The following is a 109,209-nucleotide window of genomic DNA, read 5'->3' as shown; positions in this document are numbered from 1 at the left end:
GCCACGGCCGTACAGTTTTTCCTCATCGGTGCGCATTTCGAATTGGCCGCCGCTGGCCGCCACGACATCCACATGCGCTACCAGCAGGAGCTTGGGGCGCATAGTCTGACGTGTGGTCGCTACCAGCCAAGGGTGGTCGCCGGTCAGGTCGGCGGTCACGTACAGGCCGAGCGGCGTCAGCTGCTCGTGGATATAGCTAATAATCCGGCGACAGGCTTCGGGGTCGTAACTATCGCTCGGAATTGACACCAGCTCCGCCAGTGTCCGCTCCAAATTCTGTTGTAGGTGTTTCATAAAAAAGTCTTATTAATGATAGCATGGACACGAAAAACCGCCCTCTCAATGCGTCGCCGTACAGGGCATCACCAGTGGTGATACTCAGTTGGCACGCTGAGCGGACGGTCTTCGTCGTCTATGTACCCGTCGTCCGGCTGGCCGTGGCGCGGGCTTTCTGGTCAGAAATGTGTTGATGATCTAGTCGCGGTAAGGGCGGATTAGCTCAGTTCAACGGTAGCGCCGGCAGCTTCCAGGGCTTTCTTGGCTTCTTCTGCCTCGTCCTTGCTGACCTTTTCCTTGATCGGGCTTGGTGCGTTGTCTACCAGACCCTTGGCTTCACCGAGGCCAAGACCGGTCAGCTCTTTGACGGCCTTGATGACGGCTACCTTCTGAGCACCGGCGTCCTTGAGGGTGACGGTAAATTCGGTCTTTTCGTCTTCAGCGGCACCAGCGTCGCCACCGGCAGCAGGAGCTGCTACGGCTACGGCTGGAGCAGCGGCGCTAACGCCCCAGTGGTCTTCGAGGTGCTTGACGATCTGGCTGATTTCCAAAGCACTCAGCTTGTCGAGTGCGTCGACGATCTTCTGCATGTCTGCGGTCAGTTCTACGGGTTTCTTGTCTTCGTCCATGATGTTCTCCAAATGATCGGCGTTTTCACGCCGGGGTTAAACTTACGGTGATAGCGGTGCCGCCATGAGGCGGACCGGATAGGATGCTGCTAAGCCTCCAGCTGCTCTGCGCGCGCCTTGAGGGCGAACAGAACACTGCGGACATTGCCCGACAGGACACCGACCACACCGGAAAGCGGTGCGGCGATGGTGCTGACCAGCATGCCACGCAGCTGATCCTTGGTGGGCAGATCGGCCAGGGCTTTGACGCTAGCCGTGTCGAGGGCTTCGCCGGTGCCGGTAAAGCCGGCTACCAACTGCAGGGCTGGCTGTTTCTTGGCGAACTGGGCCAGGACCTGAGCGGGGGCGACTTCGTCCTCGCTGCTGATGGCGTAGACCAGCTGGCCCTTGAGAAGCGACGTGTCGGTGTTCTCAAAGCCCGGGGTCTGGCTCATGGCGACGCGTACCAGGCGGTTCTTGACCACCTTGATCGTGACGCCGGCCACGGCAGCGGCGCGGCGAAGCTGCTGCAGTTCGGCAACGGTGACGCCGGCGTACGTGGCGCAGGCGGTCATCTTGCTTTCAGCAAGCAGTTCGGCAAATGCAGCAACCTGGGTCTGTTTCGTGTCTTTTGAAATTGCCACGGTATGCTCCTTTGATAATTGCTACGGTTAAATTCTGACCAGATTGTCAATGAACGATTGCGGTGTTCTGCTTGTAAAAACAAAACGCCTCTGGTTTTCACCAAAGACGGAAGATCGCGATGGCCTGCGAAGGCCGGACGCATCACCTCGGTAGCATATTAAGCTGGCATACGCCCGCTGCTACTGTCTCTGGCAAAATACTGGCGTTCATTGTAGGTGATTAAGACACATCTGTCAAGGTGATGTTGGCGCGGCAATTCACAGACATTGCATGGGGTATGTGAAATCGGTCTATACCGATTTCAGCCTAACGCTTAATGAGACTTCCAGTGGAAGTCTCATTAAAAAGTGCCCCCATGTAATGACTGGGAATTGCCGCGCCAGCCCGTGCCATAGTGGTATCACCTGCAATGAACCGTGCCATCGAAGGTCGTGGGCGGTGCTAGAATGCTTTGAAAATGGAACGCCCGCCCATGCATCCCGAGGGAGTACATGGACGGGCTTGTGCCGCGACTGTCAGCCGCGGCGGCTGGCGCGACGGGCACGGCGACGCCGCCGGTCGCGGCGCTGCTTCCGCAGCCGAAGGGCCGCCTGGACCCGCTCGCTCTCCGTCAGGGAGGACGCCCGTCCGGGCAGTGCCCCGGCGAAGCGCAGCGTGGCGCCGAGACCGCCGCTCAGGGCCGACCCGGCGCTGTTGAGGCGCTCGACGACGACCACGCGGACGGCCCGCTTCTCGGCGGTGTCGTCCGTGGTGGTGACGTCGTTCGCGTCGGCGGTGGCGGTGTCCTTGGCGAGGCCCGTGCGCAGCCGGCTCGTGAGCCGGGCGTCGCGGACGGCGCGCAGCACTCCGAGGACGCGGGCGCCGCCACCCCGCAGGTCGAGGACCTGCACCTTGACGGTGTCGTCCGTCTCCTGGCCAGGAACCGCAGGGGCTGCCCGCCAGATGCCGGTCGCCTGCCGCTGGTCCAGCCGGCGGATGACCGTGCGCTCCAGGATCCAGCCGATGCCCACGCCGGCCACTGCGAAGAGCGTCAGGCGTGCGGCGCGGGCCGTGCCGGAGCGGCCTTCACCGCGGTGGGTGATGGACTCCGGGACGACGAGCGCCGAGGCGGCACCGTCCGGGATGGCCGGACTGGTCTCGCTCAGTGAGGTTGCCATGTTAGCATTGCTCCTAACGTGAGGGAAACTGCTATGACTGGCCTACTCTACAACTTTTCATGTGAAAAAGCAATGCTATATTTGACACAGATTATTGCACTTGCTACAATGCCGCCAGTATGAGTGCCACTTCTACTCACTACTCCGTGAACATGTACGTCAAGCAAGACGTTATTCTCGCACGCCTTTTTACCATTGCATGCGACCACGGGGAGTGAGACTAGACGCCCGATAATCTACAACCAGAAGACCAAACGAGCTCACTCCCCATCAAAGGAACAAGCTCGTTTTTTTAAACCGCCGCGTCACCGACCCCACTTTCGACGCTACGCCGCCACGGCCGCCCGCCGTGAGGCAAACGCAGGCACGCGCGTTTGCCTCACGCTGGGCTACCCACCGGTACCCAGAGTCACGTCGCCCATCTAAACAGCTTTCGCCCACAAGGCAGAGAGTAGTTTTGGGCACCCGTGTTGACAATTTGGGAGAAGCAACAGTGGCAAGCAAGCCGAAGGCGCGCAAGATCCAGGGACCGATGCGGTCCCAGCTCGAGAAGGTCGCCGCCCAGGCGCGGCGCCGACCGCTCGATCTGATGGCCCTCATCGCCAGCGTCGACAAGGCGCAGGGCCAGATCGGTTCCGACCGCAAGCTCCTGTTGGACCTGCTGCCTGATGACGATTCAACCATCGACGCCGCAACTATCGTCGGCCTGATTGGCACGTTCGAGGCCATCGTCAGGTTCGCTGGTGATCCTAATGCCCGCGATGAACTGCTCGACCGTTGCGGCCGTGCAGCTGAAACGCTGGGTGGTTGGGATAGTTTGCTGGCAGTAGTGCCAGCGTCCGCCCAGCTCGCCGTCCGCAGTGTCCGGCCCCGCCCCCGGCAGGCAGGACACGCCCGTCCGCGCGACCGCCGTCATCACCGGCACAGCGCCTGATAGGTACTGCCGCACCACTGCTCAACCTGTAACCAGTCACTTCCGTCACGGAGGGGTTTCAATCATGGAAGACAGCATGCAGATGTACACCGACCGGCTCGAGACCGCGACAGCTGCCGCGGAGCTCATTCTCCGTGGCGAGTTCTTCGAAGCTCGGCAGCGGGTGACCGTCCTGGCTCTCGCCCATGACGTTCACTGGCGCACCATCACCACCTACGTCGTGCGGCGGCTGCGCGAGCTGGCCAGGCGGTCGGCTGAGGATGCAAGCCTCATGAACCCGTGGGGCGAGTTCTGGCTGCGCCTGATGCCGTACTACGGTGTCTGTGCCGCCCCGCCGGAGCCCGGCATCGTCAACAAGATGGGCATGTACGACCAGTTCTATGCCCGCCTGCTGGTCGCGCTGGGTGTCGCCGACCGCGACCTTCAGCACCTCTACCGGTTCAGCTGGGCATCGCGGCGGCAAGCTGCAATCGCCCGCTTTCTGACCGGATGGCCCGAGGGGCAACACCCGCTCGAGGCCATCGCTGCCTTCGAATGTGAGGCCGTGGCCTAGCGGTTACCCCCGCGCGCCGCACCATGGCCGTCCGGCGGTGTCCCAGGGGCGATCCCCCTGGCCCGCCGGACGGCGAACGTCCACATGAATGGCTCCGCTTCTCCCAGTCATTTACCCCTTATCTTCCTGCGTGCTATTTTTTTTAATCTTTAATCATCTGTTCATGAAAGTGTATTAGTATGACCCTTGTCAGCGAGCCATTACCCCTAGCCGGGCCGTTAGAGACGGCGCCACCACTTCCCCTTCCAGACGTCCTGGTCCGGCCTGAACGTCCCGAGCATGCCGAGTCGCAGGAGTTTGGCACGGTCGCTGAGTTCCTTTTGGAATACAAGGCGTACGTCGACCTGTTGGTCGAGAACGGCGTCATCACCCAGCCTGCCGCCGTCGCCATGCAGCGGGTCTTCAGGACGCACGGCGTCGCCCATAGCCTCGGCCTGACCGAGATGCCGTCCGACTACGATACGACGCTGTCATTCGAGCTGCCCGACATCGAGGAATATCATACCGGCTTCGCCCGCTACGAGAATCCGGATTTCCTGTTTATCTACCCGCCGTCGCGCCGGCAGGACTACGCCCCGCTAGTCGCCAGCTACCGGAATGGCGATGAGGTCATCTCTGATGTCTACATCATTCCGCTACAGTACGATCCGCAGCTTGGCGGCGAAGAGCTGGCGGTCGGCCTGTTCGCGTCGGCTGTCAAAGAAGGAGAAGCTGGTCTTGCCTACGACATGATACGCCAATCGCTCGAGGCCGACAGCAAAGGCACCGAACCGCTCGTCAGGCCCTTGCCGGTCATCACGGTCGTTGCCGACCGCGGTACTGATACGACGGCGTCACTCTATGTCCGGTTGCAGGGGGCCCTGCAGTAAGCTCAGTACTCATCATTGCTGACTTCGGCGACACCCGTCTTGTAGGCATTGCCGGAAATCAGGAGCGAGATGACATCTTTGCAGGAAGTAAAGTACTTCTCTTTGCCCCGGAGTTCTGTGCGCGTCAGCCAGTGGTTTTCGCCGCCGCCCCACTCATTGCTGAGTTCGCCTTTTAGGCGGTAGGCTTCAAGAACTACGAACAGCCGGTCGCGTACCAGCGTGCCGTCTTCCGTCTTGATGTCCTGCTGGCGGTAAAATGCCTTGACACGGAACTTGGCCGTCAGTCCCGTCTGCTTCAAAAACTCGCGGGCGGCCGTATCTTCCGGTGCCTCGCCCCACTGCATCGGACCGCTCAAAAAGCCCCAGTAGCCACGGAACGGGCTGCGTGCGCGCTGCTGCACCAGATAGCGCAACGATCCCGAGTCGTCGGATCTGGCCGCAACCATCAATAGTGATAGTTTCGGCTGCTTCAGGGCGGCTTGCTGGGCGGTATCCAGGCTGTTTGCAAATTCCTTGCCGTCACGCGTCAGGCCGTACTCGCCACTTTCAAGCTTCTCGACATAGCCGCGGCTGACCAGCTTACGTAGGTAGAACTTAAAGCTGTCGCTTTCCAGATCGGTGTGGGAGCGGAGGACGCTATAGCGGGCGGTGGCCTGGCGGCGGAGCGTGTCCAGAATAGTGACGTGTACCTTGTGCAGTTCCATGAATAGTCCTTTGCAGTATGGCTTAATGATATTGACGGTATGACAAGGGTAGTATATTACCCTAGAATTTAGCATTGCCCTGCGCGAAGATGGCGTTAGTAACAGTATAACCGCACAGAGGAGTAAGTAAACATGAGTGAGACACTCGCGCCATCAGGACATGCCGACCGCCAGAGAGATGTGCAGAAATTTGTTGATAGCCTAGAGGCCGAGGGCCGCCTGACGCCCGCCGTCAAAGATTCCGCCACCCTGGCAATCGACATCCGCCGCCGTCACGACGTCGTCATCTACCTTGCCGGTGCGTTGACCGGCATGCCCGAGACCGTCAAGCACCGTTACGAACAGCTGCACCGTATCATCGGCAGCTATAGCCTGGAAGGCGCTACGATGTTCGGCTACGCGCCACATCTCTTTGGCACCGATCCGGTGGCCCACCCCGATGTCACGCCCGCCGAAGTCCGCGATATCGACCACATGTTCGCAGCTGTCGTGCCCGATTATCACATCAACTGCCTTGACCCTGTGGCCCACGGCAACGCCATCGAGGAAGCCTGGGCTGAAGCTGCCGGCATCCCATCACTCTACCTGGCGCACCAGGACACCAGGCTTTCGCGCCTGACCCGTGGTATGCGTAATATCGCCGGCACGGTTACCTATGAAGACTTCACTGACGACGCCCTGCCTGCGGTCAGGCAGTTCCTGGACGGCATCCAGGCCGAACGTCTTGGGCGGTCAGACTGATACTTACTGCAGGCCAAGCCGCTGCTGTACCACCTGCCAGACCTGTTGGCGGATGACTTCGATGGGCTCCAGCGTCCCGTCCCGCATACAGTCGATACGGGCAAACTCCTGCGGATACAGCTGACAAAGTTCCTCAAAGTTGCGCTTGGCCAGCTCCAGATGGTTCGCGTCGGCTTCATGCAGGTCACGCTTCATGGTGGTGTAACTTCTGGCGGCCTTCTTGTCGACGTTCTGTTGTGAGATGCTGGCAGGCACCGACAGCACGATATTGAGGTCGGGCCGCGGTATACCCAGGATGTCATACTCTATCTGCTTGAGCTCTTCGTAAAAATCGCTGCGCCGGCGCGCGTCATCCATGCCCGCCGCCTGGTGGGCCAGGTTTGAGGCGACGTAGCGGTCGGCAACGACCACCTGCCCGTCGGCAAGGGCCGTCCTGATGTGTGCCGCTGCCGCAAAACGGTCAAGCGCATAGGCCAGGCTGACCAGCTCGGGCGCCTGGGTGCCCACGGCCCCGAAACTGCCGTTAAGATACTGTTCGACCAGGCGGGCCGACGGCGTGCCGTACTGCGGAAAGCTGACGGGCATGACTGCGTATCCCCCGGCCTGCAGCCGTTCCAGCAACAGCTTCGCCTGGGTCGCTTTGCCGCTGCCATCGCCGCCTTCGATAGCGATGAAACGTCCTTTAATCTTGTGGCGAGCCATGCCTGTCGCTTTCCTCGTGGACGGCAAAGCCGTACTTGTACTGCTTGTTCTTGGGCTTCTTCAATTCTATCGGTTGTTCGCGCTTGTCGCGGTAGGCCCGGGGCAGCATGTCTTCCGGTTCCCAGGCGGCGACCAGCTTCTCGATGTCCGTCTCAGAAGTCGTCTGGTACTTGCCGCTCAGGTTTGAGTACTCTCCCTTGACCTCGCCGGTATGATAAAAGACCACCTGTGCGATCCGCTCGCCCACCGGCAGGACGATGCGGTGGTGTTGATTGAGGTTATAAATCTCCATCGTCCATCGGTTGATATAGCCCGGGTCTCCCCAGCCGGCATCAAAACAGACGGCCAGTCCGTTGCGCCCCCAGGTACTGCGCGACTGCATACTGCTGGTGCCCGGCGCTTTGATGCCGATGAATTCATGGGTGTGTGCCAGGATACGCTCCCCTGGTTCCAGCACGATGATCAGCTGTTTCTTGGGAATATTTTTCAACAGCTTGATACCGGCATCCTCGCACCACTCATGGTGCGGAATGGCCCGCTGGGCAGCGCTGAAATACTTATTCACCTCGGCTTCATTGAACGGGTTATAGATATCGTGGCGGCTGCGCCGGTCGGTGCGGAAGTACCATTCCCCTAGCGTCACATCGATGCTGCTGCCGTTGATGTGCTTGGCGTTGTACGGATGGAAGACGATGTGCCCTTCCTTAATGGCCTCGTGTAGCTCGGTATTGCTGAAGACGGACATAAGCGTATGGTGGCGGTGGTGCGCCGGTACTCCCTCTCTTTATTCATTACCATGATACACGAGATGAGGGCCAAAAAAAATATGCGGTCAGCAATTTGCCAACCGCACACTTTTCATGTGAAATATGCTTACGCTTTACAGCCGCAGTATTCCTAGAGACTCGTCAGATCCACCTTGATGCCGGGGCCCATGGTGGTGGCCGCCGAGACAGCGGTGATGTAGTTGCCCTTCAGGCCGCTTGGCTTGACAGCCTGCAGGCTGGCAAAGAAGGCTTTGGCGTTCTCGGTCAGCTTGTCGCCGCCGAAGGATACCTTACCGACACTGATGTGGACGATCGACTGCTTGTCGACGCGGTACTCAACGCGGCCGGCCTTGGCTTCCTGGACGGCCTTGGCAACGTTGGTGGCGACGGTGCCGCTCTTGGGGTTCGGCATCAGGCCGCGCGGACCCAGGGTGCGGGCGTACTTGCCCAGTTTTGGCATCTGCTGCGGAGTGGCGATGAGGATGTCGAAGTTCAGCTCACCTTTGTCCAGCTGCTGCAGGAAATCGTCCTCACCGACGATATCAGCACCGGCCTCTTTTGCGGCGGCGTGCTGGTCGCTTGGCGCAAAGACGGCCACGCGGATGGTCTTGCCGGTGCCGTTGGGCAGGCTGACGGTGGTGCGGATGTTCTGGTCGGCCTGGCGCGGGTCGACGTTCAGGGCGACGTGCAGCTCGACGGCGGCGTCAAACTTGCTAGGGTTGGTCTTGGCGGCCAGCTCGAGGGCTTCGGCAAGAGAATAGGCCTTGTCTTTCTCAACCAGTTCGGCTACCTTGCGGTAAGATTTGCCACGGCGCTCGAGGCGGCTGCGGGTAACTGGGCGCGGGCCCTTGGTTTCAGCGGCTTCGTGCTCGCCCTGGGCAGTGGTGTCGCCAGCTTCCTTGCGGGCTTCCTTCTCGGCCTTTTCCTCGGCTTCTTTCAGCGACTTGGCGCTGCGTTTGCCGGCCTTGGCGGTGCCTTCTTTTTCGTCGGCAGCGGCTGGCGCGGCGACGTCGACGGCGCTGTCCTGGTTCTCGACGGCGACGACTACGTCGGCTTCCTGGTTCTCGATGTTTTCAACCAGGTCTTCTTTGTTCTTGGCTTCTGCCATGATGATATCTCCTTCGTGGTGCGTGCGGCGGGCGCGTGGCCTGCGCCACCGTGCTTCCGCCTCCCACAAATTAGTTGATGTTAGAGGTAAATTATACCGGAGCTGCTTAGTCAACGACTTCAACGCCCATCGAACGGGCGGTGCCGGCGATGGTCTTGACGGCGGCGTCAAGCGTGTTGGCGTTGAGGTGCTCCATCTTGCTCTCGGCAATCTTTTCCAGCTGGGCGCGGGTGATCTTGCCGATCTTGTCAGCCTGTGGCTTGCCGGAGCCCTTCTTGGCACCGATGGCTTCCATGATGGCTTCGTCAACCGGCTGGCCGAGGCTCTTCCAGGTGAAGGACTTGTCTTCAAAGACCTGGATGTGCACGATGACACTCTTGCCTGCCAATTCCTTGGTAGCGTCGTTGAACGGGTTGATGAATTCCATCATGTTCAGGCCCCACTGACCCAGTACGGAACCCACGGGCGGCGCTGCGGTAGCGCGGCCGGCTGGTACCTTGAACTTGATGTTTCCGATTACTTTTTTTGCCATGTAGAATTTACTCCCTGAGTACGTAACCTGCTAATCATACTACAACTGAGCCGATTTGTCTAGAAAATGAAAAACCCGCCACGGCCGCGCGGCGGCGGGCTTTTCGTGGCGGGTTACGTGGTGTAGAGCGCGATCATCTCGCGCTCGATGTGGCCCTCGGGCAGCTGCTCGCTGAGCAGCGTGAGGAGGTGCTTGACGAGCTCTGCCGCGGCGGCTTCACTGAAGCTCTTGGCGGCCAGCTGCAGCAGGTAGGCGCGCAGGTCCTCGACGCTGTCGAAGCCCTGGAACACATCCTCGGGCGAGCTGGTGCCGTCCTGCTCCGCCAACGCGACCGCCTGGTCCAGCGGAACGGCTTCGGCCTGCAGCATCATCAGGAACTTGGTGGTAGCGAGACCGCTGCCGCCGGAGTCCTCCACCAGATAGAAGTACTGGCGCGGATCATCGTGCCGTGTCTTGACCTGGTATGGCATGGTCGCTCCTTGCTTCTTGGCGGGTGGTCAGACGTACTGCCCGGTGGGCGGCACGTCCGGGTGGTCGGGCGGCAGTGCGTCGTAGACGCTCTGCATCAGGACGCGCAGCATCCGCTGGGCTTCATCTTCATTGCCCAGGCGCCTGCGGGCTTCGGCCAGCAGGTGTTCGCACAGCGCATCGATGCCGTCCAGCTCGACGAACTGGTGGTCGGCCGTGCTCGGCGTGCCGAGCCACCTGTCCAGCAGCGAGCTGACTCCCGCCAGCTGCTTGGGTACGGTGACCAGCTCCTGCGCGACGGCCAGGGCTCCCTCGCCCTCGAGCGTTGAGATGTCGATCATCACAGTGGCCGGATTGGTGCGTGCCAGGTAGAGCATGGCTCCCTTTCTCGCAAACGGGTTCAGCGTTAGATACTATATCATGAAAATAGTAAAAGACAATACAACAACGAAAAGAGCCCGCCGAAGGGCCGGGCCGGAGGTGATCCTCCGACGGGCTCTCTTCGGGCGGGCTGTTGATAGCCTGCCGATGGACTCAGGCGTGAGTGCCGTCGTCCGTGCGCTCCTGCTTGGCGGCCGGGAAGATGCGGCTGGCCGACAGGGCCACCAGCGCACCCAGCAGCGTCAGGCCCACGCTCGGGTAGTACCACCCGGGCAGCGCCGTCAGCTGGCCGATACCGCCGATGACCGACCCGACCGCCACCATCGAGACGCCCGCGATGACGCTCAGGTCACGCGCGAGGTTCGCGATGTACGGGCGGCTCTGCGCGAGCCCGGCCCAGCAGACGTAGCGCGCCGGGTCGAGCCGGCGCAGCACCTGCAGGTAGCGGGTCTTGAGTTCACTGGCCGGCAGCTCGGTGGCCATGAAGTAGATCACGCCACTTCCCATGCCGACGGCCAGCAGGACGGACAACGGCACCTCCTGCTTGAGGGTCGAGACCGCGCCGATCGCCACCAGCAGGAAGCCGAACAGGGTGATGATGGCCGCGAAGGTCCACTCGATGGCGCGGAGCGTCAGCCGGGTGGTGTCGTAGACGGTCAGGGCGGCGTCCTGAAGGGCAGCCTTGTTGATGAGCACGTAACTCTCCGATCGTTGTAGGGCGAAGGGCTATCTATATAATTATAGCACAAGCACAATGAAATGTCAATACGTATGTACATCATATACGAAAAGAGCCCGCCGAGGAGCCGCGGTCAGGATGCTCCTGGCGGACTCTTTTCGGCAGGCTCATGCCCACGGGTAGTTCAGCGGCGCGCGGCCATCCCCAGCCGCCGGCGCAGCCCACGGCGGAAGGACCGCTTGGCTTCACCGTCCGGCATCTCGATCAGCAGGACGATGAGCAACAGCAGCCCGAAGCCGCAGAAGAACGGCAGCGCCGCCCGGTAGTTCATCAGCGTGGGCAGCAGCGGGCTGATCGCGCCGACGATGATGCTGACGACGCTGAGTGCCACCACCAGTCCCCAGATGGTCCAGCGGATGATGGTCATGTCGTCGTGGCGGGCGGGACGCGCGGAAGTGCGGGGGTCCATCATGACTCCTGACTCGTGAACGGCGTGTACGGTATTATTATACAACGAAGTTTATTTTTTGCAATACCGGTAGTTGTATTGTCCTGTGGGGTGAGTAGCGTGCAGTTTCAACTATAGAGATTATGCAGCCCGGCTGCCCGCGAAGCGCTCCTGATAGATGCGCATGACGTCTGCTGCCGGTTCGATATCAACGCCCTGTGGAATGTCGAACAGCCCCACGCGGTGCAGTGCTGCGGCATCCTGCAGTGCGAATGAACCGCCGGCGATGATGACGGCTGCCCGTTGATCTTCGCCCAGGTCTTCGAGCGCCTGCATGATCAGGTCCTGTTCGATGTAGTCGAGCGGCTGTGACTCGTGGCCGCTGCCGCGGTGCAGGCGCAGGACGCGGTCGGCCGCCTGATCCATCAGGGAGTATACTTTTTCGGGCTTGAGAGAGACGCCGTCAAACGCTTCGTCGGGGTTGACGCCGGCAGCTTCGACCGCCGAGTTGAAGAAGGCGCGGACCTGCTGGTGGATGGTGCCGCCCGCCTCTTTGACCTGCAGCGCCCGCAGGTAGTGAGGGTTGGCCGGACGATCACGGCCCAGCATGGCCTGGAAGGTTTTTTCCTGGTAAATGCCCCCGGCCTCACGCATCGTTACGTAGCGGCGGCCCTTGATACGGGCCAGTGGCAACTCCTTTGCCAGCGCATCGTCGTACTCATTCTGTAAGACATGGGTCAGCTCGTGGGCGGCGACGACCAGGGCGCCGGCCGGCGCCACCTGGGACAGGGTACGTTTGAAGCTGTCGGGTACCATGACGACTTTCTTGGCACCGTTGACTGAAAGATTATCTTTCTTGGGATGGACGACCACCTGCCACTTGCCGTCTTCGGCTGGGCCGTCACGTTCGTCGACTTCATCCCAGCTGGCGGTATGTTCGCTCAATAGTCCCCACTCTTCCAGCACGGCCGTTGAGAGCTCGGCTACCTGGTCGGCGGTCCATTCGGTGGTGTCGAGTTGTTCCAGGGTGCGGGCATCGATGACCGGTTCGGGAAGCTCTTGGCTGCCGGTGTCCAGATTCTCCACATGCTCCAGTAGCACTTGGCTGATCGGCGTAGGGCCGTTTTCTGAAACGCTGGCACCGTTGCGGATGTAGTCCAGCCGTCGCATGTATGTGGCTTTTTCAAGCCGTTCTTCTTTCACGGCCTTGTGGACGATGACAACGGTCTGGGCTACCTCGGCAAGGCGGTCGCTCCATGTTTCGGTCTGCTCAGTAGTTTCGCTGCGGTCAAGCTGCCGGGCCAGGTTGTAGGCGCTCGGGTAGAGGTCGGCCAGCATGGCATTGATCCGGCCCATGTGGACATTGATCAGCGTCAGCTTGGCTTCTTTGAGACCAGATTCGGGCAGTTCCTTGGTCTGGCGGTAGAGTGTGCGGTAATAGCTGCGGAAACTCTGCAGGTCGCCAAGTTTGGCAAGGATCTTGTCGGGATCGTAATTGACATTGACGATGCGGCCATCTGTCTTTTCGAGGTCGGCTTCGGGGTCGTCAAGCAGCCGGTCGGCTAGCTCGGCCCGGCGCCAGCGTACTGAACGGTTGGCGATCTGCTTGCGCTCAGTCGGTTTCATGGCCGCTTTGACGGCATCAAGGTCGCTCACGGCAGCGATGATCTGCTCGTCGTCGGCATCGGGACCCAGACCGAGCCGTACCAGATCGTTCTGGCCCTCGGGCGTGCGGAAATATGGCAGGTAAAAAGCTTGTTCGCCAGCAAGGACACTGGCCTTGTAAACCGCCTCCAGGCTGCGGGAGGATTCACAGGTGACGTCGTCGGCCTCACCTTTGACCAAGCCGTGGGCGAAGGCGACGGCTTCGGCGCGCTCCTCGCCATCAAGGACGACTTCGGGCTCACGCAGCAATGTCTCCACGTGGCTACGGGCATAGTCACCGTTGCGTTCGGTATAGGGCCAAAGGGATTCTGGAGCGGTTGTTTTTTTCATTGCAGTACCGTACCATAAATTTAATAAAAAGTCCATGCAAAAAGGCTGCGGCGAGAACTTAAAAACAATTCAACGCACATGGAAACACCCTTGCACACACGCGGCATGCAAGGGTGGTGCGGTCCTGCTCAGGGTCGTGTCCGAGGCAGGATAGCCTCCCTCTCCGCACCCCTTGTCCGCATAGGCGGACGTTGCGATCATGAGTATCTGCTGCTTCGACATCAGAACCTCCATGTACGACATGCGTGATGGGTAACAACAGTCTAATAAAAAAGAGCCTCGGAGTCGAGGCTCTTTACGTTCATGCTGAAACTAGACTTTTTTGACCTGCAACGCGTCCAACTCAACCGGCGTATCCCGCCCGAACATGGATACCAGTACCTTGATCTTACCCTTCTGGGTGTCGATCTCATTGATGGCGCCATCAAAGCCCTTGAACGGACCGTCGACGATGTTGACCACTTCCCCGACCTTGTAGTTGATGTTGTGCTTGGGGTCGCTGACGCCCATGCGCTTCTTGATCTTGGTCATTTCGTCTTCTGAGACGGGGGTGGGCTCGGTGCCGCTGCCGACGAAGCCGGTGACACCGGGGGTGTTGCGGATGATGTACCAGGCGTCTTCGGTCATCTTCATGTCGACCAGGACGTAGCCCTGGAAAATCTTCTTTTCGACGACGCGGCGCTTGCCGTTCTTAATCTCGATCTGCTTTTCCTTGGGAACCATGACGTCAAAGATCTTGTCGCCCATGTCGACGGTGTCCTTGCGCTGGCGGATGCTCTCAGCCACCTTCTCTTCATAGCCGGAATAAGTGTGGACGGCGTACCAGAGACGGGTGGAGTCGTAACGGTTTGAACTCATATGATTTTCTCCTTAAAACTACCGTTAAAGAATGATTTGTTTAAATAACAGGTCGAAGACGTAGTCGATGGCCACGATGAACAGCATCAGTGCGGTCGTGAAGACGATGACCGCCAGGGTCAGGCTCCAGGTGGCGCGGCGGGTCGGCCACTTGGTCTGGCGCAGCTCGCTCCAGGCACCGGCGAAGTAGGCGCCGATGGCCCGCAGCCAGCGTGGTGCGCCCAGGCGGCGCTTGCCGCGGGGCTTCTTGCCGGCGACGATCTTTTCGTTCTTGATCCTGGCTGGCTTCTCTGTCTTGACCACCTTGGCTTCCTTGGCTGCCTTGGCATCCTTGGACGACTTGGTCGTGCTGACTTCCTTTACCTCATTGTTGCTGCCGACTGATACGCGCGAAACGATCTTTACGCCGTCATCTTCTGATTGCTTCTTGGCCACTGCTAATGCCTCTCATTCTGGAAAATAAAAAACCCTAATCTTGTAGGGCTGCTGCTGTCAATACTATACCGTTTATAGCGGTTCGTCAATCTGCTTCTCATTGTTGGCCCAACCGCACGCGGAAGCTGAAGCGCGAGCCGTGGTTGAGCCGGCTGGTGACCTCGATGCGGGTGCCGATCTTGCCCGCCAGCTTGTGGACGACGTACAGGCCCAGACCCGTGCCGCTGGTCTCGCGGGTGCGGTAGTCCTCGGCGCGGTAGAACTTTTGGAAAATCTTGTCGATGTCGGTCTTGCCGATGCCGATGCCGGTATCGCTGACGGCGAATTCGAGCTGGTCGCCCGTCACATGGGCGTGGATGGTCACCGAGCCGGCCTGGGTGTATTTGATGGCGTTGGTGACGAAATTCTGCAGGATTTCTTCCAGGTAGAGGCGGTGTTGCAGGATGGTTGGCAGCTGGGCGTCGACGTCGAGGTGCAGGTCCAGGCCTTTCTTGACGGCCTCGGGCTGGTATTTGTCATACAGCTGGCGCACCAGCTCCTGCACGGGAATCTGGGTCTGCTGGTCGCTGATGCCACGTTCGGCGCGCGACAAAGTGCTGAGGTCGTTCATCATCGAGGCCAGGAACAGCACCTGGTCGTGGGCGATGACGGCGGATTTTTTGAGGATATCCGGTGTGGCGCCGCGGTCTTGCAGGACGATAAGGTTGCTGATGCTGCCCTCGGCGATGGTAATGGGGGTGCGTAGTTCGTGGCTGACGACGCTGATGAATTCATCGCGCTCTTCCTCGAGTGATTTCTCACGGGTGATATCGCGGAAGATGACCAAATAACCTGGTTCGCTGCTTGTGTGATAGGCGGCGCGGATGGGTGTGATCTGCAGGCTGAGGCGGATATTGTCGGTCTCGTTGAAGTGGTGGGTCAGGTCGGTGCGGACGGTCGGTGCTTTGATGTCGTGGAGGATTTCTGCCAGGGACACCGGAGTCTCCTTCTCATCGGTCAGCGTGAAGACGCCTTTGATGTTCTTGCCTATAAAGCTTTGGTTTGTGTCGAGAATGGACAATACGGCAGAGTTCTGCAGCCGGATGATGCCTGCAGGGTCGGTGGCGATGACGCCTTCGCTCATGCTGTTGACGAGGATGCGCAGGCGGTCGCGCTCCAACTCCTGGGCGGTGCGGCTCTTGATGACTGATTCATGGGCGATGGCCGCTCCAGAGATAAGATTTGAGAGGATGTAAGCGGTTGATGAGACGCCGATAAGGCCGATGATGATGCTGGCGTAGTAGGTCAGGTCGGCCTGCATCAGGTAATTTTGGATGGCGATGTCCAAAAAGGCGGTCAGTAGTATCGCCAGATAACTTGCCAGGAAGCCGCCACGCCCGTGGTTGATATAGGCCAGTATCAGCAGGCCGACCCAGAATATCAGTACCAGCGAATCAAAGCCGGTGATGGCAAGTAAGGTACCGGCCAGCAGGATATGGAACACGACGCTGAAGAATGCCTGCACCCGTGCCGATGGCTCCAAAAAGACGCTGCGGAAGATGACGGTGATAATCAGCACGGCGATGACCGCGATGATGAAGATGCCTGAGTAGCGGGCGCTGCGGATGATGCCTGTCGGAATCAGTGCCAGCGCCAGTGATAGTAACAGCGGCAGGACGATTTCCAGCTTGTTGACCAGCTGAATAGTGCTCAGGAAATAAGGGTGTCGCTCAGAAGAAAGCATCAGCGTTATTATGGCACAGTGGTCGGACTGTGACCAGCGGGGCTTCCCATTAGTTTTGCGGGCTGTACTTGGCGAGTGTCTTCTTGCGTTCGGCGTAATCCGGCAGGCAGCGCCTGACAATGCCCCAGAAGGCCGGACTATGGTTCATCTGACGGGTATGGGCCAGCTCGTGGATAAGGACGTAATCAATCAGGTCGTACGGCAGGGACATCAGCCAGATGTTAAGGCTTATAGTGCCGCTGGTGCTGCAGCTGCCCCAGCGGCCGTTGGCGGTAGAGTAACGGAGGCGCTCAAAGCTGAAGCCGTATTCACGGGCGAAGCCGTGGATGCGCTCTGGCAGGTATTGCATGGCCTCAGCCTTGAGGGCTTTTTTAATCGCCTTGTGGATGTGCTCCTGCAGGTCGCTGCGGCTGGTGCCGCGCGGGTAGCGGACACTGATGACGCCCTGGCGAGCGAAGGTTTTGACTGTGCTGATACGCTCATCTGGAATGATTTCCAAAATGTGACGCTCACTGATGCGGCTGCCGTGCTGCCAGGCAGGTGCGCGCTCGGTCTGTTGCTCTAGCAGGTCACGGATCTTCAGGCGGGCGTTGTTAATCAACGAGAGAATATCGCGCTTGAGGGCGCGTTTGGGCGCGGTCACAACCAGCTCACCTGCCGGCGTCGGGCGGACACGGAGATATTTGGCGGTGGCGATGCGTTTGACCTGGATGGTGCCGAATTCGGCATCAGTAATAGACTCTGGGCTGGGCATGGTTCCTTGTGGAAGCGTGAAATTTTAATGCTGTCGAACGAAATCAGCCGATGTTGATGCGGCGGGTCGGCACCGGGCGGCTGACCGGCCTGTGCATGCGGCGGCTCAGGCCGGGTTGTGGCTCGGCGGCGGGCTTGGGTGCTGACGGTTTGGTGGCTGGAGCGGCAGGCTTGGCGGAATCGTGCGGGTCATTGATTTTGAAACTGGTGGCAAGGCCGGGCGCCGGAACGGCGATGATCGGGGTGGCGGATTTTTTGGCAGCGCTGAACTTTGACGGTTCTGCGGCTGGCGCGGCCTTGGCGGGAGGTGGTGCGGCAACCGTCGCAGACTTGGCGACGGCGGCCGCCACCGGCGCGGGCCGGTTGGGCATCAGCTTGCGGACGACGGCATTATGCTGGGCCGGGAAGGTGTGCTTGCCGCTGACCACCACGTAGCGTTCGCCGGTGGGTGCGTTGAACGTCTTGACGGCGTCTATGAAACGGTGCTCGTCTGTCGGCTTTCCCTGCTCCTGGCGGGCGCGCTTGACGCGCTGGCGGGCACTTGGCTCATCGACCTGCACCCAGACCAGCAGCGTCTGGTAGCGGTGGTGGTTGGCCAGGCGCTGCAGCTGCATGCGCTCGATTTTGCTGTTGCCATGGGCGGTGTCGATGATGAACGACTTCCCCGTCTTGGCCAGCTGGGCGGCAAAGTGATTGGCAATCTTGGCATGGGTCGGTACGTCATGGTAGATGAGAGGGGCGGCATCCGGCAAAGCTTCGGCGATCGGCTCGACCGTCACCACGGGCAGGCCATACTGCCGCGCGAACTGCCCGGCAAAGTGACTTTTGCCGGCGCCAGGAATCCCTACCATAATGAACATAGTCGGCGTCGATACGGGAAGCGGTTTCATACTGGTTCCTATTGTACCATCCCGTTGGCCATTGGGGTTGTGTTTTTCACGGGATATGTAAAAAGAATTATTCAACTCCTGTGATAGCATAAGGATGATGAAACAATATCTCGAACTACTCCAGGATATCTCCGAAAACGGCACCTACCGTGAGGACCGCACCGGCACCGGCACAAAGAGTGTCTTTGGACGGCAGATGCGGTTCGACCTGGCTGAGGGGTTTCCGGCTGTGACGACCAAGAAGCTGTTTTTGCGCGGCATCATCCACGAGCTGCTATGGTTCCTGAGCGGCAGTACCAATATCAAGTACCTGGTTGATAACGAGGTGCACATTTGGGATGAGTGGCCGTACCGGGCGTACCTGAAAGCAAGTGGTATGCAGGTGCCAGCCAGCGACAGTGACGAATGGCGCCAGGGCCTGCAAGCCTTTATCGGGCGCATCAAAGAGGACGACGCTTTTGCCGCAAAGTATGGCGAGCTGGGGCCCGTCTACGGCTATCAGTGGCGGCACTGGCCGGATGGCAACGGCGGCGAAATCGATCAAATCCAGCGCGTCGTCGACATGATAAAGCATGACCCCGGCTCGCGCCGCATCATCGTCTCTGCCTGGAACGTGGCGGAGATTGATGAGATGGCCAGGGCCGGCCTGCCGCCCTGTCACTCACTGTTCCAATTTTATGTGAACGGCGACCGGCTGGACTGCCAACTTTACCAGCGCAGCGCTGATTTCTTTTTGGGCGTCCCCTTCAATATTGCCTCCTATGCCCTGCTGAACATGATGATGGCCCAGGTGACCGGCCTGAAGCCGGGCATGTTCGTGCATACCTTCGGTGACGCACATATCTATAAGAATCATGAAGAGCAGGTGGCGGAGCAGCTGTCGCGCCAGCCGCGTGCGCTGCCGACCTTGCATCTGAACCCGGCTGTTACTTCTATCTTTGATTTCACATATGAAGATTTCACGCTTGAGGGCTACGACCCGTGCCCGGCTATAAAGGCACCTATCGCCGTATGAATGAACAAGGCCGCAGCATTGCCATTATCGTCGCCGTTGCCGAGAACGGTGCCATTGGCAGCGAGGGCGGCATGCCGGCTTGGCGTCTGCCTGATGATCTGGCCCGTTTTAAAGTGCTGACCATGGGCGAGGCGATCGTCATGGGGCGCAAGACCTTCGAATCCATCGGCAGCAAACCGCTGCCCGGCCGGCGCAATATTGTCGTGACGCGTCAGCTGGACTTCGCTGCCCCCGGCTGCGATGTCGTCCATTCGCTGCATGAGGCCTTGGCGCTGACGGCTGCCGATTCACGCGTCTGGATTATCGGCGGCGGCCAGCTGTTTGAAGAAGCCATGCCCCAGGTTGACCGCATGGAGGTGACGCTGGTGCACGCCGCACCCAAAGGCGATACCTTCTTTACGTATAACCCTGGCGAATGGCACGAAGTCTTTCACGAGCGGCATGAGGCGGATGAGCGTCACAGTGAGGCCTTTGATTTCATCTCGCTTGTCCGCCCTATTGCCAAACGATAGTGACAATGCTGAAATAAATGTATTATCGGTAATCGAGGCCGATACGAGACCATAGGAGCAGTATGAACGACCCGCCCACCCCGGACTGGCGGCCCCTGGTAATGCTGGCCTGGAGCATCACCGCTGACGCCAAGGACGGCAAGGATGGCAGCGGAGTGATCGCCACGCTCGAGAGCAAGGGCATCCGCGGAGCCGACCTGGCCTTCCGCCGCCGGGCGCTTCGCAACCTGAGCGAACACACCTGGCAGGGCAACCTGGCGCTGCTCTACATGCTGGCGTTCGGGCTGGTGCCCGATGCTCTGCTTGCGCAGCTGTGGCGGGTTATCGGCTGCGATGACGAGGGCCTTGCCGACAAGACCGCCGCAGAGCTGTTCGCCCAGGCCGTCGCAGGCGGCGCCGACCAGGACCGCACCATCGAGCTCAGGTGGTGGGAGGGCGTCCAGCTCATCATCACATTGGACCACTCGCGTCGCCGCCGGATCCTCAACCAGCTGCTCCGCGAGCTGAGTCCGGCGGCGCAGTGAGCTGCTCCGCCCGTCTTAAACGCACCCCGGGCTGCGCCCTGCAGCGTGGCCCGGGGTGCCACTTCTCATATCCACGTCATCTGGTATACTAATACCGTCGCGCATAGGGGTATAGCTCAGTTGGTAGAGCACCGGTCTCCAAAACCGGGTGTCGTAGGTTCGAGTCCTGCTACCCCTGCCAAGAAAATAGGACAAGCCTTCAAGCTTGTCCTATTTTCTTGCCCCTGGACCGCAGTATTCGAACCTGCGACGAGTTCGCGTAGCGAATGTCGTAGGTTCGGCGGAGCGCAGTGCAGACGGGAAAGCACGAAGTATTTTCCCGGCAAGCAAGCGGAGGAGCTTGGGCGTAGTGAAGCGATGTCCTGCGGGGAGGATTAGTGCGGCCCAAACCGAGAGATAAAACTGCCGTAACTGCCAATAAAGTAAGCTCCAAAATTACAAATGGCCGGCTCCGGGAGATCTTCCCAGAACCGGCCAGCATGGCCCGGCAGTCACATCAGGCGTGACCGCCGGGCCGCAGGGTCATGCCCCGTTCCGGCGGGTCTGGACCTGCCGGAACTACGCCACCCGGGTGTCCGTGACAGGCCCGCGCCAGTAGAACGGAGACCCATCGGCACCCATCGCGCCCCGACCGCTCATGACGCGCTCGACGCGTGCGGCTTCGTGCCTGGCGATCGAACTCACGATGTCGCCGTCGGCCTCGGCGCGCGCGACATCGCCGCGCAGGTCGGCCCTGGCTTCTGCGAGCTGCCTCTCGCGGCCGATCGCCGCCAGTTGGTCCCTGAGCTCTTCCGCCGCCGCCTGTCGTTTGGCGGCCAGAATCGTGACGAGCGCGGGGGCCATCTCGGTCGTGATCTCCGCCTCGCGCACCCTGCTTGCCAGCTGAGCCTCGGTCTCGATCAGACCGGCCCTGATGTCGGCTTCCACCTCCTTGGCCCGCACGATCCGGCTGTATGCCGGCGTCTTGCTGGTCACGGCAGCGATCACCGCCATCAGGTCGATGGCCACCAGTAGGGCCTCCAGAGCCCAGGCGAACACATCGACGGCCCACGACTTCTCGCGCAGGTCATCCAGCGCCTCCCAGCGGGCGATCAGCCCCTGGTCGGCCAGCTGGCGCTCCATCGCCGCCGACTTGTCTGCGGCAACGCTGCTCTCGATCCGCGCGAGGGTCGCCCGCGCGGCCTCCATTTCCGGGCCAAGGCGCGCCTGCGAGGCACGCTCTGCTGCCTGCGCAAGGGCAAGCTCACTCTCGGCAGCCCTGAGTTGGCTCTGGGCCACTTCTGCTTCGTCGCCAAAACCTCGGTCGCCCGTGGTCCCCTCGCAGTCGCCAGGATCGTTGATTCCGCCGACCTCGCACCGCAGCGTGATGTTCGCGGCGTTTACCTTCTGCAGCAGCTCCTCCGTCTTGGCGGCTGCCGCGTCGAGCTCCTTCTGGCCGTTAGCCAGGGTCGTCTCGGCCGCAGTCTTGTCGGCCTCGTACTGCGGCCCGACTACGTTTTCCGCGTAGTCCTGCGCAGCCTCCACCTGGTTCCGCACCATCTGTGGCACGATATCCTGGTGGAAGACGGCGATCAGGATGAACTGCGCGCAGACGTAGGCTGCGAGCAGACTGACGCAGCCCCGGATCAACAGCAGGCGTATCCGTTGTTTCGTGTCGGCGCCGACCAGGGACGTCAGCAGGCTGACGTCGAGGACGAGTACCACCACGGCCCAGATGACGCCCACAGGGACGCCGAGCCAGACAGTGAGGGCGATGACCGCCCCTGCAATGGTGAAGGCGGCAAACGCGAAGAGCGCCGGCACCAGTGCTGACAATCCGCGTGCGACGAACTCATTCTTATCACTGGGGGCTTCTTCGAGGAGCTCCAGGTCGGCACCCCCGAGCATCATCAGCAGCTCGCGGATGGAGTACCGAGGCCTCCAAGATCTCCAGGACCTTCTGGGCTTCGTCGTCTCCTCTGCTTGTACTGGCGCTTCCTGCCGGATTTCCGGGTCGTCCGTTGCCTCTGTCTGGTCTCTCTCTTGGACCAGTGGCTCGGTTACTGTCAACGTATTCTCCTGATGTGAGGTTTGAATGCTTGACCTGTGTAGTATTTATACTACAAAATACAGAAAAAGCAAGTATTTACGCCTCTTAAGAATGGCTTTCCGCACGTATCGCATCGATGATGCCGGTAGTTGAAATCTTATCTGCAGATAATCCACATGGGCAACATGTAGCAGGTCAAAGACGCCACCCGCCAGCACGATGCGTGCCTGCGGATGTTGCTGGCGGATCAATTGCAACTGGTCGAAGCTCACATACATGCAGGTGACTATAACAATCTGGCTGGAATATGCGCTTTGTTCCAGATAATCTTTGTAAAATTGTCAGCAAGCCATTGTGATAATGCTAAGCAATATAATGCGAACTATCATTAACAGGCGGAACTACGCAATGAAACGTAGAAAAACTACAAAGAAGCAAGCGGTCCTTAAAAAGAAACAACCTGTCATCAAAAAGAATTGGCTTATCGCAGCCGGCGTCGCTATCTTTGTAGCATTAGGACTCTTGACCCTGCACTTGGCCAACGCAGCTGCTAACAAGACTGGAGCCATCAGGCATTCAAGTGGCCGCTGCCTGGACAACTCATTCTCAAGAGTAGTCAACGGTAACAACTTCCATCTTTGGGACTGCAACGGTTCTGCAGCCCAGAAAGTGACGATGAAGTCCGTGGGCAACTCCAGCTATAACCTGGTCGTACAGGGCCGCTGTGTCGAAGGGTACGTCCCCAACGCAACGGAGAAGGACAACTTGTCTGTCAAACTCCGCACCTGCGACAACAGAACTTCGATGAAGTGGAAGAAAGGGACGAATGGGTCGCTTGTTAACCAGAGGACCAAATTCTGCTTAGTGCCGAAGTTCGGTGGCACGAAGAACGGCACGCTGCTGGTTGTCAGCTACTGTAACAAGTCGAACTCGCAGAAGTGGTCGACGCCGTAAGGCTATAGGTCCTTCGGGATTGTCGCACACCCGCAAGAAGCGGTAGTATAGTGTAATGCAAGACATATATAAGTCAGCCGGCATCATCATAGTCGACCGCAAGCTCCTCTTTACTCGTGCTCATGATATGGCATTCTTCATCAACCCGGGCGGCAAGATCGAAGCAGGCGAAACCGCCAGGCAAGCCCTGGTCCGCGAGCTCAAAGAAGAACTGTCAATTGATGTCGACGAGGCCGACCTTGAACCGTATGGCGAGTATACCGCTGAAGCTGCCAATCATAAGGGAAAGACCGTGCATATGCAGGCCTTCATCGTTAAGAAATGGCGTGGCGACATTACCCCGAGTGCAGAAATAGCTGAAATACGCTGGCTCGACTCAAGCGTGCCTGATGATATCAAAGTGGGCTCGATCTTTGGCGGTAAAGTGCTGCGGAGCCTGCACGAGGCGGGCTTGGTAGACTAATGCCCGTATTCAAGCTCAACAAACTGGTCCGAGACAAAATCGTCGATCACCAATATGATATTGGTGCCATCCCGACCTGCCGTCGTCTCAGTCCGGATGAGCTCCGGCGCGAACTGATACAGAAACTGACCGAAGAGGCCGCAGAGCTTGAACAAGCCTCGTAGCTGATCGTGCCGAGGAGCTGGCCGACCTGCAACAGATCATTGATGACCTGCGTGAATCGTACGGCATCCCCACCGAGGCGGTGGCCGCCGCACAAGCTGACAAGAACCAGAAGAACGGCGCCTACAATCAAGGCCTGTTCATGGAAACGCTTGCAATCGATGAAGACAACAGCTGGACGGCGTATTACCGCAAAGATCCGGTAAAATATCCAGAAATCGGTTGAGGTACTAGGGCTGGTCCGGCAGTGCTGCGACAACGATTCCAAACACTACGAACCCACCTAGTATCAGCAGTAGCAACACGCCCGGGCTCAACCGCAGCGGCCCGATCTTCGTCACCGCACCCTGCCATTGCGTCACTTCCAGACGGTCGTACGGCGGATTGTTCGGCTGATAATCCCAGCTTTCCAGCAGCCGCTTCAGGTATGTCAGCTGAGTCTCGAGGATGCCAAGCGCCTGCTCCATGATGTGCGGTGAATATATCGAATCCTTCGTCACGAAGTACATATCAGTGCCTAAGAATTCAACATCGAACATCGCCGACGAGTCCATTAGCTGCTGCATGAAGTTGGGCGCCAGCAGCGTCAGGGTGTTTATTTGCAGTCCGCGCGGCGCGTAAAGGTCAAAGTAGTCTGCAAAGGCCCCTTCCAGGCCTAGTTTCTGATCGGTTTTGAACGAAGTCGGCATGGTACTGACGGCAGACTTGTCATTCTTGTTGGATTCAAGCACGATCTGCGGGAATACTTTTGGCAGCGACACCCGGACGATACTTCTGCGGGCGAGGTTGAGATTCTCGGCATTGCTCTGCTGCGTCGAGGCGGCCGTATAGGCCAGCAGCATCGTTACCGGAAACCCAAAGAGCTGCCCCTGCACCTCATGCGCGAATACCGGCATGGTCGTGTTGAGGGTTGGCCCGAGCCAAGCCGGCGGTACGTCGCCGGTCTGGGGTACGACGGTCTTTTGGTACGTCATGCCATTGTCCGTGGCGAACTGCAGTATTGATTGGCTGTCGGTCTCGCTTACCTGCACGGTGCCCTCGTAAACGCTTTGGGTGCCCGGCGTAGAAAATAACCTTTGCGGGTCATCAAGGGTAGGGACGACATCCTCGGGCCAGCGCCCGGCCAGCGGTTGTAAGGCGGCTGTATTCATCAGTGATATTGTCCGTATAGAGAATGGCGAGTGTGGCTGTTGTCATCCACCGGTAAAGGAGCAATCATCAGTTGTCGTAGCTGGTTATTACACCCGAGCTGTTGCAAGTGTTTTTTGTTGGAAGCGTGGTGCTAATTATACTGCTGGCCCATGTGGCGTCTCCAGTATCTAAGCACGCGTAGTCATTAATTCCGATGTCTATGGCAGCCCAGTCGTCGTGGTCGCCATTTGCCACACCATTACTTCCATGAGAGTATTTAATGTCGCTGGATATATTCTCATAAACATTGTAATTCATGATACTTGGGTAAATGCTCTCGGTCACTGCTGTCGATTCCACTGATACAGAGATGCAGCTTCCGCTCTGAAAGTTATATTGTAATTCACTACTTAGACACAAATTGTGCCCCCATTCATGCATCAGTGCCTTGCCAACCTGTTTATTGTAAGTCGCTGTATTAATGGTCTGCGGATATTTTGCCCAATATATTTCCTTAGTACCGATAAGTGAATCGTCATCCCCTGCCCATGCGAGTCCCGCCCTGTCATTAAGCAGTCCGTCAGCTATTAAAGTATAACGCCAGGTTCTGTAGCGGTTATCGATATCAAAGTTGCTAGAACTTGATGTCGAACCTAATTTATACTCGTATATGCTTCTCGCATTGTTGTTAGAGGGTGAGGCAGGCTCGGGAAGTATGCTGGTTGTGCCTGCGAATTCAACTGCATTTCCACCTCCATATTCGCCTGCATCAATATGCAAGTTTACTTTATCCTCTTTGTATTTTGATATTAAAGATGACAATGTGGAAGTGTCTGGTTTGGTCGAGTATGGGCTTGAAGGCATCCAGTCAACTTCAATAAACACGTCCTTTTTGGCGGGATCAGGCCAAGTGCATTTATAGACAGCAGTTAAGGTGTCGTAGCCGCAGTAAGTGTCAAACTTACCTGTGTATTTACGCGATTCCCTAAGATCCGACAATCCATCGCCGTCAGAGTCTATACTGTTATCGTAAGTGCCCCATTCAAGTTCTTCAGACGCGATTAGCCCGTCAGCATCTGAATCGGTTAAGTTTTGGGCTGGCTTGAGAGTCGAACGCGCATAGGCGGGCTTAATTGTGCTGTTTTCGATATCTACTATAAACAAGTTGTTGCTGATGGCACATGAAGCTGTTGGACTCGAGACGGTGCATAGTAAGATGTGGGCATGATTGCTATATAAGTTCGACCCAGAAGGCATATTTGCCTGTACATACTGAGTGCCACTGGCTTGGCTTATGGCCGAGGAGGTATAAAGAATCGTAGCGTTTCCGGAAGGGTCAAGCTGTCTATACGTCACCCTTCGGTCATTTGTATTCGCCAGCAATCCCGCTACTGTAGTGACATAGGCATTGCCATCACTATCAACGATGGGATGACTATTTTTTATATCTGGCGGGTTTGTGTCGAAAATACTACTTATTTGGTTAAGATCTTTATCGTATAAGACGGTGCCGGTTGAACTATATTTAATAATTCTATCGTCGTAAGCATAGTTTGCATAAGCGCTACCTTTTCCCCCGACCGTAATCACTCCACCATCGGGCGCGATTGATATGCTTTGCGGCTGGTAGTTGCAATCATCGCTAGGGATTAGACTAATACCACTTGCCGATATGTGACCAATTTCAGTTTCGCCCGCACAGGTAGTGGTCGAGCTCCCGCCGTTGTCGGAGTCGGGATACAACAATACATATCCGGCACCATTGTGGGCAACGGACATACTAACGATACTTTGATTGCTAGCAAAAAATGCATCTTGCTGTGACGTAAGGCTGATTGTATTATTGCTCACTGAATAAAACTTAAGAACTTTTCCGTCGAGAACAGCTACGCCAGATTGTAACGGGAATATATGTTGTATTGCATGGGCGAGTGAGCTGCCGTTGTAGGAGAGCGTGACAGTGTACTTCTCGGCACCTGTATTAGAGTTAACGGCGTAGAGGAGGACGCTTTCGGTGGTGCAATTGCCAGTTGGAAAGCCTATGTAGTACGTAGTATTATTAGGCCCAACGGTCGGATAGGCTAAGTCTCTAGGAGAGCCGCAGGCAATATGAGAGTTGCTCCATCTAAGCTGGCCATTATTGTATGCGGCGATCCGATAGTCATTGTAGCTGCCCTTAAGTGCGACTTCTCGGATAAAAAATTTAGAGTCTGTGCCCTGCGTGAAACCGTATGGACTACATGATGCCCCAAACCAGTCTTCATAGCTCTGGCGTGTAGCTTGCACGCCAGGGTACCCTTCTGGCAAAAAAGTAGATACATACTTCAAGCTATTGTTGGAGGAGTCGCAACTTATTGCACTAACCTCGCCGTTTTCATGAGTGCTAATTGATTGACCGACACCTGTGGTTGGAATAGAAAACTGCGTAGCTGCTTTCACTTCATCGGTTTTCTGAGCGGCAATCATCAGTGACACAAAGATACCCAGAATAATTGGCAATAAACGCAACTTCATAGCAGGCTACTCCTTACTTCTATTGTTAAAATAGTAACGTTTAAAAAAGAGTTCGACTAGTCTAGGTTTTTTGCTGAATATATGTTGGTTTAATCATGCTAAAGTGAATTTATGAATAAAAAAACGATTATACTCTGTCTGACGCTTTTTGTAGGAATAATGGCAGTGACCATCATCTACTATTTAGTGCTAAGCAACTTAAGCAAAGTCACGAAGCCTAGCAGTGCAAATGATAAAAGCAGTAGTAATGCCAGCGACGACTCGCCTTCTCAAATAAAGAGCGAAGATGTGCTTCAGCAGGTTGAAAAAGAGGCAAAATTACCCGAGGGGTGGCGTGTAAAATCAGTCGAACAAATACGTCTACACTTAGCTACGCCGGCTGAATGGACCGTTAATTCTTCGGAAGTGCCCAAGTTGGAAGACAAGCCGGTTACCCACCAGATTATAGCTCGCTCACCGTCTCATCCAAAAGATCACGTCGTATTCCTAAAAAGTATGGGTGGAGATTTAACGCAGCAAGTAGTACTATACGAAAAGGGCAATACTGGGGATGACGGCCTGGTCGAAAGCGGGCCGGCGGCATATAGAATGAAAATCTTAACTAAAGACACATTCACGTATGATGACAAGAAGGCCGTAAGATATACTGTGTCACGTAGGCTTTCTAATTCTGCTACGGTCGAACATTTTACTTCCTATCTCATTCAAGGTAAAACATACACATATGCCCTGGATATCAATACGGATATCTATATGGGTAACGATTTAGATATTTTGAAACATTTGTCTATAGAATAGAACCAGTGAAGCAATAGACAATTTATGATAAATATAGTGGTACGCAAGGCTTTGGCTGAGGATGTCGCAATAGTGTGGAAGTTGGGCGAACACATCCCCGAATTCCAGACCAGTGATCAAGCGCCCACGTTCTGGCCAGCATCCATCCTGCAGTCTTGTATTGGTAAGGACGACGTATATTTTTATGTTGCTGTGAGTGGTCAGCAGATAGTCGGCTTCGTTATCGCCAACTGTAACACAAGCCTTAGCAAGGCGCTGATTGAGAATATATATGTCCATCCTGACCATCGTGGCCAAGGCATTGGAACGCGGCTCGCCAAACAGGTAATTGAGAGTGCCAAGGCAGACGGATACCAGTTCATCTCCGTCCTGACGCCGCCGGATGACGCTGCTGCGATTGCGGCTTACAAGAAAGCCGGCTTTGCAGAGGGCGAAACATTCTTGTGGCTTGATGTAGCCTAGTGCGGTTCAGCTACTATGGTAAATATATCTGGATGCGCCATTCGGCGTGGTTGGGCCACCTTATGGCGCCGCATATACCATCGGATACCGGTTATCCTGGCTCGATTCATAGTCCCACGGCGCCTGCTCGCCCAACCGGAAGACCTTGTCGGTACCGGAGCTGCCGCTGCCCAGGCCGGCCTGGCCGGAGTAAGCGATGCTGTAGCTCTCGCCCGCCGCCACCGGCACCGGTTGCGATAATGTGCCGCTCACCACGCCGGCCCCAAGGCTTGCGGTGGTGGCCGAGACGCCGGTCGAAGTGTTAGTGACCGTGATGACGCCGACGGCCTGGCCTTCACTGGCGCCGCCCGCTTTGGTCAATGTCACCGCCCGTGGAGCGTTGCGGTGCGTCACGGAAACATTCCCCTCGCCCGGCCAGTTCATAAAAGGCCAGCCGTGTGCGATGTTGGCGCCGCCGGCCACGCGGTACCCCACCTGCCACATCTTGCCCAGGCCGTTGTCGTCATCGTACCAACCCACTTCCTGGCCAAAAAGCCAGCTGGCGCCGCCGTCCTTGCTCCACAGCACGGCTTCCCGCGGGTCCAGGCCGTATAAGGCACCCCCGGCTTTAGCATCGAGCGTATTGCGGCCATGCGGCCCCATCTCTTCTACCTTGGCAAAGTTCAGGTTAGGGCTCATGGCGTTGCCGCCGCCGGAGCTGCCGCCGTTGCCGGGGTTGGGGTCGGTGTTCGACAACAAAAAGGCGTAGAGCTTGCCCGCCTCAAGCGCCACCGGGTTGAACTGCACGAACTGTGACTGATGCTCATCATTCAGCCCGAACTCCGTCTTTGAGCGCTCGTAAGCCGCGCAGCCGTTGACTTCCTCCCGGGCGACGACGGTGGTGGTCGGCAGCCCTGTCGCCTCATCAACCTCAACTATGCGGCCGTCGTACATACCGCCGTTGCCCGAACCGTAGCCGGTGCGGCCGCCCACGCAATCGGCACCTTCGCCGTTGATGGCGAAGTACCAGCGGTCAATGGTGGCCGGGCTGTTCAGGACGAAGCGGAAGGCCATGATGTAGTCATTGCTCGAAAGATTATACTGGCCCAAATGCCCTGCAGGCGAAATAGGCACGCCCGACCGGCCCGCCGGCGCCACGCCGCCCAGTCCGAACCGCACCAACTGGCTGTTGGAAGCCTGCAGGTCGTCGATGATGTCGGCTCCAGGCGAGGTCTGGCCCGACTCGGCCTCGACATTGACGGTCATGGTTGCCGCCCGGGAAACCTGTGTATATAAGCCGTACCCAAACGCCGCAAAGATGACAAAACCGGCAGCTATGGAGCCATAGCGCGAGGTCAGGCGGCGGCTGCGTATGTGAGGAAGGTGTCGTGATAGCATATTTTTTTACCCTGCGTCTTCCCTAGTATACATACATATAAATCAGCGGGCTAGTTCGACGTGGTCCTGAATCGAAAAGGCACCCGGTCGGGCCGGCGCACCAGGATGGAATCCCGCTGCGCCATGCCCTTCCGGGTGCGATCAGGCCGTACCTAGAGCAGCCGGACGGTCGGCGAGGCCGATCCGTCGATGTAGCTGTTGGCGTCGATGCGCGACATCTCGAGGAACGACAGGTCGCCCGGTCCCTCCCCGATGTGCCGGTACATGTCGGGCACCATCACGCAGCCTTGCTCATCGAGCCGCAGGGCCGACAGCTGCGGGACGGGCGACTCCTCGCCGTCCCAGCTGTCGATCCAGCCCGGGAACAGCAGCGCGGCCACCAGTACCTGGCTGCCGGCGAGCTGCTTGCCCTCCGCCACCGCGTACTCGAAGGCCGTCAGGGCCGCCATGTCGCGGTACGCCAGCGGGTCGAAGCCGACCCAGTGGACACCGGGGTCATGCCGGTAGACCGGACTGAGACGGAGGCCGCTGGTGGCCAGTCCGTGCCACTCCAGTCCTCGCTTGGGCAGTCCGTCCGGGTCAGTGATGAGCTCCCAGAGTTCGTCGAAGGTCCAGTGCAGCGCCTCGGTTGTGCCGTGGCTTGGCAGGCTGACGTTCAGCATCAGCACTTCACTGCTGGTGGTCGGCATGAAGCCGTCCGGCACCTGCAGCTCGTCCAGACCGGTCAGGCCCCAGCCGCGCTGCTCGTTCAGGAAGGTCACCAGCTCAAGCTGCTTGCGGGGCGGGACGTACCAGGCGGGGGTAACGTATAGAACGCTCACGGGGATTCCTTCCATGGTTGGGTGCAGAGTCCTATATATAGTATAGCATAAAAACTATAATAAAGCAATATAGTCACTCTTGCAGCCGTCGTGTGGCGCCTCTGCTATAATGCAAAGCATGAACAAACCCCTTGTGGTCTACGTCAGCGGTGCGCCTGGCTCCGGCAAGACGACCCTTGCCAAACTGCTTTCAGAGCAACTATATGTCCCCCACGTCTCCAGCGATCTTGTCCATGGCGGCATCGAGCTATCCGGCAACACTGAGGCCCGGCAGAAGACGCTCCATGAGGTCTTTGTGCCGCTGATGATCGCCATGGCGGAAAAAGGGCTCAGCTTCGTCGTCGAACACGTGCTGCAGCGTGGCATCTCTGAGGCGGATATCATTGATAAGCTGCGTCCCCATGCGGTTATCGTCAATATCCATACGCAGACAGCCGACCCCATCGGGCGATATGTGGCGCGCGTCACGGCCAGTGAACTCCCAAGCATCCAAAGGCGACGCGAGCATCTGCTGGCTCTCGCCGAGCCGCATACCCGCAACTTGCCGTTGACCAAAGAGCCATCAGACCTGGGCGTGCCGGTGCTAAGCGTGAACACAGATGACGGTTACGAGCCAAGCTTGGCAGACGTACTCGCATTCATAACGGAACAGTACAGGCCATAATGCTCAGCGCCGTCTTCCAGATACTGCCGCTTATCCTGATCTTTTTGGTCGGCTACGGCCTGAAGCGCGCCAGGTTCCTTTCGTCAGATGACGGCAGCACGCTACTGAAGCTCATTTTCTACGCCGGACTGCCCGCCCTGATCTTTACCTCCATCCTCAAGGTAGAGATGACCGCCGAGGTACTGCTGCTCTGTCTCTTGACGCCTGTCATTGTCGGCATCAGCCTGCTGGCACTCTTCTTTGTGCGGCGCTCAATGCTGCATGCCCTCAGTGGCAAGACGTTCGGCTCTCTTCTGGCCGGCGTCGTCATCATGAATACCGGCTTTTTGGTGCCCTTCGTCGAGCGGGTCTACGGCGCCGAGGGTCTGGCGCGGCTGGTGGTCATCGATGCGGTCAATGTGCTGATTACCTTCAGCCTGGTCTATGCCATCGTCGTCAGCCTGGGAAGCAAGAAGCCGAGCGCGTCCTTCATCGCCAGGAAACTGTTGATTTCGCCGCCGCTCTGGGCAATCGTCCTGGCACTGATTTGTAAGTTTGCCGATATCACGCCGCCGTTCCTGATCGTTGAGGCGCTGTCCAATATTTCCAGGCTCGTCGGGCCGGTCATCCTGATCGCACTTGGTCTGAAATTTACGCTACACATCCATAATACGCGGCTGCTGCCGGTGCCGCTGGTGCTGCGGTTCGTGCTTGGCGGCATCATCGGCTATGCCTTCGTCAAGTTGACGGGCCTGCAGGGGCTGGATGCGCAGATTGCCATGTTCGCCAGCATCGCGCCCATCGGCTTCAACTCGATTACGTTTGCCGAACTCGAAAAACTGGACGTCGAGTTTGCGGCGTCGCAGGTGTCGCTGGCTCTGCTGATGGCGCTGGTGGCGGCGCCGTTCATCGTCCACTTTTTGCCGGGGTTGTAGGCTACGGGTAGACGGTGCAGCTGATGGTGTCGAGCGGCAGGATGCCGCGTGTCTCGTAGTGTGCTATGGCGATTGGCGGATATTTGGTGAATAGTTCGCCCGCTTTGGCCATGCCATCCAGCTCATCTTTGGTGACCCAGCGTATGGAAGGGTGTGCGGGGGTTGGTGTCGCTTCACCGCCGATGATGCGTGCGCTGAATACCGGCCCAGAGACATTATAAAGTGGCGTCACACCTTGATAGACACCCACCAACCCCGTCAGCTCCACATCATACCCCGATTCCTCTTTCGCTTCGCGGATGGCGGCAGCAAACAGCGTCTCATGCGCCTCTACGCGTCCGCCTGGCAGGTTGAAGAGGCCTTCGCGGCCAGGCTTGCTCTCCTCGACGAGCAGAAACTTATTATCTTTGATGATGAGGATGTCGACGACGGCGTGTTCGATGAGGACGGGTTCGTTCATGTACGAAGTATAACAAATTGTAAAATCACAGAATAATGGTACAGTAATGGCGCTGACGAGTGTCAGTTCCCCTATGCCGAGGAGCTCTAAGATGGATACCTTCCGGATCAACGAAATTCTGCGCGACTGCATGGGCAACGTTGACGACAACCAGCAGGCGCTGCCTGGCCCTGTGGTCGTCGATGTCTGGCAGCTTGTGGTGCTGCAGCCAGAGCGCGTGCGCGCCCACGCCGCCGAAATGGTATTATCGATCCGCGAACGCTGGAAGGGCTCGACCGCGATGATGAACGCGCCCGGCAGCTGGTGGGCATGGGCTGGGTCTGCAATGATGGCTACCGGCCCAGGAAGTGATGCCAAGGCGTCTGTTCGGGGGATGGGGTGTGCTGCGGCGCACTCCTTTCTCATTTTTATTATGATAAAGTGAGCCATATGTCTAAAAGAAAAATAGTTATAACTGCAATCATCCCAGGAATACTTATCGGCTTAGCATACGGTGCGCTATTTTTCATCAGTACATCTGGCGGCTACCCGGTGGTGAAGTGGCCGGGAAAAGATGGTCGGACGGTGGACTCAGGTCAAAGCTCTCCGTCTGTGATCGAAGCAAGGGATCGTCTCAAAAATATCACCACCAGCTAGACGTTACCGCAAGGCTGGACAAAAGAACAAATATCAGAAACTCAGCTACAACTTGCGATACCAAGTGAATGGGAGGCTGCCACGATTAGTAATCCTGAGCCAGATTCAAGCTTGGCAGACACTACTTATCAAACTGTAGTGCGTAATCCAGAAAAGCCCAGAGAAATTTACGTTTCTATATTGAACTACAGAAAAACTTTTAAAGAGATGACTGAAGAAGTTGAGAAAAGCCATACCGGCGATGACGGCGCGATAATTAGCAAGCCTACTGGCTATAAGATCAACATTCGCAACAAGGATTCATTTACATTGAATGGCAGGCCGGCGATGCGGTATGAAACTGAAAAGCGATTGCCTTCACAAACAGATATTACGCGCTACACAGTTTACTTAGTGCGGGGTAAAGAATTCGTGTACATGCTTGATGTCAATGCGGATGCCGTCAAAATGGATGACACGGAAATCATAAAATATATCTCTGCGGAATAGAAAACACTCCATCGTGCACGAAGGAGTGTTCACAAACGTTTCTGTGCGCTAAAGTACCAAGTCTTTCAGGCAGACTTCTCGCCTCTTGCCCGCGGCGCACCCGCAGGGTTTTTACAAACGTCAGGACCGCGACCGCAGTACTGCTTTCTTTTGATCCATCAGCTGTCCTTTTCACGATTCACGCGCCCAGGCATATTTTTGCTCGTTTCGGGCCGGATGAACGCTTGCGCTTGGCAAGAGGACGTGACGGGTGTATCCGGCAAACAGTTACCCGCAGGCGGCGACCCACACCCTACCGCCATCCCGTCCAGAGGCTGCCCAAGGTTTCCCCAGGAATCGCTTAGACCGTCAAGCAAATAAAGTATGTCCTATCCGCATCTACCACCCTCTGCAGTACCTTTGAGATTATCTTAAATACTGGGTGGCGTCACACTGTCAGAGCTTATCTCACTCCCCGTGCACCAGGTTTTGATTATTGCCGATGCGCGTACTGCTCTCGCAGCGACCGCGCGGCTTTAGTCCTGCATAGCAACTTATTAAGCTACTAGCGGGTAACTGTTTACCGAATGGTTACAAGAGAAATCGTTTGTTGCTTTCAATGTAGCACAGATTTTCATTTTTGTCAAGAGTTGCCAAATGAAATGTACTAATTTCGAATTGCTAGGTATACTTTCAAGCAGTAATGAACTCTGCAAAAAAGTCAAAAAAGAAAACGTTGCCTAAGTACTGGAAAATCGTTATCGGTCTATTTGCGGTTGGTGTAGGGTTGCTGTTGCTGGGTACGGTTGGCAGTGACTATATTAATTGGGCATACACGGTCGTATTTTCTCCTCCACCTTGCGTGGAAGATCCAGGCGGACCTACGGATACTTGCTGGAGACATGAACCTGGACCGATACAAATTACCCCGCACAGGCTAGTTATGTGGCTGGCTGGTTACGCAAGCATCATTCTAAGTCTAGTACTGGTGGCTGCTCAATTCTTTCACTATCTAGCGGTGAGCATTTTACGATTGATACGGTCTCAATCGCGAAAATGAGGTTACTGCCAGGCGGCCAAAATCACTGACCCGACTGACATGACCACCAGGAAATACGCGCTGTTCAGCCACAAAAAATCCCAACTCCGCCGCGAGTACAAAGTCACCCCGACCGTCGTGGCCGTCACTAACCCCAGCCAGATGAGCAGCCCGGCTGCCAGTCCATCAATGATAGTGGCGACATGCAAGGAATTAAGGACGATGGCCAGCGTATACGCCTGGACGGCCGCAGAGATGGCAACTGCAACGATAGCCCGGCTAGCCTCTTCCTGGGGCATCTTCAAAATGTTGATGCCGGTGTACTTATTCCATTGCTTGGCAAACCCGGCCGGCGAATACCACCAGGCCCCCACTGCCACGTATACCAGCCAGACTGCTGCCACCGCCAGATAATTGATGCCGCTAAATTCCAACATAGCCAACCCTCCGTATGAATGTCTTTATTGTGGCGCTAGAATGGCCGTGCGTCAACGGTCGCGCAGCGCGTCCCAGCCTAGCAGCAAGGCGACCGAGAGGAGCAGCAGCAGGTCGAGGTTGGACGGGCCGAGCACGATGGCGACGTAGAGGCAGAGCGGTATGAATAGTGCCGCCAGCTGAGCAGCGGCCACAAGATACGCGCGGGGTACAACTTGCTTGAGCATCTTCAATGAGAGCTTGCGCGCCCCCGCCGCCAAAAATATCACCAGCGTCAACAGCACGATACAGAGTGTCAGAAAGACGAAGCGATCTACCGGCACCCGATACTCATAATCACCGGCAAGGTCAATGGCGGCAGCTCCGAGCATCCAGGTGACGATGGCGAACTTGCCAAATGCGGCTGATTGCTTGTGGCGGCTCAGGGCAAGTAGCAGCGGAAAGACTAGTAACGAAACATAAAACATCATGCCTGCCCGTCCGATGTATCTGCCGGTGTATAGACAAAATCAAGCATCTTCTGGATCTTTTCGGTTATTTCCACTTTGCCATACGCTTCCAGGAACATCGGCCCATACCCAGGGCCAAGGTTCCGCTGCAGGCTCCAGATGGCATCAGCGATGTCGTCTTCCGGCAGGCTGGAGGTCAACTTGCCAAGGTCGATGTGGCCGCGGTTGCCGGGCGCGGTGCAGAGTACGTTGAGCATGGCCATGTCGCCGTGCGTCACGACGGCGTTGGGCCTGGTCTCGTCCGCAAAGAGGTCGCGCACTGGTATGTCGTGGTAGTCTCGGGTGGCTGCGGCAAACTCCTTTACTAAAGTTTCCACCGGCCACTCGCCCATCCATTCCACCAGGTTCTTGCCGGGTACGGCGCTCATCAACAGGCAATCCCGGCCTTTGAGGGTGGTGAAGCCGATGACTTCGGGTACGGATAGATACGGCTGCAGCCTGATGATGTTATCGTGCTCGGCTTGCAGCGCATCGGACATTTTCAAGTAGTATGTCACATTGGCCGACCGGACGGCATACACTTCGTCCTGGGTGCCATGCGCATGCCGGTCGGCGACGGTAACCTCCCCAAGTTGCGCCCGCAGCCACTCCAAGACTGCTGCGGAGGGGCCGCTCATACCCCGCCCAGCTGAAACTGCTCAATGACTTCATAGGTCAGCATCGGCTCGCGGCCGGTCTTCACCAGCCGGAAATCCTCAATGCGCTGCGTCAGCTCCAACGGATGCGCCGCCACATACTCCTGGTATGGCGCCAACGCCACTGGCTCACCGATGAAACGTGTCAGTGAACTATGGATGATGGTCGGCGGCTGCTTGGCACCTTCCGGCAGCGCCACCCGCTCCATGAACTGGGTACGGACGGACTGGAACTGTCCCCCGTCCTGGCCCGTCAGGATGATGGTATTGGGCATGACGCGCAGCTCGTTAAAATGTACCTCGAACGGCCTGACGCTATCGGTAATAGCGCGGAAGGCGGCAGCGTACTCGTCCTTGAGGCTTTCGTAAAGCTCCTGCTTGTTGATACCGCCGTAGTCAAACAGCGGCGCCACCCAATCCAGCACGGTGATGTGCAGCTGGTCGGCACCCATGAAGTACAGGTTGTCGCCGGTAGCCTGCCGCAGACCTTCGAGCCACGCAAGGATGAGCTGCGTGTTCTCATCAGAAAAAGTGGTCTGGATGACGTAGCCAAGGTGCTCCTGGCCGATCCAGGTGACGGGGGTGGATTGTTCTGGTTGCATGCAAACATTGTACAGGAAAGACGGTGCTACAATTAAGCCATGTCCAATACAGAACGCTTCAGGTTGCTCGCAGCTGCCTACATCATTATCCGTAAAGAAAATAAAGTCCTTCTGCTCAAGAGGGCGAACACGGGCTATCAGGATGGCAACTATGGTTTGCCGGCCGGCCATCTCAATGGCGGCGAGCTGGCAACACATGCCGCTGTCCGTGAGGCAAAAGAAGAGGCCGGCGTCGTAGTCAGACCTGAAGACGTACGGCTCGTATTCACTGACCACCGTCTGGATACCGGCATCAGTCCCGAGCGCATAGAGTTGGTTTTTGAGGCGACGAAGTGGGAGGGTGAACCGTTCAACGCCGAGCCTGAAAAATGTGATGACCTTTCCTGGTATGATCTCGGTGACCTACCTGAAAATATGATTCCATTGGTACGGGCCATCCTTAACAGCATCGCTCGAGGTGAGATATATGCAGAGCATGCCTCAGAGTTAGAATAAGCTTGTGTCTGATCTTGCCATCCTTCCCTTTCCATCTAGACAAGCCTTTTATAATTGGCTCCTGGCCAACCACCGTATCGAACCCGGTGTGCGACTCCGCATCTACAAAGTAGCCTCCGGCCAACCGACCATCACTTGGGCTGAGGCCGTGGAAGTGGCCTTGTGTTTCGGCTGGATCGATAGCATCAAGAACAAGTACGATGAGGTCAGCTACCTCCAAAAATTCGGGCCGCGGCGGCCGCGCAGTATATGGTCGCAGATCAACTGCAATACAGTTGAGCGGCTGATTAAAGAGGGATTGATGCAGCCCAGCGGCCTCGCCCAAGTAGAGGCGGCAAAAGCTGACGGGCGCTGGGATGCCGCCTACGCCTCGCCTAAGGATATGCAGGTGCCCGAAGATTTTATAAAGCTTTTAGCTGAGCACCCCAGGGCGCATGCCTTCTTTGACACGCTCAATAAGACCAACCGGTATGCCATTGCTTTCCGTCTTCAGACGGCTAAGCGGCCCGAGACGCGTCAACGGCGGATGGAGGTGTTCTTGCAGATGCTCCTCGATGGCAAAAAGTTCTACTGATACGTGGTTTTATTATGCCTGCCATTGCAAGCTGGAATAAGCGCAAGCATTATTGACTTAATATTAAAAATATGCTATAATTATAGTAGATGTCACTCATACGGAGTGGCACCGAACACAGGAGTCATCATGGGAAACCAGCGCGTCGGGCTCGAGCCGTTCAACATCATCGCCACCAACCTGGAGGCGGGATGGACGACCTTCGATCCCCGCGGCTACATCGAGTCGGTCACCATCGCCAGCGCCAACCTGGCGTCCCGGCTGGAGGCCGCCCAGGAGTTGACCAGCAAGACCTGGCGCGGCTTCCTGGCCATCCTCTTCACCGTCACGTACGGTCAGGTGGACGATGGGCTGTCTGGTGAGCTGCTCTCCATCCTGCGCGAGAGCGCCGACGGCTTCGTGGCACGCGAGCGCGTCATCGGCCTGCGGGCCGACGCCCTCAGTGAACCCGAGGGCGACGCCGTCCACTTCTGGGGCGCGGTCCTCGAGATCCTCGCCGGCCAGAACCAGCAGGCGCGCAGCATGGCCATCCAGCAGATGCTGCCCCGCCTGGCGAAGTCGATCGACCCCACCGCCTGATGCACTTCTCCCGGACCGCGCGCATACGCCGCGCGCGGTCCGGGACCGACCACCGCCCTGCAGCTGTAATGCTGAAGGGCGCTGGCTGGTAACGGTACATAGGGATCTTGACAAAAACCCACACTAGTTTTAAATGAAGGTATGATACCGGCCCCCTGTGCTGGTACGGACATCGAGGAGTCTGTCATGACAACGCCTGTCGCGGGTCTGCACGAGTTCGAAGTGATGGCGGTCAACGTTGAGACGCAACCGTTCGTGTATCGTCATGAGGGCTGCCCGCAGGCCCGACTGGTAGCGAATGCGGAGCTGTCGCTGCGACTGGCTGCCGTGAGCGGACTGAAGCGGCTGCGGGACTGGCGCGGCATGATCGCACTGTTCTACACGGCCATGTATGGGATGCTGCCGATCGAGCTGCTTGAGGAAGTGCGCGGCCTACTGGTGTATCAGACGCTGGAGGAGGCCGTCGCGCACGCTGCCCGCTGCCGCAGTGAAGCTATCGGTCAGGATGCCCCTGTCGAAGTACTGTGCACCTGGCAGGGCCTGACGGGCATGTTGGACGCCGGGCATGATTCCCGTCGTGCGATGATCGCCCTCATGGTGCGGCAACAAGCACACTATCCATGATGCCGGTGTCACACCCGGACCGTGCCGCCAAGGTACGGTCCGGTTTTTCTTGTAGCAGTGTTCTTGGGTCGATGGCTTGTCTCATTCCCCCATTTTCCTTATGCTAGTAGGGACTATGAGCAGACTCCCGACACCCGGCCAGGATGAAGGCACCTGGGGCACTATCCTCAACGATTACCTTGCTGTCGAGCACAACGCCGACGGCTCATTAAAGCGCGCCGGGCAACCGGGCGGCCTGGCGACGCTTGATGGCACCGGCCAGGTGCCGTCGGCCCAGCTACCATCCGTCATGCACACCTCTGGCAATGAGACGGTGACAGGTGCCAAAGATTTTACCGGCGGCATTACCGTCAACGGTGAACCCATCGTCACTGATGCGATGCTCGATACCGCCCTGACCGAAGTGCCGGCCAATTCCCTGCTGACCGCCAAGGGTGATTTTTTCGTAGCGACAGCTCCGGGCGTCGTCACCCGCCTGGGGGTTGGCTCGGACGGCCAGATACTGCAGGCGGATAGCGCCCAGCCGGCCGGCCTGGCCTGGCGCAGCAGCGCGGAGAATACCCGGGTGAGCGGCCTGGCCGGCGATGGCGCAACCGACGACGGGCCGCGCATCCAAAGCACGCTCGACGCCATTGGCAAGACGGGCAATCATTCGGTGGAGGTTATGGTGGAGGCGCCGCCGAACGGCGTCATTTATATCAACAGTACGGTGCAGGTCCAGAGCAACAACACCATCCTGCGCTTTGGTTCGCCGCTGAGTTTCGGGCCGCTGGGGCGTATCCGTATTCAGGGCGAGGCGGCTGAGACACCGGCCACCGGCAAGCCTTTTCTCACGGCCGACTCGCTGGAAGGCTCGACGACGCTTACGCTGAACAATGTGGCGCCGTTCTCCGTCGGCAGCTACATCCTGCTGCGCGGCGCCCGTGATGCCACCGGCAATCCTACCCGCGAACAGAAGGAATATCACAGCGTCGCCAGTGTCGCCGGCAATACCCTGACCCTGACTGAGCCGCTCGGTGATGACTTTCTGGCCTACAATCCCAATCCTGACGCGCCTGCCGGCACCTCGCATGAGTCGCAGGTCACCCGGGTCATCAGCAGCCTGGTGTCGGCACCGGCGGTGCGCGGCGACCGTACCGTCACGGTGCTCGATACCAGCATCTTTGCTGCCGGCGATATCGTCCAGGTGGCCGATGATACCCATACCACCAAGCCTGATGGCACCATCGAGACCAGTAATTATAAGCACCGTGAGATCGCCGAAATCAAAGAGATAGTTTCCGGCACGGAGCTGCGCCTGTCGCACGCGCTGTACCACACCTATGACATGCCTGCCCTGGCACGTGTCATCAAGCTGCAGCCGGTGCGTAATTCCCGGATTCAGGACGCTTCGGTCACCTGGAGCGCCATGTCGCTGGTGGGCAATGCGTTTGAGATAAAGTATGGCGTCCAATGCGCACTGCTTAACTGTTCCGTATCCGGCGACGGTGCCCATACCAAGTCCTGGAAGAATCAGGCCTTCCGCCTTTCCGACAGCTATATGTGCCAGACCAGCCAGTGTTATGCCGCCAACCCGGCGGTAACCGGTTCTGGTAACGGCTATGGGGCGACACTCTACGGCGCAACCAACTGCATGGTGCGTGATTGCCGTTTCTCTTCGCTGCGCCATTCAGTACTGCTCTTTAACGGTGCAGCCGGCAATACCATCACCGGCTGCGTGTCTGAGGACTGTTGTATATCAGACTATGACTTGCATGGCGCCGAATGCATCGACAATCTCTTTAGCGGCTGCACGGCCATCGGCGGCGACTCAGCTGCGGATGACGGCTCGACCAACAAATCCGCCTGCAAAGCCGGCAATACCAGCCATGCCGACGGTGATTTCAATAATGTCTTTACCGACATGCTGATCGTCAACTACGGCGGTGCTGCCTTTGAGGTGGTGCCGAGTAGTGCCAATAACGGTTTCCGTGACAGCCGCGTCAATGGTGCCCAGACCGGCGTCAAACTGGTAAGTATCTCCAGTAACACCGGCCTGCTTTCGACCGATAACTTCGTGGATAACGTCGATTTCGCCGACATCACCGGTTCGCTTACCAACGTCAACGGCAGTATCGCCGGCACGATGGTGCGCGGCCTGGTCATCGCAAACTGCCGGTTTACCAGGGCTGTGACCGGACTGGTCATACAGAACGCCCAGAAGGTGCATCTGCGCCGCAATGAGTTCTACGACCCTGCCCTGCCGGCTGGCACCTATGCTATCACCGCCAACAATGTCAGCGGCTTCTCCGCCAAGGGCAATGACATTTCCGGCTGTGTACGCGGCGTCAAGCTGACGGCCAGCCCGGCGGCGCGGGTATACGGCAACATCATGCACGATCTGACTGAGACCAATGTCTTTGAGGACGCCGGCGGTAACGACAACGCCCTCTTTGTCCGCAATGAAATCTACGGCTTTACGCCGATTACCTCTGTCAGTGGCACCGGGCCCAGTACCGGCGGCGTGACCGATATCCACCCTGCCTATCAGCCGGATGTCCCGGCCCGGCACGGGTTCGTCGAATGGAACTACGACCCGGCCATGGCGGGCTCGGGCTCGGGTGCGACCGGTAATGTTTCCGGCACATTGTACCTGATGAAGATATCCAGCCAGACCGGTGGGACGGTGTCGAACATCCTGGCAACGGTCGGCACGGCCGGCAGCGGCCTGACGGCGGGCCAGAACTTCGCGGCTCTCTACGATGATGCCGGCAACCTGCTGCAGCGCACCAATGACCAGGCGGCCAACTGGGCGGCTACCGGCCTGATGAGCATGCCACTACAGAGTCCGGTGACGCTGCGGGCGGGCCGGGACTACTTTGTAGGGTTGCTGGCTAATGGCACGACAGTGCCGCTGTTTGTGGCGACCGGTGCTGGCGGCGGCGTGACCACGCCTAACTCCGGCCTGGCGGCAAGCAGGCGCCGCTTTGCCACCAACACCACCACCGGGCTGACGGCCATGCCAGCGAGCATCACACTGACCAACAGCGGTGCGCGCACGTACTGGGTGGCATTGTCCTAGCAAATAAAAATAGCCCTGTTGCAGGACGGTATCTATGTATTATAGCACACTTTTTATAATAAAGCAATAGCAGCATCACGTCCAAGCTGTGCTACTCTGTAAGCATATGCATATAGCCTCGCAAATTGCCAAATTAGGCATAGAAACGTCGTTCGAAGTGGCCGCGGCCGCTTCTGATTGGTCGCATAAGGGCCATAAGGTCTACCCGTTCCATATTGGTGATATCAACCTGCACACGCCGTATAACATCGTCGAGGCGGTCACCAAAGCGATACGTGACGGATACACCGGGTACTGCCCTGGTGCCGGTATCATCCAGCTGCGGATGGCCATGGCCGAGGAGATCGGCCGCAAGTGGGGCGCGCCCTACGAGCCGGAAAACGTCTCTATCCAGCCGGGCGGCAAGCCCGTGGTCGGCAAGTTCCTGGAAGCGGTCATGGAGCCTGGTGACGAGGTGCTCTATCCTAATCCTGGCTACCCGATTTATGAATCGCAGATAGAGTTTCAGGGCGGCATCGCCGTGCCTTACGGCTATATCGAGACCGAGAAGGGCTTTGCGCTCGACCTGGAGAGCATGCGGCGCGCCATCACGCCACGCACCAAGATCCTTGTCTGCAACAATTATCACAACCCCACTGCCGCCCGCTCGAGCCGCGCCGAAATGGAGGCGGTGGCCGAGCTGGCCATCCGGCACAACCTGATGGTGCTGAGCGATGATGCCTACTACGAGATACAGTACGATGAGCCGGCTGATTCCATCGTGACGCTGCCGGGCATGCAGGAGCGGACGGTCATCCTCTATACGTTCTCAAAGCGCTACGCTATGACGGGTTGGCGCATCGGGGCAGCTATCGGCCCCAGGAAAATCATCGATATCATCAATAAGCTTAATTCCAATGCCGAATCCTGTACCTCGCACTTCATCCAGTGGGCAGCCATCGAGGCCCTGACCGGCAGCGAGACCGGCCCCAATGACATTCTGGCCGAGCTGAAGCGGCGGCGTGATGCGGCGGTGGCCGGCCTGAATGCCATCGATGGCATCTCGGTGGCGGCACCCAGCAGTTCGTTCTTCCTCTTCCCTAACGTCACCAAGATTATGGAGCGCAAAGGCATCACCGACGTCAACCTGCTCATGGACCTGGCGCTCAAGCAGGCCGGCGTCTCCTTCTGTACGCACAAGCACTTCGGGCGGCCGCGGCCGGAGGATACCCAGTCGTACATCCGTATCGCCTATTCGGGCATCGATGTCGAGGATATCCACTTTGGCATGGAACGGCTGAAAGAGTATTTTGAATCGTAAGCGTAAGCACGTATAATCAGGTCCATATGGAAGAAGTTCAAGCCCGTCTCGACGCACACAAAAAACTGCTCAAAGAGAAAGCCTCCAAGCTGTTGGGCTATCCGGAAAGCATGCATTTCGACTACAAGCCGTTGTATGCATTCATGGACTACAACATCGATAACCTGGGTGACCCGTTCTCGGATCTGATCTATGGCGTCAACTCCACCGGTTTTGAGCGTGAGGTCATCGAGTATTTCGCCAAGCTGTACCACATCCCGATGGAACGGGCCTGGGGATATGTGACCTCCTGTGGCTCCGAGGGCAACCTGTACGGGCTGTTCTTGGGCCGCGAGCTCTATCCGGATGCCATCCTGTACTACTCGGCCGACACGCATTACTCAGTCGCCAAGGCCGGGCGTCTGCTGAATATGTCCAAGGTGGCCATCGAATCGCAAAGCAACGGCGAGATTAATTATGAAGCGTTGGAGCGGGCCATCCTGCTGCATCCGCTCAATCCGGTGGTTATCTGCGCCAATATCGGCACTACGGTGACAGGTGCGATTGATGACGTCGATAAGATCGTCGAAATTCTGAAGCGCAATAATATCAAGAATTTTTACATCCACTGCGATGCCGCGCTTTCTGGCATGCTGCTGCCGTTCATGGACGACGCCCCGCAGATCAGTTTTGAAAAGCCGATTGGCAGCGTCTCAATCTCAGGACATAAGTTCATCGGCGCGCCGTACCCGTGCGGCATCGTCGTGGCCCGCAAGGAGCATGTGGAGCACATCCAGACGCAGATTGAGTACATCGGCGCGCTCGATGACACTATCGGCGGTTCGCGCAACGGCCAGGCACCGATCTTCCTGTGGTATGAACTGCAGACGCGTGGTGCTAACGACGGCTTCCGTAAGGAAGTGAAGCGCAGCCTGATGTTGGCCGATTACCTGTATTCTGAACTGAAGAAGATGGGCTATCCCTGCGCTAAGAATCCGCACGGCATCACCGTCGTCTTCAAAGAACCGTCGGAGCAGATGATCCGCAAGTGGAGCCTGGCGCGGCAGAATGGCCGGGCGCATGTCATTACGGTGCCGTCAGCCAGCCGCTCTAAGATTGATGCTTTTTTGAAAGATCTCAAGGCTGAGGTGGCCGCTGCCAATGGGCAGTAATTTTTGCTACAAAATGACACACATTCATTGACAAACCTGGCCATAACGGTTAAGCTAACAAGCACAGGTTAGTGAGTAAAAAGAAAAAAGAGTAAAGAGAGAGAAGAAATGAAGAAGTTTGAGGTACCCTCATTCCGCCGTTCTACGGCTGTAGTTATTGCCGCCGCAGGCTTGGTCCTGCTGGGTGGTGTCACTGTCAAGGCCGTGCCGACATCAGACCTGACACAAACTATCAACCCGGGCACGCTGGTTACCAACATCCTGGATGGCAGCCGTGTCAGCGTGCCGTCGCCGACATTTGCCATGAGCGCCAAAAGCCTGTCGCTTGATTGCCAGACAGGCGGCAACGCCTCGACCGGCACGTTCGGTAGCGCTTCGCAGCGGGTATATGTGACCAACGGCGATGCAGCCGACAACGGCTTTACGCTGACGGTCGCAGCGACCAGCGGCGTCACCTCCACCTGGGCGAACGGTGGTGCGACCAGCCGGATCGACTTCAATGACGTGACCGGATCGACCGCAGGATGTGCTGATGGTGCGGATACCGATACTGTAGCAGGACAACTCACTATCGATCCAAGCGTCAGTACGCTGGTGACAGATTGTGCCAGCTGTACGGCTACCGGTGTTACCAAGGGTGCCTCCGCCTCCTTTGCCCAGGGAACCGTCGATAGTATCACCCTGCTGAACGCCGGCCCTACCAGCAACGATGTCTGGCGCGGCTACCTGACTGGTGCCGGACTAAGCCAGACCATTCCTGCAGAAACCGCATCAGACAGCTACACCTTGAACCTAACCCTGACAGCCACTGCTCAGTAATCACCAGGCAGTAGAGAGGAACTCCATGACCGGAACATCACTGACATCACTCGCACTTGCCTTCACTCTGGCGCTCGTCGTATCGGCGCCAGCCGGTGCTGTCGAGTCGGGTGGTGTCGGTGGGAAGCCGGCCAACCCGCGATCGGATAATCCGCGCTCCCAGTCAATCTTTATCCATGAGATCCAGCCAGGCCGTACGGTGCAGGATGCCGTACAGATTATCAATAATACCGATGATGTGAAAAAGGTCGACGTCTATGGCGTCGATTCGCAGGTTTCAAGCGGTGGTGCCTTCGCCTGTGCGCAGAAGGCTGACGTTGCCACCAATGCCGGCGAGTGGATTACCGTGGAACGCACGACCGTCGACGTAGCCCCAAAGAACAAGGCGACGGTGCCGTTCACCATCACGGTGCCGGAAAACGCTGATGTCGGCGAACATAATGCCTGTATCGCCTTTCAGGCTGCAGACCAGGTGCCACAATCCGCCGGCAATGGCATTACTCTGAGCTTCCGCAGCGCCATCCGTGTCGTCGTGACGGTGCCGGGTGACATCAAGAAAGAACTGACCATCAAGGGGCTGGATGTTGAAGAAAAGAATAACGAAGTCATTGTCACCCCTACGCTGAAGAACACCGGTAACGTCTCGCTCGATACCAAGCTTGAAGTCGGCCTGCAGGGTCTCTTCGGATCCCAGACTGACGGCGGCACGTTCCCTGTCCTTAATGGACGCGAAGCGGAGAACGGCTTCAGTTTTGCCCGACCGTTCTGGGGCGGCTGGTATTTGGCGCGCGTCAGCGCCTCCTATGTGTCTGACCCTGCCGTGTCGCTGGGTGAAGAGACCGAGCCGGACAAGGTGCTGCAGACCAGCTCGACCGTTTTCATTGCTCCCGCACCGGCCGCTGCCGGCATCATGATCGCCAGCTTGGCCGTGTTGGCTGGACTTATCACCTTCCTGATACGCCGCCAGCGGGATCGTGCCGAAGAGCGCCAATCCGCCATCAAGTACCGCGTTGAGCGTGGTGACGACATCCAGTCTGTCGCCAGTGAGCATGGCGTCAACTGGAAGACGCTAGTGCGCCTCAACGACCTCAAGCCGCCGTACACGCTCCGTCCTGGCCAGCATATCCGCATTCCAACCAGTGCGTCACGTTCCCAGTCGCGGCGCCGCAAAGGATAGCCGATGCGGATGAGCATGACGCTGCGACGGTTTGTGAGGGCCGGTGTGCTGCTCGTTCTTTCCGTCGTGGTCGGAGCCGTGGGGTCTGTGCCGCCCGTACAAGCTCTGACCCATGGTGACGGCATGCTTGTCTATGGCGAGGGAACGCAGACTGTTCCCCGCTTCCGATTGTGGGATGAAGTGGGAAGTGCCTGGGGAGCCGAAAGCTCAGGCACGACGGCGGCTGCCAGTATGCGCCACGTAGTCAACCGTGCCTCGCCGGTGCGGAATGAGATCATCGCCGGTTATCAGACCACTGGCGGTGTTTTGTATATTCAGCGCTGGAACGGCTTTGCCTGGACGGCCGAATGGAATGTGACCATCGGCAACGGCAACCTGCCCCGGTTCGATATCGCCTACGAACAGAGCTCCGGCGAGGCGGTGGTCTTATACTCGACCAATACGGCCACCAATAATGAGTTGGCGTACAGGGTATGGAATGGCAGTGCCTGGACTGCGGCCACGACGATGTCGTCTGCCAGGACGGCCGGCACGGTAGACGCCGTTAAGATGGCGTCGCGCTCTGGCAGTAATGACCTTGCGGCCGCTTGGGGCGATACGGCCTTCGACCTTTCCGCCAACTACTGGAACGGTGCTACGAACCTCTGGCAGACCGAGCCGACAGCCGCACTCTCCACCAACTTGTCCAAGGTAGGTACGGCTACGACATTGACCAACCGTTCATTTGATCTGACCTTCGAAAGCCTGTCGGGCGAGCTGATGATAGTCTGGGGTAATGATGCTGTGCTGGACCTGGTGTATGCCACGCGGGGAGCTGGTGCTGGGGGTGCCTGGACGGCCGCGGTTACCAATACCGCCTTCGCCGAGGAACCGACCGATGTGGAGTTGGCGGCCGAACCGGGTACGGACTATATCGGCTATGCCGCCTCAACCGATAACGGCGCCGACGCGGACGCCGGCATATGGACCGGCTCAGCCTGGGGCAACCTCAGAAACTATGACCAGACCATCGGCACTGTCGGAGCCGGCACTAATAATAACTCGGCGGAGTGGGTACAGTCCGGTGGGCAGTCACGGCTGGTAATTTCGTACGAGGACTCTAACGCCGTGGGGGTGGACTGGGTATTCTTCAACAAGAACACTGGCGCTTGGACGACGGCCACCACCGATTTCACCACGACGCCCCGCCCCGCCACCGGCGATGACAAGCTCCACCGCATGCAGGGTAATCCCCATGATCGCTCAGAGCTGATGCTGACGATCATCGATAGCGCCGGCGACCTGTTCGTCAAGCGACTTAATTTTGATGGGACGAACCTGACCTGGTCAAATACCGAGGGCGCAGCCGCGCTGGAGACGACGATTTCTTCGACCACCGGCTTCGCCGCCAACTTTGCCTACAATGCCTATATTCCCTCTGGCTCGCTCGGCATGAACATTGTCGATGGCAGCGGTGCCGGTATTGCCAGCCCTGGCATTGTCATGCCCGCCAAGACGCTCAGCCTGGACTGCCAGACGTCGACGGGTTCGCTGGGCACCGCTTCACAGAGGATACGCATCACCAATAACACCGGCACGCCCACTTGGACGGCGTCGGTAGCTGCCACGGCCGGCAGCTCGGCCTTATGGACATCTTCGAGTGACCAGTACGACTTCAACGACGGTGCCGGTTCCCCGGCCGGTTGCGGTGCCGGCTCGGATGGCGACACCAAGGCCGGCCGGCTAAGCGTCAATGCCTCAGCCAGTGTCCTGACGCCACAGACTAACTGCACCACCGATGGCATTACCAAGGGTGCGGCAGCCTCTTTTAATGAAAACGTCACTGATAGTGTCACTCTGCTGACCGCCGACACTACTGCCATGTATGAGTGCTACTGGGACCTTACCGGCGTGGCGCTGGACCAGACCATACCCCCTCAGCAAAGTACCGGCACCTATAATTTCAACTTAACAGTAACGGTGGTAGCAAACTGATGAAAGCAATCATAGCAACACTTTTGGTCGTCGGCGTGGTCACCCTGCCGCAATTGGTGCGGGCGGACTCGTCGGCGACACTGCAGATGCGGATCGTTCCGCGCGAATGTATCGTCGAGTCAGTTGATGATGGCGGCGGAGAGCGCCAGTTCCTCTCTCCGGAGGATTGCGATGATCTGCTGAATCCTGAGCCTGAGACGCCTGGCGGCCAGCAGCCATCTGACGGCGATACGCCGGTGGCTTCCGAAGATACGCCGGAGCCTGCTCCTGCCGTAGCGCAGACCGTGGCCGCGCCTGGCGCTGGTGACCCTGGCCCTCCACCGGCAGCCGGTCCGGTCGTATCCGCAGAAGAGGCATCGGATTTGGTGAACGGCAACGGCGGACCGGGGTCGGCAGCTGCGGCAATCGAACGGACAGTGGCCTCCTGGCTGCGTAGCAGCAGCACGGTCATCCAGCCGGCTGCGCCATATGCCGTCAGTGGCATGCTAGGGGTGGCGGCGTTGGTGGTGGTGGATGCCGTACTCTTTGAGTTTACGCACGTCCGCCGGATTTTCGAGGCTTTGAACCAGTCTTCTTCTGCAGTGCGACGTTCCGTTCGCCGACCTTAAGCAAGGCAAAGTAGGTCAGGCCGATCATCACTATCAGCATGCTGCCGATGAGCCCTATGAACAGCGTTCCAAATCGTCCGGCAGGCTCATTGTCGTAATCGGCATTGCCTTTATATTCCATAATCCATTGCCGGCCGGCTACGCCGAACGTGTCAGTGCGCCGGAGTGTCATTTCGTTGGAGTCATGCCAGTTGGCTGTTTTGAACAGTTCAATCTTCTCGTTAGGGTCAACCATGTCAGTTTCACTGATGCGCAAGGCCAGCTTATGCAACGTATTACCCTCAAAGAGAGCATCAAGCAGTTGATCCGTATGGAAGGTTATGACGACGAAGCTTTTACCGGAGGTGTCGACGGGCAATGTCATGAAAAAACCGGGCTCACCGGAAGCAAGCACCAGCGGCGGACTGGCAACGGGATGGTTGAGTACTCGTGCGGCAGCATAGGTCTGGCGCCGCGCAGGCGTTGAATACAGATCGAAATTAATGGCCGGGGCTACATTGGTGGCCCGCAGGTAACGCGTAATCATGAGGTACTCTGGGCGGTCCCCTCCCGGACTGATGCTATAGTCGGCACCGGATTGTGGCTGCATGCGCATGGCTGCCTCAAACTTCAGCTTGGCGTCATGCGGGACCGTTTCGGCGATAAAGACCATGCTGATGCCCTTGTAACGGCCAAAGATGTTTTGCTCTCGGAAGTATTGTTCCCACTCTTTCTGCGTCACCTCCCGGCTGCCATGCACAAAAGACCGGCCCTGATATAGCAGATCGGCATATTGCTGAAGACTGCGCTTGAACCGCTCGTTCGCATCGTTGGCATCCTGGCTGAAGGCGTCGGCGCTGCGCGTAGAGATGCGCTGTTGGGCAAAAGAAACTGCGACGGTGGTTAGGAGCACGATGAGGAGGCAGAGCCAGAATGTCAGCTGCCGTGCCAGGCGGCGGCAGCCTTCCGTGACCATAACCTTTTTCATACACCACAGTATAGCATGTACGGTGTGGCTATTATATCCTCCGCCCCTATTGAAGGGCGCATGTCACCTGGATGGCAACATGCGCCGTGGCCTTACGCCACCGTTGTCTGGACGGCAGGTTCGGCCGTGGGGGCATGGACGCTATTGGTCCTGCGCAGCTTGTCCCACCCGTAATTTCGGCCCATAAGGATCCGCAGCATGCCGGCGTACAGCAGATAGACACGCAGCGGCTCATAGACCAGCCGGTATACCGGCACGAACAGCAGGTGCCACCAGCTCTCCTTGAGCATGGCGACGGCAGCACAGGCGACGATGAAGTGCGAGCCTGCGACGAAGAGTGCGAACAGCGCGATACTCTCCCAGTTGCCGTTGCTGACGCTGATGAAGAACGACAGCACCATCAACGGCATGAACACTAGCGGCACCAGCAACGACAGCATGGCATAGGGCAGCACCAGCATGCCCAGCCAGCCGTAGCGCGGGTTGAGTACCATCCGCCAGTGCTTGCGGAAGGCCTGCGTGTTGCCGTACGACCAGCGCAGCCGCTGCTTTGACAGCTGCCTGATGGTTGCCGGTGCTTCGGTCCAGGCGATGGCGCGCGGCTCCTGTACCACCCTGTAGCCAAGACGGCGGAAGTTCAGCGTCATATCGCAGTCTTCCGCCAGGGTGTCATGCGAGAAGCCACCGGCGAGCAGTACGGCGTTACGGTTCCAGCACGAACAGCAGCCGGGTGCGATGGCAACTGCACCCAGCTGGGCCTCGGCCATGCGGGTCACGCCGATGCCGGTCACGTAGTCGACGCTTTGCCACATGGTGAGGATGTTGCTCAGCAAGGCACCCGGGATGGTCCGTGCAAGGACCATGGCGAAGGCCCCGGTTGAGAGGGAGTGGTCGCGGCGCAGCCGGACGGCTTCCTGCCAAGCGGACTGCAGGTTGTCGCGGTTGCCAACCTTGACGACGCCGGCGACAACGCCGATGCCTGCTTCATCCATGCGGCGCGCCAGGACGCCGATGGTCTGCCGCTCAAAGATGGTGTCGCCATCCATGGTGACCACTATATCGCTCCTGGCCGCGGCGAATCCGGCATTGAGCGCGACGGCCTTGCCGCTGTTGGGCTGTGTCAGGACGCGTAATCCTGGCTGACGGCGCTCGTAGGCGCGGAGCAGCTCCAGGGTGGCGTCGCTGGAGCCGTCATCTACGACGATGACATCGAGGTTGCGGTGGGTGCTGCCAAAGACGGAATCGAGGGTCTTCTCGATGACGCCTTCTTCGTTCCAGGCCGGTACAACGACGCTGATCAGCCGGTCCGGGTCGGCGGACAGGTACCGATAGCGCTGGTAGCGGTGGTAGTTGACCAGCGCCAGCCCCAGGTAGAGGACGTACAGGCTGGTCATGGTGATGACCGCAAACCAGAACAGGAAATACAGTAGGTGCTCAGGCAGCACCAGGATGCCCTGGAAAAAGCCGAGGACTGAGCGGTCGGCCAGTGTCGGTCCGATATTCTTGACGGGCTGGCGGGCGGCAGGCAGGATGGGTGCCAGGGTTGAAAAGCTGTAGCCCTGGTTTCGCGCCTCGTCAATCAGCCGTTGCAGCATGACGACGGTGCCGGAGCGGTCGCCGCCGCCGTCGTGCAGCAGGGCGACGTGCCCCATGCCGTCGAGCGGGGGCAAGGCGGTGGCGTGCATGTCCTGTCCGGGCGCATACGCCCAGTCGAGCAGGTCGTACGTGAAGTCGATCTGCATATAGCCCAGCTGTTGTCCGTAGAGCACGGCAAGCGGCTTCTGGGCCGGATCGCCCCGGGGGACGCGCCAGATACTGGTGGCATAGTCGCCGGCGGCACGGATGACGTGGTCGGTGACGATCAGCTCCTGGCGGTCCCAGACGGCATCATGCTCGTAGAAGTCGGCATGGGTGAAGGTGTGGCCGCCAATCATGTGCCCTTCACGGATGATGCGGGCGACCAGCTCGGGGTGTTTGACGACATTCTCGCCGATGCTGAAAAAGGTGGCCGGCACGCCGTTGCGCGACAACACGTCCAGGATCGCTGCCGTGTATGTCGGATCAGGGCCGTCATCGAACGTCAGCATCAGCGTCTTCTCGGGGATGGCGCCGGTACGGTCGATGACGTATTCGCTGTCGCCGACCAGCTCATACTCCCATTCTTCGAGCGGCCGGATCGGCTGCCCGCTGAACGGTTCGATGAGGTACGCCTGACTGCCATCACGGCGGACCTGCGCCACCTGGGTCAGTGGTGCGTTGCCGCCTTCCGAGAGTTCGGGGAGTGCGCCCTGCCGAAGGCGCGCGGTGATTTCCTTGGGCAGGCTGCTGCTGGTGTTGCCCAGCTGGTTCTGGATCGGAGCAAGCGCGTCAGGCACGACGACTGCCAGGTAGACCGTGGCCAGTATGGCCAGCGTCAGCCAGGTAATGAGTACCCTGCGCCAACGCCGACCGGTACGGTCAAAGAATACCGGCACGCCGAGACTGAGGACGCCAGGATTTTCCTGGGGTCGCATGCTTCGTTTCCTCCTAGGTGGACGGGTGATGAACGATGGTAAGGTTGCCAGGGCCTGAGGATAGGTCTCCATGGGTCCCTCTGAAAATTGTAGGTGCAAGGTAGCATTTGCTCTTGTGAGGCACTTCGTAGACCCTCTCTTGGAATCGGCGTATGATATAAGAGCCGGCTACGGGCAAAGAAACCGGGCATTAGTCAACCGGAACGAAAGGATCGGTGCCGTGCACAGGTTGCAGCTCTTACTCCTGCTACTGGTGGTGACGCTCGGTTGCTCGAGTGCTACCGCACCAGGTCAGCCAACGCCTGCGGGCGCTGGTAGCCAGTCGTCGTTTGCGTACCCCGTCCACTCTGGCATAAAGGCGACGATTTTCTGGGCTGGTGAACCTGCGACGCCCGCCAATGACCACATCGCCAATTTCGCCAGCGCTTGGGATCCGCTCTGGTCGGAGCACTTCGGCGGCTTTGACGACCCGAACAACCGGCAAAACAATGGTTACTGGCCGGCGGGGTTCCGCCCGCACGAGAATCCGTTCTACGCAGCACTGCCCGTGTTCGAGTTCGATGAAGAGGCACGGGTTCGTCCCGAGGTCAGCCAGATATACTGGTATGACCCGGCGCAGCCGCCGCAATGGTCCGGACCGCCCCGCTCGATCCTCAAGAACCGTTGGATCGAGGTGGAGCTAAGCGGCCGCAAGGTCTATGTGCAGCTCCAGGATGTGGGGCCGTTCGAGCTCTATGACTACCGGTATGTCTTTGGTGATAGGCCGCCGGCTGACAGACGGGCTGGACTGGATCTGGCGCCCGCCGCCGTCAGTTTCCTGACCGGCAGACAGGCAGACCTGTCAAACTGGAGCGCACTGGTCAGCTGGCGCTTTGTAGACAGATCTCAAGTGCCGCCGGGCCCCTGGCTCGACATCGTCACTACCCGGGAGATGCGCAGCTGACACCGGCCGGGCCCATGCCACAGCGTGGTTGGGTCCGGCCGTCCCTATGCCTGAAAGATTGACACTATTCCCTATTTGCTCCAAGATATGAGTAAGCATAAGAACTATAAAGTAAGCACAAAAAATATGAATCCAGCCACATTCAAGACTGGAGCCGACGCCAGAGTCGCCCGATTATTTGTCGCGGTTGCCGCCAGCCTGATTGTCATGGTGACTGCGTATGTAGCAATTACAACATTTGCCGCCGGTCCGGTTGCCAGCGCTGAGGCCGAAAACGGCACCATTAGTGCCGGTGCCGATCAGATGCAGGACGGGAGTGCCTCGCAGAGTTCCGCGCTACTGTTCGGCCGGGTGTCGGCACCGGTGACGAATCCGTCGGCCGAGCCGTTGCCACCGGCGGATGTTGATCACCGCGAGTACATGCACGGCGTTGAGTTCGTCAAGACGGGCGGCCGGCACCTGCTGCTGTACGCCAGCAACCAGTATCCGCCCGTCAGCCCGGCTGGCGAGTGGGAGCATGACATTTTCTATTCCGAAATCAATCCTGCGGACCCCAACGGTTCATTCAGCCCAAAGCCGCTCGTTTCGGCGGTAACCGCCCAGGAACCGGCCAGCGGCGCCGTCAATAGCAACGGCAAGCTGCTGGTGACTTCGGAAGACGCACAGTTCAGTCCCGATCTGGATCAGACCTACGGCATCTGGGATGGCAACCTGGCCCCACTGGTACCCTACGGCGCCAAGCTGATGCCGCCACAGGGTGGCCATTCCGGACATGCCGCAGCCAGTGGAGATAAGTTTTTGGTCAGCTTCAGTGATGGCTGGGTGGACGGCGGCGGCGTCGACAACCTGGGAACCGGCGATGACATCTTCGGCAAGATCGTCAACGACGACGGCACGGCTGGACAGATAATCAATACGGCCGTCGGCACCGATAATCGTGATTGGTGGCCGATCGTGGCCGGTTCTGACACGGGCTGGCTGCAGGTCTGGCAGCGGTACGGTACCGCCGGAACTGGCGGTGGTACGGTCATGGGCGCGCTGATCGACCACTCAGGAGCCATCGTCAAAGAACTGCCGATCTACGACAACAACAAGTACTACTATTACGACGTCCAATACGTGCCTTCTTTGGGTGCCTATCTTGTCGTCGGGTCACAGAATACCGGCAGTAATGAAGGCGTCGCCGTGCTGGTCAGTAAGAGTGGCACTATCATCGCCTCCAAGACCGGCCTGCCCAGTACTGTCCGGGAAAGCCAGACGGTCGTCAGCGACGACGGCAAGACAGCGGTCTATACCGTACCCGGCACCGGCGTAGCCGTCCTCGACCTCACGTCCTCGGCCATTACGCTGCGCAAAGAGGTGCCGATTGACTGGAACTGGGACTACATGGGAACGGACGGTATATTCGTCGGCGGCGGCCGCGTGCTGTTCGCTACGGGCACCCAAGCGGGCATCCGCTTCATCACCGCGCAGCTGTGATAAGCATCATTGATTTGTCAACAGACAATAGCTGGTATACAGTAGAGTTATGTCCGCCACGACGCGTGCCGCAGTTGATAAGTTTTTCCGCCAGTACAGCGTGAAAAAGTACAAGAAGGGACAGGTTCTATTACTTAACAACGAGAACCCGAGCCGTATCTTTTACCTGCTCGAGGGCCGTGTCAAGCAATACGATATTTCGTATCGAGGCGACGAAATTATCGTCAATACTTTCAGGCCCTACACCTTCTTCCCGATGCTGAATGCCATCACGGGCTTTGATAACACCTATTGTTATGAAGCTGATACCGATATCGAGGTCATTGACGCACCGGTCGAAAAGGTGCTCGCACTGCTGCGCGAGGATTCTGACGTCGCTTTTGAGCTATTGACGCGCCTGTACATCGGCATGGATGGCATCCTGCGCCGCATGGTCCATATGATGGGTGGCAGCACTCGCGGACGCATCCTGCATGAGATACTGCTGGAAATCCGTCGCTTTGGCACCCCTGCCGCCGACGGCTCCTACGAGGTGCCTTTGACGGAAGGCGATATCGCCTCGCGCATCGGTCTCTCCCGCGAAACGGTCAGCCGCGAAATATCAAAACTCAAGCGCGAAAAGCTTATCCGTATGGGCACGCATATCATCGTGCCTGATGCTGACGCCCTGGAAGCAAAATTAGGCAAAAGTTTATAAATTATCCGTCCGCTCCTACTGCGGGGCGTGCCGCTGGTACTGCCGGGCGGCAAACAGATGCACCCCCACCGAAGCAAGCCAGAATACCACCGTCGCGGCAACAATCCCCATGACGACCGATGGCTGCCGTGAGAGCAGGCCGGCTATGGCCAACATGGAGCAGAGCGCCAGGTATGCGGCAGCAGCCAGCGACCAGCGGAAGCTCGGTTCCTCATCGTACAGGTAGCCAGTAGCGACGGCGAGGACGCTCAGGCTGAAAACTGCCAGTAGCGTCCAACGGACATCAGACAGAAGGGGCCACCACCCATGCAAGTAGGCTTGTAGGATAATAATCGCGCCGAGCGCCAAGACGCCGGTCACGCTGTCTCTGCTAGTAATAATCATGTTTACCCCTCCCATCTACTCCACCCTACTGCGTGGCAAGCAGTAACCGCGGAGCGGCCGGTGCCGTCAGTGTGCGGTGGATGATATCAGTGACCGTCTCTCGTGTCGGTATGATGCGGACCCGCAAGTGGCGCTTGCCAGGTTCAGGCAACTTGGAAGGCAGCAGGTAACTTTGCCACTCGTTGTCATCCACTTCAAGTTCCAGGTGCGGCAGATCGGCCAGTTGCGCCACGTTCTTGATGTTATATATCCGGTAGTCGCCGGCACTCAGCACGAACGCCGGTTGATGTTTGCGACCCGATGCTACCAGGATGCCGCCGATGTCGCCCAGCTCCAGCCAAGCGTACGCCTGGTCATCCAAGTACAGTATCTTGATATGCCGCTTTGTTTCGATAAGTTTATAATGCCCCACCCGTTCGATGCTGACCATGTATCCCCCTTATTGTTAATTTGCGTTGACTGTCTGTCTTATGTACCAGTAAAGCATCAGGTGCGGGTAAATGCGTCGTGTATGGTCAACCACGGCGAGTGATAAGCATCACAACCACTGGATTTATAGTCTGCTATGATAAAGAAATGGGGTCATAGACCCGATGGCCCTTTACTTTGATGCGGCCTACAAGTCTGAGTAAGAAATTACATACCGCCACGTCTGAGCCACGGCTATACTGACCGCATGAAGATCGGCTATCCTACCATCAACCTTGCGCTTGGCTGCACCAGCTCGCATACGTTCCGGCTGGCAGCCTTTAACGAAGAGCGACTGCTCGCCACTATCCAGCAGAATCTTGCTTGCCTGCGCGCCATGCTCGCATGGAATGTCGCCCATGGACTCTTGTTTTTCCGGCTGAGTTCCGGATTGGTGCCGTTTGCCTCGCACCCGGTCATGAATGTCGATTGGCAAACGGCCTTTGCTCGGGAGCTGGCGGATATCGGTGCATTTATCCGGGCCCATGACATGCGCGTATCCTTGCACCCTGGACAGTTCGTCGTCGGATGTAAAAATAATTACAGCGCCGTTTCCCGCCGGATGTTGTAATACTGCCATGACTGCGGGGCCCGGCCGCGCAGCCGCTACAACTAGACAAGGAGTATACATATGGGCGGAATCGTCTATGCAATCTTTGGTGTCATCGAGGCCATCGTGGCCTTGCGCTTCGTTTTTCTGCTGTTGGGTGCTAACCCGGAGAGCGCCTTCGTCAATCTAATCTACAGCCTGAGTTCGCCGTTGATGGCGCCGTTCGCGGGCATCTTCGGCTCGGCTTCAACCGTACCGACCGGTGCAGTCGTCCAAAGTGTCATCGACTGGGCGGCACTGGTAGCTCTGCTTATCTATGGTCTGATCGCTGGCGTCGTAGCCCGCTTCCTGGCTGGCAGGAGGGTGTAGATGATGGGCGGACCCTATGATTTCAGTTATTCTCTTCGTGTGAGGACGGGCTACCCTTCGGGGCCTCGCGGATAACCATCAACCCGGCCAGGATGCCGACGTGGATGACAAGTGCCAGTGAGGTATTGATAATGATGGTCGCCAGGCTGCCTTCATACCGTATGAGCGTCAGCAGGTAGATGAAGAAGATAATAGCCACGATCCGAATGGCGAAGCCTGCCTTATCTTCCAGTAGTCGTCGCCATGGCGTCCGCATGAAGTAGACGTAAAAGATGAAACAATGCAATGCCAGTAAAGCGCCGATGTACACCATGGCGAGGCCATGGTACTTAAAATAGACCAGTGGAATGAACAGCACTGTCCCCACGAACAGGATGGTCAGTTTGCGGATGAACAGGCGGCGGTCTATGGTGGTCAGGCGTAAAAGCATTACTGTTTAGCGTAGCAACTGGAATGGTGAGGCGCAAGTTTTTGCTATAATAAAAGCAATGGAACACCCCTACCAACTCGTCGCCTGCTTCGACATGCTGCCGCAGCCTGGCGACCGTGTCTACAACGGTGCGCAGGGCTGGTGCCCCCAAGTGGCTCTGAAGCGCCGCTTCTGGTTTGCTGATGGCAATGACCAGGCCGGCCTGCAGGCCATCGACCGCTTCATGCAGGCCGTCCATCCCTTCTCGTTGACGTTCGGTAATCGCGCCCAGCCCAGCTTTATGCCGGTCGAGGTAATCGAACTGAGCGATGCCGAGGCGGTGCGCCACTTCCACCTCTCCTTCATGTCGGCTATGGGCGACGCTATCACCAATAAGTTTCCGGAGCGTGAAAGCCTGGCGTTTTATCCGCACATGACTATCAGCTGGCAGGGCAAGCCGGTGGTAGACCCGGAGAAGTTCATTCATACCACCCACGTGGTAGCTACAATCTGGCTGTTGCAGCAGCAGCCAGAAATGGGCGACGACATCGTGCGGAAGGTATATCAACTCCGTTAGGCATCTGTATCTGGCGCCACGGCGGGCTATTTTCTGTGTGATAGTATAGTATTGACCGCACGTCAATTTCCTAGGAGGATCAATGACCGCCATATATGAGCGGTTGGGTATCGGCATGGCCTCGCCCAAGGAAAAGCCTCTGGGCGTCATCGTTGTCTGTGAGGCGATGGGCAGCTTCCTGTTCGGCCTCTCGGGCATCTACGCGGCGACCGAGGCGTATCTGGGCAACGCCGACACACTGACCGTGCTGTCGGCCTTCGGCTTCATGCTGCTGCTGATGGTCTGCCTGTTCGCGGGCGGCAGCGGGGCGCACCTCAACTGGATGGTCTCAGTGGCGATGACCTATCTGGGAGAGGTTTCCCTGCGCCAGCTGCCGGTGTACATCCTGGCGCAAAGCGTCGGGTTCGCTACGGCAGTTTACACGCTGCAGCTGGCGTACGGACCGTCCGGCAAGGAGGTGCTGGGTGCCAGCGCGCCGCAGTTGGCCGACGGTATCGGTCTTCTCGCCGGCATGTTCTGGGAGGGATTGGGCGGCATGGTGCTGATGCTTGGCATCCTGGCGGCGCTGTACGTGCCCAGGCTGGAGCCCATCGCGCCGCTGGTCATCGGACTGGCTGTCATGGCCGGTATCTGGGTCGCCTCCCGCTGGACCGGCGGCGGCATCAATCCGCCACGCGCGCTGGCACACTTCCTGGCGGGCGGCCAATGGCCGTCGCCTGATGCGGCACTGCTGGTGTACGTGGTGGGGCCGGTCATCGGCGGACTGCTGGGGGTGGTGATCTTCATGCAGGTCGCACGCAAGTCGTGAAGGACGAGGCCGTGGTCGGAGCTGGCAAGGTGCCGCTCCGGCCACGGCCGTTTCAATGTGCTACAATTGGCGTAATGGGTGAGCGGATAATAAACATCACGCGCGTGACTGCGTAGCTTTCATGGAATACGTCGTCGTCTCTTTGCTGCTGAATATGCTCCACGGCCTTTTTTTCCAGCCGCTACAGATTGCTGGCCAGGCAGTTTCGACGCCGTCACAAGCCGAGATGCTGCCGACGCAACTTATACCCGAGGATGATGACGGCGGCACCATCAAACCCTTTTTGACGCTGCCCTTCACTGAGAAAGACATGCCGCGAGACCAGATAAAGATTAATGAAGGCTGGTTCTACAGCGACCAGGAGCAATCTATCCATGGGCTGCCGCTGCACCGTGGTATCGATTTCAATGCCGCCCGCCACACGCCGGTGGTGGCCGCTGCCGACGGCTATGCCATCCGCAGTTACCAGGCATCAGTGCTGGACCGTACCTATGAGGGCAAGCCGGTCGGGTATGCGCTTGGCGAATTCGTGCAGATATGGCACCCGGACAGCGGCGTCTATACGTTGTACGCCCATCTACAGGAAGCGGAGGACGATTTGGCCTACGCTGTCAGTGAGCCGGTCAGCAACACGGCTTGGAACCCGACGGGCATCTATGTGAACACCGACGAGTTCATGCGGATCGCCACGCCGGTGAAGCGCGGCCAGGTCATTGGTACCGTGGGCGACAGCGGTATCACCTGGGGTTACACCGAGCGTTTTGATACCCAGAGCGGACATCTATATCAGCGCGATACGACGCTTGAGCCGTCGTGGGACGAGACACACCTGCATTTCGAGGTGTACACCCGTTCGGCGAACGGGCTGTTCAAGGATCTGCGCTTTGACCCGTACGGTATCTATGGCCAGGTCAAGCCTGACCATAATGACTATACGCAGGCACCGCTGGCTGCCACTTTATGGTTGCTGGATGACAAGCAGTTTCCGCGGTATCCATAAAACGTCCGGTAAGTAAAAACGCAGCCCTGGAGCTGCGTTTTTTTGTGACAAAACTACGTTAACGGCGTCGCCGCTGTTTGTCGATGACATCTTTCACTTCAGCCTGGGCGCGGTCGCGGCCCAACGCGACATCCTGCTTGACCTGTTGGCGCTGTTCCATGCCCTTGCGGTAGGCGTCTCCCAGCAACTGTGCGGCGACATCACGCCCACCAAGACCGAAGGCCAATGCCAGCCCAAGGGCGGCGGCACCCATCAGGGCGGCATAGGTGATGGTAACGATGGTCTCAGCAATGCCGAGCTGGTCCAGGATCATGAAGGTGGCGATACCCATGACGACGAACGGCACGGCGGTAGCGACAATCTTGCCGGTCGGCGTGTCGCCCAGTACCCGCATAGCGATGGTGCTGACGGCAGCAGCAACGGCACCGGCCACCAAAAAGATGAGCAGCGCGGCAAAGACGTTTGGTAGGTAGGCGTAAATCGCGGCGACGAAGTTGGTCAGCGCTGGAATACCCAGTACCGAGACTGCCAATGAGATGACACCCAGCATGACGGCCCAGTACAAGATTTTCGATAGGAATTTCTCCGGTTCAGGCACAGCCCGTTCCAAAACGCTGCCTCCATGCCCGGTGTGCAGCCGCTCGCTGAGTTCCAGCCGCGTCAGCAGTTTGCGCACCGCCGATGCCAGGACGGACGCGATGATAGATCCCAGTATCAGTACCAGCAGTGCGCCCGCCAGGTTCGGCAACCATGCCATGATGGTCTCGAAGAAGCGGTTAAGCCCTCGTGTCAGTGTATCCATGTATACTCCTTTGTTTACTCGTGTCCGTATTATGCGGAGCAGCCCGAACAAGTGTCTGTAAAAATTTTTATAAAACGTTGCAGTACTGCGGATGGCGTATAATACAGGCTGTATGCACACCCAAACAGATAGCCAGACAAAAAGCGGACAGCCCCAGGCTACAGCATCCCTCCCGAAACTGGCCGGCATATTTTTTCTAACCGTCCTGCTGGTGGGCCTGGTCTTATTCAACTTCCCTGCATTGTTCAGCAAACCGAGCCGTCTACTGAAAGTGACGGCCACCGACCATCACCAGCTAAGCGTCGCCCGCGGCGAAACGCCGTTTGCGGCAGCCGATATCGCCGCCATGTACCAGGGTGAAGACGTGGTGATGCTGCTGACGAAGGACGGCGCGGTGTATGCCAAGGGCAGCAACCGGTATGGCCAGCTCGGGCTCGGCTCCATCGGTGCCGCCAAGGATGAGCTGCACCAGGTCAGGCTTCCGCAGGGCACCAAGGTAAAGCAGCTCGATATCAAGCACAACCATGCCATTGTCCTGACCGACAAGGGTGAAGCCTGGACCTGGGGCATGAACATATCCGGCCAGCTTGGCACGGGCGACCGTCAGGATAACGCCACGCCGGTCAAAGTGCTCGACAAGGTACGGGATGTGGCTGCCGGGTACCGCTTCAGTGCCGCCGTGCGCACGGACGGTACGCTCTGGGCCTGGGGTATGAGCTGCGACCCGGCGACACCCGGGCTCGACACTATCATCGAGCAGTTCGCGCGTGATATCAGCGTTGGCGGCTCATATTTCAACGGCAAAGGCCAGGGGCCGGCCATGTACTGCATCGAAGAAAGTAATCTGCCGGTGGCCTCGCTCATACCCAAGCAGGTAGCCACTGACTTGCGCTTCACCAGCGTCTCTGGAGGCTACGGGCATATCGTCATGACTGATGACAAGCAGCAGGCCTGGAGCCTGGGCTGTAATGCCTGGGGTCAGCTTGGCCGCGGGCATTACCGCAACGATGACGGCACGCGCCGCATCACCAAGATTGCCTTTCCGGATGGTGTCAAGGTGGCCGATATTGATGCCGGTTTCCGCCACACCGTCGCCCTCGATACCGAGGGTGCCGTCTGGACCTGGGGCCATGACCTTCATGGTGCCGCCCTCAGCTACAAATCCAATCGAAATGATGTACCGGAAAAGCAGGCCGCCCCCGGCACAGTGACTCGCCTGCAGGCCGGCCATGACGAGACCGGCATCCTGGTGGGCGGATCCCTGTATCTGGCGGGCGATAACGATCAGGGCCAGATATCCCAGGAGGCGGCAAAACGCGGCGAAGCAGCCATCAGTTCGTTCACCAAAGTGTCCAAGCAAACAAATGTTAACGGTTTCAGTATCGGCTATCTCAGGCAGCTATACTGGTAAGGATCACCTATGTTCAGACGCAAATTTATCACCCGTAATATATTCCTGCTGGGATTGGTCTCGTTCTTTACTGATATGTCCAGCGAAATGCTGTACCCGGTCATGCCGCTGTTCTTTGCCAGCGTCGGCCTGAGCGCGGTTGCCATGGGCATGATCGAAGGCGTGGCCGAGGCGGTGGCCGGTATCAGCAAAAGCTTTTTCGGACATCTGGGCGATCGCCTGGGCCGGCCCGAGTGGTTCGTGCGCATCGGCTATGGCCTGTCGGCCGTCAGTAAGCCGCTGCTGGGGTTCGTTACCAGCCCGGCGGCCTTTATCGCCATCCGCAGCGCCGACCGCTTTGGCAAGGGCATCCGGACTGCCCCGCGCGATGCCATTTTGGCCGGTGAATCACAACAGAAGGTCCGTGGCCGCGTCTTCGGTTTCCATCGGTTCATGGACACCTTTGGCGCAGCAGTCGGTCCATTGCTGGCCTTGGTCATCATCGCGGTCTTCAGCTTGTACGATCAGCTCTCCGCAATCTTCATCTTTGCCCTGGTGCCTGGGCTGGCAGCGGTCGCGCTGACGTTCATGGTGCGTTCCCATGTCAAAAAACCGGTCGTGTCGCGGGCAGTGCTGCATGAGGCGATGCGGTCATATCTTGGCATCTTTAAGCCGGCGCTTTATACGCCGACCTATCGCAAATTGCTCGTCGGTTTGGTGCTGGTAGGCATTTTTAATAGCTCGGATGCTTTCCTGCTGCTCCGTGCCAGCGAGTTGGTCGGTAGCCGTCAGGAAATCTTCGGCTTTCCGATTGAGAATGCCATCATTGTCATCGGCCTGTACATCATCTTTAACATCGCCTACGCGCTGCTGAGTCTGGTGGTAGGGTCGCTGGCAGATGCACGCGGCTATCGCAACACGTTCATTGCCGGGCTGGTCGCCTTTGCCATTGCCTACAGTCTGTTGAGCCGTGAACTTTCCATCGGTGGTCTGCTGCTGGCCTTTGTCATCTATGCTTTGTTCGCTGCCGTCAATGACGGCCTGGTCAAAGCCTGGCTGAGCCGTCAATTACCCAAAGAGCGGCTGGGAACCGGCCTGGGCGTCGCCAACACGGTCATCTCGCTCAGTTTTCTGGTGTCCTCGGTCGTCACCGGTATCATTTGGGAGGTATTCAGCTCGAGTGCCGCCCTTTCGGTCATGGCGATTGGCATGATTGTGCCGATTGCCTATATACTGATGGTGATACCGCGGCGCGAGCCGGATGCAGGCCAGGCGACCTGATCCTGCCGGCGCTGCGATCAAAGCATATAACCAATATATAGGGTGGAACGACAGTGAAAAAGGGACCATTGGCAATCTTCGTCATCATCATGCTGGCACTTATCATCGGAGCCTGCTACCTGGGCTTCCAATATTTGAAAGAACAACAGGTGCGGCAGTTCCAGCAACCCGCCGGCACCACGAACCAGGGCATCCGACGGATTGATGTGACCGTCGCCGATAATAAGCTGAAGTCCGATGACGGCACCGACACCGTTACCGCCAGCCTGGGCGACCAGGTGCAGCTCAACGTCACAGGCGCCGGGCAGCAGCGCCAGGCCGAACTACACATTGATGGCTATGACTTACACACCAGTATTGAACGAGGCGGCTATAAAAGCCTGGAATTCGATGCCCATACCGCCGGCAGCTTCACAATCACTCTCCGTGATATCGTCCGCGGGCAGGATACTACTCCGCGTGTCGTCGGACAGCTGGTAGTCGAAGAGTAATGCGGCGGCTGTCGGGGCGCTGGCGTGCATCCATAGGGCGGGGCTTGCTGCTGATAGCGGCCGCCCTGAGTGTTGCTGCCCTGCCACTCCCTGCGTCCGCCCACAAGCCCGGACAGCCATCATTTTTAAAGATCAACGGTAAGTTTGTCGATTATTACCCGGTCGTCAAAGCCAAGCCGCAGCGCCTGGCCCTGCCGCAATCTATGGACGTCGACCATCACCTGCCAGGCCAGCCCGTCAGCTTTACCATAGATACCAGCCTGCTGAAGGTCGCGTATGCCGATGTCGATGACTCCAGCTTCAGCTGGGATTTCGGTGATGGCGGCACGGCCACGGGAGTGGAAGTTGGTCATGTGTATCAGAATCCGGGCAGTTATATCCTTTCCATCCATGCCGATTTTCCCGGCAAACCGCGGCAGCTCATAGAATCGACATCGATGCAGATATTCCCGGATGATGCGTTTGCGCTACCCCGCGTCAACATCAGCGTTAACGGCGAGAAGCACTTTAACGATACCGGTGAAATCACTATGCTTCCCGGCCAAGACTACCGTTTTGAAGCGGCGTTGAATACTGACGGTGTCGTACCCCAGCGGTTTGAATGGGACTTTGGTGATAAGCGGCTGCAACAAGGCCAATCAATCGAACGCAGCTTCCCGCCAAGCGTATATGAAGTGTTCCCGGTTGTCCGTGCTTATTTCTCGCAAGGCGGCGGTAATTTTTTTGTTGATAATGCGGTGTGGCTGAAAAACCCCGATGGTGTGCCGCCGCCCTCCAGTGCCGAAGAATCATCCGGCACCTACGAGCAGTTCAAGCGCCAGCTGGAGCGCGGCATCAGTGCCATCTACGACGAGGGACGGGTCAATCTGCCCCTGGTGGTGCTGGTGCTGTTGTTTGCAGTCATTGCCGGTTCCCTGCACTCTCTGACGCCCGGGCATGGCAAGGCGATACTGGCGGCGCTGTTGGTGGGCCGTGATGGCAAGAAGTATCGCGACTTGTTAATTCTGACTGCCTCTATCACAATCGCGCACACCCTGGTCATCTATGTTATTGGCTTTAGTTTTTTAGTGCTCAGTTCGCAGCAATCGGCCAACAGCCTGATTCCCTATTTTGAGGCTGCCAGTTTCGTTCTGGTGTTGATCCTGGCGCTCTACCTGATTTTTAGCGGTCTCCGGCGCTTGCATGCTGCGTACCGGCACCGCCAGGCCCATAAGCATGGCCATGATCACGGTCATGGCCCTGGACAGCATACCCATGAGCTACCGGCCAACAGCAAGCGCGACACCTGGAGCCTGATCCTGGCCGGCACCGGTGGCGGTATTGTCCCCTGCATCGACGCTCTGTCGCTGATGTTGCTTGCCATCAGTGTCGGCCACGTCGGCTTCGGGCTGGTGTTGGTGCTCTTTTTCAGCCTCGGCCTGGCTGGTACCATCGCCATTCTGGGCCTGTTCCTCATCGCTGGCAAAAAGCGCCTGCTTGCGAACGAAAAGCGCGCCCAGGCAATCGCCATCTATGCCCCGCTCGTCTCCGGCATCCTCATTTTGATCCTGGCACTCTTGACGCTGCGCTAGCCCGGTGGCCGACCGCAGCCATTATGATGCCGGCTGCGGTCGGCCACCGGGCGTCGCGCCATCCAAAGTGCCTATGTCGGGGTATGTGAAATCGGTCTATACCGATTTCAGCCTAACGCTTTAAGAGACTTCCAGTGGAAGTCTCTTAAAAAAGTGCCCCCGTCATAGGTGCTTTGGATGGCAAAAACCACCGACTAATGACAGGTATCACTGCCGGAATCCAGCGTCTGACCATCAACGGTGACGAATTTGTAATCGTAGCTGTTAGCCTTGAGGTCGAGCATCAGGACGCCGTGGGCGCTCGAATCATTAAACTCACGAGTGGCTGCAGTGTCGCCACCACTACCAAGGCTAGTGCCGCCGGTACCGATGACGAAGTTGCGGATGCCTCGCACTTCGTCGACTTCGCCGTTACTCTTAGATTTGGCAAAGCGTTCGTAAATATGGCTATGGCCCGTCAGGACAAGATCGGCACCAGCGGTGTAAAGCTCATCAAAGAACGGCGTCACCGAGTCGTCGTCGGAATGCGTGCCAGCCGAGAAGCGCGGTGTATGCCAGAAGGCCAGTGTACATTGTTTGGAGGCATTTGCCGCCAGGTCGCTCTTCAGCCAGGCCATCTGTTCACTGTCGCTGCTGTGGTTAATTTCTGAATTAAGCGAAATAAGATGCCAGTTGCCTATGTCGAATGAGTAGTATTCCTCGATGTTGTTCCAGTACTGGTAGTAACCTGATGCTCCGTCGGTGTAATATTCATGGTTGCCCGGCGTGGGTTTGGTCTTGTTTTTGAAGCGGCCCCAAGTAGGGTCATATTTTTCAGCGAACTCAGCGGAGGTGCCGCTTTCGTAGGCCAGGTCACCAAGCGCAAGCACTGTATTGATGGAGCTGTCGCCCATGATGATATCGCTCGTGGCCTGCTCGCCATTATTGTCGGCGATGTCACCGGCGGCAGCGATACGGATGGTCGCCTGGTCGCCAGGATCAGGACCACCGCCCGGGTCAGTGCTGTCGCCGACCTTGAACATGATCGCCTGGCTCTCCGAAGCGGTCGGGTCTTCGTATGCCATCGAGCTGTCGCTCAGCACGGCCTCTTCGCTTTCCAGCGAGGCAACCGGTCCGGCTGCCAGACTGACGATGACTGCGTAACCAATAATGGCTACCGCGCATCCCAGTGCGACGCTGACGATGACATTACGTCCGGAAGCGCTGGAAACTGATGCTGCGGTAGCCATGTATAGTAAGCCTTTTTTCGTGTTGCCTGTTACTGAATATCCACTCGTTGTTAGTTCTTAAGATACCACACTTGCCGGCAAAAAGCAGCGCTTATCTTGCAGATGAAGCTAGAAGTCTAAGGCGGTGTCCAGCTCGTCCAGGGCCTTGTCGTCAAGCTCCGCTGCTTCAAGCTTGGTCTCGACGGCTGTCAGGCCTTTGGCGTTCTCGATCTTGGGCTCGGTCATGGTATTCGCTTGCTGGGACTGCGTAGTATTTTCAGTGCTGGCGGTCTGCTGCGCCTGGGTCACGCGCCATACGGCGAAGCCGATGACGCCGACGATGACTACGACGATGATCAGTTCAATCAGGGCGAAGCCTTGGCTGCGGTGCGTCGGTTTGATGGAGGTGCGGGCGCTCATTACTGCTGGGCTCCTTCCTGGGATGTTTCAGTCTCTTGTTCTGGTTTCGATTCAGTAGCATCGTCGCTTGGCAATGAGCTTTTTACGGCTTTTACCAACGCTTTGATGGTGGTGCGGTATTGCTTCAGTGATTCTTTGGCGGCCTTATACTTTTCGCGGATAGCCTGCGCTTGTTCCCGTGGCCGTTCGCCGGCGCAGTCGACTTCGGGCGTGGTCTGGGCATTGCTGATGGCGACCTGGGTGGCAGCCTCCGCTTCGTCGACGGCCTTGGTCAGTGTCTCGTAGTCGGCGATCGTCAGGCCTTCGGTGCTGACGAATTCTTTGACGCGGAGGTATATCTCGGTGAAGCGCTCATAGTGCTTGGTAAGCTTGCCGCTGATTTCGGCTGCGTGCTTGCGGATGGCAGTCTTGCGCTGCTCGCACACCTGCTGACGGTCTTTGTCGAGCGGGCCGCTCTTGACGCCGGTGGCGCGGGTGGTCTCGCCGTCGCCCGGACGAGGCTTGGTGCTGTTGCCGCTGCCCGAATTCACACTGCCCGGGCCTGAGTTGCCGCCGTTCGGCCGGTTGGAGCCGCTATTGCCGCCGTCATCCCGGTCGTCGTCTTCCTGGTGACGCAGTTCATCTTCGTGCTCCTGACCTTCTTCGTGGTGCATGCGCGTGGTGTTGCCGGAGCCGTTGCTGCCGCTGCCTTCTTCGGCGCGCGCGGCGCTGGTTCCCAATAGTAATATGAAGCCGGTTAGCATCAGGATGCCGCCGACCACAAAGGTGCGTACCATTTTGTTCATTGTTATAACCCTTTTTGTTTTTTTAGGATACTATCTTTATAGTACGGCATATGGCCGCGGTTGTAAACTGAAAAATTACAACGGGCTGTTCCCTGTTACGCGCGCTAGCGCTTGACGCGCATCGCCCGCTTAAAGCGTTTCTCTGCCGTCTCGTCGACGAAGCGCACTATCGGCCCGTAGACGATCTTGAAGCTCTTGTTCTCTTCATCAATGCTCTTGAGCGTATCGACGAAAAAGTTCTCTATCACCCACTCCCGTCCCGGAATCGTCTGCCCGACGATGGAGATGCGCCACAGGTTTTTGGCCACTTCCTCGACTTCCTGGATGCGCATCGGCGTCGCCAGCATGGTCGGTCCGCGGTCAAGTGTCTTCATCAGCTCCTCGATGGCCTTGCGGGCCGGGTCGAGTTTGTCGACGAAGACATCGATCATCTCGGTGCGGACGCCGCGTGGCGTGACGATGACGCCCAGGATATGCTGGTTGTGGATATGGGTCACCTCGCCTGAGATCAGCCGTACCTTGGTCGATCGTAGCGTCATACGCTCGACGACGCCCTGTATCTCGGCAAAAGGAATCACCCGGATGTGGTCGCCAACATTGAACCACTGCTCGATGATCATGGTGATGCCGGCCGTGATGTCACGCAGCAGGATACCCAATGACGCACCGGCGGTTACGGCGAAGATGGTACCTGCACCGATGGCTGTGGCCGTGTTCGTCCCGTCACTGGTCTTTGGTGCGACGATGTACCAGGCGCCCAGTACCGCTGTCACTACGATGACAAAACGCATCAATGCGATAAAGACGCTCAGGTATGTCTCTACCCGCCGCAGCTGCACGAAACGTTCTTCGGAGCTGGCGTTGTCCGCTTCGACCGCCACTTGCCGGGCGATCCAGACGACGATCTTTGCGAGCACCTTGCTGACAAGGTAGGCCGTCAGGCCGGCCACCAGGAAGACGACGATGACCTTTATGATCTCATTGTCGCCCAGCCATGTCTGGCCGATCAGGTGGTTGATCTTCTCGCGAGTGCCCGTTACGTTTTCTGGTATATCAAATATGCTGAACACTGATTGCCTTTTTTGTATTACGTACTTCTTGCTTCCATTCTAGTACATCGTCCGTGGCCTGTCATGCGCCAGTTGCGGCCGGTTTCATTAAATCGCTTTAAAATATAGCGCGAGTCATAGTATAATAAGCCCAGCAATACCGGTACTGGCCCCGCCTTTCCACCGGTAGGCTTTTACAAACTGTACAACCATCTGGCAACGGCCGGTCCTTCCGCCCGTCGCCTACTCGCCTCTTTGGCAAGACACTACCTATTTATTACCCTTATATCTTCTAGGAGTCTCTTATGGTTACAAAAGTACAGGAAAGCGTAAAAGTCTTAACCGCCTTCGACGACCGGCGTCTGGCCGCCCGGCCCATCCAGATGGTCTGGAATGAGCGGGCCTACCGCCTTGGTCCGGTCGACTTTCTGCACGCCACTCAAAAAGGCGTGGAGCGCATCTATCATTTCTCTCTCAGCGAGGCTGCCGGCAGCATGTACATGAAGCTGGCCTTCCACTCCCACAGCATGGTCTGGATCCTTGAGGAGATTGAAGAAGATGGCGGCCGCTAGTACCACCCCGCCGCCCGCTGCCCGCCGGACGACCGTGCTCGACCCGGGGTACAATACCGCCGCGCCCCTCACCATGCACATCGACCTTAACTCCTGCTTTGCCACCATCGAGCAGCAGGCTAACCGCCGCACCCGTGGCCGGCCGGTGGCGGTGGCGGCGTACATGAACCGTAATGGTATGATCCTGGCCGCCAGCTACGAGGCCAAGGCCTGCGGTATCGTGCTGGGTACGCGGGTCAGTGAGGCGCTGAAGCTCTGCCCCGGCATTTACATCGTCGAGCCCGACCCGCCCAAATACCGCGAAGCCCACCGCCGCTTCCGCGAGGTGTTGGAGACGTATACCAGCGATGTCACCCCCAAGTCCATCGACGAGTTCGTCGTCAACTTCGAAGGCTCACCTGCCATCCAGCGCGGCAGCACCATGGAGGAGATCGGCTACGCCATCAAACAGGACATCTACGCCCATGTCGGTGAGGCCGTCCGCTGCAATGTCGGCATCGGCCCCAACCGCTTCCTGGCCAAGCTGGCGGCCGGGCTGCATAAGCCGGACGGCCTGGACCGCATCGATGCGGGCAACCTGGAGCAGACCCTGGGCACCGTCAGTCTCATGGATCTGCCCGGCATCAACCGCCGCTTCTCAGCCCGGCTGCGGGTGGCGGGCATTGGCAACCCGGTCGACTTCCTGCATGCACCGCGCTCACTGTTGCGCGGCCAGGTCTTCCACGGCATCGTCGGCCACTACTGGTGGCTGCGGCTGCGCGGCTGGGAAATCGACGACGAACCGACCAAGCGCAGCACCATCGGCCACCAGTATGCCCTGCCCCGTCAGGAACGTGACCCGCTCAGCATCCAGGCGGTCCTGGCCAAGCTCTGCGAAAAGGCCGGCCGGCGTCTGCGCAATAAGGGGCTGGTGGCCCGCGGCATCCATCTGAGCGTCCGTACCATCGAGTATGAATACTGGGGTCAGAGCATGAGCCTCGACATCCAGCTCTACTCCACTGCCGATATCTTCAAGTACGCCCGGCGGCTGCTGAGCATGGCGCCGGACTGCGAGTATACCCTCATCGCCATCGGCGTCCATGATTTCGCCCCGTCCAACCCCGAGCAGCTCTCCTTCTTTGATGGTGAGCGCCACATAAGCCGCGGACGCGACATCGCCGAAGCCATGGACGCCATCAATGACCGTTACGGCGAGTTCATCGTCCGCACGGCCGCCATGATGGGTGCCGAGGGCAGCGCCCGTGACGCCATCGCCTTTGGCAATCTGGAGGATATGGAACCGACAGCATTCATTGAACCACAGGAGGTCATTTATGAATAAGCCCGAACGGATCAGTACTATCTTGGAGCGCCATTATGACGCCATTGAGTGGCGCCGCTCACTGCGGCACCTTCACACCATACGGTAAGGAGATGAAATAAAAGTGAAACCCCGCCAGCAGCGGGGCCCACTTGGTGCGTGGACTCCGCGCTGTGCGGGGTGGTACCGGATTACTCTCCGGCGATGAGCTGCGCGACGCGCTGCCAGGCGGCTGCGTAGGACTTGACGAGGTCGTAGTACCTCCTGTCGGAGGGCTTCAGGTCCGTCATGCAGTTGCTGTCCAGGAAGGCCGCGAGGACCTTGTCGAAGAACGCGATGTCCTCCGCCAGCAGCTCGCCGATGATGTGCCGTTCACTGCGCCCGTCGAGGCTGGCCTTGCTCACGTCGTGGTAGCGATTGCGCAGCCGGCTGCAGACCTCGTCGACGTTCTGCCCGGGCATCTCCAGCCGCTGCCCGGCCAACGCCGGGAAGTCCGGGCGGACCCGCTCGAGCGTGTAGTACAGGTCGTTGAGCAGCAGCGTGACGGTGATGGTGCTGCCGTGGAACTCGAGGTTCACGACCTGGGGCGTCAGGCACGCCTCGGGCGCGGGGTCCAGGGCGACGATGGCGTCGGGGTTGGCGGTCAAAAGAACCACTCCTTGGGGTCGGGTGTCAGCGAAAGTGCGGAAACAGAGTTCGACAACCTATACATTATATCACAAAAAACTAAATAAGTCAATATACAACAACAATAAGGACTTCACTGGTTATGGCAAAACGAACTCAACCGAAATCACCACACACAGCACCAAAAGCGCCCGTAAAGACTGCCCAAACACCTTCCGCGCCCATGTCTCGTCTGCCTGGGCACTGGCAGTGCGGCTGCGTAATCCCTGCAGCGCCAGCCGCGCCCACAGCAGACTGATGACCGACATCGCTCCTATGAACACGAAGCCTGCCCCGCCAACAGCCCACAGCCCCACACAGGCCAGCCAGAACAATATGATATAGACCGCGATATACTGTTTTACTACCAGCCGGCTTTTCACCACCGCCAGTACCGGCAGCTCAGCCTGGGCGTAATCGTTGCGCCGGAACAAGGAAATGGCATAGAAATGTGGCATCTGCCAGGCCGTCATGATGGCAAAGAGCAGCCAGGCGGTCAGGTCGAACTGGTTAGTGGCGGCGGTATACCCCACCACGATCGGCATCGAGCCGGAAATGCTGCCCACCAACGTACCGTGTACGCTCCGCCGCTTGGAAACGCCATACAGCACCACGTAGACAAACCAGCCGATGGCCGCCAGGTACAAGGCCCAATACGTCGTGTACTTATACAGCAGACTGAAGCCGATGACGCCCAGGATGGTCCCGAACACCAACGCCGCCGTCCCGCTGACCTCCCCGCTGACCAGCGCCCGCCCTTTGGTGCGCAGCATCTTGGCGTCAATGCCCTGGTCAAGATAATTATTGAAGACGCAGGCCGAAGCGATGACCAGCGAGATGCCGAACAACATAGCTGCGAAGACACCGAAATCAACCACGCCGGCCGCGCCCAGGAAGAAGCCGCCCACCGCCGACAGCGCATTGCCGTACACGATGCCCGGCTTGGTCAGCAGATAATAATTTTTCACATGAAAACCTTTAGCATTATCTGTCAAGACGGCTAAAAGCCCCTGTCGTTCTGTTTGCGCATGTAATCATCCATCTCATGCGGCATCATGTTGTAATTGAGGTGCCCCATGATCCAGATCGAGCCGATGACCACGATAACCACCACCACGACCGCAAAGAAGAAAGCCATAAGGTTCCAGCGTGGCCGCGCCTCCCGCCCCAGGTGCAAAAAGTAGACAAGCTGCACCAGCAGTTGGCAGACCGCCAATCCGGACAGGATGAAGACCAGGCCCCAGTATGAAAGTGATCGTCCGCCATCGGCTTGGCCGGTTACCAAAAAATATGCGGCCAGGGTCAGGGCCAACGACATAATGAAACCGACGACGTACTTGCCGGCCGAGACTTTAGTCTCGTCCTCGATTGCCGGTGGGCTCTGCAGTGTCTTGCTCATGCTATAAGGCTCCCATTAGGTAGACGAAGGTGAAGATGAAGATCCAGACGATATCCAAAAAATGCCAGAACAGGCCGAACAGTATCAGCCGCTTGCCCGCCATGGGTGTCAGGCCGCGCCGGATGATCATAAAGCCCAGTACGGCGGCCCACAGCAGGCCGGTGGCAATATGCAGTCCGTGCGTCCCCACCAACGTGAAGAAGGCGGAGAGGAAGCCGCTGCGCTGCCAGCTGTTGCCCTCATGTATCAGCTCATTGAATTCGTAGAGCTCCATACTCAGGAATGCGGCGCCAAGCGCCATGGTGACACCCAGCCATAGCAGTACCAGCTGGCGCTTGCGGGCCTGCAACGCCACCAGGATCAAGCCGCTGGTAAAGCTGCTGGTCAGCAGGATAAGTGTCTCAACAAGCACGAACGGCAGACTGAACAGCTCTTTCGCGCCGGGACCGCCAAAGGTGTTGCCTTGCAGTACGGCGTAGGTGGCAAACAAGGTGGCGAACAGCACGCAGTCAGTCATCAGGTATATCCAGAAACCCAGGGAGACCTTGGCGGCATCCTGCCCGTGTCCGTGCTGATGGTTGCCGACGTGCTGTGGGCCGGCGAGTGTGGCGGCGCGGCTCATGACTTCCCTCCTGCCCGGCGGGCTTTTTCGATAGTGGTGACTTCGGCGGCGGTGATAGTGTATTCGGTCTCCGTGTCGAAGCTGCGGATGATGATCAGGCAGACGAGGGCCGCAAACGCGATGATAGCCAGCCACCAGATGTGCCAGATGATGGCAAAGCCGAAGACGAAGGCAGCGCCGCCGATCATCGGTCCGAAGCCGGAATTGCGGGGCAGCTCGATGTCCTCGTAGTGCGTCGGCGGTTTTTTGCCGGCCTCCTTCATTGCCCAGAAGGCGTCGCGGTCAGTGACGGCCGGGATGACGGCAAAGTTATAGCTTGGAGCCGGAGAGCTGGTGGCCCACTCGAGCGTGCGGCCGTCCCACGGGTCGCCAGTGGTATCCAATTGCTGCTTGCGCTTCCAGACGCTGTAGGCGACCTGGAGTACCTGCAGGCCGACGCCCAGCAGGATGACCGCCACGCCGCAGGCAGCGACGATAAACAGGCCTTGCCAGCCTAACGAGGCGTCGTAGTGGTCGAGGCGACGGGTGGCGCCCATCAGACCGAGCGCGTAGATTGGCATGAAGGCCAACAAAAAGCCAATCAACCAGCTCCAAAAGGCTGCCTTGCCGATTTTCTCGTTGAGCGAAAAGCCAAAGACCTTAGGGAACCAATAGGTAATGCCGGCGAAGTAGCCGAACAGCACGCCGCCGATGATCATGTTGTGGAAATGCGCCACCAGAAACAGGCTGTTGTGGACCTGGAAATCGATGGCTGGCACGGACATCAGCACACCGGTCGCCCCACCGATGGTGAAGGTAGTGACAAAGCCCATGAACCACAGCATCGGCGTTGTAAAGCGGATGCGCCCGCGGTACATGGTGAACAGCCAGTTAAAGACCTTCACGCCGGTCGGCACGGCAATGACCGCCGTCATGATGCCAAAGAAGGTGTTGACACTGGCGCCGCCGCCCATCGTGAAGAAGTGGTGCAGCCAGACGATGAATGACAGGAAGGTGATGGCACCGATGGCCCAGACCATCGACATGTAGCCGAAGAGCCGTTTGCGTGAGAACGTTGCCACGATCTCTGAAAAGATACCAAAGGCTGGCAGAATCAGGATATACACTTCCGGATGGCCCCAGGCCCAGATAAGGTTGATGTACATCATCGGATTGCCGCCGAAGTCGGAAGTGAAGAAGTGCGTGCCAATCAGCCGGTCAAGCGACAGCATGGCGAGGGTTGCGGTCAGAATCGGGAATGCGAACAGTACCAGCAGCATGCTGCCCAGTACGCTCCAGGCAAAGATGGGCATCTTGCGCAGCGTCATGCCCGGTGCGCGCATCTTGAGGATGGTCACCAGGAAGTTAATGCCGGAGAGCAGGCTGCCGACGCCGGCGATCTGCAGGCTCCATATCCAATAATCCACCCCGACTCCCGGGCTGTCTGCAATGCCCGAGAGCGGCGGATAGGCCAGCCAGCCGGTGGCAGCGAATTCGCCGATGATCAGCGAGATATTCATCAGTACGAAGCCGGCGGCAAACAGCCAGAAGCTGATGGAATTCAGGAATGGAAAGGCGACATCACGCGCGCCTAGCTGTAATGGCAGTATCAGGTTGATGAGGGCGAACATGATGCCCATGGCCACGAAGAAGATCATGATGGTGCCGTGTGCCGTGGCAATCTGCTGGAAGTGATCGGCCGTCAAAGGACCGCCGCCACCGGCTGCCACAGCCTGTTGGGTGCGCAACAGGACGGTGTCCATGATGCCGCGCAGCAGCATCAGCACGCCGATGACGCCGTACATCAGGCCGATGCGTTTAGGATCGAGCGATGTCAGCCACTCTTTCCAGAGCCAGGTCCAGCGCTTGAAATAAAACAGGGCGGCGACTGCCAGCAGCCCGCCACCGGCCATGGTGACGGCACCGCCAAGCACAATCATGTCATGGGGTAGCGCGTCGAGGGAGAGTCGTCCTAGCATCAGTGGTGTTCCTTTTCCGGGGTTACTTTTGTGTGGCTGTGGTATTCGTCGGCTGACTGGCTGCCGTGATCGTGCTGGCGGCCGCCGGATTGCTTGTGGCTGTGCTTGGCGGGTGCCGTCACCTCATGCCCGCCTGGATGCATATACTTGGCCAGGATGGTGTCGTAAAGGTTGTCGGTGCCAAGTGAATAGTAGCGTGGCGACTCCACTGTGCCTGGTCTGGCCAGCGTGCTGTAGCTGCGGACACTGAGGCGTTCATTATTCTGGCGGACGCCACGTGCCCAGGCGTTCAGCTCGGAGGGACTGATCGCTTCAACCGAAAAATGCATGTCGGCAAAGCCTTCGCCGCTGATATTGGCAGAGGAACCGCGGAACGTCCCCTTCTGGTCGGCAATCAGGTGCAGCTTCGTGTTCATGCCGGCCATGGCATAGACCTGGCCGCCGAGCCGGGGAATCCAGAAAGAGTTCATGGGTGCGTCGGAAGTCACGTCAAACTCGACGGGGCGGCCGACAGGAATCTTAAGATGGTTGACCGACGCGATGTCCTGTTCGGGGTAGATAAAGAGCCACTTGTACTTCATAGCGACCACCTGCACCCTGAAGGCTTCCTTGTTGCTGGCCAACGGTTTGTAGGGGTCGAGATTGTGGCTGCTGGTCCAGATCATGACTGACAGCACGCCGATGATGACCAGTGGGATGCCCCACCAGACGGCCTCCATGCGCTTGTCGCCGTCCAGCTCCGGATGGTAGCGCTCGGCCGACTTTGGGTTGGTTTCGCGGTAGCGCCAGGCAATGGTAAAGGCCAGGACGAACACCGGGATGACGACGATGAGAATCAGCAATGTGGCGTACAGCAGCAGGTCGCGCTGCTGGGCTGCTATCTGACCCGCCGGTTGCAGCACTGCGATTGACTTCCCTTGCATCAGCACCCCGATCACGACGAATATGAGGGGGATGACCACCCAGGGAATGATTTTTGCGATTTTATACATCTGTCACCTTTATCTCTTATGCTCTTAAGATATGCCGATTATGCTCATCATACCACGCATATGCTTGTAACGTCACGGGCTTTTGCTGGGCGGCCAAGTCAGTTATATTAAGGGTTAATATGCACTCAAATCAACACATCATCATCGCCGGTGCAGGCTTTGGCGGCATCCGTACCGCTATGCAGCTGGCCCGCTCCACGCCCTACAAAATTACCGTCATCGCCGACCGGCCGACCTTCCGCTATTACCCGGCCCTGTATGCCACGGCAACCGGCCATTCTTACAATGAGTCGATTATTCCGCTTGATGAGATTTTTGCCGAGTACCCTTCCATCACCGTCGTCTACGACAAACTCAAGTCAGTCAATGTTGCCAAAAAGCGGCTGAAAGCGGAATCCGGCGCCTCGTACGCGTATGACTACCTGGTGCTGGCGCTTGGCGTCGTTACCAATTATTTTGGCATCAAAGGGCTTGATAAGTATTCGTACGGTATCAAGGGGGAATCTGAAGTCGCCGACCTGAAAGAACATATCCACCACCAGATCGTCAACCAAAAACAGCTTGATGAAACCTACGTCGTCATCGGCGGCGGCCCGACCGGCGTCGAGCTGAGCGCGTCGCTGGGCATATACGTCAAGCATATCGCCCAGTGCCATGGCCTGAAGCACAAGAAGCCGAAGGTCATGCTGGTAGAGGCGGCGCCCCGGCTGGTACCGCGCATGAGCGAGAAAGCCTCGCAGCTGGTAGAGGACCGCCTGAAATCACTTGGCGTAAAAGTCATGACCGGTGCCAAGGTGGAGGCAGAGACCGCCCAGACCGTCACCATCAGCGGCGAGAAGGTCAAGAGCGATTCCGTCATCTGGACCTCCGGTGTCACTAACAACCCCTTCTTCAAAGAGAATATCAATGAGTTCACGCTTGCGCCCAACGGCAAGGTCCAGGTGGATGCCTTCATGCAGGCGGCGGCCTCCGTCTATGTCATCGGTGACAATGCTGCCACGCCGTACTCCGGCTTGGCCCAGACCGCGCTCTACGACGGTGATTTCGTCGCCCGTAACCTTAAGCGCCAGCTGAAACAAATACCACCCAAGGCATACAAAGCGCGTAAGCCGCCGGTGGTCATTCCGGTCGGCGATAACTGGTCAATCTTTGAGTACGGCCCGCTGGTCTTTGGCGGTACTCCCGGCTCCGTGCTGCGCCGCGCCGCCGATCTTATCGGCTACACCGACATCCTGCCGTTCTCCAAGGCCTGGCGGCTATGGAGCGCCTCGTCCAGTATCGAGGAGAACTGCGATGTCTGCCGCGCCCCACTTCATCAAAAGTATGCCCGGCGACTGAAAAGTGCTCTGTAAATAAGCAACTAAGTTTACTTAATTAAAATGTGTGATATAATATTTTCCCGTTGTCTACCTTTGAAGGGAGGTGGAATGCATGGACGTCTGCGACAAGTGCGATGGACGCGGCTGGGTGCCGAACGATGACATGGTCATCAGCGACCCCAACAGCTCCGACAGCAGGGAGTGCGACAAGTGCAAGGGCGAAGGCGTCGTGTGCCGTCTCGCCGCAACGGTAACACACCCCCTCTGCCGGCCCAGTACCGGCAGGGGGAGTGTCATCATTTTATCACTTCGCAAAAAACTCTTTTTTAAGGTATTCGGAAAAATCGGCAAACTCTTTTTGGTAAAGCTGCAGTGTGGCGGATTTATACACCCCGTAAACAGTTTCCATAGCCTCTGCCCCTACTATGTGCAGGCTATAAATTGACAGTGGCATGTATTGCACTACTATTTGTTGTCTGTACGCAACCTGCCTGTTTGCATAAAAGTTTTCTAACAGTACTAACAATTTGTTGATTTCCAGCGCCGAAGCGTCTTTTGCCTTTTTGCGGAGGGCTAAATATTTTTGCTTATGATCCACTAACTTTCTTGCTTCTTGTGCATGGTGAAGTGCTAACTGTGACTCAAAAAGCACATAAGGGCCTCCTGTGTTCCTGGCAACATGACCTCCGCAAGAGCTTATAGTGTTAAACCCATGCAATCTTAAAGCTGCTACCGCCTCGGTAATTTCTTTATCGATCGGCATGCCTAGCTTATCCTGTATCGCAAGAACTTGTTTAACTGCTTTTTGCCAAGCCTCTTCTTTTGTAGCTGTTTCCATACTCATTATTATAGCGATACTATAAACTAGAGTAAGAAATAATATAGAGTTGTATTGGAAATCAAGAACTCGTACAATGGAGTAAAAGCATAACCAACATTCGGACCAATACAGGGACTTTCGGGGACGCATGAAAATTTTAATGCTAGGGTGGGAATTGCCGCCGCATAATAGCGGTGGGTTGGGAGTGGCGTGTTATCACATGTCCAAGCAATTGGCCATGGAGGGCGTGTCCATTGATTTTGTCGTGCCGTACACAGCGGAACACGACATTGATTTCATGACCGTGCACAGCGCCGTCAACGCGACACCGCAACAGCTGATGTTGCCGGGCGCTTACGACAGCCATTGCTACACCTGCACCGAAGCTGAGAGCTGTGACCACGGCATCCCCGGCACCCTGCGCGCCCAGCAGATGCGCTATGTCAAGCATGTCGAGAAGATGGTGAAGAAGCAGGAACTCGATGTGATCCACGCCCACGACTGGCTGACCTTTGAGGCTGCTATCCGTGCCAAAGAAATCACCGGCAAGCCGCTGGTGGCCCACGTGCACGCTACCGAATTTGACCGCTCCGGCGAACATCATGGCAACCCGCTGGTGCATGACATCGAATACAACGGCCTGATGATGGCCGACAAGATCATCGCCGTCAGCAAGATTACCCGCGACATCATCGTCCGCGAGTATGGCATTCCCGCCGATAAGGTGGAGGTCGTCCACAACAGCATCAACATCGATGATTACGAGCCGCTTGGCACTGATAATACCTACCGCTACCTCGCCCAGATGAAACAACGTGGCTATACCGTCGTCGTCAGCGTTGGCCGCCTGACGGTCCAAAAAGGCCTGCGCTACCTGCTGGAGGCCGCTCAGCGTGCCGTCGAGCAGGAGCCGAAGCTGCTGTTCCTGCTGGCCGGTTCCGGCGAGCTCCGCGACGAGCTGCTGCTGCGCTCTGCCGAGCTGGGTATCTCCGAGAACATCATCTTCACCGGCTTCGTCCGCGGCAAAGCCTGGCGCGATGTCTATGACATTGGTGATATCTTTGTCATGCCCTCGGTCAGCGAGCCGTTCGGGCTGGTAGCGCTCGAGGCCGCCGGCCACAACAATGCCCTGCTCATATCCAAGCAGTCAGGTGCCGCCGAGGTGCTGCACAACATCCTGAAGTTCGACTTCTGGGATATTGAGACCTTTGCTTCGCAGATAGTGTCCGTCGCCCGCCATGATGCGCTGCAATGCACCCTCAAAGACATGGTCACCCACGAGTTCAACCACATGTCCTGGAAGAAGGCTGCCGGACAGTTCAAAGCAATTTATCACGGTTTAGCCCCCGTCGGAGCTACAGCATGAGCAAACGGGCCATCGTCCTCTATCTGCATGTCCACCAACCGTACCGCGTACGGCCCTACTCGGTGTTTGAGTCCGGTCATGACCACAATTATTTCAACCAGCCGGAAGTACATGGCAACGCCAACAACAAGTTCATCCTGAAGAAGGTCGCCAAGAAATCATACCTGCCGATGAACGCCGTGCTGCTGGAGCTGCTGGAGAAGCATCCGGAGTTCCGCGTGGCCATGTCTATCACCGGCACCGTCATAGAGCAGTTGGAGCAGTGGGCACCGGACGTCCTGGAAAGCTTCAAGCGCCTGGTGGAAACCGGCCGCGTCGAAATCATCGGCGAAACGTATTACCACAGCCTGGCTTTCTTCTACAGCCGCTTCGAATTCGCCAAGCAGGTCCGCATGCACGAAGAAAAGGTCAAACAGGTCTTCGGCGTCAAGCCGCAGGTCTTCCGCAACACCGAGTTCGCTTACAATAACGACCTGGCCTACTGGGCCGACCAGAACGGCTACAAAGGCATCCTGACTGAAGGCTGGGATCCCATTCTTGGCTGGCGCAGCCCCAACTTTGTCTACCGCCCCAGCTACACCAACAACATCCGCCTGCTGATGAAGAACTACCGCATGAGCGATGACATCGCCTTCCGTTTCAGCAACCACGATTGGGCCGACCATCCGCTGACCGCCGACAAATACGTCCACTGGATTAACGCCCTCCCGAAAGACCAGACCAACGTCAACCTCTTTATGGATTACGAAACCTTTGGTGAGCACCAATGGGAAGAGACGGGCATCTTCGACTTTTTGCGCGCCCTGCCTGTCGAGTTCCTCAAGCACCACGGCAACACCTTCATGACCCCCTCCGAGGCCATCGAGGCCTTCGAGCCGGTCGATTACGTCGACATCCCATATACCGTCACCTGGGCCGACACCGAGCGCGACCTGACCGCCTGGCTCGGCAACCCCATGCAGCAGCAGGCCATGCAGCTGCTGTACGACCTGGAGACCGATGTCCTGGCCACCGAGGATCGTGCCCTCATCGAAGACTGGCGCCGCCTGCAGATCTCGGACCACCCCTACTATATGTGTACCAAGTGGTTCCGCGACGGTGATGTCCATGCTTATTTCAGTCCCTATGATTCGCCCTATGATGCCTTCATGTACTACATGAACTGCCTGCGCGACCTAAAACTAAGAGTTATGAAACACAAGGAAGGGATTCACTAATGACCAGACCAGTCGTCCTCAGCAACGGCAGCATGCATGTCGGTATCAACCGGTATGCGATGGTACACGATTTCTTTTACCCGTACGTCGGCCTGGAAAACCATGCTACCGCCGACCGCATGCGCCATCGCATCGGTGTCTGGGTAGACAACCAGTTTACCTGGCTCGATGATAAGTCCTGGCGCTTCACCTACGGCTACGAACCCGAGGCCCTCATCGGCCTGATCACCGCCCATCACGAACGCCTTGGTATCACGCTCAAGTTCCATGACACCGTTGACAGCGAGTACGATGCTTTCCTGCGCAACATCCACATCGTCAATAGCGGCGACCAGCAGCGGTCCGTGCGACTGTTCATGCACCAGGTCTTCCGCATCAGCAACAGCCTCTCCGGCGACACCGCCCAGTATCTGCCGGGCGAAAACGCCATCCTGCACTACAAAGGTCATCGTGCCTTCGTGGTCGGTGCCGTTGATAACAAAGGCGTGGAGTTTGACCAGCATGCCATCGGTATCTTCGGTATCGAGGGCAAAGAGGGCACCTTCCGCGACGCCGAGGACGGCGAACTGTCCGGCAACAATGTCGAGCACGGCCGCGTCGACACCGTCATCCGCTGCGTCGTCGACGTCCCCGCGCATGATTCAGCCATCGTCAACTACTGGGTGGCCTGCGGCAAGACCACACAAGGTGCCATTCTATTGCACCGCCAGCTTAAGAAAGATACCGTCGCGCACCGCCAGGCAGTGACCGAACAATCCTGGCGCTACTGGCTGGGCAAGTCCGGTGATATCCGTGCCTCCATCGACGCCGACTTCAAAGACAGCTTCACCAAAAGTCTGCTGATTACCAAGTCGCACGTCGATAGCCGCGGCGGCGTCATTGCCAGCACCGACACCACCATGCTCAACTACTCGCGCGATTCCTACACCTACTGCTGGCCCCGTGACGGCGCCTATACCATGTGGCCGCTGCTGCGCCTGGGCTACAAGGACGAGCTGCAGCGCTTCTTCGAGTTCTGCCGCCGCGGCCTGACCACCGATGGGTTTTTGATGCACAAATACCAGCCGGACGGCGCCATCGGCAGCAGCTGGCACGCCTATGTCTACGCCGGCAAGGCCGAACCGCCCATCCAGGAAGACGAGACGGCTATCGTCCTATTCCTCTGTGGTGAATACTACCGCCAGACAGGCGACGAGTTCTTCCTCAAGCAATACTATGAAAACTTCATTAAGAAGATGGCCAACTTCCTCTGTGCCTACGTCGATGAGGACACCAAGCTGCCGCACGCCAGCTATGACCTGTGGGAAGAAAAGTTCCTTACTTCCACCTACACCGTGGCCACCGTCTATGGCGGCCTGGTGACGGCAGTCGACCTGGCCGAACTTGTCGGCGACCAACACAGCGCCACCCGCTGGCAGGCCATGGCCGAACAGATCGCTACCGCTGCCCGCAGCACGCTCTACAATAAGGAACGCAAGTTCTTCTACAAAGGCATCCGTGTTCAGGACGACGGCCTCTACTACGACGACGTCATCGATCTCTCCAGCTTCTACGGCGCCTTCATGTTCGGCCTCTTCCCCATCGACAGTCCGGAAGTAAAGGAGAGCTACGAAACCATCTGCCGCGAGTTCGGCGTCTGTGTCGAGGACTGCAAGGTCACGCCGATGCCACGCTACGAACACGACCGCTACGACGCCGTCGACGAAAAGGGTGCCAACCCCTGGTTCATCACCACGCTCTGGATTGCCCAGTACTACTTCGAGACCGGCCGCGTCGAAGACGCCCGCGTCATCCTGGCCTGGGTCCGCGACAGCATGATGGGCTCCGGCGTCCTATCCGAGCAGATCAACCCGTACACCCAGGAGTTCATCTCAGTCGCGCCACTGACCTGGAGCCAGGCTGAATACATCAACGCCCTGCTCGACATGGTCGCTACCAACCTGCCTGACGGCCAGCCGGAGGACGCAAAATCCTAGCGGACACCCTATGAGCATCCTCGACCTGCTCCACCGCAGCTCCAACGGCAAGACCATCAAGACATTTGCCAAGAAGTTCGACCTGGTCTATTTCGGGCATGTCGACCACCGGTATGATGAACACGCCGTGGTGCGCGGCGTGACGGCTTCGACTTCGCATGTCGACCGGCATTTCGCAGTCGGCAACGTCAAAGGGCGGGATATCAGCCTTTTAGAGCGCACAAATTCGCTGCGTTTTCCTGGCAAAGGCGAGAATGACTACCACTGGGTAATCGTCCAGGTGGATCTTGGCCCCGCCACCGAGCTGCCGCATATCTTTTTGGATGCTCACCACCACGACGAGGTTTTCTACTCCAACCTGTACATCAATTTTGCCAACTTCCAGGTGGCCACCAACCTGTTCATCAACCACGATGGCAAGTTCGCCGAGCATTTCATCCCCTACGCGCCGTCAGATAAGTTTGATACAGTCTCCGAAGTCATGAGCACCTCTGTTACCGGCATGCTGGCCCACCACTTCAGCCACTTTGACTACGAGTTTGATGGCTCGACCATCTACATCTATAACAGCCAACCGGTCGTCCACGAGAAGGACCTGGAAGAGATGGCCCGCGTGGGCCTGTGGTTGGCGGATAAGCTTGAAGTGGTGCAGCCGACGGGGGCTGCTGATGATGAGGCGGCGCCGGCGCACCGGATGGCGCATGAGAATGCCTGATATCCTGGTCTCTTAAGCACAAGGGTATTGACAAGTGGTGTACATAGCACATTTATGTACTTTTGTCAAGAGCCTTAGCTTACACACTCCCCTGCTGCCCGTAATAAAAAACACCCGCTCGATGCGGGTGTTTCCATACGGTAGATGCCGAGATCAGTGCTTACGAGCCTTGACTTCGTTGCGGCCCAGGTTCTTCTTGACCTCGGTGAAACGGGTGCGGCGGCGGAGCTTTGGGTTGTACTTCAGAAATGACAGCTTTTCAGTAGTATTCTGGGTGTTCTTGGTTGTGTAATACAAACGCAGACCGGTCTCTTCGCAGACCAGGCCGACTACTTTCCGCTTTTGGTTCTTCTTTGCCATGTCGTTATAACCTGTAAATTACGCTTATGTTTCTCGCGGAGCGAGCTACCTCTTATGAGATGGATTAAATCTACGCTAGTATATCAGATACTGGAGCGTCTTTCAAGCTATCTCAGCAATTCAATAGACAAATATGGAGCCCCAAACGGGATTCGAACCCGTGACCTCATCCTTACCATGGATGCGCTCTACCAACTGAGCTATCGGGGCGTAATTGCCTGTCGCTGCCTTGCTTCAAATAAGACGCTGTGCGTGAACAGAGTTATTGTAGCAGATGCGTGGCAGTTTTGACAGGCTTTTCTGCTGAATTTACTCTGATTTGGCAGTAGTGTCGTCGTCGTGCTCAGGCGGGAGGGCGCTTTTGGTAGGAATCAGGATCCATAGTACGATGTACGGGAGAATACCAGGCACGGCACCCGCCACGGTGGCCACTACGAAGCCAATGCGGAACAGGACCGGATCAAGACCGAAGTACTCGCCCAGGCCACCGCAGACACCGCCTAGTTTTTTGTCAGTTTCAGATCGGTATAAACGTTTCATGCTCTCATTATACGCTACGGTTGATGCGCTGGCGAGACGGCCCGCACCATGGCGATGATGGCACCCTCAAGCATGAGAATGGCCGCGACTGGTAGCAGTATGATGTCGGCATCGGCACAGATTGCCGTAGCATCGCAGATAATGGCGCCGGCTCTTAGTACATAGGGAATCTGCAAATCAGTCAGCGCCGTCGCCGCAAAAAGCCCGCCGATACCGACGAAAAAGGTGCCTAAGACTGCCGCAAAAAGCCGATCGTTCATATCACTCTGATTTTATATGCTTCACCGGCCGCTGGCCCGGCTTAGTCTTGGGTATGTGCCGCTTGGCGTAGCCGAGTGCTGTGTGGAGCTCCTTGATGACGAGCAGAACGCCGCCAATGACGATACCGAGTCCCAGCAGTGACAGCAACAACCAACTGCCATCAAGCGCGAACAATGAGATAAGCAGCCCGGCCATGATAGTTATCATCCCTGCGACGAGGAGGATGATTCCGGTCAGAACTCTGAGTAGCTGCTTCTGTACCATGCCTTCATTATATCATGATGTGCGCCAGCTTAAAGCGGAGCAGGATCAGGTAGCGGCATGTAGCAGTCGACGCCGTTATCTTGTTACGGCGTACACTCGATGTCGCTCAGGCCCTTGGCCGCACCCGGTGCCTGATTGTCACATTTGACCGTGTTGCCACTGGCACTGCCGATATTGAAGCCGTAGCCAGGCACGCCCGATTCGATGATGTTGCCGGTAAAAATATTATCGTGGCCCCACTCCCCTTCGATGCTGTTGGCGTGGACCTGGAAGGCATCGGCCTTGGCGTTCTTGCCCTTATTACCCTCGATGGTCCAGCCGTTGCCCTTCATGTCGATCCAGGAATCGGCGTAGGGGCCGCCCATCTCGGCGCCGTCGAACGTGTTGCCTTTGATGAGCCCGCCGGTGGTGCCCTCCTTGATGTCCATGGACTCACCGCCGGTCTTGTAGATATTGTTATTGATGAGCTTGTTGTTGTCGGACTTGTCCGGCGTGGGAATGGTGACGGTGCCGCCGACCGAGGTGGTGCCCCAGTTGTTGTTGGCAGATCCTACGTAGATGCCTTCGCCGAACTCGATGTTGGTCAAGCCGGTGTTGGTGATCTCATTGCCGTCGATGGTGTTGTCGGAGGAGTTGGAGCGGATATGGATGGCTTCGTTGCCGATGGTGTGGACATACAGGCCTTTAATGGTGGTGAAATCAATGTCATCGGCCATCAGGCCCTTCTCGCGGTTGGTGATGGTAAAGCCTTCCAGGTGCCAGTAGTCGGCGTTACCGAGGTACAATGCATAGCCGCTGTTCAGATCGCCCCCGTCGATGATGGCGCCGCGGCTGCCGCTGAGCTTGATGGGCTTATCGGCGGCGGCGGGCTTGGTGATGGTGAACTTGCCGCCATAGGAGCCGTCGGCCATGACGATGTGTTGGCCGGGCTGGGCGTTATCCAGGGCGGTCTGCAGGCTGGTGGCGTCGCTGACGTTGACGGTCTCAAAATTGCCGTCGTCGGGCGTGGTGGATTGGCCGAGGAACTGCAGGGCTTCGGAGTTGCTGGCGGCGGGGTCGCTGATGACCTTAGCGAATTCGTCCGGGGTGGCGTCTTCGGCTTCGCGGTTGGCGGAGGGGCCGGCGGCGAGGGTGAGGTAGACGAAGATGCCGGCGAGGAGTATGAGCAGGCCGGTGGCAATGCTTAAGATGAGGGTGAGACGAGGGGTTTTGGATTTTTTCATTTTCTGCAACTCTTACTTCAATAATACCATGATTGAGTACATTGAAACCAAAACTACCTAGCCAAGTTACTCCTATGCTACAAATTTGTCAGTCTAAAACTTTCAAGTGCAACTTGTCGAACTCGTCTTTACTAAACGTTCGATTACTCCAGCCAGAGCTATACGGATAAAACAAAAACATTTTTAGCTCCCAATAGCTTACATCAAAAGTGCCATCATTATTTTTAGTAGCAACATAAGAACAATTGGGGTTTGCTAAGTAATATATATCGCCGTTCAGTAACTTTCTTACTGTATTAAGCATCTCCTCGTAAACTCTAAGTTCTTCCTTTGTACGACGCTTATCATTCATGCGGCGGGCATCGACATAATCAACAAAGTCACATCCGGCTGCATCTTCTACCTGCAGGTCATAGCCGAACCAATTGCCGTCTATTTGAATTTCACAAACGTAGTGCTTGCCCTCAAATGCAAATATAGATTCATCACCTGCAACATCAACCGACACGAGCTTGTGGCGATTAGCTTGCACGAGTGTAATAATCGTCTTCCGCATTATGCGGTAGTCAACCGGTTTCACGATAGCTCCGTAAAGGCTTGTGCTAATTTTGCTCGATCTGGTTCGGGCATGGGGTCATTATGGTATGCCTTGGGGACTTCGGGTAGGATGATCGGTTTGGCCCAGCGCTCAGTTTTGTTGCGGCCGTATATATAGATATGAAAAAACGGCGTGGCATCGGGCAGCAGGCCCCAATTGCCATTCGTCTGGATGTTGAACCAAGGGGCAAGGCCAAGTTTCTCTACCACCTGGCAGACCTGCGCGGCCAGATGAAAAGCGTGTCCGGTCAGGAGTGGATCTTGCCAGGCGTTGGCGATGTCGTGCTTGGTCTTGATAACGAGTATCGGGCCTTCACTGTATGGAAGGTGCGGGTTGTGCGGCGTGCACACGATGAAAAGGTCGTTTTCCCAGAGGAGGTAGTTGTTGCCAAGCATAGGTTTAAGTATAGCAGTTGCTATGGCTGATGCAGCGTATCCAGTTCGGTCTCGATGTCACCGAGCTTCTGTTTGATGAGCTTATTCGCGTCGGCCAGGCCGGCATTGTATACCGTTGGGCCAAGATGCTGCATGACGATGTCGATGATGTCTTGGGCGGCGATGACGCCCGGCTGTGCGCCCTCTAAGTCTTCAATATAGGCGATGACTTCATCAGTGCACTGCTTCTTAGTGCTTTCATCGGCCATATCCCATTTGCGCACGATGCTCATAGGTAGCCAAGATGTCTCATTAGTTTTTCTATCGGCGGGGATAAGGGCATGTGTTTCATCTCTTCCAGTGAGAACCAGCCGACGACATCAAAATCATCATCGTTGCCTTCTTTGGGAGTGAGGTCGCCTGATGCGTAGTCTGCAGTGTAAAGTAGTCCGACCATGTGCTTGACCTTGCCTGCCCAGTTTTCGGTGATATCATCATCAAAGTAAACGCGCTTTAGGTTCGTCACTTTGACGCCGGTTTCCTCGTATAGCTCGCGCAGGGCGGCCTCGTCGATGCGTTCATCCTGATCGACAGCGCCGCCAGGAGGCAGGTATGTGCCAGCGTAAGGCCCGACATCATCCGGTTTTTTCACAAGCAGAAACTTATTATCAGCATTTTTCACAAGGACGCCGGTAACGAGTGATATGGAAGGCATGGACGAATTATAGCAGTAAATGCATGCGGAAGCTTATGCGTCAGGTTGGGTCGCGCTCCAGCGTTGGATATCTTTCATCGCAAAGTCTCGCTCAGCATCCTTCTCTACATCATACGCCTTGAGCAGCCATTGTTTCTCGGGATGCCATTCGGTGCCGCCAAACCAAATGGACTGTGGAATGATGGTACGCCAAGCGGTATCGCCCCGGTAGTTTGTGCAGAGGATACTAATCTGTTGCTTGTCTGGGGTGCGCTGCTCAATGCTCATGCTGTTCCCTATTGCGTCTGTACGAGTGATAGGACGTTGCCTGCAGGGTCCTTGAACCAGGCGATATCCGGACCCATGTTTGCGCTAAGACCGCGCAGTACGCCGCTTTCGTCAGTTACGGCGCCGTTGCCAAGGTCGTAGTGTTCAAAAGTGACGCCTTTTTCTTCGAGGGCTGCGATGGACTTGTCGATGTCATCGACGATGAAGTTAAGGACGGTGAACGTAGCAGGCTGATGATCCTCTTTCTCGTAAACAAAGAGTTTTGCGCCGCCAGGCAGAGTGATATCGAGGCCCATCTCTGTGCTGTCGATGGTGACGCCCAGGGTATCGGCGTAGAATGCTTCTGCCGCTTTGATATCATCAACGGAGAAGCCGCTGAATGTGCTGGTTGGTTCGAACATAGTTACCTCCTGGAATCTGCGCTAAGGTTTCTAGTTACTATTATATACCTGCTCGAAGAAGGCTTTCTTGTGCTGCTCGTACTCTTTGTAGGGTTTGCCGTCGCAGGACTCCTTGAGCTGGCGGTAGTGGTCGCGTAGCTTGGCGTTGGCCTTGAGCTTGTGGAAGATGGCCTGTTGTTTTGGTACGTGTGAGATGGTCGGGTCGGAGAGGATGGCGTCCACTTTGAAACCGTCGATGGTGGTGGACCAGGAGGCGGTCTTGTCGTTGAGTTCTTTGAGTTCGCCGAGTACTGGCGCGAGGAGTGCTGCGTACTTGCTGACGTCGTGGGCGTCGCAGAGGATGTCGAGGTCGATGTCGTTCTTGCCGGGGAGGGCTAAGGCGGCGGCTCCCATGAAGAGGACTTCAAGTTCTGGAGCGAGGGCGTGGATTTGGCGGGTTACTTTGTGCGCGGTAGTCACAAGTGCAGGGTTCCAGGGTTGGAGGTGAAAGATCTTTTCAGACATACTACATGATTGTCCTATGCTAGTGTTTGCTCGATCCACGAGGCAAGCTTGTGGTTGACGTCGATGGCGATGAAACGGATCATGGGGAATTCTTCGGAAGTGTTTAGCTCGACATCCTACACGAGGGCCTCTTTCTTCTCGGCAGTCGTGAATGAGGTGATAGTGATGTAATCCATCTCTTCTATCTCGCCTTTCCAGAGGAAGCGGGATGGGGTCTTGATGAATTGGCCGCCGGTGGCAAGTTTCTTTTCTAGTAATGAATTAAGGATGGTGTCGGCTTGGGGTTGGGTTTCGGCGGAGATGTGGACTTCGTAGTATTGGTGCATGGGTTGAGTATAGCAAAAGCACTAAAAGTATGGATAGGATTGTCGTTGATAAAAAATTTCATTCGAATAGTGGAAGTCTTACTAAATGGATCCTACTACCTCTTTTGTACTCTACTTTTTAAGAACCTTACAGTTATCATATCCATTGATCTTATTGGGCCTTTTTGTTTCACTTGCCGAAATATTTAAACATTAAGTAGACAACTTGTACCTACTGGCATTGAAAGTATCGCTAATTTTAGAGTAAGTCCTAACATCGCCATCGTCTATAGCTTTTAACTCAAATAAGCCGACAAATTTATAAGCGCGCTTATTGGTGATGGGGTCGCGCACCTTGGCAAAAGTAACTCGAATATAGTCTAAAAACTCTTTGCGACTTGTGCCCTCCCAATTGACCATGTTGGCCTTTATGTCGTCATTATATTCAGTGATGGTTTTGCCGTCTTCGGACAATATATTATGCCATCCCCGTGCTTGAGCCTTACCTTCAACTTCCAATTGAGGAAACCAAAACTTATACTTGGAATCTAATCCTCGAGGAGTAAAGTATCCCAGTTGGTAGCCTTTCTTGGTAGACTGCATGAGGCTATTTACCGCACTGACGATAGTTGGAAATAGTATATCGTCACTGGAACGTATAATTTGTTTATCTTTAAAATATGTCACTGTGTCTACGTCAGACCATTCAATAAAATCGTTAGCTTCACGTCTTTCTTTAACGAGCATCTTTATCTTGCGCACGCAATCATTTATTTTTAGTTCTATATCTTCAAACGGTAAAGTGGCGTCAATATGCAAAGCCTGATATGGATGCTTACTTGCGGCACTTAGGACTTCGATAAGTTTTAATTCTCGCTGCTCGTCATTGGCTTGGTTGCTCTTGTGGTGGCCTTCGTCGCACTCGACACCAAGATTAATTTGTGGAAAGTAGAGATCTATGAGATGCCAGCCATTCTGGTTCTTTACAAACCACTGTGATGCGGGCTTGATAGAGCTATCGTTAAGCCTATTCCATATGGCATTAACAATATAATTTTCGTAATCTTTACGTTTAGTACGAGATAGCGTTTTTATTAGGTATTCAAATCTAGTGTTTTTCACCGTTGTATTATGACATATCTTTGAAAGTTGTATTAACTAATGAGCTTGAGGCTGATCACTGTTGGTCGTACAAGCGCTTACGGTTGCAAACTGTTCATACATGCATTAAGATGGCTGCTCACCATGGGGATGATACTCGTCAGTTTCGTGTTTGCCGGATTACTCGTATTGTCCGGCAATCTATTTGACGTCCAGGAACATGTCATCCGGGCTAAATTGCTTAACCAGCTTGGCACGCTCGGCTTCGAGGTCCGCTTCTGTTGCACGGAACTCGTACAGTTTTTTAAACCGCTTGAATCTCATTTCGCCATCATTTGCATGGACCGAGATGAGAGCGTAAGTATCAAAGGCACGCTCGATGCATCCCTCGGTGGCGCGGCCCACCGCACCACCAAACCCTTGCAGAGTCCGATAGTCATCCTGGATTACCTTGGCTTCTGGTTTTTCACCATTTAACAGCATTGTATGGACCTCGTCGGTCACTCTTGCATAGTATTGCCGGTAATCCTCTACGAGATTGTTGACTAAGCTGTTCGCCTGGTAGAGGCTCAGCCATGTATTAATCAACTCGGTGTTTCTAAATTCGGCAAATAGCTCACGGTTAATAGGCGTCACGCGTGGAAGGTTAGCCATGGCGGCTCCGTCGGCCAAATGCTGCGTACACGCCTGTAGCAGTCTGACATTGGCGTAAAGCATAGTTAGGAGGTTATTAAGGTCGGCTTCAGCCCTCAGGCATGCCCGTGAGTAAACTGCCAGCTTTTCATTCTCTGTTTTGCGCCGTTCATGCCGGTGTGCAAGCCAGGCGGCTATAAAGATACCCAGCACGGTCACCAAGTTGCTAACTATAGTGCCGATTACGCCGGCCCAAAAATCCTTGTCGTCGGCCGAAATATAAAACCAGAGGATATCCATGGCGCTCCTTTCAATAACCTTGTGTGGCTATTGTAACCTACCGATCGAGTACTGTTTAATAGTCTTATGCATTCTTTGTCAATCACGCTCGGCAGCGTCACTGATATCTTGACTTTTATGAGTGTGGTTGCCGCGACCGTCACCTTAGTTAGCTACAGTATCTGGCAGATTATTCTCTATCGTAAGTTGCTTGCAAATGAGCGTGCAATTCGGGCTAAGGAAAACGAGGTTGATGGTATTGACTCAGACATCACAGCAAGAACGACCGGACATTTAGTCAATGAAGACCAGCGCCTGCGGATGGTGACGACCGCTAGGACGCGTCCTTTACGTGAGCTGGAGCGCTTAAAGCAGGAGCGCCAGTTCTTACTAGATAAACTGCCATTTGCGAAAAAGTAGCCATGGCTACCAGGTAGCTTTACGGCTAACCATCAGGCGATGCAGTGTTTTTTTGTTTAGCTTACTATAGTCAATAGATTCCATGTCTGATGTCTCGTGAGTCGGGCCTATTTTGAAGGTGTGCATCATTTTAGGCTTATTCCTATTGATGATGCGCTTGCCTTGCCTAAAATCAAACTTGATTTCATAACCGGTTAGCTTTTCAAAGGCATCAGTATATGCGTATAGGTAGCGCTCAGTATCTTTTTCATCAAACTGGTCTATATAATATTCGCCAAGTGTCTCGAAAGTCTCAAATGCATGCTGATAGATAGATTTGGAACAGTCTGTTGCGCCACAATGATATCTGTACACGCGACCGATTATCCCTATGTTTGAGATAAGACGCAGATAAGCGATAGAAATCCGGACATCTTTAACCTCTGCTCCATGATGAGTAAAATAATTTGCTTTCTCGTACATTAGCCATAAACTGTACGGCTGTTCCTTCTCTGCAATTTTTGAAGCAGACTTAATTTCGTATTGCTTGCAGGCGTCCCCTGTAGTTAGCCAGTTGCTAGCCTGGTCATCGTCGTTAGCATTGAGTATGGCAAAGTGCAGGTTCATCAGTCGCGTTGCGCCCCGCTGCGCTGATTCGGCATCATTCGCCTTACCAACATATTGGTACAGGAGCGTAGCGTATAGATATCCATTGTTGTCATCAAGCTGTTTTAGTGCCTTTTTATCTTTCAGAAGCAGTGTGCCTATGTCTTCAATCAGCAGGTCGTATAGCTCGTAGCGGTTATTTCGTATTAGAATTCCGGCAATAGACTGCAGGTCGTTTGAATACTCCTCTTGATGATCATCTGACTTCTTAATTAGGTTGACGTATCTTTCTATAATTTGCCGGAATACCTTTATGTCATTAGTGTCGGCTGCGGTTGCCGCCATTCTTACAAGCAAGTCCATACGAACGCTTAGCGGCGATAGCTCGGCAACATCGTATTCCTGCCCTACGACGCCATGCTGAAGACAAGTTTCTTTATTCATCTTTGCTAGTGGGTGAAGATTCCTTCCAGTACCTATACGCCAGAGTTCTTTATACTTGCCTTTAAATTTCATTTCGGTTTTGGTCACTTTGAAGAAAAATCTGCTAACGATGTTGTATGTCTTTGCGTAAAATCGCTCAAGTTTTATGCTTAAAGCAGTACGGTAGCGAAATCTCTTGATAATTCGTGTTGTGGACATGGACTGCAGAGCCAGTACCATATACGTGGTTGACAGCAATATTAAAATATAAACCGATAGCCCAGCAACTATGTACAGCGGGTTTTTATTATGCGGATCGGCACTGTGCAGGAAGACCGTTGGAATGACTAGTCCTATAGTAGTGCCAGCTAAAACGTAAGTAACTAAATACCAATAGTTAATCTTCTTGAATTTGTTATAACGGTCGATCTGGTAAAGAATAAACACCAGACCCACGACTGCTATAAGGATCGATGAATTTATACCTAGCAACGAGCGCAGGAACTCAATCTTATTCTCTGCAGTCTGCGACAGCATTCCTCTTGTGACCATGTCTGTAATATTCATATTGCTTGTCCTCTGAAGTAGTGTTCATTATACGCCTATAAAGCTACTTTATTGCAGGGCAGTACTACGCGTGCTGGGAGAGGGAGTCGAATTGTCTTGCTCGCTCTACGTTCGCCTTCGCTGGCGCTACAGCTCACCCACTCGGCCAAGCATTGCTTACAGAACTGCCACTGGCAGTTCTGCCCCGCTCAGGCTTCGCCTTCGGGCGATCGAATCCCAACTCAAGACCAATTTAAAAAACCGCACGAGGCGGTTTCTTAAATTGGTGCTGGGAGAGGGATTCGAACCCCCGAAGGCTGAGCCAGCTGATTTACAGTCAGCCGTGTTTGACCGCTTCACTATCCCAGCATGTTAAAACTTAATGAATTGTGGCGGGAATGCCCAATTCAGTACTTGGAGCCGAAGACAGGGCTCGAACCTGCGACCCGCTGTTTACAAAACAGCTGCTCTACCAGCTGAGCTACTTCGGCGCGTGTCCTACGGCCATCGTTTCGCTCCGGTGGCCTGAATACAGAGATAATAGTAGCGGATATCGGACAACTAATCAAGCAATTGTTGCGCCACCAGCACACTACATGACCACGCGGCGGGCTGCCGGCTTGGCCTTGGTATGCGAAACACTGGCGCCACTGTTGATCTGCGCCAGTTCGGCGTTGGCGCGCTCGGCCAGCTCGGGCTGGTTGGTGCGGGCATAAGCATCAGCTACAAAGCGTAGCATCTGCGGGCTTGGCTCCAGGGTGACGGCCTGCTCATACGCATCAATCATCTTCTTGTAGTTGCCAAGCTTCTCCTGTACCTTGCCGTAGGCGATGTAGCGGGAGGCGTGGTTATCTTCCATGGCCAGGGCCTGCTCAAAAGCAATGGCAGCCTTGGGGTAGTTCTCGGTTTCGTAGTAGATCAGGCCGACGTTGTGCAGGCTGGAAGCGCTTGGCTCCAGGCTCTGGGCTATCTCAAAACATTCGATGGCGTCGGAGTATTCCTTTTGTTTGGCATAGAGGATGCCAAGGCGGTTGTAAGCGGTGGCGCTGCGCTCATCCACCTTGAGGATGGTCAGCAGGGCGCGTTCGGCCCGCAGGTACTTGCGTTCCTGAATACTCTCTTGAGCCACTTCCCACAGCTTATCAAGCCGGGCGGTCAGGCCAGAGGCCACGTTGTTGGTAGCTGCTTTTGGCTCACGGTTCCAGGCACGCTGGAGCATCACGCCGAACAATCCTAGAAGAAATAACGAGTACATATGCTTATCCCAGTATAGCAAATCTTAGCCACGGGCGGTAATGGCTGCGAGCATTTGGGCACGGACATTCCCGTTCCTGTGGATACGTTCGTAGTACTTGAGGTAATGACGGAGCTGGCGCAGTATGCCCGGGCTGTTCTGGGCAGCCGCCAGGCGGTTCAGCATAACGATGGCGAGGTGCAGGATCCGAAGGGTCCTTTCCCTGTCCTGTCCGTATTGATTGAGGTCGGTGAGGCAATCATAGACCGGGCTGCCGACCAGGCGTTTGGCCGCGGCGGCATTTTCCAGCTGCAGCATGCGATACTGCTCGTCGCCGGCCAGGTGCACCAGTTCGGTGGCGCTGCCTTCGGACAGAAACAGTAACTGCTGGTTGGTGGCGGTATCCAGGCCAGCCTCCCGTTCCAGCCATGCGATGGCCTGCTGCGGACTGAACGGCGTGGCGGACAGGGGCTGGCTGCGTGAGCGTATGGTCTGCAATAGACTATCAGTATGAGCGACCACCAGGATGAAGACTGTGTGGAGCGGCGGCTCCTCAAGCAGCTTCAGCAAGGCGTTCTGGGCGGCATCTGAAGCGCCCTCGAGGTAGAGTTGCCAGACGGCCCGGCCGCTGGCCTGTTTGGAGCGGGTGGCCTGGTAGAGGCCGCGGACCTGCTCGATGCTGATACCGGTCTTGTCTTTCTCTGGCCGTAACACCTGTACCTGACCGCCATGACCACCGATAATCAGGCCGGCCAGAAGGTCGGCCTCGATGCGTGGTGTGTAGCCTTGTACGCCGCTGAGCATCATGGCATGCGGTGGGTCGATGGCGAGCTGGCTGGCGGCTTGTTTGAAGCTCTCGCCGAGCAGTTCAGTGCCGTCGGTCATCACTGAGCCTCCGGCAGCTCGATCGTGCGCAGGGCCGGCTCCAGGGCTGTGAAGTCATCCGGCAGGTGCGCAGTAAATACTTTGCGCAGCCCGCCAGGTATGGTGATCTCCAAAGAGTGGGCATGTAACGCCATCCGCCCTTCCGGTTGGCGCTTCTTGGAGTTGGTGGCGGGATTGTACACCCGGTCATTGACGATAGGTACGCCCAGGTGCGTCAGATGGACGCGCAACTGATGGGTGCGGCCGGTCAGGGGGCGCAGTTCCAACAAGGCACGTTTATCGTCGTGCCAGAGTACCTTGTAAGCCGTTTCGGCAGGCTTGCCGCCCGCGCCCGGACGGAATGTCGCTGGTGCCTTGGGATTACGCTCGATGGGTACGCGGATGATGGCCTCGGGCAGGTCCGGCACCCCATCTACCAGTGCCAGATATGTCTTTTTGACCTTTCGCTGCGAGAACTGCCGCTGCAGGTAGCTGCGGGTGGCATCGTTGCGGGCGCAGATGATGACGCCGCTGGTGTCCCGGTCCAGGCGGTGGACGATGCCGGGGCGGTTACCTTCACTGCCATCAGTCATGCGGGGGCGCATGTATTCAGCGATGGTGTATTCCTCGAGCAAGGCGCCTTTGGCATGTGTCAGCAGTCCGGTCGGCTTGTCCAGTACCACCACGTCGTCATCGGCGTAGATGACGGGGATAAGCGTTTGGCGCAGGTATTCGTCGGGCTTGGGCGGGTTCGGCGTCACCTCATCATCTTCACCAAGCAGCTGCTTGGGTATGGTGACCACTGCCCCGTTGACCGAGACATAGCCGGCCTTGATGAGCTTCTGCCACTGTGAGCGGGAGTATTCAGGCCAGTACTGTGCGAGGTAGGCATCCAGGCGCATGGCTAGCGGCGCAATCCTACGGCTTTTTGGGCGCGGAGCAGGGTTGCCTGTGCGGTAAGGGCAACTTTCGCCTCGTCGGCCTCCAGTTTGCGTAGCACTGCCGCCTCGTCGATTGCCTGCAGGCGCTGCTGAAAGTCCTCGAGCATGGACTGCACCGAAGTAGCGACTGCCTTTTTCAGTTCGCCATACTGCTGCTTGCCAATCCATTGCCGGTTAACCTCTTCTTGTGGCATATTGCTGGTCAGCGAAAGGATCTGCAGTAGATTTGTAACGCCCGGCTGCCTTTCCCAATCAAAGTTGATTTCTGCCAGGCTGTCTGTGGTCGCACCCATTATCTTTTTAGCGGCGATAGCCGGGTCCTCGCTCAGGTAGATGACACCGCGCTGTTCATCATCACTCTTGCCCATCTTCTGGGTCGGTACGATCAGATTACGGATGCGCAGGCCTTGGTCCTTACCAAAGAACTGATGCTGTTCCTTGACGGACTTTGGCACAGTAAACAACTCACCGAAGCGGCTGTTCATGCGCTCGGCGATATCACGGGTGAACTCGAGGTGCTGGGACTGGTCGTCGCCGACGGGGACGTACTCGGCATCGTACAGCAGGATGTCGGCCGCCATCAATACCGGATAGTTGAACAAGCCGACACTGATACGGTCTTCGCTCAGCTTGCTGGATTTGTCCTTGAACTGGGTCATGCGGCTCATCTCGCCAAATCCAGTGAAACAATCAAGAATCCAAGTCAGCTCGCTGTGAGCAGTAACATAACTTTGGCGATACATGTGGATGTCTTCGGCCGCCGCGGGCAAGCCGGCCGCCAGGAACAGCCGTGCATTGTGCAGAGACTGCCCGTACAGCTCGTCGTGATTGATGGGGGTCGTAAAACTGTGCAGATCAGGAATGAACAGGTTGACTGTATAGTCCCCTGCCCGCTCGCGGGCCATGTTGACGATTGGCAGCAAGGCACCGAAGTAATTGCCGATATGGAGGTCATTGTTGGCACGGAGGCCGGTGAGGATGGTGGGTTTTGTCATGATATGTCCTGATTATTTCCGTTGCTTTACCGTACTGGTGCGCTCATATACCAAGATGTAGCGCTGCTGTCCTTCCAATTCATACCGATGCTCCCGGGCCAGCGTCAGCTTTAGCTCCTTGGCTACGGCTGTACCCGCCTGGCGCTCCTCATCACTCGGTGTCTTGTACATGATGATACGGCCGCCGGGAGCCAACAGATGCTCCGACCAGGCCAGCAGAATGGGCAGATAGGCAGTCGCCCGCGAGAGGACGGTATCGTAGTTGTGTTTATGCTGGGAGTCTTTAGCAATCTTCTCGGCCCGGCCAAGGATGGTGCGGGTGTTCTCCAGCCCCAACTCTTCTATGAAGCTTTGGCAGGCCTTGATCTTCTTGCCGACCGAGTCGAGCAGAAACATCGGCTGCGTGGGCCGCATGATGGCCAGTGGAATGCCTGGCAGCCCGCCGCCAGTACCGATATCGATGGCGCTGCCGCTGATATCCTCAAACTTCAAAAGCATCAGGCTGTCCGCAATGTGCTTGGTCCAGATCGCTTCCGGCTGGCGGATGGCACTGATGTTGGTGTGGGCGTTATAGGCCATGAAACTATCGACGAAACGTGCCAGCAAAGCAGACTGTTGGTCGGATATCTGTATATCGTGGGCGTGAAGGGCGCTGAGGGTTGCTTCCATAGTGTTTCCATTGTAACAAACAAACACCCCGGCGAGCGTCCAGGCAATACTGCCGTGCTAGTCGGGGTGCTGTCTGAAGTGTTTGTAGACGGTATCTTAACGCTTCGAGAACTGCTCGCGCTTGCGGGCGCTGCGCAGACCGTACTTCTTGCGTTCTTTTTCGCGGGTATCACGCTTGAGCAGACCGACTTTGCGGAGGCTGCCGTTGATGTCGTCGTTGATGCTGCTGAGCGCCTTGGCGATTGCCAGGCGGGCAGCGTCAACCTGACCGGCGTGGCCGCCACCGGTGATGACCAGTGTTACGGTGTAGTCACTGGTCTTACCCAGGACGGTCAGTGGCTCGTTCAGCTCGCGCAGGATGGGGGCGCTGCCGGCAAAGTATTCCTCTGCAGGCTTGCCGTTGACGATGATCCCACCCTTGCCGCTCATGACGCGGGCGCGGGCGGTGGCACTCTTGCGGCGGCCGATACCGTAGAAATATGAATCAGCTTTTGCCATTACTTTACTACCTCGATTACTTCTGGCTGTTGTGCGTTGTGGTTGTGTGCCTCGCCAGCAAAGACGCGCAGGCGCTGCAGGCGGTCAGCAGCCAGCTTGTTGCGTGGCAGCATGCCCTTGACGGCTGCGTAGATGACCTTGGTGGAGTCTTTCTCGACCTGCTCACCCAGGGTAGTGGCGGTGATACCGCCAGGGAAACCGCTGTGGCGGTAGTAGGTCTTCTGGTCGAGCTTCTTACCGGTGACGACCAGTTTGTCAGCGTTGATGACAACGACGTTGTCGCCACTGTCGACGTGCGGCGTGAAGGTCGGCTGGTATTTGCCGATCAGACGGGTGGCGATGGTGGTAGCGACGCGGCCGAGCGGTGCGGTGCTGGCGTCGATGACGACCCACTTGCGGGTGACATCAGCCGGCTTCAGTACGAAAGTCTTGCTAGTAGTCTTCATTATGCGGTCTCCTTGGCAGGTTCAGCGGCTGCGGCGGCAGGAGCAGCAACAGCGATGAAGCTGACGCTGGCCAGCTGGGCGTTGTCGCCGCGGCGCAAGCGGGTGCGCTCAATGCGGACGTGGCCGCTGACGCGGTCAGCGTAGCGCGGGGCGATCTCGTCGACTAGCTTGTGCGCAGCAGCGACCGTGGTCAGGGCTGCGATGATCTGGCGGCGGTTGTGAAGGTCGCCGCGCTTAGCCTTGGTAATGAGCGGCTCAATGTAAGGAACGAGTTCCTTGGCCTTCTCGATGGTGGTCTCGATAGAGCCGTGCTCTACCAGCTGGGTGGCGAGACCGCGCAACAATGCATTGCGCTGGTCCCGTTCCCGACCGAATTTTCTTCCTTGATATCCGTGACGATGCATGTTCTAAAGCTCCAACTCCGCCATCTTCTCACGAACTTCGTCCAGAGCCTTGCTGCCAAAGCCTTTCAGTTCACGCATCTCAGCGTCGCCCAGAGTGACGAGGTCATTGATGGTACGGATGTCATTATTAATCAGTGCGTTGGTGGTGCGGGCGGTCAGGCCGAGCTCCTCGATGGGGGTCATCAGGTCACCGGCTTCGTCGCCTTCACCGCCGCCAGCTGCAGCGCCAGCCTGGACGCGGGTGCTGCCAGCCAGGGCGGTGTACTGGTTGATGAGGATGGCGGCGGCTTCTTCGAAGGCGTCCTTCGGAGTGATGCTACCGTCGGTGTCGATGGTGATGACCAGTTTGTCGAGGTCGGTGGTCTGGCCGACGCGGGTGTTCTCAACCTTGTAGCGCACGCGCTGGACAGGGCTGAAGAAGGCGTCGACAGCGATCATGTCGCTAGCCGGGCGCTTCTCGCTGGACTCGTCGATGGTGCGGTAACCGCGGCCGCTGTCAATGGTGATGTCCATGACAAGGCTGGCCTTCGGGTCGTCCAGGGTGCAGATGACGGCGTCGCCATTGACGACTTCGACGTCTGCGTTGGTAGTGATGTCGGCGGCAGTGACCGGGCCGGCACCCTTCTTCTCAATGCGCAGGGTCTGGGCTTCTTCGCTGTGCAGGCGGAAACGCAGGTTCTTGAGGTTCATCATGATGTCGACTGCGTCTTCTTTGACGCCAGGGACGGTCGTGAACTCGTGAGTGATACCCTCGATGCGGAAAGCAGTGACGGCGGCACCTTCGATGCTCGAAAGCAGGACGCGACGCAGCGAGTTGCCAAGTGTCATGCCGTAGCCGGTGTGCAGCGGTTCGATTTCAAATGTCGCGCTGTTGACACCGTGCTCTTCGATACGGGCGAGCGATGGGTTGTGAATGGTTTTAGACACGTTTATTTCCTCCTGCTTTCTTAACGTGAATAGTACTCAACGATAAGTTGTTCGTTAATGTCAGGTTCAGCTTCTGCGCGCTGTGGCTCGCCGGTAATCGTAATCTTAAGGTTCTTAACATCAGCTTTCAGCCAGCTCATCGGAGTAGCGCTGCTGGCTTTGGCAACGTCTTCGATGTGGGTGAAGTAGTGGGTCTTGGTGCTGTGCGGACGGACTACGATCTCGTCGCCAGGGTTGAGGCGGATTGATGGGATGTCGACGCGGCGGCCGTTGAGCAGGAAGTGGCCGTGGCTGACCAGTTGGCGGGCGGCGCGGCGGCTGGTAGCGAAACCAGCGCGGTAGACAGCGTTGTCGAGACGGCGCTCAAGCAGCTGCAGCAGGACCTCACCGGACTGGCCGGTCTTGCGGGCGGCTTCGGCCATCAGGTTGGCAAACTGCTTTTCGAGCAGACCATAGGCGCGGCGCACCTTCTGCTTTTCGCGCAGCTGGATAGAATACAGGCTTGGTTTGCCCTGGCGGCCGCGGCCATGCTCACCTGGAATGGTGGTGCGCTTGACCATAGCCTTGTGGGCCTTGGGATGCAGAGCGTAGCCTTCGCGGCGGCTCTGCTTAACAATTGGGGAACGATCACGTGCCATGGACTAAACCCTACGAGCCTTTCGTGGACGACAACCACCGTGTGGCACGCCGGTCACGTCTCTAATACTTTCAACGGTAATATTCTGGCTGCCGACGGCGCGGACAGCGGCGTCACGGCCGAGACCGACGCCTTTCACGAATACGTCGACGGTGGCCAGACCGTGCAGCTGCTTGGCGGCTGCGACGGCTTTTTCGCTTGCGACCTGGGCGGCATATGCCGTACCCTTCTTGCTGCCACGGAACCCGCAGGCGCCGGCGCTCGAAGCGGTCAGGACCGCACCCTTCTTATCGGTGATGGTCACGATGGTGTTATTGAAGCTGGCCTGCACGTGCAACTGGCCGTTGGGCACTGCGCGGCGCTGCTTCTTCCTAGCTGGTGCTTTTGATGAATCTGCCATATCTCTTTACATTATCCCTATGAAATTATCGCTCGACTAAGTCTTGCTTGGTGCCTTCTTCTTAGTGCCACCGACCGTGCTCTTCTTGCCGCGGCGGGTACGGGCATTGGTGCGGGTGCGCTGGCCGCGCGAAGGCAGGCCGGCCTTGTGGCGCAGGCCGCGGTATGCGTTGATGTCCTTCAGGCGCTTGACGTTGCCGGCAACGACGCGCTGGAGGTCGCCCTCAACGATGTAGTTTTCGCCGATTTCTTCACGGATGCTGGTCAGCTCTGCTTCGGTCAGATCCTTGACGCGGGTGGTCGGGTCGATGCCACAGGCCTTGAGGATGTTGCGTGCGAAGACAGGACCGATACCGTAGATGTAGGTCAAACTAATCTGAACTTGTTTTTCTGTCGGAACAGTAACGCCTGCAATACGAGCCATTATCCTTGCCTCTGCTTATTCTTAGGTTTCTTCTTGTTGATGACGTAAAGACGGCCCTTCCGCCGGACCAGAATGTCGTCTGGACTGATCTTCTTGACGCTTGCACGAACTTTCATTTCAGTGGTGGCACACTCCGCACGCGTACGCGCTTACCGTTAATAATATGGGAGGTTAATCCCTGAGGCGGAAGGAGATTCTGCCCTTCGTGAGATCGTAAGGGGTTAACTCTACTTCAACCTTATCGCCTGGAACGAGACGGATGTAATGCTTGCGCATCTTCCCCGCGACGTGAGCGATGATGCTATGGCCGTTCTCAAGCTCGACACGAAATTGAGCACCTGGAAGTGCCTCTAGAATAACGCCCGTAACTTTTATTACCTCTTTTGTAGTAGCCATAGAGTACAAGAATTCATTATACTGATAAAACAATCTGCTGTAAAGCTTTATTTTAAGATACCTATAGCATAGGTGCTGGCAGGTCGTCTTAGCGTTTTGATACGTCCTATTGTATGTGAAATTAGATTATCGTCAAGCAAAAAGTACGATTGTTGAATGACATTTAAATAACAGATGCTACTTATACTTCAATAATACGTTGTTCACAACATCAATAGCAAACTCAGTAGCTTTATGGCCGCCAATTTTGATGCCCGAAGGATGAGCGGCGCTGTTTCTAGTTCCTAGCTTTTCATCAAGAAGTTTTCTTACGTCGCTAGAAATTATGTTTGCTGACCTAGCAAGCTCAATTAGCTTACTTTCTGATAAATCGGAAAAGTCATCGTAATTAACAATTTTTTTAACTTTTCTGTCAGGACTTTTAGTCAAAGCGGTGTTGAATGCGCCTAAGTCATTTGCAAATATATACATCTGCAAATGATTGATAACTACAATCCATACCATAATGATGAAAGCTCTGTAAGCTTCGATGCGATAACAGTTAAGCGCCTCAATTAAAAAGTTTTTCTCATTGTTGTCACTGACTTGACTAACTATATCAGTGAGCTGAGTTGAGATGGATACCTTTACGGGCTCTTGCTTAACTAAGCGATCAATCTCGTCATACTTAGCTTTAGTTAATCGGTATCCACCCGATTTAATCTTAACGTACTTACCTTTAGTACTGGATGCATTCTCAGATAAGTACTGTCTTGTGCGTCGGTACGGTTTCAAATGTAAGTCATGCATTGTGTCATCGATATCTGCTGCCGTCAGAGACGTCTCGTTATCTGCCGTCAGATAATAAGCAATATAGTCAACTTGTTGCGTTCTGCTCCAAGATACAAAGTCGTCGAATTTGTCTACGAATGTAGTAACTTGCATGATTATGACTTCTGTTTGGGTGTGCGGGGCAAGTCGTACTCAACAAATGTTTCCCCAAAAGATGTCAAGTAATACTTACCGCCACTTTTACTAATATCGAAATATGCTTTCTTTGATTTAGCGTCGCGGAATACTTGGATCATAACCTTTGGTGCCCTGATTTGAAGCACTTTATATAGCGTCCACATCTCATCAATTGAAACTTCAGCAACAGATAAAATATCTTTGAGCCAATATGAAAGCACAGCAAAAGTTTCTGGATGGGAATCAGGGCTCTTACTAGCATAGAACTCGCGCAGCCCGGCAATCTGGTCCTTAGGAATAAGGTTTGGCAACATTTTAGGCTGTTCAGAGCTTGATTTTTTAGGAGAGCCATTTGCAGTAACAGTCTTAGTCTTAGCTTTTGGTTTGCTGATTTCCTCGGCTAAAGGTGTATCATGCTCGCGTGTGGACGGTGCCGGTGCATTTTTTTCTATATCGACTACTTTATCTATCTGCTTCTCAACAAATTCTTGACTGCCCTCAAACTCAAATGTACCTCGGGGGGTAACGATTCTGGCTTTATGTAAGTTTCCCTCATTCATGCCACCATTATGCTACTTGCACTACTTGCAGTCAAGCGAAGCAAAAAGCACAAGCAATTTACAGATGGCTTAATTATAACGCTTGGCTTTAGCGCCACTATAGGCAAAGTGACATTAGTTTGTGCGTGAAGTTGGGTCTAGCCGCATTATTAATGGAACGCATTTCATGAACATATAAAAATAGCACCCCATGTAGACGGGATGCTATTTTTGATACTGTGCCGATGTCTCAGTACATCTTCTAGTGTATCTAATAGTCTTGATCGTACGTGACCATCAGTGCGCGGCTATTGATCTGCCGCAACGTCTCCAACGTCACCGACACCGCAATCAACAGACCCGTACCACCAATCGCCAGGTTCTGCGCCGAAATATTAAAGTGCGCAAGCACATACTCGGTCACGAAGGGCAATATGGAGATGATGCCCAGTGCGAAGGCTCCAAAGAGCGTCAGGCGGTTCACCATGCGGCTCAGGTGCTTCTCGGTCTGCAGGCCGGGCCGGACGTCAGCCAGGAAGCCGCCCTGCTTCTGCAGGTTCTCGGCGATCTCCGAGCTGTTGAAGACGATGTTCGTGTAGAAGTACGTGAACAGCACTACCAGCACGAAGTAGATAGCCGGGTAGATCAATGCGCCAAGGTCGCCGGTGGTCACCAGCAGGCCCAGGTTCGGTGTCTGGAACCATTGGATCAGCTGTTCGCCCAGCTGCTTCTGTCCTGGGTCATTGCTGGCGCTCAGGAACTGCCCCACGAAGGTTGGCAGTGCCAGGAAAGCGACGGCGAAGATCACCGGTACCACACCCGCCGTGATCAGCTTGACCGGCAGGATGCTTTGGACGCCGCCGTACGCCCGGTTGCCCTGGACGCGTTTGGCGTAGTTGATAGTGACGATGCGCTGCGCCTCATTGATCTTGACGATGAAGTACAACACTATCAGACCCACCAGTGCCAATCCCAGCATCAGCCATAACGAGAAGGCGTTGATTGGCAGTACGTAGCCGAACAGGTTCAGCTTCTCGGCATCGGAGCTGACATTGGTGATCGAGTTGATGATCAGCTGCACCGTGCTTGGCAGCTGACTGATGATACCGGCAAAGATCAGCAGCGACATACCGTTACCGATACCCTGCTCGGTGATCAGCTCACCCAGCCACATCAGCAGCATGGCACCGGCTGTCAGCGCACCCACCATCAGTACCCACTGCAGTGGTGTGGCATTGGCCGTGATATCGACGGCCGTGTTGGCTGCCAGTTGTTGCTGCCGCAGGATGAAGATGAAGGCGATGGACTGGATGACAGCCAGCGGCAAGGTCAGCAGACGCGTCCACTGGTTGATCCTCCGGCGTCCGCTTTCGCCATCCTTGTGCAGTTCCTCCATGCGCGGAATGGCCTTGGTCAGCAGCTGCATGACGATGGAGGCCGTAATGTACGGACTCAACCCCACCAGCATGATAGACACTGATGCCAACGCACCACCGGACAGCAGGTTCAGGAAGCCCCCGAAGCTCGAACTGTTAAGGATGGTGGTAATGACTTCACGCAGCTGTGTCGGCTCGGCAAGCGGCACCGGCACATGCGACAGGAAGCGGTAGACTACGATGATACCAAGGACGATCAGCAGACGCTTCTGCATATCCCGGGACCGTAGGGACCGCCAAATTGTTTTCCAGTTCATACAAAAACTCCCTCAGTTTTTCTAGAATCGTTTGTATAACGCTCGGCTATATTTTTTATAGCGATACAAACAGTATACGGTAAATGCGGCGCTAGTAAACAGAGGCTGCGCTTAGGCAGCCTCTGTTTCGGTCTTCTGTTTGACTGGAACGACGCTTTTTTCGAAGCTGCCGCCGGCTTTTTCGATGGCAGCGATGGCCGATGCCGATGCACCGGAAACCTTCACGTCCAAAGCCTTCTTCAGTTCACCCTTGGTGATGATCTTGACGGCGTGGTACGGCGTGGCGATGAAGCCCTGTTCAAAGAGCGTGTCATTGGTGACTGTCTTGCCTTCGAACAGCTCCAGTGAGCCAAGGTAGACTACCTGGGCCGGAGTCCGCAGTGAGCGGAAGCCGCGCTTCTTAGGAATGCGCTGTACCAGTGCGCCCTGTCCGCCCATGAAGGTCGCGTTGAGCTTCTTGCCGGTACGTGAACCCTGGCCCTTGGTACCGCGGCCAGCGGTCTTACCACCGCCGGCACTGATGCCGCGGCCGACACGCTTGCGGTCCTTGTTGGCACTCGCAGTAAGTTCGTTGAATTTCATAGTTTAAGCCTCTGCCTTTGCGGCCTTCGCAGCCTTCTTCTTTGGAGCAGCCTGGGCGTTGACCCACTCAGAGCGGGGCTTCAGCTGGCGCAGCGCTTCGATGGTCGCGTAGGCGATGTTAACCTTGTTGTTCGAGCCAAGAGACTTGGACAGCAGGTTGCGGATACCGGTTACGCCGATGATGGCGCGGACGGCACCGCCGGCGATGACACCGGTACCAGGGGCAGCCGGCTTCAGCATGACGCGGGCGCCGCTGAACTTGATCTCGACATCGTGCGGGATGGTCTCGTTTTCCATCGGAATGGTAACCATGGTCTTCTTGGCGGCATCGGTCGCCTTAGAGACGGCCAGCTGGACGTCCTGACCCTTGGCAACGCCGACACCGACGCGGTTCTTGCGGTCACCGACGACTACCAGCGCCTTAAAACGGAACCGGCGGCCGCCCTTGACGACGCGCGCGACGCGGTCGATGGAAACGACATATTCTTCGAATGGTGATTCTTCACGAGGGGCGTTGTCGCGGCGATTGTTATCGCGGCGCGGCGGACGACCGCCCTGACCCTGCCTGTTGTTGTTTGGTGCTTCAGCCATAACTAGAACTCCAGCCCTTCCTTGCGTGCAGCGTCGGCAAGCGCCTTGAGGCGGCCGGCGTATTGCTGACCGTTGCGGTCAAACACGACTTTAGTCACATTAGCTTCTTTCGCCTTCTTGGCGATTTCGGTACCGACGAAGGCGGCCTTCTCGGTCATGGTGCCTTCGCTCTGCTTGAGCGTGGTAGCGCTTGCCAGCGTCGTGCCGGTAGCGTCATTGATGACCTGGGCGCTCACGTGGCGGTTTGAAATGAATACCGACAGGCGTGGGCGCTCTTCGCTCCCGATGACACGGGCGCGGACACGCTGCTTGCGCAGTAGACGGCTCGTAAGTTTAGAGGGTCGGCTCATTACTTTGATCCTGCCTTTCCGGCCTTGCGCCTGATTACTTCACCGACATACTTGATACCCTTGCCCTTGTAAGGCTCCGGCTTCTTCAGTGCGCGGATGTCGGCAGCGGACTGGCCGACCATCTGCTTGTCAATGCCGGTAACGGTGATGACGTTCTTTTCAACCTTAAGGGTGATGCCTTCCGGCGCCTGGTACTTGACCGGGTGCGAGAAGCCAAGGGCCATCTCAAGACTGTTTGGCGTACCGCTGACGCGGAAACCGACACCATTGACCTCAAGTTTCTTCTCGAAGCCTTTGGTGACACCCTGTACCATGTTGGCAATCAGGGCGCGGATCAGGCCGTGCTGGGCACGGGCTTCACGCTCATCGTTCTTGCGGGTAACAACCGCCTGGTTGTCTGCAACCGTGACGGTGACCTCATTCAGCAGCGGCTGCGAGAGCGTGCCATTCGGACCCACAACGGTGATCAGACCGTTGTCGACCGTGATTGTCACACCCGCAGGAACTGCGACGGGTAGTTTTCCGATTCGACTCATATTATTTAGTACGTACCTTTCTTAGTAAATGCTACAGATTACTTCACCACCAAGGCGCTGCTTGCGGGCTTCCTGGCCGGTCATCATGCCCTTGGAGGTGCTGATGATGACGATGCCGCGGCCGTTCTTGATGCGTGGAATGTCAGCGGCGCTGACGTAGACGCGGCGGCCTGGCTTTGAAATACGGGCAATCTCGGTGAATGCGATATTCTCGTCGGGGCCAGCCAGGCTCAAAACGATAGCTTTAGCGACGCCGTCACCTTCAACCTCGACGGTTGAAAGGTACTTGGCGCGGGCCAGTTCACGGCTGATGGTTTCTTTCTGCTTGCTGTACGGAACCGTGACGGTAGTCTTACCGGCCATAGCGGCGTTCCGGATCCGGGTCAGCAGGTCTGCAATTGGGTCTGTTGATAGTAATGCCATAGTAATCTCCTACCAGCTCGCTTTCGTTACGCCAGGGATTTCTCCCTTGCTTGCCTTCTCACGGAACATGATACGGCTCAGGCCGAACTGGCGCATGTAGGCGCGCGGACGGCCGGTGA

The 109,209-nt window shown here is 56.8% G+C and carries 135 protein-coding genes and 4 tRNA genes (2 of these 139 running past the window's edge); 51 read left to right on the top strand and 88 right to left on the bottom strand.

Annotated features, from left to right (window positions below; all coding sequences use genetic code 11):
* Positions 1-294: the 5' portion of a M20/M25/M40 family metallo-hydrolase gene (locus JNJ66_04050; GenBank protein MBL8159604.1), read on the bottom strand. 840 nt of this gene lie to the left of the window's left edge; only the first 294 of its 1,134 coding nucleotides appear in the window; it begins with the start codon at positions 292-294; the stop codon falls past the left edge of the window.
* 23 nt (positions 295-317) lie between these two features.
* On the opposite strand from JNJ66_04050, the gene JNJ66_04045 reads away from it, so the two are divergent.
* On the top strand, positions 318-470 hold the full coding sequence (locus JNJ66_04045; GenBank protein MBL8159603.1) for a hypothetical protein: 153 nt from the start codon (positions 318-320) through the stop codon (positions 468-470).
* Between the two features lie 24 nt (positions 471-494).
* Here JNJ66_04045 and rplL read toward each other — a convergent pair whose 3' ends face one another.
* The 3 genes from rplL to JNJ66_04030 all read right to left on the bottom strand — a co-directional run bounded on the left by rplL (position 495) and on the right by JNJ66_04030 (position 2,686).
* A complete protein-coding gene (gene rplL / locus JNJ66_04040) occupies positions 495-866 on the bottom strand; it encodes a 50S ribosomal protein L7/L12 (GenBank protein MBL8159602.1) in 372 nt (123 codons plus the stop codon).
* Positions 867-994: 128 nt separating this feature from the next.
* Entirely contained in the window at positions 995-1,528 is a 534-nt protein-coding gene (locus JNJ66_04035) for a 50S ribosomal protein L10 (GenBank protein ID MBL8159601.1), read from the bottom strand.
* A 516-nt stretch (positions 1,529-2,044) separates the two neighbouring features.
* On the bottom strand, positions 2,045-2,686 hold the full coding sequence (locus tag JNJ66_04030) for a hypothetical protein (GenBank protein MBL8159600.1): 642 nt from the start codon (positions 2,684-2,686) through the stop codon (positions 2,045-2,047).
* Between the two features lie 493 nt (positions 2,687-3,179).
* Between JNJ66_04030 and JNJ66_04025 the strand changes: the two genes are divergently transcribed.
* The 3 genes from JNJ66_04025 (at position 3,180) to JNJ66_04015 (ending at position 5,042) form a co-directional block, all read left to right on the top strand.
* Positions 3,180-3,620, top strand: a complete 441-nt coding sequence (locus JNJ66_04025) for a hypothetical protein (protein ID MBL8159599.1) — start codon at positions 3,180-3,182, stop codon at positions 3,618-3,620.
* A gap of 64 nt (positions 3,621-3,684) precedes the next feature.
* Complete coding sequence (locus JNJ66_04020) at positions 3,685-4,173, top strand: hypothetical protein (protein MBL8159598.1); 489 nt, start codon at positions 3,685-3,687, stop codon at positions 4,171-4,173.
* 179 nt (positions 4,174-4,352) lie between these two features.
* Positions 4,353-5,042, top strand: coding sequence for a hypothetical protein (locus JNJ66_04015; protein ID MBL8159597.1), 690 nt, complete (start codon positions 4,353-4,355; stop codon positions 5,040-5,042).
* A 2-nt stretch (positions 5,043-5,044) separates the two neighbouring features.
* Here JNJ66_04015 and JNJ66_04010 read toward each other — a convergent pair whose 3' ends face one another.
* A complete protein-coding gene (locus JNJ66_04010; GenBank protein MBL8159596.1) occupies positions 5,045-5,746 on the bottom strand; it encodes an NUDIX domain-containing protein in 702 nt (233 codons plus the stop codon).
* 132 nt (positions 5,747-5,878) lie between these two features.
* On the opposite strand from JNJ66_04010, the gene JNJ66_04005 reads away from it, so the two are divergent.
* Positions 5,879-6,487, top strand: a complete 609-nt coding sequence (locus tag JNJ66_04005; GenBank protein ID MBL8159595.1) for a hypothetical protein — start codon at positions 5,879-5,881, stop codon at positions 6,485-6,487.
* Positions 6,488-6,490: 3 nt separating this feature from the next.
* On the opposite strand, the gene JNJ66_04000 is transcribed toward JNJ66_04005, so the two are convergent.
* From JNJ66_04000 to JNJ66_03935, 14 genes are all read right to left on the bottom strand, one after another.
* Positions 6,491-7,189, bottom strand: a complete 699-nt coding sequence (locus tag JNJ66_04000) for a thymidylate kinase (protein ID MBL8159594.1) — start codon at positions 7,187-7,189, stop codon at positions 6,491-6,493.
* Positions 7,170-7,934, bottom strand: coding sequence for a deoxycytidine triphosphate deaminase (locus JNJ66_03995; GenBank protein ID MBL8159593.1), 765 nt, complete (start codon positions 7,932-7,934; stop codon positions 7,170-7,172). Before JNJ66_03995 ends, JNJ66_04000 begins: the two co-directional genes overlap by 20 nt.
* A 152-nt stretch (positions 7,935-8,086) precedes the next feature.
* Positions 8,087-9,064, bottom strand: a complete 978-nt coding sequence (gene rplA / locus JNJ66_03990) for a 50S ribosomal protein L1 (GenBank protein MBL8159592.1) — start codon at positions 9,062-9,064, stop codon at positions 8,087-8,089.
* Positions 9,065-9,170: 106 nt separating this feature from the next.
* The gene (rplK, locus tag JNJ66_03985; protein MBL8159591.1) at positions 9,171-9,596 is read right to left on the bottom strand and encodes a 50S ribosomal protein L11; all 426 of its coding nucleotides are present in this window, start codon (positions 9,594-9,596) and stop codon (positions 9,171-9,173) included.
* 113 nt (positions 9,597-9,709) lie between these two features.
* Positions 9,710-10,066, bottom strand: coding sequence for a hypothetical protein (locus JNJ66_03980; GenBank protein ID MBL8159590.1), 357 nt, complete (start codon positions 10,064-10,066; stop codon positions 9,710-9,712).
* Positions 10,067-10,093: 27 nt separating this feature from the next.
* Positions 10,094-10,441 (bottom strand): hypothetical protein, encoded by a 348-nt coding sequence (locus JNJ66_03975; GenBank protein ID MBL8159589.1) that lies wholly within the window; start codon positions 10,439-10,441, stop codon positions 10,094-10,096.
* A gap of 157 nt (positions 10,442-10,598) precedes the next feature.
* Positions 10,599-11,141 carry a hypothetical protein gene (locus JNJ66_03970; GenBank protein ID MBL8159588.1) on the bottom strand — a complete coding sequence of 181 codons (543 nt, stop codon included), beginning with the start codon at positions 11,139-11,141 and terminating at the stop codon, positions 10,599-10,601.
* A gap of 167 nt (positions 11,142-11,308) precedes the next feature.
* Entirely contained in the window at positions 11,309-11,638 is a 330-nt protein-coding gene (locus JNJ66_03965) for a hypothetical protein (GenBank protein ID MBL8159587.1), read from the bottom strand.
* A 75-nt stretch (positions 11,639-11,713) separates the two neighbouring features.
* Positions 11,714-13,567 (bottom strand): hypothetical protein, encoded by a 1,854-nt coding sequence (locus JNJ66_03960; protein ID MBL8159586.1) that lies wholly within the window; start codon positions 13,565-13,567, stop codon positions 11,714-11,716.
* Positions 13,568-13,879: 312 nt separating this feature from the next.
* On the bottom strand, positions 13,880-14,425 hold the full coding sequence (gene nusG, locus JNJ66_03955; protein MBL8159585.1) for a transcription termination/antitermination protein NusG: 546 nt from the start codon (positions 14,423-14,425) through the stop codon (positions 13,880-13,882).
* A gap of 24 nt (positions 14,426-14,449) precedes the next feature.
* Positions 14,450-14,860 carry a preprotein translocase subunit SecE gene (gene secE, locus JNJ66_03950; GenBank protein ID MBL8159584.1) on the bottom strand — a complete coding sequence of 137 codons (411 nt, stop codon included), beginning with the start codon at positions 14,858-14,860 and terminating at the stop codon, positions 14,450-14,452.
* Between the two features lie 97 nt (positions 14,861-14,957).
* Positions 14,958-16,583, bottom strand: coding sequence for a hypothetical protein (locus tag JNJ66_03945; protein MBL8159583.1), 1,626 nt, complete (start codon positions 16,581-16,583; stop codon positions 14,958-14,960).
* 49 nt (positions 16,584-16,632) lie between these two features.
* Entirely contained in the window at positions 16,633-17,337 is a 705-nt protein-coding gene (locus JNJ66_03940) for a M48 family metallopeptidase (GenBank protein ID MBL8159582.1), read from the bottom strand.
* Positions 17,338-17,380: 43 nt separating this feature from the next.
* Positions 17,381-18,226, bottom strand: coding sequence for an ATP-binding protein (locus JNJ66_03935; GenBank protein MBL8159581.1), 846 nt, complete (start codon positions 18,224-18,226; stop codon positions 17,381-17,383).
* 97 nt (positions 18,227-18,323) lie between these two features.
* Here JNJ66_03935 and thyA point away from each other — a divergent pair, with 97 nt between their 5' ends.
* From thyA to JNJ66_03915, 4 genes are all read left to right on the top strand, one after another.
* Positions 18,324-19,241: a thymidylate synthase gene (gene thyA, locus JNJ66_03930; protein MBL8159580.1), complete on the top strand. Its 918-nt coding sequence runs from the start codon at positions 18,324-18,326 to the stop codon at positions 19,239-19,241.
* Entirely contained in the window at positions 19,238-19,753 is a 516-nt protein-coding gene (locus tag JNJ66_03925; protein ID MBL8159579.1) for a dihydrofolate reductase, read from the top strand. Before thyA ends, JNJ66_03925 begins: the two co-directional genes overlap by 4 nt.
* Positions 19,754-19,815: 62 nt before the next feature.
* The gene (locus tag JNJ66_03920) at positions 19,816-20,277 is read left to right on the top strand and encodes a hypothetical protein (GenBank protein ID MBL8159578.1); all 462 of its coding nucleotides are present in this window, start codon (positions 19,816-19,818) and stop codon (positions 20,275-20,277) included.
* Between the two features lie 105 nt (positions 20,278-20,382).
* Positions 20,383-20,458: transfer RNA gene (locus JNJ66_03915), tRNA-Trp, on the top strand.
* 377 nt (positions 20,459-20,835) lie between these two features.
* Here the strand turns inward: JNJ66_03915 and JNJ66_03910 are convergent.
* Positions 20,836-22,167: a DUF4407 domain-containing protein gene (locus JNJ66_03910; protein ID MBL8159577.1), complete on the bottom strand. Its 1,332-nt coding sequence runs from the start codon at positions 22,165-22,167 to the stop codon at positions 20,836-20,838.
* Between the two features lie 547 nt (positions 22,168-22,714).
* Between JNJ66_03910 and JNJ66_03905 the strand changes: the two genes are divergently transcribed.
* From JNJ66_03905 to JNJ66_03890, 4 genes are all read left to right on the top strand, one after another.
* Positions 22,715-23,260 carry an RICIN domain-containing protein gene (locus JNJ66_03905; GenBank protein MBL8159576.1) on the top strand — a complete coding sequence of 182 codons (546 nt, stop codon included), beginning with the start codon at positions 22,715-22,717 and terminating at the stop codon, positions 23,258-23,260.
* Between the two features lie 55 nt (positions 23,261-23,315).
* Positions 23,316-23,723, top strand: coding sequence for an NUDIX domain-containing protein (locus tag JNJ66_03900; GenBank protein MBL8159575.1), 408 nt, complete (start codon positions 23,316-23,318; stop codon positions 23,721-23,723).
* The gene (locus JNJ66_03895; protein ID MBL8159574.1) at positions 23,723-23,887 is read left to right on the top strand and encodes a hypothetical protein; all 165 of its coding nucleotides are present in this window, start codon (positions 23,723-23,725) and stop codon (positions 23,885-23,887) included. Before JNJ66_03900 ends, JNJ66_03895 begins: the two co-directional genes overlap by 1 nt.
* Before the next feature lie 80 nt (positions 23,888-23,967).
* Positions 23,968-24,111 carry a hypothetical protein gene (locus JNJ66_03890; GenBank protein MBL8159573.1) on the top strand — a complete coding sequence of 48 codons (144 nt, stop codon included), beginning with the start codon at positions 23,968-23,970 and terminating at the stop codon, positions 24,109-24,111.
* Between the two features lie 4 nt (positions 24,112-24,115).
* On the opposite strand, the gene JNJ66_03885 is transcribed toward JNJ66_03890, so the two are convergent.
* Positions 24,116-25,036 carry a hypothetical protein gene (locus JNJ66_03885; protein ID MBL8159572.1) on the bottom strand — a complete coding sequence of 307 codons (921 nt, stop codon included), beginning with the start codon at positions 25,034-25,036 and terminating at the stop codon, positions 24,116-24,118.
* 67 nt (positions 25,037-25,103) lie between these two features.
* Complete coding sequence (locus JNJ66_03880) at positions 25,104-27,530, bottom strand: hypothetical protein (GenBank protein MBL8159571.1); 2,427 nt, start codon at positions 27,528-27,530, stop codon at positions 25,104-25,106.
* Positions 27,531-27,641: 111 nt separating this feature from the next.
* Here JNJ66_03880 and JNJ66_03875 point away from each other — a divergent pair, with 111 nt between their 5' ends.
* Positions 27,642-28,328, top strand: a complete 687-nt coding sequence (locus tag JNJ66_03875) for a hypothetical protein (GenBank protein ID MBL8159570.1) — start codon at positions 27,642-27,644, stop codon at positions 28,326-28,328.
* 24 nt (positions 28,329-28,352) lie between these two features.
* Positions 28,353-28,790: a GNAT family N-acetyltransferase gene (locus JNJ66_03870; GenBank protein MBL8159569.1), complete on the top strand. Its 438-nt coding sequence runs from the start codon at positions 28,353-28,355 to the stop codon at positions 28,788-28,790.
* 60 nt (positions 28,791-28,850) lie between these two features.
* Here the strand turns inward: JNJ66_03870 and JNJ66_03865 are convergent, their stop codons facing one another.
* Both JNJ66_03865 and JNJ66_03860 read right to left on the bottom strand, forming a co-directional pair.
* Positions 28,851-30,167: a hypothetical protein gene (locus JNJ66_03865; protein MBL8159568.1), complete on the bottom strand. Its 1,317-nt coding sequence runs from the start codon at positions 30,165-30,167 to the stop codon at positions 28,851-28,853.
* Between the two features lie 152 nt (positions 30,168-30,319).
* Entirely contained in the window at positions 30,320-30,988 is a 669-nt protein-coding gene (locus tag JNJ66_03860; protein ID MBL8159567.1) for a hypothetical protein, read from the bottom strand.
* Positions 30,989-31,106: 118 nt separating this feature from the next.
* On the opposite strand from JNJ66_03860, the gene JNJ66_03855 reads away from it, so the two are divergent.
* A complete protein-coding gene (locus tag JNJ66_03855; protein MBL8159566.1) occupies positions 31,107-31,652 on the top strand; it encodes an AAA family ATPase in 546 nt (181 codons plus the stop codon).
* A complete protein-coding gene (locus tag JNJ66_03850; protein ID MBL8159565.1) occupies positions 31,652-32,566 on the top strand; it encodes an AEC family transporter in 915 nt (304 codons plus the stop codon). The genes JNJ66_03855 and JNJ66_03850 overlap by 1 nt, the downstream gene beginning before the upstream one ends.
* Position 32,567: 1 nt before the next feature.
* On the opposite strand, the gene JNJ66_03845 is transcribed toward JNJ66_03850, so the two are convergent.
* A complete protein-coding gene (locus JNJ66_03845) occupies positions 32,568-33,026 on the bottom strand; it encodes an NUDIX hydrolase (protein ID MBL8159564.1) in 459 nt (152 codons plus the stop codon).
* A 91-nt stretch (positions 33,027-33,117) separates the two neighbouring features.
* On the opposite strand from JNJ66_03845, the gene JNJ66_03840 reads away from it, so the two are divergent.
* The 3 genes from JNJ66_03840 (at position 33,118) to JNJ66_03830 (ending at position 34,151) form a co-directional block, all read left to right on the top strand.
* On the top strand, positions 33,118-33,450 hold the full coding sequence (locus tag JNJ66_03840) for a hypothetical protein (protein MBL8159563.1): 333 nt from the start codon (positions 33,118-33,120) through the stop codon (positions 33,448-33,450).
* Between the two features lie 5 nt (positions 33,451-33,455).
* Complete coding sequence (locus JNJ66_03835; protein MBL8159562.1) at positions 33,456-33,662, top strand: hypothetical protein; 207 nt, start codon at positions 33,456-33,458, stop codon at positions 33,660-33,662.
* 111 nt (positions 33,663-33,773) lie between these two features.
* Positions 33,774-34,151, top strand: coding sequence for a hypothetical protein (locus JNJ66_03830; GenBank protein ID MBL8159561.1), 378 nt, complete (start codon positions 33,774-33,776; stop codon positions 34,149-34,151).
* 1,041 nt (positions 34,152-35,192) lie between these two features.
* On the opposite strand, the gene JNJ66_03825 is transcribed toward JNJ66_03830, so the two are convergent.
* The 4 genes from JNJ66_03825 to JNJ66_03810 are packed head-to-tail and all read right to left on the bottom strand — an operon-like array spanning position 35,193 to position 37,350.
* Positions 35,193-35,606, bottom strand: coding sequence for a DUF1761 domain-containing protein (locus JNJ66_03825; protein MBL8159560.1), 414 nt, complete (start codon positions 35,604-35,606; stop codon positions 35,193-35,195).
* 51 nt (positions 35,607-35,657) lie between these two features.
* Entirely contained in the window at positions 35,658-36,074 is a 417-nt protein-coding gene (locus tag JNJ66_03820; GenBank protein ID MBL8159559.1) for a hypothetical protein, read from the bottom strand.
* On the bottom strand, positions 36,071-36,730 hold the full coding sequence (locus JNJ66_03815; GenBank protein MBL8159558.1) for a hypothetical protein: 660 nt from the start codon (positions 36,728-36,730) through the stop codon (positions 36,071-36,073). Before JNJ66_03815 ends, JNJ66_03820 begins: the two co-directional genes overlap by 4 nt.
* The gene (locus tag JNJ66_03810; GenBank protein MBL8159557.1) at positions 36,727-37,350 is read right to left on the bottom strand and encodes a hypothetical protein; all 624 of its coding nucleotides are present in this window, start codon (positions 37,348-37,350) and stop codon (positions 36,727-36,729) included. Before JNJ66_03810 ends, JNJ66_03815 begins: the two co-directional genes overlap by 4 nt.
* A 39-nt stretch (positions 37,351-37,389) precedes the next feature.
* Here JNJ66_03810 and JNJ66_03805 point away from each other — a divergent pair, with 39 nt between their 5' ends.
* From JNJ66_03805 to JNJ66_03755, 11 genes are all read left to right on the top strand, one after another.
* On the top strand, positions 37,390-37,845 hold the full coding sequence (locus tag JNJ66_03805; GenBank protein ID MBL8159556.1) for an NUDIX domain-containing protein: 456 nt from the start codon (positions 37,390-37,392) through the stop codon (positions 37,843-37,845).
* Between the two features lie 4 nt (positions 37,846-37,849).
* Positions 37,850-38,419 (top strand): YdeI/OmpD-associated family protein, encoded by a 570-nt coding sequence (locus JNJ66_03800; protein MBL8159555.1) that lies wholly within the window; start codon positions 37,850-37,852, stop codon positions 38,417-38,419.
* A 24-nt stretch (positions 38,420-38,443) separates the two neighbouring features.
* On the top strand, positions 38,444-38,998 hold the full coding sequence (locus tag JNJ66_03795) for a hypothetical protein (protein MBL8159554.1): 555 nt from the start codon (positions 38,444-38,446) through the stop codon (positions 38,996-38,998).
* A 186-nt stretch (positions 38,999-39,184) separates the two neighbouring features.
* Positions 39,185-39,622: a hypothetical protein gene (locus JNJ66_03790; GenBank protein ID MBL8159553.1), complete on the top strand. Its 438-nt coding sequence runs from the start codon at positions 39,185-39,187 to the stop codon at positions 39,620-39,622.
* Between the two features lie 115 nt (positions 39,623-39,737).
* On the top strand, positions 39,738-42,683 hold the full coding sequence (locus JNJ66_03785; protein ID MBL8159552.1) for a right-handed parallel beta-helix repeat-containing protein: 2,946 nt from the start codon (positions 39,738-39,740) through the stop codon (positions 42,681-42,683).
* 106 nt (positions 42,684-42,789) lie between these two features.
* Positions 42,790-43,983: an aminotransferase class I/II-fold pyridoxal phosphate-dependent enzyme gene (locus JNJ66_03780; protein MBL8159551.1), complete on the top strand. Its 1,194-nt coding sequence runs from the start codon at positions 42,790-42,792 to the stop codon at positions 43,981-43,983.
* A 26-nt stretch (positions 43,984-44,009) separates the two neighbouring features.
* On the top strand, positions 44,010-45,134 hold the full coding sequence (locus JNJ66_03775) for a histidine decarboxylase (protein MBL8159550.1): 1,125 nt from the start codon (positions 44,010-44,012) through the stop codon (positions 45,132-45,134).
* Positions 45,135-45,242: 108 nt separating this feature from the next.
* Positions 45,243-45,953, top strand: coding sequence for a hypothetical protein (locus JNJ66_03770; protein ID MBL8159549.1), 711 nt, complete (start codon positions 45,243-45,245; stop codon positions 45,951-45,953).
* 25 nt (positions 45,954-45,978) lie between these two features.
* A complete protein-coding gene (locus JNJ66_03765) occupies positions 45,979-47,130 on the top strand; it encodes a LysM peptidoglycan-binding domain-containing protein (GenBank protein MBL8159548.1) in 1,152 nt (383 codons plus the stop codon).
* Positions 47,131-47,139: 9 nt separating this feature from the next.
* Positions 47,140-49,104, top strand: coding sequence for a hypothetical protein (locus JNJ66_03760; protein ID MBL8159547.1), 1,965 nt, complete (start codon positions 47,140-47,142; stop codon positions 49,102-49,104).
* Positions 49,104-49,712, top strand: a complete 609-nt coding sequence (locus tag JNJ66_03755; protein ID MBL8159546.1) for a hypothetical protein — start codon at positions 49,104-49,106, stop codon at positions 49,710-49,712. Before JNJ66_03760 ends, JNJ66_03755 begins: the two co-directional genes overlap by 1 nt.
* On the opposite strand, the gene JNJ66_03750 is transcribed toward JNJ66_03755, so the two are convergent.
* Both JNJ66_03750 and JNJ66_03745 read right to left on the bottom strand, forming a co-directional pair.
* Positions 49,636-50,679, bottom strand: a complete 1,044-nt coding sequence (locus JNJ66_03750) for a CHASE domain-containing protein (protein ID MBL8159545.1) — start codon at positions 50,677-50,679, stop codon at positions 49,636-49,638. The genes JNJ66_03755 and JNJ66_03750 overlap by 77 nt on opposite strands.
* A gap of 92 nt (positions 50,680-50,771) precedes the next feature.
* On the bottom strand, positions 50,772-53,192 hold the full coding sequence (locus JNJ66_03745) for a glycosyltransferase (protein ID MBL8159544.1): 2,421 nt from the start codon (positions 53,190-53,192) through the stop codon (positions 50,772-50,774).
* 220 nt (positions 53,193-53,412) lie between these two features.
* On the opposite strand from JNJ66_03745, the gene JNJ66_03740 reads away from it, so the two are divergent.
* From JNJ66_03740 to JNJ66_03730, 3 genes are all read left to right on the top strand, one after another.
* Complete coding sequence (locus tag JNJ66_03740; protein MBL8159543.1) at positions 53,413-54,135, top strand: hypothetical protein; 723 nt, start codon at positions 53,413-53,415, stop codon at positions 54,133-54,135.
* Positions 54,136-54,261: 126 nt separating this feature from the next.
* Positions 54,262-55,614, top strand: coding sequence for a hypothetical protein (locus JNJ66_03735; protein ID MBL8159542.1), 1,353 nt, complete (start codon positions 54,262-54,264; stop codon positions 55,612-55,614).
* A 49-nt stretch (positions 55,615-55,663) separates the two neighbouring features.
* On the top strand, positions 55,664-56,311 hold the full coding sequence (locus JNJ66_03730; GenBank protein MBL8159541.1) for a Crp/Fnr family transcriptional regulator: 648 nt from the start codon (positions 55,664-55,666) through the stop codon (positions 56,309-56,311).
* Positions 56,312-56,326: 15 nt separating this feature from the next.
* Here the strand turns inward: JNJ66_03730 and JNJ66_03725 are convergent, their stop codons facing one another.
* On the bottom strand, positions 56,327-56,695 hold the full coding sequence (locus JNJ66_03725) for a hypothetical protein (protein ID MBL8159540.1): 369 nt from the start codon (positions 56,693-56,695) through the stop codon (positions 56,327-56,329).
* 25 nt (positions 56,696-56,720) lie between these two features.
* Positions 56,721-57,125 carry a hypothetical protein gene (locus JNJ66_03720; GenBank protein ID MBL8159539.1) on the bottom strand — a complete coding sequence of 135 codons (405 nt, stop codon included), beginning with the start codon at positions 57,123-57,125 and terminating at the stop codon, positions 56,721-56,723.
* Between the two features lie 246 nt (positions 57,126-57,371).
* Here JNJ66_03720 and JNJ66_03715 point away from each other — a divergent pair, with 246 nt between their 5' ends.
* Together JNJ66_03715 and JNJ66_03710 are read left to right on the top strand one after the other, a co-directional pair.
* Positions 57,372-57,734, top strand: coding sequence for a hypothetical protein (locus JNJ66_03715; protein ID MBL8159538.1), 363 nt, complete (start codon positions 57,372-57,374; stop codon positions 57,732-57,734).
* Between the two features lie 60 nt (positions 57,735-57,794).
* Entirely contained in the window at positions 57,795-58,082 is a 288-nt protein-coding gene (locus tag JNJ66_03710) for a YggT family protein (GenBank protein MBL8159537.1), read from the top strand.
* A gap of 22 nt (positions 58,083-58,104) precedes the next feature.
* On the opposite strand, the gene JNJ66_03705 is transcribed toward JNJ66_03710, so the two are convergent.
* Positions 58,105-58,512, bottom strand: coding sequence for a hypothetical protein (locus JNJ66_03705; protein ID MBL8159536.1), 408 nt, complete (start codon positions 58,510-58,512; stop codon positions 58,105-58,107).
* A gap of 58 nt (positions 58,513-58,570) precedes the next feature.
* Between JNJ66_03705 and JNJ66_03700 the strand changes: the two genes are divergently transcribed.
* The 3 genes from JNJ66_03700 to JNJ66_03690 all read left to right on the top strand — a co-directional run bounded on the left by JNJ66_03700 (position 58,571) and on the right by JNJ66_03690 (position 60,876).
* Entirely contained in the window at positions 58,571-59,068 is a 498-nt protein-coding gene (locus tag JNJ66_03700; GenBank protein ID MBL8159535.1) for a hypothetical protein, read from the top strand.
* 82 nt (positions 59,069-59,150) lie between these two features.
* On the top strand, positions 59,151-59,876 hold the full coding sequence (locus JNJ66_03695) for an aquaporin (GenBank protein MBL8159534.1): 726 nt from the start codon (positions 59,151-59,153) through the stop codon (positions 59,874-59,876).
* A 121-nt stretch (positions 59,877-59,997) separates the two neighbouring features.
* Positions 59,998-60,876 carry a M23 family metallopeptidase gene (locus tag JNJ66_03690; protein MBL8159533.1) on the top strand — a complete coding sequence of 293 codons (879 nt, stop codon included), beginning with the start codon at positions 59,998-60,000 and terminating at the stop codon, positions 60,874-60,876.
* Between the two features lie 58 nt (positions 60,877-60,934).
* Here JNJ66_03690 and JNJ66_03685 read toward each other — a convergent pair whose 3' ends face one another.
* Positions 60,935-61,678, bottom strand: a complete 744-nt coding sequence (locus JNJ66_03685) for a hypothetical protein (GenBank protein MBL8159532.1) — start codon at positions 61,676-61,678, stop codon at positions 60,935-60,937.
* Between the two features lie 112 nt (positions 61,679-61,790).
* Here JNJ66_03685 and JNJ66_03680 point away from each other — a divergent pair, with 112 nt between their 5' ends.
* Genes JNJ66_03680 through JNJ66_03665 form a run of 4 tightly spaced genes read left to right on the top strand, consistent with a single transcriptional unit; the run spans position 61,791 to position 66,411 of the window.
* Positions 61,791-63,089 carry a hypothetical protein gene (locus tag JNJ66_03680; GenBank protein ID MBL8159531.1) on the top strand — a complete coding sequence of 433 codons (1,299 nt, stop codon included), beginning with the start codon at positions 61,791-61,793 and terminating at the stop codon, positions 63,087-63,089.
* A 9-nt stretch (positions 63,090-63,098) separates the two neighbouring features.
* The gene (locus tag JNJ66_03675) at positions 63,099-64,349 is read left to right on the top strand and encodes an MFS transporter (protein MBL8159530.1); all 1,251 of its coding nucleotides are present in this window, start codon (positions 63,099-63,101) and stop codon (positions 64,347-64,349) included.
* Positions 64,350-64,402: 53 nt separating this feature from the next.
* Positions 64,403-64,840 (top strand): hypothetical protein, encoded by a 438-nt coding sequence (locus JNJ66_03670; protein MBL8159529.1) that lies wholly within the window; start codon positions 64,403-64,405, stop codon positions 64,838-64,840.
* Positions 64,840-66,411, top strand: a complete 1,572-nt coding sequence (locus JNJ66_03665; protein MBL8159528.1) for a PKD domain-containing protein — start codon at positions 64,840-64,842, stop codon at positions 66,409-66,411. The genes JNJ66_03670 and JNJ66_03665 overlap by 1 nt, the downstream gene beginning before the upstream one ends.
* Before the next feature lie 194 nt (positions 66,412-66,605).
* On the opposite strand, the gene JNJ66_03660 is transcribed toward JNJ66_03665, so the two are convergent.
* From JNJ66_03660 to JNJ66_03645, 4 genes are all read right to left on the bottom strand, one after another.
* Positions 66,606-67,640: a metallophosphoesterase gene (locus JNJ66_03660; GenBank protein MBL8159527.1), complete on the bottom strand. Its 1,035-nt coding sequence runs from the start codon at positions 67,638-67,640 to the stop codon at positions 66,606-66,608.
* A 108-nt stretch (positions 67,641-67,748) separates the two neighbouring features.
* Entirely contained in the window at positions 67,749-68,039 is a 291-nt protein-coding gene (locus JNJ66_03655; protein MBL8159526.1) for a prepilin-type N-terminal cleavage/methylation domain-containing protein, read from the bottom strand.
* Positions 68,039-68,824: a hypothetical protein gene (locus JNJ66_03650; protein ID MBL8159525.1), complete on the bottom strand. Its 786-nt coding sequence runs from the start codon at positions 68,822-68,824 to the stop codon at positions 68,039-68,041. Before JNJ66_03650 ends, JNJ66_03655 begins: the two co-directional genes overlap by 1 nt.
* A 104-nt stretch (positions 68,825-68,928) precedes the next feature.
* Entirely contained in the window at positions 68,929-69,894 is a 966-nt protein-coding gene (locus JNJ66_03645) for a mechanosensitive ion channel family protein (protein ID MBL8159524.1), read from the bottom strand.
* A gap of 284 nt (positions 69,895-70,178) precedes the next feature.
* Here JNJ66_03645 and JNJ66_03640 point away from each other — a divergent pair, with 284 nt between their 5' ends.
* Both JNJ66_03640 and JNJ66_03635 read left to right on the top strand, forming a co-directional pair.
* Entirely contained in the window at positions 70,179-70,445 is a 267-nt protein-coding gene (locus JNJ66_03640) for a hypothetical protein (GenBank protein MBL8159523.1), read from the top strand.
* Entirely contained in the window at positions 70,432-71,766 is a 1,335-nt protein-coding gene (locus JNJ66_03635) for a hypothetical protein (protein MBL8159522.1), read from the top strand. Before JNJ66_03640 ends, JNJ66_03635 begins: the two co-directional genes overlap by 14 nt.
* 170 nt (positions 71,767-71,936) lie before the next feature.
* Here the strand turns inward: JNJ66_03635 and JNJ66_03630 are convergent, their stop codons facing one another.
* The 6 genes from JNJ66_03630 to cyoA all read right to left on the bottom strand — a co-directional run bounded on the left by JNJ66_03630 (position 71,937) and on the right by cyoA (position 77,382).
* Positions 71,937-72,392, bottom strand: coding sequence for a hypothetical protein (locus JNJ66_03630; protein ID MBL8159521.1), 456 nt, complete (start codon positions 72,390-72,392; stop codon positions 71,937-71,939).
* A 120-nt stretch (positions 72,393-72,512) separates the two neighbouring features.
* Positions 72,513-73,379, bottom strand: a complete 867-nt coding sequence (gene cyoE, locus JNJ66_03625; GenBank protein MBL8159520.1) for a protoheme IX farnesyltransferase — start codon at positions 73,377-73,379, stop codon at positions 72,513-72,515.
* A 32-nt stretch (positions 73,380-73,411) separates the two neighbouring features.
* On the bottom strand, positions 73,412-73,810 hold the full coding sequence (cyoD, locus tag JNJ66_03620; protein ID MBL8159519.1) for a cytochrome o ubiquinol oxidase subunit IV: 399 nt from the start codon (positions 73,808-73,810) through the stop codon (positions 73,412-73,414).
* Between the two features lies 1 nt (position 73,811).
* Positions 73,812-74,432: a cytochrome o ubiquinol oxidase subunit III gene (cyoC, locus tag JNJ66_03615; protein MBL8159518.1), complete on the bottom strand. Its 621-nt coding sequence runs from the start codon at positions 74,430-74,432 to the stop codon at positions 73,812-73,814.
* Positions 74,429-76,390 (bottom strand): cytochrome o ubiquinol oxidase subunit I, encoded by a 1,962-nt coding sequence (gene cyoB / locus JNJ66_03610; protein ID MBL8159517.1) that lies wholly within the window; start codon positions 76,388-76,390, stop codon positions 74,429-74,431. The genes cyoC and cyoB overlap by 4 nt, the downstream gene beginning before the upstream one ends.
* Positions 76,390-77,382 (bottom strand): ubiquinol oxidase subunit II, encoded by a 993-nt coding sequence (gene cyoA, locus JNJ66_03605; GenBank protein MBL8159516.1) that lies wholly within the window; start codon positions 77,380-77,382, stop codon positions 76,390-76,392. The genes cyoB and cyoA overlap by 1 nt, the downstream gene beginning before the upstream one ends.
* A gap of 119 nt (positions 77,383-77,501) precedes the next feature.
* Between cyoA and JNJ66_03600 the strand changes: the two genes are divergently transcribed.
* Positions 77,502-78,734, top strand: a complete 1,233-nt coding sequence (locus JNJ66_03600; protein ID MBL8159515.1) for an FAD-dependent oxidoreductase — start codon at positions 77,502-77,504, stop codon at positions 78,732-78,734.
* A 271-nt stretch (positions 78,735-79,005) separates the two neighbouring features.
* Here the strand turns inward: JNJ66_03600 and JNJ66_03595 are convergent, their stop codons facing one another.
* Complete coding sequence (locus JNJ66_03595; GenBank protein ID MBL8159514.1) at positions 79,006-79,539, bottom strand: hypothetical protein; 534 nt, start codon at positions 79,537-79,539, stop codon at positions 79,006-79,008.
* A 130-nt stretch (positions 79,540-79,669) separates the two neighbouring features.
* On the opposite strand from JNJ66_03595, the gene JNJ66_03590 reads away from it, so the two are divergent.
* From JNJ66_03590 to JNJ66_03575, 4 genes are read left to right on the top strand one after another with little or no spacing between them, the layout of a single operon-like run.
* On the top strand, positions 79,670-80,887 hold the full coding sequence (locus tag JNJ66_03590; protein MBL8159513.1) for a glycosyltransferase family 4 protein: 1,218 nt from the start codon (positions 79,670-79,672) through the stop codon (positions 80,885-80,887).
* Positions 80,884-82,104, top strand: a complete 1,221-nt coding sequence (locus JNJ66_03585; protein ID MBL8159512.1) for a glycoside hydrolase family 57 protein — start codon at positions 80,884-80,886, stop codon at positions 82,102-82,104. Before JNJ66_03590 ends, JNJ66_03585 begins: the two co-directional genes overlap by 4 nt.
* Positions 82,104-84,080, top strand: coding sequence for a glycoside hydrolase family 15 protein (locus JNJ66_03580; protein ID MBL8159511.1), 1,977 nt, complete (start codon positions 82,104-82,106; stop codon positions 84,078-84,080). Before JNJ66_03585 ends, JNJ66_03580 begins: the two co-directional genes overlap by 1 nt.
* A 10-nt stretch (positions 84,081-84,090) precedes the next feature.
* A complete protein-coding gene (locus JNJ66_03575; GenBank protein ID MBL8159510.1) occupies positions 84,091-84,795 on the top strand; it encodes a hypothetical protein in 705 nt (234 codons plus the stop codon).
* Between the two features lie 153 nt (positions 84,796-84,948).
* Here the strand turns inward: JNJ66_03575 and rpmG are convergent, their stop codons facing one another.
* The 16 genes from rpmG to JNJ66_03495 all read right to left on the bottom strand — a co-directional run bounded on the left by rpmG (position 84,949) and on the right by JNJ66_03495 (position 92,641).
* Entirely contained in the window at positions 84,949-85,155 is a 207-nt protein-coding gene (gene rpmG, locus JNJ66_03570) for a 50S ribosomal protein L33 (GenBank protein ID MBL8159509.1), read from the bottom strand.
* A gap of 134 nt (positions 85,156-85,289) precedes the next feature.
* A tRNA-Thr gene (locus JNJ66_03565) sits at positions 85,290-85,365 on the bottom strand.
* A 99-nt stretch (positions 85,366-85,464) separates the two neighbouring features.
* The gene (locus JNJ66_03560) at positions 85,465-85,695 is read right to left on the bottom strand and encodes a PspC domain-containing protein (protein MBL8159508.1); all 231 of its coding nucleotides are present in this window, start codon (positions 85,693-85,695) and stop codon (positions 85,465-85,467) included.
* 14 nt (positions 85,696-85,709) lie between these two features.
* Positions 85,710-85,955 carry a hypothetical protein gene (locus JNJ66_03555; GenBank protein MBL8159507.1) on the bottom strand — a complete coding sequence of 82 codons (246 nt, stop codon included), beginning with the start codon at positions 85,953-85,955 and terminating at the stop codon, positions 85,710-85,712.
* 1 nt (position 85,956) lies between these two features.
* Positions 85,957-86,220 carry a hypothetical protein gene (locus JNJ66_03550; protein ID MBL8159506.1) on the bottom strand — a complete coding sequence of 88 codons (264 nt, stop codon included), beginning with the start codon at positions 86,218-86,220 and terminating at the stop codon, positions 85,957-85,959.
* A gap of 83 nt (positions 86,221-86,303) precedes the next feature.
* On the bottom strand, positions 86,304-87,443 hold the full coding sequence (locus tag JNJ66_03545) for a right-handed parallel beta-helix repeat-containing protein (GenBank protein ID MBL8159505.1): 1,140 nt from the start codon (positions 87,441-87,443) through the stop codon (positions 86,304-86,306).
* A gap of 88 nt (positions 87,444-87,531) precedes the next feature.
* Positions 87,532-88,023, bottom strand: a complete 492-nt coding sequence (locus tag JNJ66_03540) for a hypothetical protein (GenBank protein MBL8159504.1) — start codon at positions 88,021-88,023, stop codon at positions 87,532-87,534.
* Positions 88,020-88,436 carry a hypothetical protein gene (locus tag JNJ66_03535; protein ID MBL8159503.1) on the bottom strand — a complete coding sequence of 139 codons (417 nt, stop codon included), beginning with the start codon at positions 88,434-88,436 and terminating at the stop codon, positions 88,020-88,022. The genes JNJ66_03540 and JNJ66_03535 overlap by 4 nt, the downstream gene beginning before the upstream one ends.
* Positions 88,437-88,456: 20 nt before the next feature.
* Positions 88,457-88,708: a DUF2164 family protein gene (locus tag JNJ66_03530; protein MBL8159502.1), complete on the bottom strand. Its 252-nt coding sequence runs from the start codon at positions 88,706-88,708 to the stop codon at positions 88,457-88,459.
* A complete protein-coding gene (locus tag JNJ66_03525; protein MBL8159501.1) occupies positions 88,705-89,130 on the bottom strand; it encodes an NUDIX hydrolase in 426 nt (141 codons plus the stop codon). The genes JNJ66_03530 and JNJ66_03525 overlap by 4 nt, the downstream gene beginning before the upstream one ends.
* Positions 89,131-89,163: 33 nt before the next feature.
* Positions 89,164-89,397, bottom strand: coding sequence for a hypothetical protein (locus tag JNJ66_03520; protein ID MBL8159500.1), 234 nt, complete (start codon positions 89,395-89,397; stop codon positions 89,164-89,166).
* Between the two features lie 8 nt (positions 89,398-89,405).
* Positions 89,406-89,798: a VOC family protein gene (locus JNJ66_03515; GenBank protein MBL8159499.1), complete on the bottom strand. Its 393-nt coding sequence runs from the start codon at positions 89,796-89,798 to the stop codon at positions 89,406-89,408.
* A gap of 30 nt (positions 89,799-89,828) precedes the next feature.
* Entirely contained in the window at positions 89,829-90,302 is a 474-nt protein-coding gene (locus JNJ66_03510) for a GrpB family protein (GenBank protein MBL8159498.1), read from the bottom strand.
* 116 nt (positions 90,303-90,418) lie between these two features.
* Entirely contained in the window at positions 90,419-90,628 is a 210-nt protein-coding gene (gene cutA, locus JNJ66_03505; protein MBL8159497.1) for a divalent cation tolerance protein CutA, read from the bottom strand.
* Positions 90,629-90,820: 192 nt separating this feature from the next.
* Complete coding sequence (locus tag JNJ66_03500; protein ID MBL8159496.1) at positions 90,821-91,729, bottom strand: restriction endonuclease; 909 nt, start codon at positions 91,727-91,729, stop codon at positions 90,821-90,823.
* 180 nt (positions 91,730-91,909) lie between these two features.
* Positions 91,910-92,641: a hypothetical protein gene (locus tag JNJ66_03495; protein ID MBL8159495.1), complete on the bottom strand. Its 732-nt coding sequence runs from the start codon at positions 92,639-92,641 to the stop codon at positions 91,910-91,912.
* A 75-nt stretch (positions 92,642-92,716) separates the two neighbouring features.
* On the opposite strand from JNJ66_03495, the gene JNJ66_03490 reads away from it, so the two are divergent.
* Positions 92,717-93,040 (top strand): hypothetical protein, encoded by a 324-nt coding sequence (locus tag JNJ66_03490; protein ID MBL8159494.1) that lies wholly within the window; start codon positions 92,717-92,719, stop codon positions 93,038-93,040.
* A 6-nt stretch (positions 93,041-93,046) separates the two neighbouring features.
* Here the strand turns inward: JNJ66_03490 and JNJ66_03485 are convergent, their stop codons facing one another.
* From JNJ66_03485 to rpsN, 26 genes are all read right to left on the bottom strand, one after another.
* Entirely contained in the window at positions 93,047-94,615 is a 1,569-nt protein-coding gene (locus tag JNJ66_03485) for a hypothetical protein (protein MBL8159493.1), read from the bottom strand.
* A gap of 263 nt (positions 94,616-94,878) precedes the next feature.
* Positions 94,879-94,963: transfer RNA gene (locus JNJ66_03480), tRNA-Tyr, on the bottom strand.
* Between the two features lie 46 nt (positions 94,964-95,009).
* A tRNA-Thr gene (locus JNJ66_03475) sits at positions 95,010-95,085 on the bottom strand.
* Between the two features lie 101 nt (positions 95,086-95,186).
* Positions 95,187-95,816: a tetratricopeptide repeat protein gene (locus JNJ66_03470; protein MBL8159492.1), complete on the bottom strand. Its 630-nt coding sequence runs from the start codon at positions 95,814-95,816 to the stop codon at positions 95,187-95,189.
* A 57-nt stretch (positions 95,817-95,873) separates the two neighbouring features.
* Positions 95,874-96,713, bottom strand: coding sequence for a hypothetical protein (locus tag JNJ66_03465; GenBank protein ID MBL8159491.1), 840 nt, complete (start codon positions 96,711-96,713; stop codon positions 95,874-95,876).
* Complete coding sequence (locus JNJ66_03460) at positions 96,713-97,594, bottom strand: RluA family pseudouridine synthase (GenBank protein MBL8159490.1); 882 nt, start codon at positions 97,592-97,594, stop codon at positions 96,713-96,715. Before JNJ66_03460 ends, JNJ66_03465 begins: the two co-directional genes overlap by 1 nt.
* A gap of 2 nt (positions 97,595-97,596) precedes the next feature.
* Complete coding sequence (gene trpS / locus JNJ66_03455) at positions 97,597-98,628, bottom strand: tryptophan--tRNA ligase (GenBank protein MBL8159489.1); 1,032 nt, start codon at positions 98,626-98,628, stop codon at positions 97,597-97,599.
* A 12-nt stretch (positions 98,629-98,640) separates the two neighbouring features.
* Positions 98,641-99,297 (bottom strand): 16S rRNA (guanine(527)-N(7))-methyltransferase RsmG, encoded by a 657-nt coding sequence (gene rsmG, locus JNJ66_03450; GenBank protein ID MBL8159488.1) that lies wholly within the window; start codon positions 99,295-99,297, stop codon positions 98,641-98,643.
* A 96-nt stretch (positions 99,298-99,393) separates the two neighbouring features.
* Positions 99,394-99,795 (bottom strand): 30S ribosomal protein S9, encoded by a 402-nt coding sequence (gene rpsI, locus JNJ66_03445; protein MBL8159487.1) that lies wholly within the window; start codon positions 99,793-99,795, stop codon positions 99,394-99,396.
* Positions 99,795-100,241 carry a 50S ribosomal protein L13 gene (gene rplM / locus JNJ66_03440; protein MBL8159486.1) on the bottom strand — a complete coding sequence of 149 codons (447 nt, stop codon included), beginning with the start codon at positions 100,239-100,241 and terminating at the stop codon, positions 99,795-99,797. The genes rpsI and rplM overlap by 1 nt, the downstream gene beginning before the upstream one ends.
* The gene (gene rplQ, locus JNJ66_03435) at positions 100,241-100,645 is read right to left on the bottom strand and encodes a 50S ribosomal protein L17 (protein MBL8159485.1); all 405 of its coding nucleotides are present in this window, start codon (positions 100,643-100,645) and stop codon (positions 100,241-100,243) included. Before rplQ ends, rplM begins: the two co-directional genes overlap by 1 nt.
* Before the next feature lie 3 nt (positions 100,646-100,648).
* Entirely contained in the window at positions 100,649-101,572 is a 924-nt protein-coding gene (locus JNJ66_03430; GenBank protein ID MBL8159484.1) for a DNA-directed RNA polymerase subunit alpha, read from the bottom strand.
* A gap of 20 nt (positions 101,573-101,592) precedes the next feature.
* Positions 101,593-102,210: a 30S ribosomal protein S4 gene (gene rpsD, locus JNJ66_03425; GenBank protein ID MBL8159483.1), complete on the bottom strand. Its 618-nt coding sequence runs from the start codon at positions 102,208-102,210 to the stop codon at positions 101,593-101,595.
* A 3-nt stretch (positions 102,211-102,213) separates the two neighbouring features.
* A complete protein-coding gene (gene rpsK, locus JNJ66_03420) occupies positions 102,214-102,609 on the bottom strand; it encodes a 30S ribosomal protein S11 (GenBank protein ID MBL8159482.1) in 396 nt (131 codons plus the stop codon).
* Positions 102,610-102,645: 36 nt separating this feature from the next.
* On the bottom strand, positions 102,646-103,032 hold the full coding sequence (gene rpsM, locus JNJ66_03415; GenBank protein MBL8159481.1) for a 30S ribosomal protein S13: 387 nt from the start codon (positions 103,030-103,032) through the stop codon (positions 102,646-102,648).
* Positions 103,032-103,148, bottom strand: a complete 117-nt coding sequence (gene rpmJ / locus JNJ66_03410) for a 50S ribosomal protein L36 (protein MBL8159480.1) — start codon at positions 103,146-103,148, stop codon at positions 103,032-103,034. The genes rpsM and rpmJ overlap by 1 nt, the downstream gene beginning before the upstream one ends.
* A gap of 55 nt (positions 103,149-103,203) precedes the next feature.
* Complete coding sequence (infA, locus tag JNJ66_03405) at positions 103,204-103,428, bottom strand: translation initiation factor IF-1 (protein ID MBL8159479.1); 225 nt, start codon at positions 103,426-103,428, stop codon at positions 103,204-103,206.
* A 177-nt stretch (positions 103,429-103,605) separates the two neighbouring features.
* Complete coding sequence (locus JNJ66_03400; protein ID MBL8159478.1) at positions 103,606-104,352, bottom strand: hypothetical protein; 747 nt, start codon at positions 104,350-104,352, stop codon at positions 103,606-103,608.
* 2 nt (positions 104,353-104,354) lie between these two features.
* Positions 104,355-104,936, bottom strand: coding sequence for a hypothetical protein (locus tag JNJ66_03395; GenBank protein ID MBL8159477.1), 582 nt, complete (start codon positions 104,934-104,936; stop codon positions 104,355-104,357).
* 250 nt (positions 104,937-105,186) lie between these two features.
* On the bottom strand, positions 105,187-106,566 hold the full coding sequence (secY, locus tag JNJ66_03390; protein ID MBL8159476.1) for a preprotein translocase subunit SecY: 1,380 nt from the start codon (positions 106,564-106,566) through the stop codon (positions 105,187-105,189).
* A 153-nt stretch (positions 106,567-106,719) separates the two neighbouring features.
* Complete coding sequence (gene rplO / locus JNJ66_03385; GenBank protein ID MBL8159475.1) at positions 106,720-107,190, bottom strand: 50S ribosomal protein L15; 471 nt, start codon at positions 107,188-107,190, stop codon at positions 106,720-106,722.
* A 3-nt stretch (positions 107,191-107,193) separates the two neighbouring features.
* On the bottom strand, positions 107,194-107,781 hold the full coding sequence (rpsE, locus tag JNJ66_03380; GenBank protein ID MBL8159474.1) for a 30S ribosomal protein S5: 588 nt from the start codon (positions 107,779-107,781) through the stop codon (positions 107,194-107,196).
* Between the two features lie 2 nt (positions 107,782-107,783).
* Entirely contained in the window at positions 107,784-108,131 is a 348-nt protein-coding gene (locus JNJ66_03375) for a 50S ribosomal protein L18 (GenBank protein MBL8159473.1), read from the bottom strand.
* On the bottom strand, positions 108,131-108,667 hold the full coding sequence (gene rplF, locus JNJ66_03370; protein MBL8159472.1) for a 50S ribosomal protein L6: 537 nt from the start codon (positions 108,665-108,667) through the stop codon (positions 108,131-108,133). Before rplF ends, JNJ66_03375 begins: the two co-directional genes overlap by 1 nt.
* A gap of 21 nt (positions 108,668-108,688) precedes the next feature.
* Positions 108,689-109,090, bottom strand: coding sequence for a 30S ribosomal protein S8 (rpsH, locus tag JNJ66_03365; protein ID MBL8159471.1), 402 nt, complete (start codon positions 109,088-109,090; stop codon positions 108,689-108,691).
* A 9-nt stretch (positions 109,091-109,099) separates the two neighbouring features.
* On the bottom strand, positions 109,100-109,209 hold the final stretch of the coding sequence (gene rpsN / locus JNJ66_03360) for a 30S ribosomal protein S14 (protein ID MBL8159470.1). The gene runs 160 nt beyond the window's last position; the window shows 110 of its 270 coding nt (coding positions 161-270); its start codon lies off the right edge, out of view; the stop codon is at positions 109,100-109,102.

Source organism: Candidatus Saccharibacteria bacterium (genome assembly GCA_016789455.1).
Classification (GTDB): domain Bacteria; phylum Patescibacteriota; class Saccharimonadia; order Saccharimonadales; family Saccharimonadaceae; genus CAIJKY01.
The sequence above is the reverse complement of the archived record's forward strand: the minus strand, read 5'-3'. Positions and strand labels throughout refer to the sequence as shown.

Excerpts from the sequence above, each read along its gene's own strand:
- rplQ (MBL8159485.1), bottom strand. The coding sequence starts at position 100,645 with ATGCATCGTCACGGATATCAAGGAAGAAAATTCGGTCGGGAACGGGAC.
- JNJ66_03885 (MBL8159572.1), bottom strand. The coding sequence starts at position 25,036 with ATGAATACAGCCGCCTTACAACCGCTGGCCGGGCGCTGGCCCGAGGAT.
- trpS (MBL8159489.1), bottom strand. The coding sequence starts at position 98,628 with ATGACAAAACCCACCATCCTCACCGGCCTCCGTGCCAACAATGACCTC.
- JNJ66_03910 (MBL8159577.1), bottom strand. The coding sequence starts at position 22,167 with ATGATGCTCGGGGGTGCCGACCTGGAGCTCCTCGAAGAAGCCCCCAGT.
- JNJ66_03775 (MBL8159550.1), top strand. The coding sequence starts at position 44,010 with ATGGAAGAAGTTCAAGCCCGTCTCGACGCACACAAAAAACTGCTCAAA.
- JNJ66_03745 (MBL8159544.1), bottom strand. The coding sequence starts at position 53,192 with ATGCGACCCCAGGAAAATCCTGGCGTCCTCAGTCTCGGCGTGCCGGTA.
- JNJ66_03580 (MBL8159511.1), top strand. The coding sequence starts at position 82,104 with ATGACCAGACCAGTCGTCCTCAGCAACGGCAGCATGCATGTCGGTATC.
- rpsM (MBL8159481.1), bottom strand. The coding sequence starts at position 103,032 with ATGGCTCGTATTGCAGGCGTTACTGTTCCGACAGAAAAACAAGTTCAG.
- JNJ66_03720 (MBL8159539.1), bottom strand. The coding sequence starts at position 57,125 with ATGGTCAGCATCGAACGGGTGGGGCATTATAAACTTATCGAAACAAAG.
- JNJ66_03485 (MBL8159493.1), bottom strand. The coding sequence starts at position 94,615 with ATGAATATTACAGACATGGTCACAAGAGGAATGCTGTCGCAGACTGCA.
- JNJ66_03920 (MBL8159578.1), top strand. The coding sequence starts at position 19,816 with ATGAACGACCCGCCCACCCCGGACTGGCGGCCCCTGGTAATGCTGGCC.
- cyoA (MBL8159516.1), bottom strand. The coding sequence starts at position 77,382 with ATGTATAAAATCGCAAAAATCATTCCCTGGGTGGTCATCCCCCTCATA.
- rpsE (MBL8159474.1), bottom strand. The coding sequence starts at position 107,781 with ATGGCTGAAGCACCAAACAACAACAGGCAGGGTCAGGGCGGTCGTCCG.
- JNJ66_04030 (MBL8159600.1), bottom strand. The coding sequence starts at position 2,686 with ATGGCAACCTCACTGAGCGAGACCAGTCCGGCCATCCCGGACGGTGCC.
- JNJ66_03945 (MBL8159583.1), bottom strand. The coding sequence starts at position 16,583 with ATGCTTTCTTCTGAGCGACACCCTTATTTCCTGAGCACTATTCAGCTG.
- JNJ66_03650 (MBL8159525.1), bottom strand. The coding sequence starts at position 68,824 with ATGAACAAAATGGTACGCACCTTTGTGGTCGGCGGCATCCTGATGCTA.
- JNJ66_03575 (MBL8159510.1), top strand. The coding sequence starts at position 84,091 with ATGAGCATCCTCGACCTGCTCCACCGCAGCTCCAACGGCAAGACCATC.
- JNJ66_04010 (MBL8159596.1), bottom strand. The coding sequence starts at position 5,746 with ATGGAACTGCACAAGGTACACGTCACTATTCTGGACACGCTCCGCCGC.
- JNJ66_03925 (MBL8159579.1), top strand. The coding sequence starts at position 19,238 with ATGAATGAACAAGGCCGCAGCATTGCCATTATCGTCGCCGTTGCCGAG.
- JNJ66_03560 (MBL8159508.1), bottom strand. The coding sequence starts at position 85,695 with ATGAAACGTTTATACCGATCTGAAACTGACAAAAAACTAGGCGGTGTC.
- JNJ66_03545 (MBL8159505.1), bottom strand. The coding sequence starts at position 87,443 with ATGAAAAAATCCAAAACCCCTCGTCTCACCCTCATCTTAAGCATTGCC.
- rplO (MBL8159475.1), bottom strand. The coding sequence starts at position 107,190 with ATGAAATTCAACGAACTTACTGCGAGTGCCAACAAGGACCGCAAGCGT.
- nusG (MBL8159585.1), bottom strand. The coding sequence starts at position 14,425 with ATGAGTTCAAACCGTTACGACTCCACCCGTCTCTGGTACGCCGTCCAC.
- JNJ66_04005 (MBL8159595.1), top strand. The coding sequence starts at position 5,879 with ATGAGTGAGACACTCGCGCCATCAGGACATGCCGACCGCCAGAGAGAT.
- rpmJ (MBL8159480.1), bottom strand. The coding sequence starts at position 103,148 with ATGAAAGTTCGTGCAAGCGTCAAGAAGATCAGTCCAGACGACATTCTG.
- JNJ66_03995 (MBL8159593.1), bottom strand. The coding sequence starts at position 7,934 with ATGTCCGTCTTCAGCAATACCGAGCTACACGAGGCCATTAAGGAAGGG.
- rsmG (MBL8159488.1), bottom strand. The coding sequence starts at position 99,297 with ATGGAAGCAACCCTCAGCGCCCTTCACGCCCACGATATACAGATATCC.
- JNJ66_03900 (MBL8159575.1), top strand. The coding sequence starts at position 23,316 with ATGCAAGACATATATAAGTCAGCCGGCATCATCATAGTCGACCGCAAG.
- rplF (MBL8159472.1), bottom strand. The coding sequence starts at position 108,667 with ATGAGTCGAATCGGAAAACTACCCGTCGCAGTTCCTGCGGGTGTGACA.
- rplK (MBL8159591.1), bottom strand. The coding sequence starts at position 9,596 with ATGGCAAAAAAAGTAATCGGAAACATCAAGTTCAAGGTACCAGCCGGC.
- JNJ66_03980 (MBL8159590.1), bottom strand. The coding sequence starts at position 10,066 with ATGCCATACCAGGTCAAGACACGGCACGATGATCCGCGCCAGTACTTC.
- JNJ66_03865 (MBL8159568.1), bottom strand. The coding sequence starts at position 30,167 with ATGCTATCACGACACCTTCCTCACATACGCAGCCGCCGCCTGACCTCG.
- JNJ66_03510 (MBL8159498.1), bottom strand. The coding sequence starts at position 90,302 with ATGTCTGAAAAGATCTTTCACCTCCAACCCTGGAACCCTGCACTTGTG.
- JNJ66_04015 (MBL8159597.1), top strand. The coding sequence starts at position 4,353 with ATGACCCTTGTCAGCGAGCCATTACCCCTAGCCGGGCCGTTAGAGACG.
- JNJ66_03655 (MBL8159526.1), bottom strand. The coding sequence starts at position 68,039 with ATGAGCGCCCGCACCTCCATCAAACCGACGCACCGCAGCCAAGGCTTC.
- JNJ66_03960 (MBL8159586.1), bottom strand. The coding sequence starts at position 13,567 with ATGAAAAAAACAACCGCTCCAGAATCCCTTTGGCCCTATACCGAACGC.
- JNJ66_03835 (MBL8159562.1), top strand. The coding sequence starts at position 33,456 with ATGTCTAAAAGAAAAATAGTTATAACTGCAATCATCCCAGGAATACTT.
- JNJ66_03375 (MBL8159473.1), bottom strand. The coding sequence starts at position 108,131 with ATGAGCCGACCCTCTAAACTTACGAGCCGTCTACTGCGCAAGCAGCGT.
- JNJ66_03730 (MBL8159541.1), top strand. The coding sequence starts at position 55,664 with ATGTCCGCCACGACGCGTGCCGCAGTTGATAAGTTTTTCCGCCAGTAC.
- JNJ66_03940 (MBL8159582.1), bottom strand. The coding sequence starts at position 17,337 with ATGCCCAGCCCAGAGTCTATTACTGATGCCGAATTCGGCACCATCCAG.
- JNJ66_03935 (MBL8159581.1), bottom strand. The coding sequence starts at position 18,226 with ATGAAACCGCTTCCCGTATCGACGCCGACTATGTTCATTATGGTAGGG.
- rpsI (MBL8159487.1), bottom strand. The coding sequence starts at position 99,795 with ATGGCAAAAGCTGATTCATATTTCTACGGTATCGGCCGCCGCAAGAGT.
- JNJ66_03975 (MBL8159589.1), bottom strand. The coding sequence starts at position 10,441 with ATGCTCTACCTGGCACGCACCAATCCGGCCACTGTGATGATCGACATC.
- JNJ66_03640 (MBL8159523.1), top strand. The coding sequence starts at position 70,179 with ATGGTTACAAAAGTACAGGAAAGCGTAAAAGTCTTAACCGCCTTCGAC.
- JNJ66_03770 (MBL8159549.1), top strand. The coding sequence starts at position 45,243 with ATGAAGAAGTTTGAGGTACCCTCATTCCGCCGTTCTACGGCTGTAGTT.
- JNJ66_03845 (MBL8159564.1), bottom strand. The coding sequence starts at position 33,026 with ATGAACGAACCCGTCCTCATCGAACACGCCGTCGTCGACATCCTCATC.
- JNJ66_03765 (MBL8159548.1), top strand. The coding sequence starts at position 45,979 with ATGACCGGAACATCACTGACATCACTCGCACTTGCCTTCACTCTGGCG.
- JNJ66_03460 (MBL8159490.1), bottom strand. The coding sequence starts at position 97,594 with ATGCGCCTGGATGCCTACCTCGCACAGTACTGGCCTGAATACTCCCGC.
- rplA (MBL8159592.1), bottom strand. The coding sequence starts at position 9,064 with ATGGCAGAAGCCAAGAACAAAGAAGACCTGGTTGAAAACATCGAGAAC.
- JNJ66_03530 (MBL8159502.1), bottom strand. The coding sequence starts at position 88,708 with ATGAGCATCGTGCGCAAATGGGATATGGCCGATGAAAGCACTAAGAAG.
- JNJ66_03535 (MBL8159503.1), bottom strand. The coding sequence starts at position 88,436 with ATGCTTGGCAACAACTACCTCCTCTGGGAAAACGACCTTTTCATCGTG.
- JNJ66_03840 (MBL8159563.1), top strand. The coding sequence starts at position 33,118 with ATGGATACCTTCCGGATCAACGAAATTCTGCGCGACTGCATGGGCAAC.
- JNJ66_03870 (MBL8159569.1), top strand. The coding sequence starts at position 28,353 with ATGATAAATATAGTGGTACGCAAGGCTTTGGCTGAGGATGTCGCAATA.
- rpmG (MBL8159509.1), bottom strand. The coding sequence starts at position 85,155 with ATGGCAAAGAAGAACCAAAAGCGGAAAGTAGTCGGCCTGGTCTGCGAA.
- infA (MBL8159479.1), bottom strand. The coding sequence starts at position 103,428 with ATGGCTACTACAAAAGAGGTAATAAAAGTTACGGGCGTTATTCTAGAG.
- JNJ66_03465 (MBL8159491.1), bottom strand. The coding sequence starts at position 96,713 with ATGACCGACGGCACTGAACTGCTCGGCGAGAGCTTCAAACAAGCCGCC.
- JNJ66_03880 (MBL8159571.1), bottom strand. The coding sequence starts at position 27,530 with ATGAAGTTGCGTTTATTGCCAATTATTCTGGGTATCTTTGTGTCACTG.
- JNJ66_03595 (MBL8159514.1), bottom strand. The coding sequence starts at position 79,539 with ATGGAAACAGCTACAAAAGAAGAGGCTTGGCAAAAAGCAGTTAAACAA.
- JNJ66_03895 (MBL8159574.1), top strand. The coding sequence starts at position 23,723 with ATGCCCGTATTCAAGCTCAACAAACTGGTCCGAGACAAAATCGTCGAT.
- JNJ66_03395 (MBL8159477.1), bottom strand. The coding sequence starts at position 104,936 with ATGAATGAGGGAAACTTACATAAAGCCAGAATCGTTACCCCCCGAGGT.
- JNJ66_03805 (MBL8159556.1), top strand. The coding sequence starts at position 37,390 with ATGTCCAATACAGAACGCTTCAGGTTGCTCGCAGCTGCCTACATCATT.
- JNJ66_03660 (MBL8159527.1), bottom strand. The coding sequence starts at position 67,640 with ATGGCTACCGCAGCATCAGTTTCCAGCGCTTCCGGACGTAATGTCATC.
- rpsH (MBL8159471.1), bottom strand. The coding sequence starts at position 109,090 with ATGGCATTACTATCAACAGACCCAATTGCAGACCTGCTGACCCGGATC.
- JNJ66_03850 (MBL8159565.1), top strand. The coding sequence starts at position 31,652 with ATGCTCAGCGCCGTCTTCCAGATACTGCCGCTTATCCTGATCTTTTTG.
- JNJ66_03780 (MBL8159551.1), top strand. The coding sequence starts at position 42,790 with ATGCATATAGCCTCGCAAATTGCCAAATTAGGCATAGAAACGTCGTTC.
- JNJ66_04020 (MBL8159598.1), top strand. The coding sequence starts at position 3,685 with ATGGAAGACAGCATGCAGATGTACACCGACCGGCTCGAGACCGCGACA.
- JNJ66_03790 (MBL8159553.1), top strand. The coding sequence starts at position 39,185 with ATGACAACGCCTGTCGCGGGTCTGCACGAGTTCGAAGTGATGGCGGTC.
- JNJ66_03875 (MBL8159570.1), top strand. The coding sequence starts at position 27,642 with ATGAATAAAAAAACGATTATACTCTGTCTGACGCTTTTTGTAGGAATA.
- JNJ66_03680 (MBL8159531.1), top strand. The coding sequence starts at position 61,791 with ATGCACACCCAAACAGATAGCCAGACAAAAAGCGGACAGCCCCAGGCT.
- JNJ66_03820 (MBL8159559.1), bottom strand. The coding sequence starts at position 36,074 with ATGATGTTTTATGTTTCGTTACTAGTCTTTCCGCTGCTACTTGCCCTG.
- JNJ66_03515 (MBL8159499.1), bottom strand. The coding sequence starts at position 89,798 with ATGTTCGAACCAACCAGCACATTCAGCGGCTTCTCCGTTGATGATATC.
- JNJ66_03675 (MBL8159530.1), top strand. The coding sequence starts at position 63,099 with ATGTTCAGACGCAAATTTATCACCCGTAATATATTCCTGCTGGGATTG.
- JNJ66_03550 (MBL8159506.1), bottom strand. The coding sequence starts at position 86,220 with ATGGTACAGAAGCAGCTACTCAGAGTTCTGACCGGAATCATCCTCCTC.
- JNJ66_03555 (MBL8159507.1), bottom strand. The coding sequence starts at position 85,955 with ATGAACGATCGGCTTTTTGCGGCAGTCTTAGGCACCTTTTTCGTCGGT.
- JNJ66_03725 (MBL8159540.1), bottom strand. The coding sequence starts at position 56,695 with ATGATTATTACTAGCAGAGACAGCGTGACCGGCGTCTTGGCGCTCGGC.
- rpsK (MBL8159482.1), bottom strand. The coding sequence starts at position 102,609 with ATGGCAGATTCATCAAAAGCACCAGCTAGGAAGAAGCAGCGCCGCGCA.
- JNJ66_03695 (MBL8159534.1), top strand. The coding sequence starts at position 59,151 with ATGACCGCCATATATGAGCGGTTGGGTATCGGCATGGCCTCGCCCAAG.
- JNJ66_03855 (MBL8159566.1), top strand. The coding sequence starts at position 31,107 with ATGAACAAACCCCTTGTGGTCTACGTCAGCGGTGCGCCTGGCTCCGGC.
- JNJ66_03525 (MBL8159501.1), bottom strand. The coding sequence starts at position 89,130 with ATGCCTTCCATATCACTCGTTACCGGCGTCCTTGTGAAAAATGCTGAT.
- JNJ66_03715 (MBL8159538.1), top strand. The coding sequence starts at position 57,372 with ATGAAGATCGGCTATCCTACCATCAACCTTGCGCTTGGCTGCACCAGC.
- JNJ66_03685 (MBL8159532.1), bottom strand. The coding sequence starts at position 61,678 with ATGGATACACTGACACGAGGGCTTAACCGCTTCTTCGAGACCATCATG.
- JNJ66_03585 (MBL8159512.1), top strand. The coding sequence starts at position 80,884 with ATGAGCAAACGGGCCATCGTCCTCTATCTGCATGTCCACCAACCGTAC.
- thyA (MBL8159580.1), top strand. The coding sequence starts at position 18,324 with ATGAAACAATATCTCGAACTACTCCAGGATATCTCCGAAAACGGCACC.
- cyoC (MBL8159518.1), bottom strand. The coding sequence starts at position 74,432 with ATGAGCCGCGCCGCCACACTCGCCGGCCCACAGCACGTCGGCAACCAT.
- cyoD (MBL8159519.1), bottom strand. The coding sequence starts at position 73,810 with ATGAGCAAGACACTGCAGAGCCCACCGGCAATCGAGGACGAGACTAAA.
- JNJ66_03635 (MBL8159522.1), top strand. The coding sequence starts at position 70,432 with ATGGCGGCCGCTAGTACCACCCCGCCGCCCGCTGCCCGCCGGACGACC.
- JNJ66_03710 (MBL8159537.1), top strand. The coding sequence starts at position 57,795 with ATGGGCGGAATCGTCTATGCAATCTTTGGTGTCATCGAGGCCATCGTG.
- JNJ66_03590 (MBL8159513.1), top strand. The coding sequence starts at position 79,670 with ATGAAAATTTTAATGCTAGGGTGGGAATTGCCGCCGCATAATAGCGGT.
- JNJ66_03400 (MBL8159478.1), bottom strand. The coding sequence starts at position 104,352 with ATGCAAGTTACTACATTCGTAGACAAATTCGACGACTTTGTATCTTGG.
- JNJ66_03785 (MBL8159552.1), top strand. The coding sequence starts at position 39,738 with ATGAGCAGACTCCCGACACCCGGCCAGGATGAAGGCACCTGGGGCACT.
- JNJ66_03750 (MBL8159545.1), bottom strand. The coding sequence starts at position 50,679 with ATGAAAAAGGTTATGGTCACGGAAGGCTGCCGCCGCCTGGCACGGCAG.
- JNJ66_03600 (MBL8159515.1), top strand. The coding sequence starts at position 77,502 with ATGCACTCAAATCAACACATCATCATCGCCGGTGCAGGCTTTGGCGGC.
- JNJ66_03735 (MBL8159542.1), top strand. The coding sequence starts at position 54,262 with ATGAATCCAGCCACATTCAAGACTGGAGCCGACGCCAGAGTCGCCCGA.
- JNJ66_03690 (MBL8159533.1), top strand. The coding sequence starts at position 59,998 with ATGGAATACGTCGTCGTCTCTTTGCTGCTGAATATGCTCCACGGCCTT.
- JNJ66_03495 (MBL8159495.1), bottom strand. The coding sequence starts at position 92,641 with ATGGATATCCTCTGGTTTTATATTTCGGCCGACGACAAGGATTTTTGG.
- JNJ66_03760 (MBL8159547.1), top strand. The coding sequence starts at position 47,140 with ATGAGCATGACGCTGCGACGGTTTGTGAGGGCCGGTGTGCTGCTCGTT.
- JNJ66_04000 (MBL8159594.1), bottom strand. The coding sequence starts at position 7,189 with ATGGCTCGCCACAAGATTAAAGGACGTTTCATCGCTATCGAAGGCGGC.
- JNJ66_03520 (MBL8159500.1), bottom strand. The coding sequence starts at position 89,397 with ATGAGCATTGAGCAGCGCACCCCAGACAAGCAACAGATTAGTATCCTC.
- JNJ66_03905 (MBL8159576.1), top strand. The coding sequence starts at position 22,715 with ATGAAACGTAGAAAAACTACAAAGAAGCAAGCGGTCCTTAAAAAGAAA.
- JNJ66_03825 (MBL8159560.1), bottom strand. The coding sequence starts at position 35,606 with ATGTTGGAATTTAGCGGCATCAATTATCTGGCGGTGGCAGCAGTCTGG.
- JNJ66_03810 (MBL8159557.1), bottom strand. The coding sequence starts at position 37,350 with ATGCAACCAGAACAATCCACCCCCGTCACCTGGATCGGCCAGGAGCAC.
- JNJ66_03700 (MBL8159535.1), top strand. The coding sequence starts at position 58,571 with ATGGAACACCCCTACCAACTCGTCGCCTGCTTCGACATGCTGCCGCAG.
- JNJ66_04045 (MBL8159603.1), top strand. The coding sequence starts at position 318 with ATGGACACGAAAAACCGCCCTCTCAATGCGTCGCCGTACAGGGCATCA.
- JNJ66_03705 (MBL8159536.1), bottom strand. The coding sequence starts at position 58,512 with ATGCTTTTACGCCTGACCACCATAGACCGCCGCCTGTTCATCCGCAAA.
- rpsD (MBL8159483.1), bottom strand. The coding sequence starts at position 102,210 with ATGGCACGTGATCGTTCCCCAATTGTTAAGCAGAGCCGCCGCGAAGGC.
- JNJ66_03665 (MBL8159528.1), top strand. The coding sequence starts at position 64,840 with ATGCGGCGGCTGTCGGGGCGCTGGCGTGCATCCATAGGGCGGGGCTTG.
- secY (MBL8159476.1), bottom strand. The coding sequence starts at position 106,566 with ATGCAGAAGCGTCTGCTGATCGTCCTTGGTATCATCGTAGTCTACCGC.
- JNJ66_03755 (MBL8159546.1), top strand. The coding sequence starts at position 49,104 with ATGAAAGCAATCATAGCAACACTTTTGGTCGTCGGCGTGGTCACCCTG.
- cutA (MBL8159497.1), bottom strand. The coding sequence starts at position 90,628 with ATGCACCAATACTACGAAGTCCACATCTCCGCCGAAACCCAACCCCAA.
- JNJ66_03815 (MBL8159558.1), bottom strand. The coding sequence starts at position 36,730 with ATGAGCGGCCCCTCCGCAGCAGTCTTGGAGTGGCTGCGGGCGCAACTT.
- cyoB (MBL8159517.1), bottom strand. The coding sequence starts at position 76,390 with ATGCTAGGACGACTCTCCCTCGACGCGCTACCCCATGACATGATTGTG.
- rplM (MBL8159486.1), bottom strand. The coding sequence starts at position 100,241 with ATGAAGACTACTAGCAAGACTTTCGTACTGAAGCCGGCTGATGTCACC.
- rplL (MBL8159602.1), bottom strand. The coding sequence starts at position 866 with ATGCAGAAGATCGTCGACGCACTCGACAAGCTGAGTGCTTTGGAAATC.